Origin of the sequence: Bacillus sp. S71, assembly GCF_016625265.1 — a bacterium.
GTDB lineage: Bacteria > Bacillota > Bacilli > Bacillales > Bacillaceae_G > Bacillus_A > Bacillus_A cereus.
Genome location: NZ_JACVUW010000002.1, coordinates 402,944 through 518,286, shown reverse-complemented (window position 1 = coordinate 518,286; position 115,343 = coordinate 402,944). Strand labels below are relative to the sequence as shown.

Here is a 115,343-nt window from a genome sequence, read left to right as displayed (position 1 = left end):
TTTCAGGAACAAGAACGATAGCTTCTTTTCCTTTCTCGAGCACTGCTGCTATAGATTGTAAATATACTTCTGTCTTTCCACTTCCTGTAACACCATATAGTAAAAATGGATTATAAGTTTCATTTGTAATTGATGATAAAATCGGTGTAATAACTTGTTTTTGTTCCTCCGTAAGTGGAAATGGTTTCGTTTGTTCAAAATCATCATCGTCATACGGATTTCGGTATACTTCCACATACTTTTCTGAAATGAAGCCCTTTTTAACAAGTGCTTTTATTGGAGCATCTGTTATTTGTAACTCTTCTGTAATTATTTTCAACGGTACACTTTTATAATTTTCCACAAAATAATAAAGTACATCTTGTTGTTTTTTACTTTTCAGTTCAAATGCCGCTAATTCCAATTTATCTTCTGGCAACTCCGGCTGAACAACTCTTTGCTTCTTCTTTTGTACTTTATCTTTCACTTGATAAACGACTTCAACCGTACCATTTTTAATTTCTTGTTGAATAGTCCGGTATAAATGTGGCTGCTGCTCTATTACTTCAAAATCAATTGCTTCTTTATCCTGAAATAAATATAGTATTTCAGATGCTATTTCTTCCTGTTTACAAAGTTGTAGACGTTTTTTATACGTTGCTTTTATCGCAGTTGGAAGCATCACTTGAAAAGCTGAAATCATGTAGCATAACGTTTCACTTGTAAGCCAATATCCAAGCTTTAATAATTCATCATTTAAAACCGGTGTTACATCTAATATTTCATGGATTGTCTTTAACTTCTTACTTTCTACATCCACCGAATCTTTAATCCCAATAATAAAACCTTGTAATTTCCTTGGCCCAAACGGAACTACTACACGCATTCCTGTCTGTACAATATCTTCCCATTTTTCAGGGATAATGTAATCAAATGGTCGATCTGTCTGACGGGCAGGTACATCAACAATTACACTTGCAAATTTCATAAACGATCATCTTCTAACATCATTTCAATTTGCTTTAATATTTCACGAGCTACCTCTTTTTTCAGTAAAAGTGGTAACTCAATAACTTTTCCATCTTTTCTATACATTGTTACAATATTCGTATCCGTGCCAAATCCAGCTCCTTGCGCTTTTACATCATTCGCGACAATCATATCTGCATTTTTCTCACGTAGTTTTTTCGTTGCATATTCCTCTACATTTGTCGTTTCAGCAGCAAAACCGATAAGTAACTGTTGATCCTTTTTCTGACCTAACGTTTTTAAAATATCCACCGTTCTTTCGAGTTCAATGACAGCATCACCATTTTGCTTTTTCATTTTATTATCATGAACATATTTCGGACGATAATCTGCAACTGCTGCTGTTTTAATGACAACGTCTACGTTTTGATAATGTTGAAGAACTGCTTCTAACATATCTTGTGCAGATTCCACTTGCACTGTCGTTACATGTAACGGTGGATTTAATGCTGTCGGTCCTGAAACGAGTATAACATCAGCGCCTAAATTCGCCGCCACTTCTGCAATCGCATACCCCATTTTTCCAGAAGAAAAATTCGTCATAAAACGAACTGGATCAACTTTTTCACGTGTTGGGCCAGCAGTTATTAATATTCTTTTTCCCTGCAATGGTTTGTGTTCTGAGAAAGCTTCCTCTAACCGTGCAATAATCGCTTCAGGTTCTTCTAGTCGTCCCTTCGCTACATATCCACATGCTAAAAAGCCTTCCCCAGGCTCAATAAATGTATATCCTAGCGTTTTCAATGTCATCATATTTTTTTGAACAATTTTATTTTCATACATATGCACATTCATAGCAGGCGCAATCCATACCGGGGCTGTAGTAGCTAACAGAGTAGTTGTAATCATATCATCTGCAATACCACCAGCTAACTTTCCAATACAATTGGCAGTAGCAGGTGCGACAAGTACAACATCCGCCCAATCTGCTAAATCAATATGAGCAATAACAGCCGAGTCTTTCTCATCAAACGTATCCGTATATACATCATGGCGAGAAAGCGCTTGGAATGTAAGAGGCGTAACAAACTTCATTGCCGACTCACTCATCATTACTTTTACAATCGCGCCAGATTGTGTCAATTTACTCGTTAACGCAGCTGCTTTAAAAACCGCAATGCCTCCTGTTACACATAGAAGTATCTTTTTCCCTTTTAGCATATGACTCGTCCTCTTTCTTTTTCAAACTTATAATACTGAAATAGAATTCCCAGCTCGTCAGTACCAATATTTCATTCCTTTCGTAAAAAAATAACAACCTACTTGTAAATAGGTTGTTACCGTTACATAGAAAATTATAAAGTCTATGTTTTATTTTGTCGAAGGCAAAGGCTTATTCAGCTACTTTATCTTCACTTGGTACGTAGCTTAATGCTTCTGCATCGATTTCTTCTAATGCTTTACCTACACATTTATGAGAAACAGGTTGCTCTACAACACAGTTATTAGCAAGTTGCATTTCACGTGCGCGTTTTGCAGCCACTGTTACTAATGTGTACTTAGAATCGATTTTTTGTAGTAATGAGTCAATTGATGGATTTAACATAATTATAGACCCTCCGTCATTTCTTTATAATATTTTGCTACCCTTTCGCGGCGGCAATGTTCGCCAACCACAATCGCTTTAATTCTATCACAAGCTAATTCAACTTGATCGTTTTCTACTACATAGTCGTAAGCGTCCATCATCTCGATTTCTTCTTTCGCTACAGTTAAACGATTTTCAATAACATCTTCAGTCTCTGTACCACGTCCGACAATACGGCTCTTTAGTTCAGATAAACTTGGAGGTGCTAAGAAAATAAATACACCTTCTGGGAAAGCTTTCTTAACTTGAATTGCTCCTTGCACTTCAATTTCTAAGAATACATCTTTTCCTTCTTGTAATGTTTTTTCAACATAGTCAATTGGTGTTCCGTAATAATTACCTACGAACTCAGCCCACTCAAGTAATCTTTCATTACGAATCATTTCCTCAAATTCTTCTCTTTCTTTAAAGAAATAATCCACACCATCTACTTCACCTTCACGCGGCTTACGTGTCGTTACTGAAATAGAGTACTGAAAACGTGTATCCTCATGGCTAAACAGCTCTTTACGAACCGTTCCTTTTCCAACCCCAGAAGGCCCTGAAAGAACGATGAGCAATCCTCTTCTACTTCTCATAAATATGTAAAACCTACCCTTCCTCACTTAAATCTTCTTTATTATTCAAACGATGTGCAATCGTCTCTGGTTGAATTGGACTTAATACAACATGCCCATCATCCATAACAATAACCGCCCTTGTTTTTCTCCCATACGTAGCATCAAGCAAAGCATTATGTTCGCGTGCTTCTTGTACTGTTCGTTTAATAGGAGCTGACTCCGGACTTACAATAGCAATAATTCGATGAGCAGATACAATATTTCCGTATCCAATATTTAAAAACCGCATGGCCATAGTTTGCGCCTCCTAGTAAGTCTATCCGATTTCTCCACCACGTATAACTTTATATATTTTTTGAAAGCTACTCAATATTTTGTACTTGTTCACGAATTTTTTCAAGGTTATTTTTCATTTCTACAACATATTTTGAAATTGTTAAGTCATTTGCCTTAGAACCAATCGTATTAATTTCTCTATGCATCTCTTGCACGATGAAATCCATTTTCCTTCCAACAGGCTCTTCAATCTGCAATGTTTCACGAAATTGCTCTAAATGACTTTGCAAACGAACTAACTCTTCATGAATATCACAACGCTCTGCAAAGATTGCGACTTCTGTTAGCAATCTTTGTTCATCTAACTCTTGATTATGTAATTCTTTTAAGCGATTTTCTAATCGTTCACGATATTTTTGTGTAACAATTGGTGCATGTGGAATAATTGCATTTACACAATTGCTAATCTCTTGTAAACGATACGCTATATCTTTATGTAATCGTTCTCCTTCGTCATCTCTCATCGTTTTCAACATATGAGCAGCTTGACGAACAGCCTCATATAAACTGTTCTCAAAATGTTCATTTACATTTTCTATTTCTTCAATTGCTGTTACTTCTGGCATTGCCATTAATTGCTCGAGTGTAATAGAATCTTGTAATTGAAACTTTCCTTTTATATCTTCCATCATCGATTGGTACTGCTCAAGAAGTGACCAATTCACACTTAATTTTCTTTCAACAAGTCCTTCACCTGCTATACTAATAGACACTTCAATGCGTCCACGTCGAACTTGCTGTGCAATTATTTTACGAATTTTGTCCTCAAATACCATCATTTGCTTAGGAAGTCGAATACTCATCTCTAAAAAACGGTGGTTCACCGATTTCATTTCTACTGTAATTTGAAAAGTATCACTTTCTACTTTCGATCTTCCAAACCCTGTCATACTAGAAATCATTTTTATCACATCCAAGCCATAAAATAACTCAATGAAAAAGGTAATAGAGACAAGGCTCTACTACCTTCTGTAAATTATATCACATTTTCATAACATTGACTATTTCAAGTTTAATCCCTTCTTATATAACATTGGCTTTTTCTTTTTCGCCTTTTTCCCTGTTAATAAAGAACCTACTAGTAAGAAAGTCGGAATTGATGACAAACCTCCAATTAATAACCAATCTCTTGCTTGTATCGGCATTGTGCTAAAAATCGGTTGTAACGGTGGATAATATATCACCACTAGCATGAGTAGTAATGAAATGATAACCGCCCCTACTAAATACACGTTCCCAAATGGATTACGATGAAAGACAGAATGCTCACTACGACAATCAAATACATGAATAAGCTGAGCAAGTACCAACGTCGCGAACGCTACAGTTTGTGCATATTTCAGTTCATTTGGATGTTGGTTATACGCAATAATAAACGCTACTAACGTCACTGCCCCAATTAAAAAACCTCGACTTATTATTTTCCACGCAAGCCCTCTAGCGAATACCCCTTCTTTCGGGTGGCGCGGCGTTCTCTTCATCACATCTCCTTCAGCCTTATCCAAACCTAATGCCATCGCTGGTAAACCATCAGTAACTAAGTTCACCCATAAAATTTGAATAGGAACCATCGGCAGGGGTAATGCAAGTAACATCGCAAATAACATAACTAAAATTTCTCCAACATTTGATGCTAATAAATATCGGATGAACTTACGTATGTTCTCGTATATATTTCTTCCTTCTTTAATCGCTGACTTAATTGTAGCAAAATTATCGTCTAGTAAAACAAGTGAAGAGGCTTCTTTTGCAACATCTGTCCCTGTAATCCCCATCGCTATCCCAATATCAGCTGTTTTTATAGCTGGAGCATCGTTCACTCCATCACCTGTCATCGCTACTATATGCCCTTGATTTTGCAGTGCCTTAACAATTTTTAATTTATGTTCAGGTGATACACGAGCGAATACATACGTATCTTCTACAACATTTTCTAATTCCTCCACATCCATATTCGCGAGTTCTACTCCTTCAACAACGCGTCCATCTGGTGGCAAAACTCCTAATTGTTCAGCAATCGCCATTGCTGTCACTTTATGATCACCTGTAATCATTACTGTTCGAATACCAGCTTCTTTACACTCTTTTACCGCCTGCGCCACTTCTGGTCTTGGTGGGTCAATCATACCTTGTATCCCAACTAACATAAAATCTTTTTCAACGTCTCTTTCATGTTCAATAGAATCCGTTATTTTTAAAGGTTTAAACGCAACTGCAATTGTTCGAAGCGCTTGACTACCTAAACTATGAATAGCCGCCTGTACTTCTTTTCTATATAGCTCACTTAACGGCTGTTGCTTATCCCCCCATAAAATCGTTTGACTCATTTGTAAAAGAACATCCGGTGCTCCCTTCGTAACAATAAACTTTTTCCCCTCTCGATCTCGTACAATAACACTCATCATTTTTCGAGTTGAATCAAATGGAAATTCACGAATAACTTCAAATTTCCCTTTCAATGCCTCACGTGTTATCCCAGCTTTCATTGCTGCAGCTACAAGCGCTCCCTCTGTTGGATCTCCATCTAATACGTACGCCTTTTTCTTTTGAATAATATTTGCATTGTTACATAGTGAACCAAATGTAAGTAGCTGATAAAGTGCTTTTGTCTTAGCTGGATTCACTTCTTTTTCACCTTTCATAAAAGAGCCATTAGGTTCATATCCTTGCCCTGTCACTTTCCACAATTCTCCGCCTGACCACATATGTGTTACCATCATTTTGTTTTGCGTCATTGTTCCCGTTTTATCAGAACATATAACGGAAGCACAACCTAACGTTTCTACGGCTGGTAACTTTCGTACAATTGCTCTCTTTTTTATCATACGCTGTACACCAAGTGATAAAGCTACTGTAACAATTGCCGGCAACCCTTCTGGAATAGCCGCAACAGCCAGAGACACACCAGCTAAAAACATATGATATACTTCATTCCCTTGATACACACCAGCTAATACAACGAGTGCTGTCAAAATAAGAGCCACAATAATTAATATTTTTCCGAGCTGTTCTAACCTTCTTTGCAGTGGTGTTTCCATTTGCTCTGCATTTTGTAACATATTTGCAATTTGCCCCATCGCTGTATTCATACCAGTTGCTACAACGACTCCTGTACCAGATCCTCGCGTAATCATTGTCCCCATAAAAGCCATATTTTTTTGATCACCAATTGCAACATCTTGCCCTTGCAATGCTTCTACCTTCTTTTGTACAGGTACGGACTCCCCTGTCAAAGCAGACTCTTCAATATATAAACTTGATGCTTCAACAAGACGCACATCAGCCCCAATACGATCACCACTGGAAAACTTAATAATATCACCTAAAACAAGTGCTTTAGATGGTGCTTTTACCCACTTTCCATTCCGCATTACAGTAACTTGTGGAGCGGCTAGTTCCTTTAAAGCTTCCAATGATTTTTCAGCTTTTCTTTCTTGAAAAAATCCGAGAATACCATTGATAATAACAATGGCAACAATAGCAATAGAATCAATGTATTCACCTAAAAACGCAGAAACAATTGTTGCTCCAAACAAAACGAGTACCATGAAATCTTTAAACTGTGCTAAAAATACCATTAGTGCAGAAGGCCTTTTTGCTTCTTCTAATTCATTAGTACCAAATTTCTTTACGCGCCCTTCTGCTTCTTTCTCTGTAAGTCCAACCTTTACATTCGTATTCGTTCTTTCTTCCACTTCATGTGCCCGCATTCCATACCAGTTCATCCTGCCATCGACCTCCTGATTCCAGACATACTCTATTGAAAGCTTATTCAGCCTCGTCCAAAAAAATGCTATAATTAACTTTTAGTTAGAAAGGAGTGTTCATTTATGGCATTCGATGGATTATTTACAAGAGCAATTACACATGAAATTGCAAATTCTCTTTACACAGGAAGAATTTCCAAAATATATCAACCTTCAAAGTATGAGATTTTATTACATATTCGAGCAAACGGAAAGAACCAAAAACTAATTCTTTCGTCTCACCCTACATATGCGCGTCTGCACTTAACGAATCAAAACTACGATTCACCAGCAATACCGCCAATGTTTTGTATGCTTCTTCGTAAACATTTAGAAGGTGGGTTTATTGAAAAAATTGAACAAATTGACTTAGAACGTATTATTCAAATTACAGTTCGCAGTCGGAATGAAATTGGAGACGAATCATTAAAAACATTAGTAATCGAAATAATGGGCCGACATAGTAACATTATCTTAGTAGATACGAAAACAAATGTTATTTTAGATAGCTTAAAACACATATCTTTAGCGGTAAACCGCCATCGTACTGTATACGCTGGAGCTGAATATATTGCACCACCAGCACAACATAAAATTAACCCACTTCAGATTGAAACAAATGATGAATTTATTAGACCACTAGACTTTCTATCTGGAAACATGGATAAACAGCTTGTCGGCACCTTTACGGGAATATCCCCGTTATTCGCAAAAGAAGTAGTGAAAAAAGCTGGTATGGTAAATGAAAAAGCATTAGCGGATGCATTTTTCTCCATACAAAAACCATTATTAACTCATACATATTCACCAGCGATGACTACTTCAAATGGAAAAGAATTCTTTTATCTTTTCCCTCTTGCACACTTGCAAGGAGAAGATAAGACGTTCTCATCTGTTAGTGAATTGCTTGATCGTTTCTTTTTCGGAAAAGCAGAGCGCGATCGTGTAAAACAACAAGCTCATGATTTAGAACGCTTTATGCAAAATGAAAAAAATAAAAACGAGAAAAAACTCATTAAACTCGAAAAAACACTGCAAGATGCTGGAAAAGCAGATAAATATCAACTATTTGGAGAGCTACTTACAGCTAATATGTACGCTTTGAAAAAAGGCAATAAAGATATTGAGGTCGTTAATTATTACGATGAAAATGGCGGAACTGTAAAAATCACATTAGATCCTTTAAAAACACCATCTGAAAATGCACAACGCTATTTCCAAAAGTATCAAAAAGCAAAAAATTCAGTTGTTGTTGTAGAAGAACAAATCGAAAAAACCAATGAAGAAATTCTTTATTTTGATAGCTTACTTCAACAAATGGAAGCTGCTTCTTCAAAAGATATTGAAGAAATTCGTGAGGAATTAGCTGAAGAAGGTTATGTGCGCAATCGCAAAACGAAAAACGCAAAGAAAAAGCCTACTAAGCCAGTATTAGATAAATATTTAGCAAGTGATGGCACAGAGATTTTCGTTGGTAAAAACAATAAACAAAATGATTATTTAACAACGAAGTTTGCCCGCCGTGATGAAATTTGGTTACATACGAAAGACATACCTGGCTCTCACGTTGTCATTCGTTCTTTAGAGCCTGCTGAAGAAACTTTACTAGAAGCTGCCAAAATTGCCGCTTATTACAGTAAAGCGAAAGAGTCTAGCTCTGTACCTGTTGATTTCACTAAAATACGCCATGTGAAAAAACCGAGTGGTGCAAAACTTGGTTTTGTTACGTACGACAATCAGCAAACCATATATGTAACACCAGATGCTGATATTGTAATGAAATTAAAAGCGTAAATACAAAAATGCGTTGCTTATAAGCAACGCATTTTTTATATTCGTTCACACTAGTTCATATACCCATTTACTAATTCATAACATCTTGCTTTTGTCATCTTATATTTCTCTTCTGAAGCTTCTATACGCCTCATCGTTCCGTTATTTGTATCAGTACCAATTGCTTTAACTTTACTTTCTTTTTCTTTAACCCACGCAATTTGTTTCGTTTTTAACGACTGAAACGCATCAGGTGACATCGTACTTTTTAATGTACTGTAAATTTCATTTAGTTTATTATCCCACAGTTCATAATTTCCTTCTATTTCATTTACTATATCATTGGTTGACATAGCATTCGTATGTTTTTCTTGTTTATCTATAGCAGCTAATTCACTTAAAACATTTGCTCTATCTATCTTTGAAGAAGATTCTTTTTGCGATTGTTTCTCTTCTTTTGAGCCTGTATACGCACTCGAATCCTTTCTCTGTACTTGTTCTGTTTCTTGAATATTTCTTTCTTTCGTTACCTTTTCATACCTATTTTTATCTACATTGTATGAAATAAGAGATGTTTTCGCATTTACAGTAATTAATCCGTTACTATCTTTGAATATGTATTTCTTATCGCCACTATTTTCTTCACTTACAAATGACACATTCTTATCGTCTGGCATTTTTAAAATTCTATTTGCTTCTTCTTTTGTAAGTTTTAAATCTTCAGGAAAAACGAATGACCATTTATCCATTAACCATTCCCCTTCTTTATACACCAAATGAAATTCCCAATCTTGGGCCGCATGACCTATTTCATCTTCTAAACTTAATGTATGTACCGTTAAATTTTCTTTATCTTGTGAAGAAGAAAATCTTATTTCAGTTTGAAAATAATTTGGGAATGGTAACATATCAGTCTCTCTCGATCTATTAAAGTTAGCAAGCAATTCAGGAAGCTGATTCTCTACAAACTTTTCTGAAACCAATCCTTTAACTCCTTTTTTAGCTGTCTCTAAATCCCCAGGATTATTTCGGCTCCATCCATTTTCTTTTTCCATCTCACTAAACGCATTTGCTATTCCATCTACACTCTTTCTTACAATCTTTTTCGCTTCTTTTTCTGTCACTTCTGGCGCTTCATCAAGCTGTTCAATCGTTTCATTTACTTGAACTTTGTGTTCACTTGTTTCACACCCCGTTATAACAAGCATACTAGCGGCCAAACAAAATGACATTACTTTACTTAATTTCTTCATACACTCACATTCCTTAACCCAGGTTTTTTCGTTACATCTCTTTACCTATAAAAAACGTAACAATCCCTTATTATACCAATTAACTTAATTCATTTATACAAAAAATATAATATTTAAATTAAAAAGATTTTCGTTTGCGAGTTTATATTATTGTTCAGTCACATAAAAACTTACTGTAAAAATTTTATATATATTTATTTTACATTCGTCTAGTTTTTTTGACACACAGCTACCCTCTTCTCTTTTATTCTAAATAAATATACTGGCACAATTCTTGCTTTATTAATGTAAAAAGGAGGAATTAAAATGAATGTAAGAATAACTAACATCCAAAAACAACTACATAATTACGGAATCGACGGGTTACTTATTACAAAAAAAGAAAACCGTCAATACGCAACAAACTTTACAGGTAGCGCAGGCGTTGTCTTAATCGCTGCGCATAAAGCTATTTTCATTACTGATTTCCGTTACGTAGATCAAGCAAAAACGGAAATAAAAGCAGCAGAAATTATTATGCATAAAGGAAATTTAGAAGAAGAAGTTGCAAATCAAGTATCAAAATTAAACATTCAAAAACTTGGTATAGAAGACAATAATATGACTTTGCAACAATTTAAGAAACTACAAAAATATATACATACAGAAATGGTTCCAGTGTGTGAGATTATTGAAGATATTCGACTTATTAAAGACACATCTGAAATAGAAACAATGAAAATCGCAGCTACAATCGCTGACGAAGCATTTCACCATATTGTTACATTTCTAAAGCCTGGAATAAGCGAGACTGACGTTCGAGATGAGTTAGAATTTTTCATGCGAAAAAAAGGGGCTACATCTTCTTCATTCCAAATCATTGTAGCCTCAGGCGTTCGTTCTTCACTTCCCCATGGAGTTGCATCAAATAAAATAATCGAACGAGGCGATATCGTTACATTAGACTTCGGTGCACTTTACGACGGATATTGTTCCGATATAACACGTACCGTAGCAATCGGGGAACCATCGGAAGAATTCCAAAAAATATACAATGTTGTACGAGAAGCGTTAAAGCGTGGGACTGAAGCAATTAAGCCTGGAGAAACTGCGAAAAGTATCGATGATATAACGAGGAATTACATTACAGAACATGGATACGGTCAATACTTTGGCCACTCTACCGGGCACGGTCTTGGGTTAGAAATACATGAACCACTTCGCTTATCCCAAGAAAGCAAGGCAACTTTACAAGAAGGTATGGTTGTTACAGTTGAGCCGGGCATTTACATACCGAACTGGGGCGGTTGTAGAATCGAAGATGATATTGTCATCACCAAAGATGGTTATGACGTTATTACAAAATCAAATAGAGAACTAATTATAATCCCTTGTTAATATTATGAAGGTTTAAACAAAACTTTTTTTGCACATAGAATTCCTTCTCTGGAGTATTCATTTAAAGAGGGGGAATTTTAATTGAATTTTGTAATTGATAAATTGGAGGGTTTACATGTAGAATTTTCAAAGCTTGTTTCCATGATGAATTACGCTCGCTATACAACAATGCAAGCAGTGGAAAGTTTAACAATTGAAGAACTTGATTATTTATATGATAAGGAAGCAAATTCAATTGGCATGTTATTGTATCATATGGCTGCTATTGAATTTTACTACCAGATTCATACTTTTGAAGACCGTGAACCAACGGAGGCTGAATTAGAACGCTGGTTACCTGGCATTGAATTAGGCGATCTTGGGCGTGAGAAAATAAAAGGAAACGCTATAGAATTTTACATAAATACATTACAAGAAGTACGTTCCAAAACAATCGAGACTTTTCAATCGTTACCTGATGAATGGTTATTTAAAACGACAGACTTTTGGTATGACAAACCAGCAAATAACTATTTTAAGTGGTTTCACGTTTTTGAAGATGAAATCAATCATCGTGGACAAATTCGTTTAATTAAAAAGATGCAAAAAGCTCATGCAGTAAAATGAGGAAATGCCACCGAATAAGGTGGCATTTTCTTTTATTCATTAACGAATAGCTTTTCGTTTACTATTTTAGTGACTACCACTACCAACATTAAAATGCATATTAAATATAGCATTTTCGCAATAAACAACCACCCTTGAAACATTACAATTCCATCTATTATCTCATTTCCTTTCCATAACAAAAACGGAATTGTGCTGATTATAATGACAAATTCGATGCTGAAAACCATTTTCTTTTTTCGACTATATGCTTTCCATTCATTCCAGCGATACATAGAAGCAAAAATCAATACTCCTATACATAATATAACTGGTACCCATTCACTGTTAAGAAATTGTCCTGAAATAATTGATAATAGTAAACAAACTAGCACACCATAATATCCTATTTTTTCTCTCATTCGTACTCCCCCATTCTACTTCTCCTTTAATATGTAACTTGCTATACTTATAACAATTCTTAGAAAAATAACAACTATTATTACAAGATAAAGACCGTTTGCAGAAGACATCCATTCTTGAAAAATAGACATTTTCTCCATTTGTTTCTGACCCTCTATTAAAATAACCCCTGCGAACAATGAGCAAACAACGATGATACCTATCATAATTCCGATACTTTTTACTGTATTGTTTCATACCATCCCAGTTATATAAAAGTATAAATACAAACCCGAAAACAGGTATAATACTTATCCATTCATTGTTTGTAAATAGCTTTAAAATGATTAATAGACTACAAGATATGATAAATCCCAAAAATCCAATTTTTTTGTGCATAAGCCCTCCTTGAATTCCATTTTTAGGATTAATTGTACTGTAACATCCATTTTTTATCCTTACCATTGCAGTACATGAAATTTTACCTTTTTTTCTGTTTCTTATACTCACATACTTTCCCTACTTTCATACAATAAACTACACGATTGCCTAAGGATGTGAATGTTATGGGAGTTGAATTAACGCTATTACACGCTCTCTATGTTATTTGTTTACTCACTATTATTACCTTTTTTATTCTCCGGAAAGATACTACAATTATTTGTATCGTTTTTATCTTTTTATTAGCATTAACTGCTACAAGTTCTATCCCTCTTGCCGTTAGCGGCATTTTTCAAAGTTTTATTTACGCCATTACTGAGCTATTACCAACTATATTAATCATTTCTATTATTGTATCCATGAGCAATTTACTCGTTCATACCGGTATAAATGATACAATGATTTCACCATTTACAAAGATGATCCGTACCCCTACCCTCGCCTACTGGATTATTGGCCTTTTGATGATGACAATTTCTTTCTTCTTTTGGCCTTCTCCCGCTGTCGCATTAATGGGAGCTATTTTATTACCGGTTGCTGTACGTGTCGGTCTTCCTCCAATTGGAGTAGCAATTGCTATGAACTTATTCGGTCATGGCATTGCTTTATCCGGCGACTTCGTTATACAAGGCGCACCAAAATTAACCGCAGACGCTGCGGGTCTCCCTGTTTCCAGCGTCGTATCTGCAAGTGTTCCACTCGTTATCGTTATGGGCGTTGTGACAACTTCCGTCGCTTTTTTCTTCTTACGAAAAGAGTTTCATACAGGCTTAGCTATACAAGAATCTATTCTATCAACTGAGTCTTCTAAAACGCTCACTTCATTATCTCCTCGCACAAAGAAATGGCTCGCTATTTGTATCCCTATCGTATATATCATTGATATCCTTTGCATGATTCAATTTCAACTACAAGGAAGCGACGCAACTGCACTTATCGGCGGAACAACTGTTATTATGATTATCATCATTTCTCTCATCGCCTACAAAGGTAATGGACTGAATAAAACGACCGATTATTTCATAGAAGGGCTCCAATTTGGCTTTAAAATTTTCGGACCAGTTATTCCTATCGCTGCACTCTTTTATTTAGGAGATAGTGGCTTTGTGAAAATTATCGGGGACTATTTACCGAAAGGTTCACATGGAATCATTAACGACTTAGGCATCGCTTTATCTCAAACTGTTCCTTTAAATCAATATGTATCGGCAGGGACATTAACCATCGTTGGTGTCATTACCGGCTTAGATGGATCAGGTTTTTCAGGTATATCACTTGCTGGTTCCATTGCCAATCTTTTTGGAACAGCACTTGGCCATGGAACAGCTACATTAACAGCACTCGGGCAAATTGCAGCTATATGGACCGGGGGCGGGACGTTAATTCCTTGGGCACTTATTCCTGCTGCTGCGATTTGTAAAGTCGATCCATTTGAACTTGCACGCCGAAACTTTTTACCGGTTGTTATCGGTTTAATTGTCACCACAATCGTTGCAATGTTTATCCTATAACGTAAGCAAGTGTTCTCTTGCTTACGTTTTTTGCTTGTAAAATTCATCATGAATTATCAGTTTTCAAGAGGGATTCGTTATTACTTAGCGAAATTATATTAGGAGAGTAATTATTTCAAAACGTTTACGAGAAACAGATTACTGCAATTAGAAAAGGGGACATACCTATGAATGAATTGATTTTCGTCTTATTAATTTGTCCATTATTTATCTTTATCGTATCTGTTATTGGAACACGCAAAACGAAAACGTATTACGTAATGCCGATTGTAACGTTTGCTAGTTTTTTAATAATAGGTGTTATCGCCTTTACTCCAAAATTTTTCTTTTGGGTTGGCATGTACAGCATCTTCTCGTTTATCGTTTCTTATATGACGCTATTGTTTGTGAAAGGATATGAGGTTGCTGAAAACGCTAAATAGTTGTTAACAAGGAGACAGCAATATGATTTTCTTTGATATTGATGGAACTTTACTTGATTATGAGGCTGCTGAAAGAAATGGTATTATAGATTTTTTTCAAATATATAATACTATTTTTTCAGGCAATGAATTAGAGGCAACGAAAGTCTGGCATGAATTATCAGAAGAATATTTCAACAAATTTTTATCCAGGGAATTATCTTTTCAAGAACAACAAGTAATGCGAATGTATCATTTATTTAAAACATATGGAGTAAACCTATCACCCAAAGAATCTCAGCATAGATTCAATCAATATATAGAACTATATAAGAACAACTGGACCGCGTTTGAAGATGTACACTATACATTACAGAACTTGCAGCAAGGCGGTCACTCATTAGGTATCATTAGTAATGGTGACTATGAACAACAAGTCGAAAAATTAACTGCCCTAAACATTTTAAAACATTTCAAATATATATTTACTTCTAGTGAACTTGGTATATCGAAACCAGATCCTGAAATTTTTCACAGAACCGTATTACAATCGAACCTTGAAATGAAAGATTGCTATTATATTGGCGATCGATTAGAGACTGATGCGATTAGTAGTACAGCAGCTGGGATGCAAGGGATATGGTTAAATCGAGATAACTCACAACTCAAGTACGATATTCCTACTATCTGTTCTTTACATGAAGTTTTAACAATAATATAAAAAACGACCGCGTTCCCCCGCGGTCATTTTTTTCATGTTACGCTGTGATCCAAGCTTCGTTAGCTGGATTTTTACGCCACTCTTGTAATTTTTTCGTTTCAGCTTGTCCGATCATACCTTTTTCTGCTGCAACTTCAGTTAATGCACTGTAATCACTTAAAGAATATGATGCTACGTTAGCTGCTTCTAGCTTTTCTTTTCCTGCTTCTAGCTCGTATGTGAAGATTGATACGATTCCTAATACTTCACAGCCAGCTTCGCGAAGTGCTTCTACACATGTAATTGCACTTCCGCCAGTTGAAATTAAGTCTTCTACTACTACAACTTTTTGACCTTTTTCAGCTTTTCCTTCAATTTGATTCCCTTTACCGTGGCCTTTTGCTTTACTACGTACGTAGCACATTGGTAAATCCATACGATCGCTTACCCATGCAGCGTGCGCAATACCAGCAGTTGCTGTTCCTGCAATAACTTCTACAGTTGGGAAGTTCTCTTTAATTAACTCTTCTAATCCAGCTGCAATCGCTTGACGTACTTTTGGATAAGATAAAGTTAAACGGTTATCACAATAAATTGGTGATTTCATACCTGAAGACCATGTGAATGGATCATTCGGTTGTAAAAATACTGCTCCAATTTCTAATAAATGCGATGCGATTTCTTTTTTCATACTGTTACACCTTCCCACTGTTGTTTTACTGTTTTATACGCTTCAAGCGGATTTTCTGCTTTTGTAATACTACGTCCAACTACGATGTAGCTTGAGCCAAGTTCCCTCGCACGTTTCGGTGTTGCTACGCGCACCTGGTCATTTACATCATCGCTTGCAAGACGAATCCCCGGTGTTACTGTTACAAATTCATTCCCGCATACTTCACGTAATTTTGGAACTTCAAGCGTTGAGCAAACAACGCCATCAAGTCCACTTTCTTTCGTTAGTTTTGCATAATGAGCAACCGCTTCTTCTAACGTCTTCTCAATGCCAATCTCTTTTTTCATCATAGCTTCCGAAGTGCTTGTTAGTTGTGTAACTGCAATACAAATCGGTCTCTCTTTTCCTTCTTGCTTACCTTCCTCTAATCCCTCAATCGCAGCTTTCATCATGCTGCTTCCCCCAGCAGCATGAACATTTACCATATCAACATCTAGACTAGCTAGGCTACGCATAGCGCTTTTTACTGTATTCGGAATATCATGAAGTTTTAAATCTAGAAAAATCTTATGTCCTTTTTCTTTTAAGTACGTAATAATTGCAGGGCCTTCTTTGTAAAATAACTCCATACCAACTTTGACAAATAACTCTTCCCCTTCAAAGTGGCGCAAGAATTGTTCTACATCTTGTTTCCCTGGAAAATCTAGTGCAACGATTAACGACTGTGACATGTTTGCTTCCAGCTCCTTCCTTGACATTCCGAAATGTGATCAAATCCTAATTCATCTAGTAATGCTGGTAACTCTTCAATAATTGTCGGACATACGAACGGATCGATAAAGTTCGCTGTACCTACTGCAACTGCGCTTGCGCCAGCGTAGAAGAATTCAATTACATCTTCCGCTGTTTCAATACCACCCATTCCGATAATTGGAATGTTAACCGCTTGGCTTACTTCATGTACCATACGAATTGCTACTGGCTTAATCGCAGGACCTGATAATCCGCCTGTACGGTTTGCTAAAATTGGTTTAGCTGTTTTTAAATCTAAACGCATACCAAGCAATGTATTAATCATCGTTAAACCATCTGCACCTGCATTTTCAATCGCTTTTGCAATTTCCACTATGTTTGCCACGTTTGGTGACAACTTCACGTATACAGGTACTTCAGAAACCTCTTTTACTCGCTTCGTTAAATCAGCAGCAATTTCAGGATTTGTACCAAAGGCGATACCACCTGTTTTTACGTTCGGACAAGAAATATTTAATTCTAGTGCATGGACATTAGGCGCTTTAGAAATTTCCTTTGCAACCGCTACGTAATCCTCAGCTTGTGAGCCTGCAACGTTCGCAATGATTGGAAGGTCAAATTGTTCTAACCATGGTAATTCAGAATTCATTACTTTTTCTAACCCTGGGTTTTGAAGTCCGATCGCATTTAACATGCCGCCCGGTGTTTCAGCAACACGAGGCGTTGGATTTCCATAGCGTGGTTGTTCTGTCGTCGCTTTAATCATGATTGATCCTAGTACACTTAAATCGTAAAACTGTGCATATTCACGACCAAATCCAAAGCATCCAGATGCCGGTATAATTGGATTTTTTAATGATAATCCTGGTAATTCAACTTGCAATCTGTTCATAGTACAACCTCCCCGATTGGAAATACTGGTCCGTCGCTACACACCTTCTTGTAAGAATGTCCACTTGGATCTTCTTGTAAGTGGCATACACATGCGAAACAAGCTCCAATACCGCAGCCCATACGTTCTTCTAATGAAATATAGGCTTTTTTCTCTTTGTAACGTCCTTCTAATGCACGAAGCATCGCTAACGGACCACATGAATAAAGAATATCAAAGTCAATTCCGTAATTATCAATTACATCTGTGACAAATCCTTTTGTACCGTGTGTACCATCTACTGTCGCAACGTACGTATCACCAAGTTCTGCAAATTTTTCTTCATAGAAAACTACATCTTTCGTTTGAAAACCTAAGATGTGAATTACACGTACACCTTTTGCAACGAGGCGCTGTGATAGTTCATAAAGTGGTGGTACACCAATCCCCCCGCCTACTAGTAAAGCTGTTTGACCAGCTTCTGCTTCTTCTACAGGAAAACCGTGTCCTAGTGGTCCTAGTACGTCTACCATTTCACCTTGTTTTCTAGTTGCTAATGTTTTTGTCCCTTGTCCTTCCGCACGATATAGCATTGTAAATTCGTTCTTCTCTTGATCTACATTACAAATACTAATCGGGCGGCGCAGAAGGGGCGCAATGCCCTCTGCTACCTTAATGTGTACAAACTGTCCTGGTTCGTTCATTTGCTGTACTAAAGTTCCTTGAAGCACTAACTCGTAAATGTTTTTTGCGATTTCTTTTTGATTAACGACGATCATATTTTGCTTTTGCATCATGCATGTACCACCTCGTGACGCTTTGTTTGCGTAATTTCTTTCATTGAATGAGCTGAGAATGTCATAGATTCTAATACTCGTAAGATTGCTCTTGTTGTATCAAGTGATGTTAAGCAAGCCACACCATTTTCTACTGATTCACGGCGAATGCGGAAACCATCACGCGCTGGTTGTTTACCTTTTGTTAATGTGTTAATTACAAACTGTGCTTTTCCTTGACGGATAATATCTAGTAAGTTGTAGTCTTCAGAATCAATTTTGTTTACAACTTGCACTGGGATATTTTGCTCTTCTAATGATTGTGCTGTTCCAGCTGTTGCTAATAAGTTATAGCCGATTTCGTGGAAACGTTTTGCAATTTCCATCGCCTCTTCTTTATCTTTATCCGCTACAGTAATGATTACTGATCCGTGCGTTGGGATGTTAATTCCTGAAGCAACTAATCCTTTATATAATGCTTTTTCAAGCGTTAAGTCTTTACCCATTACTTCCCCTGTTGATTTCATTTCAGGTCCTAATGTTGTATCAACTGAACGTAGTTTCGCGAATGAGAATACCGGAGCTTTTACATATACTTCTTTCTCTTCTGGGTGATAGCCCGTTCCGTATCCTTGCTCTACTAGGTCTTGCCCTAAAATAACTTTCGTTGCAACATTCGCCATCGGTACGCCTGTAATTTTACTTAAGAACGGTACTGTACGGCTTGCACGTGGGTTTACTTCAATTACGTACACTTGATCTTTGAATACTACAAACTGGATATTTAGTAATCCAACAATGTTTAATCCTTTTCCAAGTGCAATTGTATGTTCAATGATTTGTTCTTTTAGTTTTTCAGATAAACTTTGTGGTGGATATACTCCAATTGAGTCACCAGAGTGAACTCCAGCGCGTTCAATATGTTCCATAATACCTGGAATGAATACATTCTCACCATCTGAAATTGCATCTACTTCAATTTCTTTACCAACCATGTAACGGTCGATTAATACTGGGTGATCTGCATGAACTTTAACTGCATTTTTCATGTAGTGCAGCAGTTCTTCTTGACGATATACGATTTCCATCGCACGTCCACCTAGTACGTAAGATGGTCTTACTAATACTGGATAACCAATTTCTTCTGCGATTGCTACCGCTTGTTCTACAGTCGTTGCTGTTTTACCAACTGGTTGCGGGATACCAAGTTTTGTTAAAGCAGCTTCAAATTTATCACGATCTTCTGCACGGTCTAAGTCTTCAAGTGATGTTCCTAAGATTTTCACACCGTGAGCCTCTAATTTCGCCGCTAAGTTAATTGCCGTTTGTCCACCGAACTGAACAATAACGCCTTCTGGTTTTTCTAAATCAATGATGTGCATTACATCTTCGATTGTTAATGGTTCAAAGTATAATTTGTCAGAAATACTGAAGTCTGTTGAAACTGTTTCTGGATTGTTATTAACAATGATTGCCTCATATCCAGCTTCTTTAATTGCCCATACAGAGTGAACTGTTGCATAGTCAAACTCAACCCCTTGACCGATACGGATTGGACCAGACCCTAGTACAACAACACTCTTACGATCTGTTATCACCGATTCATTCTCATCACCATATGTGCTGTAGTAGTATGGTGTTGCAGATTCAAACTCTGCCGCACAAGTATCTACCATTTTATAAACAGGAGTTATATTGCTTTCTTTACGCATATCGTAAATTTCACGCTCCGTTTTGTTCCAAGCAGCTGCAATGTAGTGATCACTGAAGCCCATTTCTTTCGCAGCTTGTAGTACTTCCATATTTCCTACATTCGCTTTTACTTCGCGTTCCATATTTACGATGTTTTCAATTTTTTGTAAGAAGAAGAAGTCCATTTCACACCATTCGTTGATTTCTTCTTTCGTTACACCTTGACGAATTGCTTCTGCTACAATAAACAGTCGCTCATCGTCTGCTTTAATAATGCGTTTTTTCATTGTTTCTTTATCAAGTTCTTTTAAGTGGTCTAATTCTAAGTGATAAATGCCAAGCTCTAAAGAACGAACCGCTTTTAATAATGATTGCTCTAAGTTACGTCCGATTGACATAACTTCACCAGTTGCCTTCATTTGTGTACCAAGTGTTCTGTTTGCTGATTCAAACTTATCAAATGGCCAGCGTGGAATTTTTGAAACAACATAGTCTAATGCTGGCTCGAAGCAAGCGTAAGTTTTTTGTGTTACTGGGTTTATGATTTCATCTAATGTTAAGCCGACTGCAATTTTCGCTGCTAATTTTGCAATTGGATATCCAGTCGCTTTAGATGCTAGTGCAGATGAACGACTTACACGTGGGTTTACTTCGATTACATAGTATTGGAAGCTATGTGGATCTAGTGCAAGCTGAACGTTACATCCACCTTCAATTCCTAATGCACGAATAATTCGTAATGAAGTGTTTCGTAACATTTGATATTCACGGTCGCTTAATGTTTGGCTTGGTGCTACTACGATAGAATCACCTGTGTGAACCCCAACTGGATCGATGTTTTCCATGTTACATACTACAATCGCGTTATCATTCGAATCACGCATTACTTCATATTCAATTTCCTTACAACCAGCAATGCTCTTTTCTAATAAACATTGTGTTACTGGACTATGTTTTAATCCACCGGATACGATTTCAATTAGTTCTTCTTCATTACTACAAATTCCGCCACCTGTTCCTCCCATTGTAAATGCTGGGCGAACAATAACTGGATAACCAATTTCTTTTACAAATTCATGTGCTTCTTCCAGCGTATGAATGATCGTACTAGATGGAATTGGTTCATTTAAATCCTGCATTAATGTACGGAATAAATCGCGATCCTCCGCTTGCTCGATGGCTGATAATTTCGTTCCTAAAATTTCAACTCCGCATTCTTCAAGTATGCCTGATTTCGCAAGTTCAACAGCCATATTTAACCCTGTTTGACCACCTAATGTTGGTAAGATTGCATCTGGACGTTCTTTACGAATAATACGGCTTACGAATTCTAATGTTAATGGTTCGATATATACTTTATCTGCTGTTGCAGTATCTGTCATAATTGTTGCTGGGTTAGAGTTAACAAGGATTACTTTGTAACCTTCTTCTCTTAGAGATTGACAAGCTTGTGTACCAGAGTAGTCAAACTCCGCTGCTTGCCCAATTACAATTGGTCCTGATCCGATTACTAAAATTGTGTTAATGTCTAGGCGTTTTGGCATAACTCTTCCCCTTCTTTCTTGAAGTTTTCAATCATTGCTAAGAAATCTTCGAATAAATCATTTGCATCTTCAGGTCCTGCTGAAGCTTCTGGATGGTATTGTACTGTAAATGCTGGGAACTTCTTATGACGAAGACCTTCTACTGTTCCATCATTTAAAGCAACATGTGTAATTTCAAGCTCTGTATTTTCAACTGATTCTTCTTCTACTGCGTAACCATGGTTTTGAGATGTAATTGCTACTTTTCCAGTTGCAAGATTTTTTACTGGATGGTTTAAACCACGGTGACCGAATTTCAACTTACTTGTATTTGCACCAGATGCTAGAGCGAACAATTGATGTCCTAGGCAAATTCCGAATAAAGGAACTTTACCGATAATGTCTTTTAACATTTCAATTGCTTCTGGTACATCTTTTGGATCCCCAGGTCCGTTACTTAACATAATTCCATCTGGGCTAAGGCGTAAAATTTCTTCTGCTGTTGTGTTGTAAGGAACTACAATTACATCACAGTCACGCTTATTTAATTCTCGTAAAATACCATGTTTCATTCCGAAGTCTACAAGTACAACTCGGTGTCCGCGTCCTGGACTTGGGTATGGATCTTTCGTTGATACGCGTTTCACGTGATCTGTAAATACTGTCGCTTTTAATTGGCTCACGATGTATTCTACATCTGCATCCATGTTACAAAGGCGTCCGCGTAATGTACCGTATTGACGAATTTTTCTCGTTAATTTTCTCGTATCAATTCCTGCTAATCCCGGGATGTTTCTTTCTTTTAAGTAATCATTTAACGAAATTTCATTACGGAAGTTTGATGGATGATCACAAATTTCGTTTACGATTAAACCATTTACAGATGGGTGAATCGATTCGAAATCGTCACGGTTAATGCCGTAGTTTCCGATTAATGGGTACGTGAATGTTACGATTTGACCGCAATATGATGGATCAGATAATGTTTCTTGATATCCAGTCATTCCTGTTGTAAATACAACCTCACCTGACTTTTCGATTTCTCCTCCGAAACCTTTTCCAATTAATACTGTTCCATCTTCTAAGATAAGTTGTCTTTTCATACTAATGCACTCTCCTTTTGCCATGCGATCTTACCACCAACGATTGTCATTACCGGCCATCCTTGGCATTTCCAACCTGCGAATGGTGTATTTTTTCCTTTTGATAAGAATGTTGTTGGATCAATCTCTTCTTCTTGTTCTAAATCAATGATTGTAATATCAGCTGTTCTACCTTCTTTCAGGCGACCTGCTTCTAAGCCGAATGTATCAGCTGGCTTTTCTGTTAAATATTGAATTAATTGTTCTAGCGTAATAACTCCTTTTTTCACAAGGTTTGTGTATAGAAGCGGGAATGCTGTTTCAAAACCAGTAATTCCGAATGGTGCTCTTTCAATTCCTTGTGCTTTCTCTTCCGCTGTATGCGGTGCATGGTCAGTTGCGATCATATCGATCGTTCCATCTAATAAACCTTCAATTAATGCTGCATGGTCTTCTTTTCCACGAAGCGGTGGGTTCATTTTAAAATTAGGATCAGCTGATGGGATATCATCTTCACATAACACTAGGTGATGTGGTGTTACTTCTGCTGTTACTTTAATTCCAGCGCGTTTCGCATCACGGATTACACGTACTGAACCTTTCGTACTTACGTGACATACGTGATAGTGACAATCTGCTGCTTCCGCAAGCAATATATCCCTTGCAATATGTACAGATTCACATACTGATGGGATACCGTTTAATCCGTGTTTCTCAGAAAACTTCCCTTCATGTACACAACCTTTATTAATAAGCGTATTCTCTTCACAGTGCGCAACTACTGCCATATCTAATTTTGCTGCACGTTTCATAGCCGCTAACATCATGCTCGCATCTTGTACGCCTACGCCGTCATCTGTGAAAGCAAATGCTCCAAGTTCTTTTAATGTTTCGAAATCTGTCATTTCAGAACCAGCTTGACGTACTGTAATTGCTCCGTATGGTAGTACGTTGACATGCGCTTTTTCTTTAATACGATTTTGCAAGTCTTCCATATGTTCTCTGCAATCTGGTACTGGACGTGTATTTGGCATTGCACAAATTGTAGTGAATCCACCTTTTGCCGCTGCTAGTGTACCTGTTTCAATTGTTTCTTTATGTTCACCACCTGGTTCACGAAGATGTACGTGTACATCTACTAATCCAGGTGCGATTAACTTTCCGTTCACATCGATTACTTCAGCATTATCTGCCGTAATATTTTCTGCTACCTTAGCGATTTTACCGTCTTGTACGAGAAGATCTGTTGCTACAATTTTTCCTTCTTCATTCATATAACGACCATTTTTAAACAAGTAATTCATGTTTCATTCCTCCTAATACATTTGGTAAGGCGCGTTTTAGTACAGCCATTCTTACGTAAACTCCATTTTCCATTTGTTTAAATATGCGTGAACGCTCACACTCAACAAGTTCACTTGCAATTTCAACATCACGGTTTACGGGAGCTGGATGCATAATAATGCTTCCTTCTTTCATACGCTGTTCTCTTTCTACTGTTAATCCGTGTTTCTCATGATATTCTTTCATAATGTCTGTTTCATAATGATCATGACGCTCATGTTGTACACGGAGTAACATCATTACATCCACTTCTGGAACAAGTTCATCTAATGGTTTGTATGTTCCAAATGTGTTGTCTTCACCTTTCCACTCTTCTGGACTTGCAAAGTAAATTGTTGCACCAAGCTTCGTTAATGCTTCTGCATTAGAACGTGCTACTCGGCTATGACGAACATCTCCTACTATTGCAATCTTCAAACCTTCAAATCTTCCAAACTCTTGTTTAATTGTAAGAAGGTCGAGTAGGCACTGTGTTGGGTGGTTTCCACATCCATCTCCAGCGTTTAAGATCGGGATATTCACCTGATCTTTTAGTTCATCGAAGTAGCGATCTTGCTCATGGCGGATGACCACTGCTTTTGTTCCGATTGATTCTAGTGTTCTTATCGTATCGTATAAAGTTTCTCCTTTTTGTACGCTAGATGCATCAGCTGAAAAGTTTAAAACATCTAGTCCTAATCTCTTCTCAGCAACTTCAAAGCTAAATCTCGTTCTCGTACTATTCTCAAAGAACAAGTTTGCAACAAAAGTTTGCTCTGTCGTTTTGCTCTCTTTTCCATTCGCAAAATCTTCTGCGTCTTTTAGGATTTCTGAAATTTCTACTTCCGATAATTCACTCATCGTTAACAAATGGCTCATCGTCATCCCTCATCTTTCTGATTTTTATGTTACCACTTTTGTATTTTTATAACAACCTTTGCATAAAAATACCCTAGTCATGTAAGACTAGGGTGCAAGGAAGAAGCCACCCTTTTCTGTCTCACAGGACTGAATTAAAAGGTTATTTTTATGAAGCAATCTGCTTAGATTGTTTTGTATGTTTTTCTTGTTTTGTTTCTGGTAGTAGTAGATTTAACAGTACACCTACAATTGCTGCAAGCGCCATTCCTTCGACTTGGAATGAATCCCCTACGTGAAGTACCGCACCACCAATACCGATTACTAGTATTACTGATGCAATCATTAAGTTTCGTTTGTCACTTAAATCTGTTTTATCATCTACCATCATGCGTAATCCGCTTGATGCGATTACACCGAATAGTAAGATTGATACCCCGCCCATAACTGGTGTTGGGATCGAATGAATCAGTGCAGAAATCTTACCGATAAATCCGAACATGATTGCGAATACTGCTGAACCGATGAATAAGTATACACTGTATGCTCTCGTAATTGCTAGCACACCGATGTTTTCACCATACGTTGTATTCGGTGGCCCACCGATTAGTGATGCAATTAATGTTGCTACTCCGTCACCGAAGATCGAACGGTGTAAACCTGGTTTTTCAATTAAATCTCTTTTAATAACATTTCCAAGTACAATTTGATGTCCGATATGTTCTGATATTGTTACTAGTGCAACTGGTACCATCAAGAGTACAATCTTCCATGAAAACTCTGGTGTGTATGTTACAAATGGTACTGTGAAATCTGGTACAACAAACCATTTTGCCTCAGCTACCGGCTTTAAGTCTACTAGCCCTTGGAAGTAAGCGAAGATATATCCGCCGATAATGCCAAGTAACACTGGTATGATACTGAAAAATCCTCTTCCGAATATCGAGCAAATGATTGTAATTGCTAATGTTACTAATGCTACTGAAAAATGTGTAAAGCTGTATTTGCCATCCGCACCGTTCATCGCCATGTTAACTGCTGTATGTGCTAAAGCTAGACCGATTACCATTACTACTGGACCAACTACGATTGGTGGTAGTAGTTTCATAATCCACTCTGATCCTGATTTCTTAATTCCGAGTGAGATTAAGATGTACACAAGCCCTGCTAACAAACCACCAAGCATTGCTGCTCCCGGCCCACCTGCCGTTTTCGCTGTTATAATCGGTGCGATAAAGGCGAATGATGATCCTAAATATGCTGGTACTTGACCTTTCGTTATAAGAAGAAACGCTAGCGTTCCTAATCCACTTGATATTAATGCTACTGATGGATTCAATCCTGTTAAAAACGGAACAAGCACTGTTGATCCAAACATCGCGAACAAATGTTGTATACTTAAAAATAACCATTTTCCCGGTTTCGGTACTTCATTAACGTCTAACACTGGCTTTTGTTCCATTGTTACATCCTCCTTCAGTTTAAATCTTTGCAATAAAAAAACTCTTTGTGCCTGTGCACAAAGAGTCCTATACTTTCGTATGCCAAATTTGACATATGAAAGCCAAGACCCTTTGGCAGCCTCACAGGACTACATTTAAAAGGGCTTTACTTATCGTATATGCTTACTCGATCTTGTTGATCTGTCTCTTGCAAATCAACTTCGATACGCTCTTCACTTGATGTTGGAATGTTCTTTCCTACATAATCAGCGCGAATTGGTAATTCACGATGACCTCTATCAACAAGAACCGCCAATTGAATTTGAGATGGTCTACCTAAATCCATAAGAGCATCCATTGCTGCTCGAACTGTTCTTCCTGTATATAATACGTCATCAACGAGGATAACTTTTTTCTTCGTAATATCTACAGGGATATCAGAACCTTTTACAAGTGGTTCTTTATTTTTGGATTGTAGTGTTAAATCATCACGATATAACGTAATGTCTAACTCTCCAACTTCCATTTCTTTTCCTTCAATTTGACCAATTCGTTCTGCCAAACGTTGTGCAATAAAAATTCCACGAGTTTTAATTCCGACAAGAACACAATTATCGACACCTTTATTTCGTTCCACGATTTCATGACTAATTCGTGTTAAAGCGCGGCGAATCATTTGGTCATCTAAAACGACAGCTTTCTCTTGCATGCTCTACACCTCCAAGCTTTTTTTCTTGCGTGAGAGTAATGGTATAAAAAAAGTCCTCTCAGCGTGTGCGAGAGGACTTTTGAAAAAAGGGTACAACATACCCTAAGTATTTCAAACCGTTACCTTCTCAACCTCACGGGGCTGTGTTAAAGGATCATTATTTAACTGTTGTCAGTATCTCAGTTTTCTTATGATTTGTCAATACTATTTTCGTAAAATATTTAATGCGTCTTCAAACACTTCTGGAATCGGTGCCTCAAACTGAATATATTCACCAGTACGAGGATGATCAAAGCCTAAAATACCCGCATGAAGTGCTTGTCCATTCATATCTAACGTTTTCTTCGGACCATACTTCGGATCTCCTGCAAGTGGATAGCCAATATATTTCATATGAACACGAATTTGGTGCGTACGTCCCGTTTCTAAGCGACATTCTACAAGTGTAAAGTCTTTAAAACGTTCTAACACTTGGAAGTGTGTAACAGCGTTCTTACCATTTTCATCAACTGTCATACTTTGACGCTCTTTCTTATCACGACCAATTGGTGCATCGATAGTTCCCTTATCATGCGGAATCACACCGTGTACAATCGCTTTGTATCGTCTCGTTACTGTTTTGGCTACAAGCTGATTTACAAGCGATTCATGTGCCATATCATTTTTAGCAACCATTAATAGTCCAGATGTATCTTTATCAATACGATGCACGATACCTGGACGCATTACACCGTTAATGCCTGATAAGTCTGTACAATGGTGCATAAGGCCGTTTACAAGTGTACCACTTGTATGCCCTGGTGCTGGATGTACAACCATGCCACGTGGCTTATTTACAACAAGCACATCTGCATCTTCATAATAAATTTCTAAATTTAAATCCTCTGGTTGAATATCTAGCGCTTCTGGCTCAGGAATCGTTACTGTAATTTCATCTTCTTCTTTTACTTTATAATTCACTTTTACTGCTTTCCCGTTCACTGTCACAACATCATCTTTAATCCATTGCTGTACTTGTGAACGTGACCATTCGTTATTTATCCCTGTAACGAATTTATCAATTCGCTCGTTTTTTTGCTCTGCTGCAACTGTTACTTGTACTACTTCACTCATTCAATTACTCCTTCGCTTTCTTGCCTTCTAATAATGTTTGAATAATAATTAATACAACACCAATACATAATGCTGAATCAGCTATATTGAATACTGGATAGTTGTACGAGAAAATATACACGTGAATGAAATCCACTACTTCTTGTCTAAATACACGATCAATAAAGTTACCAATTGCCCCACCCAAAATTAGACCTAACGAAATACCTAGAAGCTTGTCTGTTTTCGCATACTTTTTCATATAAAATACGATAAACACTACAAAAACAACTGTAATAATGTAGAAGAACCACATTTTATTTTCTAAAATACCCCAAGCAGCGCCTCTATTTCGATGTGATGTTATGTATAATACATTGTCGATAATCGGAATACTCGTACCCAATTCCATGTTCTTTACAATTAACCACTTCGATATTTGATCGATAGCAATGACAAATAACGCTATTACATAATATATCATTTTCATTTCCCCCACAAAGACAGTGTACCTCAAAATTTTAGCATAGCTGCTACCTTTTCACAATGAACCTTTATAGAAGAATAAAATAAATTAAAAAAAGGTAATATAATATCGTTGTGCCTATTCATACATTTACCTTTTCATAGAAGAATTCATGAATCGTACGAGCAGTCGGCATTGTCTTCATTTGCTTTGTCGAAATTAATCTCCCCGTCTCTTCACAAATACCGTACATGTCTATTTCCATTTTAAATAATGCGCGTTCTACATCCTTTAAATCCTCTTTTATATCATGTAACAGCAATTTTTTCTTTATCTCTTCCTTAATTTCATATCCAAGCTCTTGGCTGAACTCGACATCATATTTGTGCATTACTTCTTTAGCTAGTCTCTCTTGCAACTCTTTTCTCATCAATTGCAATTCTTCTTTTATTTCCATGTAAATTTCATTCACGTGTACATTCCTCCTAGCTGTAATGTACAGTTAGTGTGTCCGAAATTTATTTGCTTACCTCACACACATTTTTCCTTCACAGGAAAGAGTCTGAAAAGTTTTTTTGATATGCCATCAACAAAAAAACTGACTGCATGAATAGCAGTCAGTTTTTTATTATTTTACATAGTTTTCTTTAACAACTGTTGCACAACGCTCACATAATGTTTCATGTTCAGCATCTTTACCAATTGTTTCTGAAACTACCCAACAACGTTCACATGTTTCACCAGTTGCTTGAGCAACCACAACCGCTGTATGTTCATACTTCGGTGCATCTGCTGGCGCTTCATCCATCATACCACCAAGTTTATACTCAGAAACGATGAATAATTGCTTTAAGTCTTCGCTAATAGACTCTAACATAGCTTTCATTTCTGCAGTTGGATATAGCGTAATGCTTGCATTTAATGACTTACCGATTACTTTTTCATTACGAGCTACTTCTAGTGCTTTTAACACGTCATCACGTAATGTCATAAATGCATCCCATTTTGTTTTTAACGCTTCCGCGTCATCTAATTGTACAGCTTCTGGCATATCAGTTAATTGTACACTTTCTTCTGTTACGCCTGGAATGTATGGCCATACTTCATCAGCTGTATGCGGTAAGATTGGTGTTACAAGTTTCGTTAACGCAACAAGAACATCATATAATACAGTTTGAATTGCACGACGATCTTCGTGATTTGCACCTTCAATGTATAAAATGTCTTTTGCAAAGTCTAAGTAGAATGAACTTAAATCAATTGTACAGAAGTTATGAATTGCATGATACACAGCAGCGAAGTCGTATGTCTCATATGCTTCTTTAACTTTTGTAATTAAGTCATTTAATTTCACTAACATGTAACGATCTACTTCACGAAGTTCAGCTACAGCTACTGCATTTTCACTTGGCTTAAAGTCGTCTAAGTTTCCTAATAAGAAACGGAATGTGTTACGGATTTTACGATACACTTCTGCTACTTGTTTTAAAATATCATCTGAAATACGTACGTCAGATTGATAGTCAACAGAAGATACCCATAAGCGTAAAATGTCTCCGCCTAATTGATCCATAATTTTCTTCGGTACGACGATGTTTCCAATCGACTTACTCATTTTACGTCCTTCACCATCTAGTACGAAACCGTGACTTAATACGCCTTTATATGGAGCTTTACCTGTTACAGCAACTGCTGTTGATAATGAAGAGTTAAACCAACCACGATACTGGTCAGATCCTTCTAAATATAAATCAGCTGGACGCTGTAAATCTTCGCGCTCTTCTAATACCGCTTGGTGAGAAGAACCTGAATCGAACCATACATCCATGATGTCTGTTTCTTTACGGAATTCGCCATTTGGGCTACCCGGATGTGTAAATCCTTCTGGTAATAGATCTTTCGCTTCACGCTCGAACCATACGTTAGAACCGTGTTCACGGAATAAATCTGCTACATGGTTAATTGTTTCATCCGTAATAATTGGATCACCATTCTCAGCATAGAATACCGGAATTGGCACACCCCATGCACGCTGACGAGAAATACACCAGTCACCACGGTCACGAACCATATTATGAAGACGAGTTTCTCCCCATGCTGGTACCCATTTCGTTTCCGCTACAGCTTCTATTAATTCTTTACGGAATGCTTCAATAGATGCAAACCACTGTGCTGTCGCACGGAAAATAATTGGTTTTTTCGTTCTCCAATCATGTGGGTATGAATGTGTAATGAATGTTAGTTTCAGTAACGCGCCTACTTCTTCTAATTTTTCTGTAATTGGCTTGTTAGCTTTATCATAGAATAAGCCTTCAAATCCAGGTGCTTCATTTGTTAATACACCTTTATCATCGACTGGGCAAAGTACTTCTAATCCATACTTTTTACCAACAACGAAGTCATCTTCCCCGTGTCCTGGTGCTGTATGAACACAACCTGTACCTGCATCTGTTGTTACGTGATCTCCTAGCATAACTAATGAATCACGATCGTAGAATGGATGTTTTGCAACTGTGTACTCAAGTTCGCTACCTTTTACTGTTTTCACAACTTCAGCATTTTCCCACTCTAACGTTTTTGCAACTGTCTCAAACAGCTCAGAAGCAATGATATATTTCTCATCATTTACTTTTACAATACTATATTCAAGCTCTGGGTGAACAGAAATACCTAAGTTTGCAGGTAATGTCCAAGGTGTTGTTGTCCAAATGATGTACTTTTCATCACCTTCTAATACATTCTTTCCATCTTTTACAGGGAATGCTACGTAAATAGATGCTGATTTTTTATCTTGATATTCAATTTCAGCTTCTGCTAAAGCAGATTCACTCGTTGGAGACCAGTAAACTGGTTTTTGACCTTTATAGATATAACCTTTTTTCGCCATGTCACCAAACACTTTAATTTGTTGTGCTTCATAAGCTGGCTCTAAAGTAATATATGGATTATCCCAATCTGCACGTACACCTAAACGCTTAAATTGTTCACGTTGACGTTCTACTTGTTCATATGCATACTCTGCACATAACTTACGGAACTCAGCAACTGTCATTTCTTTACGTTTTACGCCTTTATTTGTTAAAGCTTGTTCAATTGGTAAACCGTGCGTATCCCATCCTGGAACATATGGCGCACTAAAACCAGTCATTGATTTATAACGAACAATAAAGTCTTTTAATACTTTATTTAATGCATGTCCCATATGAATGTCACCATTCGCATATGGAGGTCCATCATGCAATACAAATAAAGGACGACCTTTTGTATGTTCTTGTACTTTTTCGTAAATATTCATTTCAGCCCATTTTTCTTGCATTGCAGGCTCACGTTTTGGTAAGTTCCCACGCATTGGGAACTCTGTTTTCGGCATCAGTAATGTATTTTTGTACTCCATGCTCAATTCCTCCTTACATGTATAAAAGAAATACTTAAAAAACGGAATAAAAAAGAGACTTTCTCATCCCAAAAAGGGACGAGAAAGTCTCCCGCGGTACCACCCTAGTAGATCATATACATATGTATAGAATCCTCTTTATATTCTTAACGCGAATACACGCCTACGCTTACTCTATTTGTTCAGCGCGGAACTCCAGGGTGATATTCCCACTATCTCCTTATCCTGAGCTTACACCATCCTCAGTTCGCTATATAAGGTTTGAAAAGGTACTTATCCCTATCTTCGTTTTTCTTAATAAATATGTTGTTTAAAATTATATGTAATAATGAGAAAAACGTCAAGCTTACACTGTTTCTTCTTTTTTCAACAGTTCATCTACTTCGTCTTCTAACTCAATTAGTTTATCCCAATCATCGTTGTTTAACATTTCAAGCTGTGTTTCTAATAACATACGGAAACGAGTTCGGAATACTTTCGCTTGTTTCTTTAGCTCTTCAATATCAAAAGCAACTTTTCTTGATTTTACTAATGCTTCGTTAATAATACGATCAGCATTCTTTTCAGCTTCACGCACAATTAATTTCGCTTCTTTTTGCGCATTACGTTTTACTTCTTCCGCTGCTTCTTGCGCAACAACGATAGATTTGTTTAACGTATCTTCAATATTAGAGAAATGATCTAACTTCCCTTCTAACTGCGCAACTTTTTCTTCTAAAGCTTTTTTCTCACGAATGACCAATTCATAATCTTTGATAATTTGATCAAGAAACTCATTTACTTGATCTTCATCATAGCCACGGAATCCGCGACCAAATTCTTTGTTATGAATATCTAATGGTGTTAACGGCACAACGCCACCTCCAAGTAGTTATCTAAATTTCCTCTTTCAATTATATCTTTTCTTCGACAAAATAGGAGGATTTCCTTCTAAAAAACCAATCATTTTAGTATACCATACAAAATTCTCCATTTGTCGCGTTTTGTTCTACCTTCTACAGAAAATAATTTACTTCGGCCATATCCTCTAACAGAAAAAACGTCTCCTGGATAACATTCATAAGAAGTTTGCTCCACTGTTTTCCAATTGACTTTTACTAAACCATTTTTTATGAAAGGTTGTACTTTCTGTCTAGATAAATGTAACATTTCAGCTAACATAACATCTAAACGAGGTGAAGAAACCGTTCCAGATTTCTCCCCCCACGTTTCATGTATTTGTAGAATTTGTTCTCCTTGCACTGCTGATAAGGAGACTTTTACTTTTCCTATTGCTTGTAAGTTCATCTCAATGTACGATACGATTTCTTTCGCAACTACAATTTGGGCACGATTTTCTTGCAGCAAAATATCACCACATTTTTCTCTCGTTAAACCAAGAGACATAAATGTACCTAATATTTGCCTATGTTCTAGCGTATAAAACTTGGAAGGATAGTCAATTTCTAATACTTCTACTTGAAATTCTTCTTCATTTAATTCTAGATAGTCTGGATAAATGAGTGCTCTTTTACGCTCTGCATTAGGCGTTGCACCACCAAATTGCACAGCGACATCTCCTTGTCCAATTACCATAGAAACAATTTGTTGCTGTCTTGGATCAAGGAAATCTGTTAATTTCACTTGATGGTACTCCGCTGTTCGCTTCCACTCCAGCACTTTATCTACAAAGACCTCTTCATCAGGCCTAAAATGTTCGTAAATGCTCATGTATTTAACCTCTTACTATAAGAAATAGCTGAACAAACTGAACAAACCACTTTTAGCAAGTTTTAACGCAAAAATCGCAACGAGTGGAGAAATATCAATCATACCAAGCGGCGGAATAAATCTGCGGAATGGTTCTAAATACGGTTCACAAATTCGCGCCAAGAACTCTCCAAAAGATGATTCCTTTGCACCAGGAAACCATGATAGGAGAATGTAAATAATCAGTGCCCACGAGTAAATCTCGATAGCAGAACTTAACACCATTAAAACTGTTGTCATGGCGTATTACCACCTCTTTATATTTGTTTCTTCTTCTTCACCGAATAACTCTGAAATTGCACCAACAATATCAACATTTTCAGGTGTACACATAAATGTTTTCGGTCCTATTTTTTGAATGTCCCCGCCTATAGCGTATACAGTACCACTTAAAAAGTCAACGATACGTACCGCTTGATCAGTAGACATTCTCTGCAAATTAATTACAACAGCTCGTCTACCTTTTAAGTGGTCCGCAATCCCTTGTGCTTCCGAATATGTGCGTGGTTCTAATAAAACAACTTTTGAAGATTGTTTTGCTGTTTCAATACTCACAACATTTTGCTTCGGTTGCGCTTTTGGAAACGTAACATCTTGTTGTTCTGGTGGATCTTGCTGCTTTTTCATGTCTGTTTGCTCCTTTTCATAACCATATTGAGCTGCTTCTTTTTCTTCCGGTGTATCAAAAAAGAAGTATTTTACTTTTGACCAACTCATAATAAGATTCTCCTTCCTTTTACGCTTTTCCTACTAAAATCGTTCCCAAACGAATATATGTAGCCCCTTCTTCAATTGCAATCGTGTAATCGTTGGACATTCCCATTGATAATTCTTTACATGGCGCATGTAATAACTCTAGCTCCTGCACCTTTGTTTGCAACATACGTAATTCCTTAAAACAGCGTCTGATTTCTTCCTCTTCTTCTGTAAATGGAGCCATCGTCATTAGTCCAACCACTTCAATTTTATCGAATTCTTGCAAACTTTGAATAAAAGAAACAACCTCTTCTATTGCTAATCCTTGCTTCGATTCTTCAGATGAGGTTTTCACTTGAATAAAGCATTTCACTTTCTTATCAGCACGTTTCTGAATTTCTTTCGCCAGGGAAAGACGATCTAACGAATGTAAATAATCAATTTCATTAATGATTTCTTTTACCTTTCTCGTTTGTAATGAGCCAATAAAGTGCCAATTAACTTTTGAACCGAAATGCTCATATTTCTGTAAGAAACCTTCATTTCTATTTTCACCTAAATCGATAATTCCAGTTTCAATTACTTCGTTTGTTTTTTCAATCCCTACAGTTTTTGTCACTGCAACAAGTTTAATATCTTGCAACGAACGTCCAGCTCGAACGCAAGATTCTTTAATAGCTTCGTTTACAATTACTAAATTTTCTTGTACTGTCACTTGCTTCCTTCCTCCTTAAAACCTATGAAACTCAACATTCTTCCTGTCTTACCTTGATCACGACGATGAGAGAAAAATAGTTGCTCTTCACAGCTTGTACAAAGAGATGACATTACAATATGCTCTTCTTTTATGCCTGCTTGTACACATAATATACGATTAATTTCTTTTAAATTAATTGCGTACTGCCCGTCAGAAATTTTTTGATGAGGAACAGCACCGTTAATTACTTTCTGTGCTGCTGTTAATACACGATCATCCACAACATAACAACAAGATCCAATCGACGGTCCAATTGCAACATGAATTTCATCACTTGAAATACCTTCTGCATTCCACTTTTGAATCATTTCCTTTGCAATCTCTTGTACAGTGCCTTTCCATCCAGCATGCGCAAGTCCTATCATACCATGTGATGGTGCATAAAAATAGAGCGGAACACAATCCGCGTAACAAGACGTTAACAGAACATCTTCATTACTCGTATAAATGCCATCTGTTTTTGAAATGCCGTCCTCATATGAATAAACGCCACTTCCTTTTTCCTGTTGCCCTACTTTTTCAACATGATGATCATGAACTTGTTCAGAGCAAATCCAGTTTTCTAATGGTTTTTGTAACTTATTTGCTAAAATGCGTCTGTTTTCATGAACGTTCTCCACGATATCATTCACATGTAATCCTAAATTCATCGCATGAAAGGAGCCCGTACTTATCCCACCATCTTTTGTCGTAAATCCAGCAGTAATGTTTCCAAGTTCTTTCCACGCTTGTAAATACAGTATACCGTCCACATATTTAAATGGTTCTCTCATAATAAAGCGGCTCCTTTTAATTAAAATAACAGAAAAAAGCATGGTACTTCCTGTCTATTTTACCATACTTTTATTTTTTCATAATCCTAACAGAAAAAAAAGAGGAATTTGTAATATTCTTTATGAAATTGTCGGTGTTTGTATTGATTCTGTTACAGTATTAACAGGATCTACTCTTACAAGTATGACATCCTCCCCAATTTTCACAATTTCCTTCCAAGGAATTACAATCTCAACATCTTTTCCAAAAATACCTAGCATACGTGTCTGTTTGGAAATAATAACAGAACAAACTTGCCCTGTGTTCATATCAATTTCAATATCTCCAATATTCCCAATCCTTTTTCCATCTGAAATATTTATAACATCCTTCATCTGTAACTCTGAAATTCGTATCACCATTTTTACCCTCTCCCTTATATGACGAATTGGAAGCTGTTTCTCATATTTACAGGAAGCCACCTATACGAAACACCATGCTAGTTTCATTATATGAACACTAATCCCCTACTATGAGCACAAACCATATTACATATAAAAAGGTCTCACCATAATTGGTGAGACCTTATCCTTGAATCGTTTTATTCATTTGTTTAATGGCTGACTTCTCTAAACGTGATACTTGAGCTTGGGAAATCCCAATTTCTTCTGCAACTTCCATCTGTGTCTTTCCTTGGAAGAAACGTTTTCTAATAATCATTTTCTCTCGATCATTTAAACGCTTCATTCCTTCTTTCAATGCTAGTTCTTCAACCCACTGCTCGTCCTTTTGTTTTTCATCACTTAACTGATCCATAACAAAGATAGGATCTCCTCCATCATTATAAATCGGTTCAAATAATGAAACTGGATCTTGAATTGCATCTAAAGCAAATACTATCTCTTCATGAGTTACTTCTAGCACTTTTGCAATATCCATTGCTGTTGGTTCTTTTGAATTTTCTGCAATTAACTTCTCTCTTACTTGCAAAGCTTTATACGCAATATCTCGCAATGAGCGCGATACGCGAATCGGATTATTATCACGCAAATATCTGCGTATTTCCCCAATAATCATCGGCACAGCATACGTTGAAAATTTTACATTTTGGCCTAAATCAAAATTATCAATTGATTTCATAAGTCCGATGCAACCAACTTGGAATAAATCGTCAACATATTCTCCTCTGTTATTAAATCTTTGGATGACGCTCAGTACAAGACGTAAGTTTCCATTCACTAATTTTTCTCTTGCGCTTATCTCTCCACTTTGCATTTCACGAAATAATTTACGCATCTCTTCATTTTTTAATACTGGAAGTTTAGCTGTATCAACACCGCAAATTTCTACTTTGTTTCTCGTCAAAGTGTTCCCTCCTATCGGGAGTTGCTGTACAGTGTAAAGTATTTCCTTTGAAGGGGATTTTATGCATATGGTTTTTTCACGATTTTTCATTTAAATTATCTTTCCTAATACAACTAAATAGAATAAGACCAGCCTACATAACGGCTGGTCCTATTCTTCACACCATTTTATTAAATTCTTTTCGTAATCTTTTTATAATTCTTTTTTCTAAACGCGAAATGTATGACTGTGAAATCCCAAGCATATCCGCCACATCTTTTTGCGTCTTTTCCTCTCCTCCAGCAAGCCCAAACCGAAGTTCCATAATTTGTTTTTCACGATCATTTAATTGGTGTAATGCTTTCATTAAAAGGTGACGATCTACAGTAGCTTCTAAATCTTTTGTAATAATATCATCATCTGTACCTAACACGTCAGACAACAATAGTTCATTCCCATCCCAATCAATGTTTAGCGGTTCATCAAAAGAAACTTCCGAGCGATTTTTGTTATTCCGACGTAAATGCATTAAAATTTCATTTTCTATACAACGCGATGCATATGTTGCTAATTTTATTTTCTTTTCTGGATTAAATGTATTTACCGCTTTAATAAGGCCGATTGTTCCTATACTAATTAAATCTTCAATATTTATCCCTGTATTTTCAAACTTTCTTGCTATATATACAACGAGCCTTAAGTTGCGTTCAATAAGTAATGACCTTGCTGCCTGATCTCCTTTTGGCAATTTATTCAAAAGAACTTCCTCTTCTTCTTTCGTTAACGGTGGTGGCAACGCTTCACTTCCACCAATATAATAAATTTCATCGGTCTTAATTCCTAATTTCAGCAATACTTTATACCAAAGGTATACTAAATAAAATTTTAATTTCATCATATTATCCCGCCTCTCATTATTAAGCGATCACCATTTTTTGTGAAATCAACATTTTTGGATGCACAATACATTGATACTCCCCATTAGTAGACAGTTGTTGTGTATTTAATCCAATTAATACTTTGTTTACAACAATAGAACTACCTTCATGATCAACTTGCACACTGTCAGGCTTAATTGCCCACAAAAATTGACTTTCTACTCCTACTGCACGGAAAGGAATTAAACGTAATTTTGTCGCCCAACCAGAATCATTTTCTGGTATTTGAGGAATTTCTGTTTTGGAATAAATTTGTTCTGTTAACCAAGATGGTAAGCAATGTTCTAATGATGAAACATGCATAATCATAACGGGTGTTTTTGTTAATGGGTCGTAAAGTTGGTTCCCACTGTCAATAAGACCTGCCAGTTCTAGTTCTTCTTCCGCTAATTGAATTTTTACTTTCACAATTTGGTCATAGTGTATTTTCGTGACCTCTACGCTTTCAATACGCTTTTTAGAAAAATAATAAATTACCGGAAAACCAAAAATAACAAATAACCAACTAATTGGATCGCCGTAAGAAATTGACTGAGATTGAACCAATCCATTTACCATTTCATTCGTTTGCAAAAAGAAATGAGTTCCAATTAATCCTCCGCCAACCATAAAGGTTACAAAGTAAAAAGTAAAAACAGTTTGTGCATAATTTCTAAATGTTGTAAACCCAAATGCTGTATACACAATAAGTAACGAGTACAGTAGTTTCATAATTGGATGTGTCATCATAGAAGCAAAAGGAGTAAAGGCAAAAATAACAATAGTTGAACCTATAAATGCCCCTAACACAAGCCTCCATCTTTTGATCTTCTTTTTTAACACGGTAGCTGTTAATAAAAGCAAAAGAAAATCAATGCAGGCGTTTAACAACCAAACAACGTCGGCGTAAACAACCAAACAATTCACCTCTTTTTTCAAGTTGAGACTAGTATAATGCATATCCAATAGGAAAGTGTGTCAATTTGCGGAGGTGTTTTTTTGTTATTTTGTGATTTCTAGACATAATCTGTCGGTAAAAAATAAAAGTACAAATTCATAGAATGATATACTCTTATTTTCACCAACAAAATATATTGAAATATACGAAATAAAAAAAGACCTGCTTAGCAGGTCTTTTCCATTTAAAAAACAAAAAAGGAGCATGAAAGCTCCTTTTTTTATCGTCTACGACGGTTACGTAAAAATGCTGGAATATCGATATCATCTGAATCTGAATGACGCTCATGTACAACTGGCTCTTCACGCTTCATTTCACGTTTTACTTCACGTTGTTTTGAAGGTTGAGCTACTGGTTGTTGCTGTTGTTGCGTGTGGTTCGCATTCGGACGAATAATTGGTTTTGGTGGTTGAGTTGCAATGCTATCATCAAAACCAGTTGCAATTACAGTTACAACGATATCATCTTTTAATCCTTCGTTAATAACAGAACCGAAGATCATATTTACTTCTGGATCTGAAGCTGAAGCTACGATATCTGCCGCTTCTTGTACTTCATATAAGCTTAAGTTAGCGCCACCCGTAATGTTCATGATAACACCTTGAGCTCCATCAATAGATGTTTCTAGTAATGGACTAGAAATCGCTTTTTTCGCAGCTTCTGCAGCACGATTTTCCCCGTTACCAGAACCAATACCCATTAAAGCAGAACCTCTATTAGACATAATTGTCTTTACGTCTGCAAAGTCTAAGTTGATTAAACCTGGCGTTGCAATTAAATCCGAAATACCTTGAACACCTTGACGTAATACGTTATCAGCTTCACGGAATGCTTCTAACATTGGCGTATTTTTATCAACAATCTCTAATAAGCGATCGTTTGGAATTACAATAAGAGTATCTACATTTTCTTTAAATGCTGCAATACCAGATGCTGCTTGCGTCGCACGCTTACGTCCTTCAAAAGTAAATGGACGTGTTACAACACCAACTGTTAAAGCACCTAATTCTTTTGCAACTTGAGCAACAACTGGAGCTGCACCAGTTCCAGTTCCACCGCCCATACCGGCAGTTACGAAGACCATATCCGCACCACGAAGTGCTTCTTGGATCTGTTCTTTACTTTCTTCTGCAGCTTTTTTCCCTACTTCAGGGTTTGCGCCTGCACCAAGTCCACGCGTTAATTTTCCACCAATTTGCATTTTCGTTTCAGCTTTTGATAGATTTAATGCTTGTGCATCAGTGTTCACAGCGATAAAGTCTACACCTTGTACACCGTGTTCAATCATACGGTTTACAGCATTGTTTCCGCCACCGCCGACACCGATAACTTTTATATTCGCTAATTGATCTTGAGTAGTATCAAACTCTAACATGTCGAAATCCCCCTAGAACCTCATTTTTCGTGTCCAATTTTAATCCCATAAATAACGGAATACACGTTTTACTTTTGACATCATGCGGTCATCATTTTGATTATTATTGTTTTGATTACGAGTTTTTTGTTTTGCAGGTTGCTGTTGTACCGGCGTTGGTGCTGGTGCTGGTACTGGTTCAAAATGCTCTTGCTTTTCCTGCACATTTTTCCCACGTAATTTAGCTTTTTGATAAGAATGTTTAATTAATCCAACTCCACTTGTATATTGGGGCTCACGCACACCAATATAATCAGGAGTTGCTACACGAACATTTTCATGTAAAATATCATATGCAAGGTCAAGAACACCTGGCATAGAAGCAATTCCACCAGTTAGTACATAACCAGAAGCCACTTGCTTTACTCCTAACTTACGCACTTCATCTTGAACAAACATTAAAATTTCCTCTACACGAGCCTCTATTATATCCGATAATTCCAACTGAGAATATTGTTCTGTTTGATCACTTCCCATAATAGGAACCGTAAACATCTCTTCTTCAGATGCTGTATCATAAAAAGCATGTCCATATTTCAACTTAATTTGATCTGCATTTTCTGTTGAAGTTTTCAACCCAATCGCAATATCCTTCGTTATATGGTCTCCACCTAATGGTAATACGCTCGTCGCTTGTAACTCTCCATCTTTAAAAATAGATAAAGTTGTAGATCCTCCCCCCATATCAACAAGGGCTACTCCTCTATTTTTTTCATCTGAAGATATAGCAACTGTTGCAGCCGCTAAAGGTTGAAGACAAATATCAACAATTTCAAGACCTGCTTTTTCTACACAACGAAGTAGGTTATGTAGTAAAGTTCTCGAGCCTGTAATAAGTGTACCTTCCATTTCTAATCTTACACCGATCATCCCGCGTGGATCGTTAATCTCGTCAAGACCGTCTACGATGAACTGTCGAGGTACCACATCAATAAACTCACGTTCTGGAGCAATTGACACAACTTGTGCTGCATCTAGAACGCGTAAGACATCTTCATTCCCGATTTCACGATCTTCATTTGAAACAGCGACTACTCCGTGACAAGGAAGTAGCTGTACCTGGTTTGCATTGACACCTACTACAACTTGCTCAATGTGGATTCCCACCATGCGCTCAGCTTGTTCAATTGCTTTTTTAATTGATCGAACAGTCTCGTCTATATCAACTATCGATCCCTTCTTTAAACCATTTGATTTTACATTTCCAACACCAATAATGTTTAAGCTGTCATTAACCATTTCACCAATGATGACTTTAACATTGGATGTACCGATGTCAAGACTAACATATATTTCATTGCTGTTCATTCTTTGGCACCTCCTTCTTTATTTATACCATACAACTCAATATATGGAACAACAATCGCAACTTTACTATTTATAAGAAAAATATTCAACGTCTTTATACGTTTCCCTTTTTTAACCCTATATTTTTCTTATTTTTATTTAGCATTCAATTAAGAATATCGCAGTAAACTATGAATAACTGCTTATCTTGAAATAATTCTATTTCGAGTGTAAAGTTTACCGCCAAGTATAAGTCTACACTAAGATGTACTCATAGAAAAGTGAAACTTGTACCAATACTAGTATGAATCTAAGAATTTTTACATATTTTTCATCAAATGAACCATTCTTCTAAATTCGTATACATATAATAGAACATTCGTTTCGTTTTTTCTGCTATAATCAACGAAAACTACCATTCTATTCTTTTTTTTCTTCCGCACCTAATTCTTTCGTATATGCACCTACTTCTAAGTCAATTAATACCTTCTTACCTGGCTCAATTGTTTTTAAAATAAGCGGATAGGCTTCCATACGTTTTGCAAAATTTTGAATCGTAGTGCTCACTTCATAACCTTCATTCATATATAAAGTAAGATGATCTTCATTCGCATTCGTTGGTGAATAGCGAATCTCCGAAATAGATTTTAAAATAGCTGGTGTTAATTTTTCTAGTTCAGCGATTAACTCCTTCATTTTCTCTTCTTTAAAAGGTTCGAAAATCGGTGCTGCAACAGGAAGTTTTCCATTAGGTAGTACATCAAGCGTTTTTCCATTTTCTAATAACGGTTGTAATTTTCCCTCTTTATTTATATAGCCAATCGTTAAATATTCTTCGATATGAATATCAATCTTGTTTGGAAAACGTTTTTTTACATTTACTGCTTTAATTTCTTTTCGCTTCGTTAAGTTTTCTTCAGCTTTATGTGCTGTCACTCGGAAATAACTTGTATCATATGTCACGCCTGAATCCTTCATTACTTGCTCATCCGTCATATAGTGATTTCCAAACACACTAATCTTTTTTATATTACTAAGCGGAGACCGAAAATAAATTAAAAAGAGCACTAATAAAAATAAAATTGATATGTATAAAATCAATCGATGATTAACATTTTTTTTGTTTTTTTTCTTTTGATTTTTCAATTTTGGTACACGATCTTGTAGTTTAATCACTTTACTATTATTCATGTACGATCCCCCTATGTAACATAAAGAACGGCATGTTCCTCATGCCGTTCTTATCTTCTTATTATAACATAAATGATAATGAGCGGAACGAATAACCGTTATCTTCCAATGATTTCTACTTCTGTATGCATATCTACATCAAATTTATCCTTAATTGTATGTTTTATTAATTCAATTAAGGACAATACATCTTGCGCTGAAGCTCCCCCGGTATTAACAATAAAATTGCCATGCATTTCAGAAATTTGAGCTCCACCAATCCTATAACCACGAAGCCCTGCTTTTTCTACTAAATCTCCTGCAAAATGTGGGATTGGATTCCGAAATACACTTCCTGCACACGGGTGATTCCATGGTTGCGTTTCACGGCGGTAATCTTTATTATTTTGCATGCTACGTACAATTTCTTCACGTTTTCCCGCCTGTAATTGAAACTCCGCCTCTAAAACAATACCAGGACGTTTCGTTTGCAATACAGATGCCCGATAAGAAAACTCCAGTTCTTTATTCATTAACCAGTCAATTGTACCGTCTTCAAACAGAATGAGAGCCTTCGATAATACACTCGATATATCCGATTTATGTGCACCTGCATTCATATATACTGCACCACCGACACTTCCTGGAATACCGCTTGCAAACTCCAATCCAGCTAACCCTTGACGACTAAGTAAAGTTGACAATTTAATAAGAGGATATCCACTACCAACTCTTACCTTATGTTTTTCGACCTCTAAGTGATCTAATCCTTCTCCTAAACGAATAACAACACCTTCTATGCCTTGATCAGATACAAGAAGGTTTGAACCGCGCCCAATTACAGTCCACTTCGTTTTGTATTGCTTTACTAACTGTAATGTTTTTTCAATACCGGCTACATGCTTTGGCACAATTAAAATATCCGCTGGTCCACCTATTTTCATAGTTGTATAACGTGCTAACGACTCGTTAACTAAAACACGACCAACGTCTGCTTCTATAAGCTCATTTACTAATTGTTCCATAGACAATCTCCCCCATATTAAGTCTCCTTATGACAATAATATGCAGGGCGTTCACCTAACGTTATCCCTCTATTTACGGGCAGTACAGCTCCTAAATCAAAATTCGGCGGCAACAAAGAAGTTAGGCGAGAATCGGGATGCCAGTAAACATCCGATTAGTGAAAGGTAATAATCAACGAGAAAGAATCACTCCCCACCGATTAAAGCCTCACTTTATTTTTTTACAAGCTTATTCATTACTTCATACAGCTTATTTGCTGCATCTGGAATACCTAGTTGCTTAGCAGCTAGCTTCATATTTTGTAATGTTTGTGCATCCAATAAAATCTCATCAATATCACGAATAAGCGTTTCAGCTGTTAAATCTTTTTCAAGTAACATTTTTGCCGCTCCTTTATCAACAACTGAACGTGCATTCTTTTCCTGATGATTATTTGTTACGTACGGACTCGGTATTAACACACTTGGTTTTCCTAACGCTGTTAATTCTGCAAGTGTTGTTGCCCCAGCCCTTGAAACAACAAGGTCTACACCAGTTAGTACCTCTGGCATATTATGAATGAACGGCTTAATAATAACATTGTTCGGGTTCCCTTTTTGCTTCACGGCTTCCATCACTTTGTCATAATGTACTTCACCTGTTACATATAGTATTTCGTAGCTTTTGTTCCCAAACTGTTCAATTGCTTCAACGAAGGCATCGTTAATCGGTCTAGCTCCACGACTTCCACCAAATATAAGTACAGACTTTTTAGGAAGAGAAAGCCCAACTGAACGTTTCCCTTTCATTCCATTTTGATCCATTACCTCTGATGCTCGCGGATTACCTGTCATTACCACTTTTGACTCTGGAAAATGCTCTGTAGCTGCTTCAAAACAAACAGCAACTTTATCAACATAACGACTTAAAAATTTGTTCGTTACACCTGGTACACTATTTTGTTCATGTACAATAGTTGGAATACCTAATTTGGCTGCAGCGTATACAACTGGTCCACATACATATCCACCCGTTCCAATTACGATATCCGGATTAAAACGACGAATATATCGTTTACTATCCTGTACACCTTTTAGAAAACGCATTACTGTTTTCACATTATCTAATGATATTTTTCGTTTAAATCCACTTATAACAATAGACTGAAATGGTATACCTGCTTTTGGAACGATTGTACTCTCTAGTCCATTTTCCGTACCAATATATAAAAATCTTGCTTCTGGATTTAACTTTTTTATTTCTCTAATTAAAGCAAGAGCTGGATAAATATGACCACCAGTACCCCCACCACTAACTAATACACGCACTACTAACTCCTCCGCTTCTCTTTTCTTATTTCCATTATATTTATTTCTATATACATATTGCATTTTTACACACATACGAAAAACCCTGTCTTATAAACAGGGTTTAGTAGCGAGAATGGCGACTTATATTTAATAATACACCTACTGCCATTAACATTAATGTCAAACTTGATCCACCATAACTTAAAAACGGCAAGGTAATACCCGTAACAGGCATCAGTCCTGTTACAACACCAACATTAATCATTACTTGAATCGCAATCATCGCCACAATACCTACTGCTAAAAACGTACCATATAAATCTGGCGCTCCTAATGCGATACGAATCCCGCGCCATAATAATAGACTAAATAATAATAACACAAATGAACCACCAATAAAACCTAATTCCTCGGATAAGATCGCAAATATAAAGTCAGTTTGTGGTTCAGGTAAATAAAGAAATTTTTGTCTACTTTGTCCAAGTCCAAGCCCAAATAATCCACCAGGTCCAATTGCGAGTAATGATTGGATAATTTGAAATCCACTTCCAAGCGGATCTGACCACGGATCTAAATATGATGTAATGCGTTTCATTCGATACGGCGCTGATGCAATTAATCCTACAAATCCCGCTACACCAATCAAACCAAACATTGCAAAGTGAAAGACCCTCGCTCCCGAAATAAATATCATAATGATACATGTCCCAACCATTACCGTTCCTGTCCCAAGGTCTGGCTGTAACATAATCATCCCAAAAGCAAGAAACACAAAACTAAGAGCCGGTAATAAACCACGTTTAAAAGATGTGATCAATTTTTGCCGTTCTGCTAAAAACTTTGCCAAGAAAATAATCATCGCAAACTTCATAAATTCTGATGGTTGAATCGAAAATGCTCCGATCCCAATCCAACTTCGTGCTCCTCCTCGAACAAGACCTACTCCAGGAATAAGAACGAGAATAAGAAGAATGAAGCAAACTAGCAAAATTACTTTTGAATACGTACGCCACACCCAATAATCAATTTTCATAATAAAAAACATAGCTACTACACCAAGACCCGCAAACAGTAATTGTCTTTTTGCAAAAAAGAATGAGTCCCCCATTTTATAAGAGGCCCAAACTGCACTCGCACTATAAACCATAATCATTCCGATTGTCAACAATGAAAGTGTTACGATGATGAGCATAAAATCAGGCGTTTTCTTCATTACCCACAAACACCACCTCTTTAGGCAGAACCTTTTGCCCTATGTAACAAAACATCAGTAGGTGTTAGCCTACTGATGTTTTGATTTACTTTATATAAGTTTATGCACAGCTTGTATAAAAATGTCTCCTCTTTCTTCAAATGTTTTAAATTGATCCCAGCTTGCACACGCTGGAGAAAGAAGAACAACATCACCTTCTTTAGAATGAGCATAAGCTTTCACCACTGCTTCATCTAAAGTATCGACACTTTCAATTATATCTAATCCCGCTTTTTCTGCCGCTCTTACTAGTTTGGGAGCTGTTTGTCCAAATGTTACAATCGCTTTTACATTTTTGAAATACGGAATTAAATCATCGAATTCATTTCCGCGGTCAAGCCCACCTGCTAGTAACACAATCGGTTGTGTAAACGCAGATAGTGCTTTCTCAGTCGCTAACATATTCGTTGCTTTTGAGTCATTATAAAACTTACGGTTGTTAATCGTTGTTACATATTCTAAACGATGTTTTACACCCGTAAAACGTTTTAACACGACCGTAATTGCTTCATTAGAAGTACCTAATAATTTCGCAATACTCATCGCAGCTAAAATATTTTCTAGATTATGTTGACCAGGTAAAACGATATCGCTTACTTCAACAACTTTTTCACCTTTGAAATAAAGAGCGTTATCTTTTATACACGCGCCATCTTCAATTTCTTTCGTTGTCGAAAACAAGATTTTTTGACCTTTAGTATCCGCAGATAAAGCCATCACATCTGCATCATCCGCGTTTATTACACTATAATCGTTTTCTGTTTGGTTTTTAAAAACATTTGCTTTTGCTAAACCATATTCCTTCTTCGTCCCATGATAATCTAAGTGGGCTTCAAATAAGTTTAAGAACGCTGCAATTTTAGGCTGGAACGATTCTACTCCCATCAATTGGAACGATGAAAGTTCTGTAACTACAACTTCATCTTCTTTTGCATCCTGTGCTACTTCACAAGCTACAGTTCCTATATTCCCTGCAATAACAGGATGCTTTTGTCCTTCTTTTAACATTTCAAATGTCAGCATTGTTGTCGTCGTTTTACCATTAGATCCTGTAATTCCAACAAATGGCGCTTTTGAAATACGATATGCTAATTCAACTTCCGTAACAATTGGAATTTGCTTTTCTTTCGCAGCAACTAATATTGGATTAGAATACGGGATTCCTGGATTTTTAACGACAAGAGAAATATTTCTCTCTAATAATTCTAAAGGATGGCCACCGCATACAACGTCCATTCCTTTTGCTTGTAATTCTGCAGCAAGTACATTGTCTGCTAAAGGCTTTCCGTCATTTACAATGACATTCGCCCCTAACTTTTGTAACAATGTAGCTGCTGCATAACCACTTTTTGCAATGCCTAATACAAGAATATTCTTATTTTGAAATTCAGTTACAGTTTTCAATTACATCCACACCCCGATATAAATTCCTAACACAGCTAATAAAAATCCTGCAGACCAAAACGTCACAACAACACGCCACTCTGACCAACCACATAATTCATAATGATGGTGTAATGGACTCATTTTAAAGACACGTTTTCCTGTTGTTTTAAATGAAATGACCTGAATAATAACCGATAAAGTTTCCATGACGAATACTCCGCCAATAATTACAAGTAGCAATTCTTGTTTTAATAGAATCGCTACAGCTGCAATGGCTCCACCTAAAGCTAATGAACCTGTATCTCCCATAAACACTTTTGCTGGATTCGCATTGAATACTAAAAATCCAAGTACAGCTCCTACCACTGCCATACAGAATATCGCTACTCCAAATTGCTCTTGTGCCACAGCAATAATACTAAATGCTCCAAATGCAATAGCAGCTGTTCCTGATAATAAACCATCTAAACCGTCAGTTAAGTTAACTGCATTTGATCCACCAATAAGCATAAATAGTACAAGTACAAAATACGCCCAACCTAATTCAAACTTAACATCCGTTCCCGGAATCATGATGTATGTGTGGAACGCTTGCCCTTTTCCAATTAAAAAGAATGCAATAGCAATAACAAGCTGCCCTACTAATTTTTGTTTTGATGTTAAACCAAGATTTCTTTTCTTAACTACCTTTATGTAGTCATCTAAAAATCCGATTAATCCGTAACCAAACGTCACTAATAGTAATAACGAAACCTCTGCACCTAAATAATTAAACTTAATCGCCATAATAAGTGAAGTTACCATCATAGATACGTATATGACGATACCACCCATTGTCGGTGTCCCTGATTTTTTTTGATGTGACTTTGGTCCCTCATCACGAATACTCTGTCCGAACTTTAATTTTCTTAAAAATGGAATAAACAATGGCGAAAGGGCAACAGAAATTAAGAATGCTACCCCAGCCGTTACTAATAAACCTTGCTCAAGCACATGTAGTCCTCCTCTCACGTTGTTACTCTTCGTTGTTTAAACGCCCTGTAATTGCTTCTTTCGCAACTTCTCGATCATCAAAATGATGAACTTCTTTACCAATAATTTGATACGTTTCATGACCCTTACCAGCAATAATAATGATATCATCTGCTTTTACTTTAGTGATTGCATGGTGTATCGCTTCTTTTCTATCAATAATCACTTCATAATTATTTCCACTTGCACCATGTACCATATCATCTAAAATAGCCGCTGGATCTTCACTTCTTGGATTATCTGATGTGTAAATTGCATGAGTTGCATATTTTGTTGCAACACTTGCCATTATCGGTCTCTTCGTTCGGTCCCTATCGCCACCACAACCAACGATACAATACACATCACCTTTTGCAAATTGTTTTGCAGTTTTTAATACATTTTCTAAACTATCCGGCGTATGTGCGTAATCAACAATAACTGTATAATTTTGTCCTCCATCAACAACTTCAAAACGCCCTGGAACCCCAGCTAGTTCCTTTATAACAGCAATGATTGTTTCTAATTTCACACCCGAAACAAGTCCTGCTGCTGTTGCTGCAAGTACGTTATATACATTAAATTTACCTATTAATTTCATCGTAACATTTACACTTTCATACGGTGTGACAAGGGTAAATGTAGTTCCGCCACTCGTCATAACGATATTTTTTGCCATAATGTCACTTGTTGTATCAATACCATATGTTACAACAGTTGCTGCAGTACTTCTCATATACTCTTCTGTTACATTATCATCGCTATTCAGCACAGCGTACTTTTCACGATTATGATTATAACTATTGCCAAGCTGTGCAAATAGTAACCCTTTTGCATGTTTATATTCTTCCATCGTTTTATGATAGTCTAAATGATCTTGTGTTAAGTTCGTAAACACCGCTACATCGTAATCACATCCGTGTACACGACCAAGATCTAACGCATGTGACGAAACTTCCATTACCGTGCTGTCCACACCTTGTTCAACCATTTTTGAAAACGTCTGTTGAAGTGTTAGTGCATCTGGTGTTGTATTTTTCACCTCAAATGTTTCATCACCGATTTTCATATTAATCGTTCCAATTAGCCCTGTTTTATGACCATGTGCTCGCATAATCTCATCCATAATATGCGATGTTGTTGTCTTTCCATTTGTACCTGTAATTCCGATTAAATGTAACTTGTGTGTCGGTTGACCATAAAAATAATCAGCTAAAACCGCTAACGAACGAAAAGTATTTTTCACAAGTACAACTGGAACGTCAACATCAATTGGTCTTTCCGCAACAATAGCAGCCGCTCCTTGTGCCGCTGCTTGCTTAGCAAAATCATGGCTATCAACCGTATATCCTTTCATACATACAAATAAGCTTCCTTCTTTCACTTTACGTGAATCAGCTTCTATAGATGTGATTTCTGGATTTTCTTTTGGAACAACTGGAAAATCATGCAAACATGATAAAAGTGTATGCAACTTCATTTCACTAAACCCTCTCTACATTGTTTATTTATCTTTTTTTCAGTAAGCAACACATTACCTCCTATATAAGGAGGTAAGTGCTACTGGCCTATTTATGACTGAGACACTTATTGTCTCAAGTTAAGTAACTGTTCTATAAAGAACTCACTTCCACCAATTGTACCATAAAACGTACTATGTTACCTTTAATTCCCGAAGTAAATTCTAATTTTTGAGCCTTCTTTTACTTTAGCTCCCGCTTCTGGTGATTGCTTAATTACTTTCTCTCCATCTCCACTTATATCAAGCTGCAAATCGACGAGTTGTGTTTGTAAATCTTTCTTTTTCATTCCAATTAAATTCGGAACTTCCACAGTTGGTGTATCGCCCCATTTATATTCTTTTTCAACTTGTTCTTTTCTCGGTTTCACTCCCATAACAGGAAGCGCATCTCGAAGGATATTCCCGACAATTGGAGCTGCTACCACTCCACCAAACTGTGTAACCCCTTTTGGATTATCAACAGCAACATACACAACAATCTCTGGATCATCCGCTGGAGCAAATCCGATAAAAGATACAATATAATTATTCTCTAAATATTTACCATCTTTCACCTTTTGAGCAGTACCCGTTTTTCCACCTACACGATATCCATCAATATAAGCACCTTTACCAGAACCTTTCGCTACAACATTCTCTAATGCATAACGAACTTTTTCTGAAGTTTCCTTGGAAATAACTTTTCTTTTCTCAACAGGTGTCTTTTTACTAACAACTTGATTATTTTTCGGATCAATAAACTCCTTAGCTATATACGGCTGATACAATGTTCCACCATTTACAGCCGCCGCTACAGCTGCTACTTGTTGAATTGGTGTAACAGAAACCCCTTGGCCGAATGAAGTTGTCGCTTGCTCTACTGGACCAACTTTATCTAAATTAAATAAAATCCCACTGCCTTCACCTTGCAAGTCAATCCCAGTCTTCTGTCCAAAACCAAAATTACGAATGTATTTAAATAATCGGTCTTTACCAAGGCGATCACCAAGTTCAATAAATCCCGGGTTACATGAGTTTTGAACGACTTCTAAAAACGTTTGACTGCCATGACCTCCTGCTTTCCAGCATTTCAATCTAGCTCCACCGACTTCAGCTGCTCCATCATCATAAAACGTATCCTTCTCTAAGTCTACTAAATTTTCATTCAATGCTGCAGCTAATGTAATGATCTTAAATGTTGAACCAGGCTCATACGTACTCCACACAGGTAGATTTCTGTTATACACTTCTGGAGAGACACTTTGAAAATCCGCTGGATCAAAACTCGGCCGACTAGACATCCCTAAAATTTCACCATTTTTAGGGTTCATTGCAATTGCAATCATACCGTCTGGATTATAAGTTGACTCCGCAATATTCATTTCTCTTTCCATAATCCTTGTAATACGCGCATCGATTGTTAATCCTAAATTTAAACCGGCTTCTGGTTTTTTGAAATCATCACCAACATTAGGCATCCTTTGCCCTTTCGCATCTGCAAAAAAACGCACATGACCTTTGTCTCCATTTAGCTCTTTATCATAATATTTTTCTAGTCCCATAAGACCTTGGTTATCACTACCTGCAAAACCTAATACATGTGATAAAAAGTTTCCAAATGGATAGTACCGGATAGAATCCTCTGCGATATACACGCCCTTCAAACTTAATCCTCGTACTTCTTTCGCTTTGTCATGTGATATTTTCCTTCCGCCTTTATCTAACCTTACAATCGATTCTTTTTTTGTAATCCTTTTATAAATCTCATCTTTTTCCACACCTAATACTGCAGCTAACTTCTCTGCAGTCTCTGCTGGTTTTTCAATTTGCCTCGGTACAACAAAGACAGTTGGAGCACTTTTATTCGTGGCAAGTTCCACACCATTTCGGTCTAAAATTTTCCCACGTTCGGGTTCAAAAGTAATATTACGACTCCATGAATCTTTCGCACGATCCGTTAACATATTCCCAAGAAAAAATTGCACATATCCAAGACGAATATCGATAATAGTGAAAATAAGTATACCTGATATAAGTATAAAAATAAGTCGTTTTCTAACTGTTACATTTGATACACGCATATCGGAACAAGCCTCCCTTACGCCTAGCTTGTTCCAATATATGCTTGTACTTATTTAATTAGAACTTTTTCTCTTTTACCATTACGGCTTTTCTGCTTCTTGTTGTGGTTCGAGTGGCGGTACGAGTGTGACACCTAATTCTGTACCAGGTTGTAATAATGTTCCTTCCGCCACACTTTGTTCTGTTACGTATCCTGTACCAGAAGGTTTCAAGTTAAGCTGTAATGTCTTCGCTAAATTCATAACATCACGCAGTGCCCATCCTTGTATATTTGGCATTGTAGGCTTATCTCCTACCAAGAAGACTCGGTCGCCTTTTAATGTTTGTTCAGTCGCTTTTGGTACTTGTTGCTGTACTTTCCCTTCACCTAGTACGATTGGACGAAGTTTTGCTTTATCAATCGCTTTCCCCGCTTCAGCCATCGTTTTACCAGTTACATCTGGAACAGTAGTTTGTTGTTCTTTCAGATGTTTTTTCGGATCTTTCACTTCATTTGGCTTAATCTTTAAATACTCTAAACTATTTTTTGTTACATATTTAAAAATATCAGCTAAAGGTTGTGCGCCGTTCTCATCATCTTTTAATTTCGGCTGTTTAACAGCTACATACACAACAAGTTGTGGATCGTCCATTGGTGCCATACCTAAGAATGAGAATATATAATTCTGTCTTCCTGTCATATAGCCGCCTTTTCCATCCGGAATTTGCGCTGTACCTGTTTTACCACCAACTGAATATCCATCAATTTTATAAGCTGTCCCTGTACCTTTCGGAGATGTAACAACACGTTCTAATAACTGTCTTACTTGCGCTGCTGTTTCCTTTGTAACAGGTTTTCCTACTTCTTCTGGCTTATGTTCTAATTTTACTTTGTCTGTTATTGGATCTACAATTTTATCAATTGCATAAGGTTTCATCATTTTCCCATCATTTGCAATGGCCGTTGCAGCTTGTACAAGCTGAATTGGTGTTACAGTGGAACCTTGTCCAAAAGCTGTTGTCACTTGTTGTATTTGCTGATCAAATAAAATTGTATTCGATCCTTCACCTGATAAATCAATGTTCGTTTTTTCATCTAATCCAAAACTATGAATATATTTTCGGAAACGTTCTGGACCAAGTTTTTGATCTCCTAAAATTGCAAACGCTACGTTTGAAGAACGCTCTACCCCTTCATCAAACGTGATAGAGCCCCAACCAGCACCACCGTTATGATCTTTTATTTTCCTATTTCCGACTTGATATGTCCCGGACTGATAATAATCTTGCCCTTTGTACACACCTTCATTAATAGCTGCCGCTAACGTGAAAATTTTCATTGTTGATCCAGGTTCAAATGCATTGGCAATTGCGTCATTATAAAAGTATTTATTATTCTCTATGTTCGGATCATAACTAGGTTTACTAGACATTGCTAATATTTTCCCCGTTTTTGGATCCGCCACAATTCCAATTAAACTTTCCGGCTCATAATGTTGACTCGCCGATTTCATCGCGTCTTCTAAATAACTTTGAATACGTTGATCCATTGTCAAATATACATTATCTCCATTTTTAGGTGCCTTCACATTCACTTTCCCACCGTCAAGAGATACCCCCCTACGATCACCTGTATAAGCTACCTCTCCATTTGAAGCTCCTAAATATTTATCCAAACTTTTTTCTAATCCAAATTGACCTACTGCAATTCCATCTTCATTCGGTTTCGCATGCCCTATAACATAAGATGCGAAATCACCATTTGGATAAACTCTCGCATTTTCGGTAATAAAAGAAACCCCTGGCAATTTCAATGCTTCTATTTGTTCTTTCTTTTCTTTCGTCAAGCCCTTACCTATCTTCCCAAATTCCACTTGACTTTTATCTTTATTTAACGTGGCTAAAATATCCTCTTCGCCTTTTCCAAGTACTCCTGCAATTTTCTTTGCAGTATCTTCTTTATTCTCAACTGAGTTAGCACCTTTTAGTGCAGCTACCATTTTGTAAGAGTTTGCGTCTTGCGCTAACACATGACCGTTTTGATCATAAATGGTTCCTCGGTTCGCTTCAAGAACTCCTTTTTTACTATGCTTTTGTTTAGCAAGTGCATCTAAATCCTGATTATGAACTGTTCCTGTTGATTGTATGTAAAAAAATCGGGCTAATAACAGCAAAAAGAGCAGGAGGAAAAATATCATAAAATAACCTGCTCCCTTATTGGTATGAAATTTAGTCATATTCTTCTTCATCGTTCCTTCACACCTATTGCCTTATTTGAGGCCTTTCACATTATTCGCATTAATTTCTAGCCCATGTTTTTTTGCAACTTCAGCGATTCGTTCATAGCGACTTAACTTCTCTACTTCAGCTTGTAATTCTTGATTTTCTTTTTGCTGCTGTACAATTTTTTCTTCTATCGTCGCTGCTTCTACATTAACTTGATAAAGGCCTGCTTTATTTCCAATAAACGCGACACAGGCATACAATAAAAAGCCAATAAACGCTACATACAACAGTTTTTCGATTCTTGTAATTTTCGCTTTAACCTTTGGCTTAGCCATCTGCTGTGGGGGCGTTTGAATTTGCACCTCTTCTTGCGCTTGTTGTTTGTACTTTACAGCTAAATTAGTCATACCTCTCTCTCCCTTTTATCGTTTTTCAGCGATTCTCAACTTCGCAGAACGCGCACGATTATTTTCTTCTAGCTCTATATCAGAAGGTAAAATCGGTTTTCTTGTAATAAGCTTTAATTTCGGCTTAAATTCATCAGGAATAATCGGTAATCCTGGTGGCAATTGTGGCGTTGTACTATTTCGCTTAAACGTTGTTTTACAAATACGATCTTCCAATGAATGGAATGTTATAACACTAACCCTTCCACCTGGCTTAACCATCTCAATAGCAGATTCCAATGCTTCTTCAAATACTTTTAATTCATCATTTACAGCTATACGAATTGCCTGAAACACCCGCTTAGCAGGATGCCCACCAGTTCTACGAGCAGGAGCCGGAATACCTTCTTTAATTAGCTCTACTAATTCTCCTGTCGTTTCAATAGCTTTATTCTCACGATAAGCTTCAATTTTTCTTGCAATTTGTTTTGAAAATTTCTCTTCACCGTATTGGAAGAAAATCCTTACAAGTTGTTCATATGACCAGCTATTTACAACATCATATGCTGTTAATGGGGCATCTTGATCCATCCGCATATCTAACGGTGCATCATGATGATAACTAAAGCCTCGCTCTGGTGTATCTAATTGTGGGGATGAAACACCTAAATCAAATAAAATACCGTCTACTTCTGTTATACCTATTTCTTGCAGTTTTTCAGCTAAATAACGGAAGTTACTCTTTACTGTTATAAACTGTTCACCGTATGAAGAGAACTTTTCTTTCGCGTTTTGAATCGCTATCTCATCTTGATCAAACGCTATTAATTTTCCACCTTCAGTTAATTGGGATAATAAATAAGAACTATGTCCTCCTCCCCCCAGTGTACAATCTACATATGTACCATCTGGCTTTATATCTAAGCCGTCTACTGTTTCCTTTAAAAGCACTGTTACGTGTTTAAACATTGTTGCACCTACTCTTTTTCCAATTAATTATGTTGAATGTATCCCTTCCTCTAAGCACATATTTCACGCTTAGAGAATGAAATAATACGAAAGAACGACTCATTTAACTTACCAACAAAGGCAACATACTATACAAATCGCTATTTTCTTTTATTATATACTAAATTTTATCATCTTTTGCGGGAATTTAAATAAAAAACTGTCGAAAAAGCGAATAATACGTTTACATTTTGTGCTATTTTGTCATATATTTAAGTATCCAACACAATTACCATATCCAACACTTTTTGATTGATAATTCAGAAAAAAATCACTTCACAGTAAATTCAACGGAATAAAAATAAAATCCTGCTCCAAAGAGCAAGATTTTATAGTTTTATAACATGATGTTTTCCGTCCCAAGAAAAAGGGTTTTCCATTACACGATCAACGAAATCCAAACCAAACTGATTTAAATAATAACATACATTCCACACACGTTCTTGCGGCGCACCTAATGGACGAAGTGCGAATTGTATACGGCGGAATTTATTTAGCTGAACCTCATACTTTTTCTCAACATTTCTTTTCAACATTCTTTCCAGCAGTTCAATTTGTTCATTAATTTTCAATTCGTTTTTCCCTGCAAACGCACCTAATCCTGGCTCTATTTTCTTTACAAATTGCTGTAAAGATATATGAATATCGGCAATTTCTTTTTTCGCCTTTTCAAAATGATCATCAATCGGTTCCTCTACTCGATTAGACAACCAGTTTTCACGCAGTTTATCGACATCATTTAAAAACGGATCACTTTCTCTCAATTGCAGATCGAATAAATCTGTCGCTATATCTCTCTCCACATAAGTAATTGTAAGACGAGGAACGACAGGTGGCATTTGAAAACCGACAGTATGGAATACTTGTTGTAATTCACTCCAATAAGCTAATTCCCCTGGACCTCCAATAAATGCGAGCGTAGGAAATACATACTCTTGCATAAGAGGACGCGTTACAACATTATTACTAAAACGTGCCGGATTTCTCTCCATTTCTTCAATCAACTCTTCATATGAAAAGGAATGCGCCCCATCCTTTCCAACAAACTTACCTTGATGCTCTTCAAGCAATACTCGTTCATTATCTATTTCCATGAATATATGCACTGCATGAGACTTCGTTTCAATAATCGGTTTGTATCCTAGTTCTTTAATTACTTCCTGCTGATTACGAAGCCCCTCTTGCACCTCTTTATACTTACTTATAATTCGCTTAAAAAATGGAATTTCTAACTTTCTTAATTCAGGATGATGTGAATCAACAAGGATTAAACCAGAATTAGCAAAGATTTTCGTAATAAGATGAGCAAAGAAATCTACATACGTATTCGATTTTTTCAAAGCATCATCAACAAATTTTAATACATCCTTTGTAAAATTTGTTTCTGGGTATGTTTTAAAAATCTCTTCAATCCAACTTCTACAATCTTCAACAGAAAGTTCAGACTCAGAAGCACTCGCCTTTTTCGGATTACGATCATAAAAAATAGTTTTTTTCATCTTTTTATTTTTCGCTACAAAAGTATGGCTAATCTCATCCATATCATGATCTTCACCCGCAATCCAGAAGACAGGGACAACTTTAACTCCTAAACTTTCTTCCTTTTCCTTTGCAAGCTGTAAAATTGAAATAACTTTATGAATTGTATAAAGCGGTCCAGTTAATAACCCCGCTTGTTGTCCAGCTATAACAACATATGTATTTTCATCTCCAAGCGCTTTTACATTTTGAAGTGTAGATTCTCCCGCTTGTAATTTTGTATTATATTCTAATAAATGCGCTACTAAATCTTGGCGGAAAAACTCCCTTTCACGCAAATCATGTAAACGTTGTTTAAAAGCATCTTCTGTTAACATATAATCAAAACATGACTGTATCTCTTTTTTACCGTTCATATAGTCCGCTACAACACCTTGTTGCGGAACAGAGATTTCTTTTATCTCCATATAATTCTTCCTTTCGTATCCAGTTCTCTCACCAATCCACATTGTAGTCAATGTTTCACTTAAAAGCAAAGAATAACACTTATACTCTTGTTTCTAACCCCTTTATTGCATCGAACAAAAATTGAAGTGTCGGAACTGGTCGTTGCTGTTTCTTAGCCTCTTCTAATACATACCCAACAATCGCATTAATTTCCGTCTGTCTATTCGCTCTTACATCCGCTAACATAGAGGATGTATTACGAGACGTTCCTTCACACACATTTCGTACCATTTGCCATACCATTTCTTTTTCTCCTCTAATAAGAAATGCGACCTCCTGAAACACTTGCTCCATCATTTGATAAAAAAAACGATTCGTGATTAATTCACCATTCTTTACTCCCAATAACGCTGTCAACGGATTGATACATACATTTACTACTAATTTTTTGCGCATAATCTCTTCCCAATCTGTTTCTATTTGAACTGGAAAATAAGCAACAGGAAAAGAATGAAATATTTTTTTAAAATGTATAGATTGGCCACAAACCACTCCAAATCTCGTTACACCTACTCCAGTATGATGAACGATGTGCCCTCCCTCTTTTTTCGCACCATGTTCTACAATACCAACAGCTATATTTTCACTCCCTATTTGCAGCATCTTTGGGAGATGCGACATTCCGTTTTGCAAAAAGATTAATGATGATGCACCTTCCACAAACGGTAGTATGTCATCTATATGATATTGCTTCACAGCAATAAATATATAATCTAAATTTTGCGCTACCATACTTTCTATCGGTAAAACAGGCGGATATACTGTTTCCCATCTTCCATCTCTAATACAAGTTACACCTGTTTCATTTAATTCTTCAGCCTGCTTAGCTGTTCTTGTAAACAACGTAACATCTTGGTTACTTTTTTGTAAATAAAATGTATACAATAGACCAATAGCACCTGGTCCGACAATTCCAATTTTCATTTTCACACAAGGGATTCACATTAAGTGCCCTTGCCTCCCCCCTTTTTCATATCTTTTTAAAGTACATGAGCACGCCCTATAATTTCGTTGTCCTCTGCCAAACAGATACACTCTCATTTTTCACTATGTATATACTGCCTATTAATACACTTATACTCTTAGTTTAGCAAATCCTCAAAAAAATAATAAAAGAAATATACTATCTTCTTCATAAAAATAAAAAAATGAGTTATACTATTATTATAAATATTTTTACTTTTCTGCATTCAACGAGATAAGAAAAGGATGTGATGTAATGGGATTCCCAAAAGTTGAGCGCTTGCTCATCAATTATAAAACGTTAGATGAATTCAAAAAATTTAAAGGGTGCGGAGCCCAGGAACTATCTATGCTGGAAGAATTGCAAGCAAACATTATTGAAAACGACAGTGAATCTCCATTTTACGGTATTTATTATGGCGGATCACTAATCGCACGTATGAGTCTATATATGAAAAGAAACGGCGGAGAACCATTCGAAATTACAGGTCCTTACCTAGAACTTTATAAACTTGAAGTATTACCAACTTTTCAAAAACAAGGATTCGGACAAATGCTTGTAAATCATGCGAAACAACTGCAATTTCCTATTAAAACGATAGCGCGTATTCATTCAGCTGGTTTTTGGGATAAATTAAATTTCAGCCCCGTATCAGTAACTGATGGAGATTTTTATATTTGGCATCCAGAAACAAATTTGAATGCGGTTACAAATGAAGAATCGGCTTAAGAAATAAAAAAACAGCTGTATAACAGCTGTTTTTTTATTTCTTAAGCTTCTCTAACTTCTCAGTCGAGCGAGCATTGTTTCTTTCCGCTACCATTACACTTCTTTTTTGATCGATATAATCAAGCAATGTTCTATACTCTTCCTCATATACTGATAATCGCTCCAGAAGACGCTCTCTTTCTGTTTGTAATGATTCAACTTGTTGTTGCAACACCGTTAAAGAGTTTTCATCTTTATAATTTTGCAAGAAATCAATAACATCATTCAACGTAATTGACGTAGGTTCTAACACTTTTGTCTCTTTCACTTCATAATTTTCTACTTTACGAAGTTGCTTCGCTTCCTCAATACGTTCTTTATATTGCTTTCTTACGTAAGAATTCCATCTAAATCCACATGCTGCTGGTGTACGAGATAAATTTTTCCCCACTTCCTTAAAGGCAGAAAGTTGTGTTCCACCTTCTCGAATATGCCGGAGTACTACTTCTGCCAGAAGCAAATCTTCATCATCAGTCCAAGCATCTTGTCTTGTTGTCGCCATTTCTCTAGTCCTCCCTATGCATTTTTTATTAAGCATATGCAGTTACTAGAAAAGATAGAATACAACAACTAAAGATTAAGACAAAAAAAATAAACGCAGAAGATATCTTCTACGTTTATTTTCCTGCAATTACTTGCTGATTACTTCTTTACCTTTGTAAGTACCGCATGCTTTACATACACGGTGAGCTAATTTCGCTTCACCACAGCTTGGGCACTCTACCATACCAGGTACTGATAATTTGAAATGCGTACGACGCTTTCTTTTTACTGTTTTAGAAGTTCTTCTAAAAGGTACAGCCATTCTTCCCACCTCCTTAAAAGAAATAGTTATTTTCATATGAAGGCCTGAACCAGTCTTCCGATTATTTGTCAAAAAACTTTGCAAGTCCTGCCAATCTTGGATCAACAGTCTTTTCTTTGTCTTCTTCCGAAATCACTTGCCAGTCTTGACCTTGCGTCGGTGCTCCACCAGAAACATCATCACTGAAAATTTGCATTGGAATCTCCAAAAGTATATTTTCCTTGATTACGGGCAGTAAGTCAAGTACTTCTCCTTCTAAACAATGAATTTCAGCTTCAGTTTCAAATTCTTCTTGTGAAGTTTGGAACACCTCAGTTGTTTTAATGTCAAATGGTAATGTCACATCTACTAAAGAACGAGAACATGGTAAAACCATGCTTCCAGTTATATGTAGATGAAACGTAAACTTACCGGAGCCAAAATCAACTCTTCCCGTTACATGAACAGGATTAATTTCACGAATATCTTTCTCGACCTCTTTTAGCTCACTTACATCTACCATCTCATCCAATGTCAATCCTTTATTTCTCAATTTATTCAATTGATGGATGGACCATTTCATATCATATCACCTCAAGGCAACAAACAAAATTATAGCTAGCCATTTTATATTTGTCAATGTTTTTTCTTTACACTATAATGAAGTCATCATAGTAAATAATATATAGAGTATCACGTTTTTCAAAAAGATGCTACATCGAAAGGAGAGATTACCATAAAAGCTGGTGGTATTGTTGTTGAATATAACCCTTTTCATAACGGTCATCTTTATCATGTGCAAGAGACAAAAAAGTTAACACAATCCGATATAATAATTGCCGTTATGAGTGGTCCTTTTTTACAGCGTGGTGAGCCCGCACTCATTTCCAAATGGTATCGCACTAAAATGGCCTTAGCAAACGGCGTAGACCTTGTTGTAGAGCTTCCATACGTCTTTGCAACACAAAAGGCTGAAACCTTCGCAAATGGTGCTATTTCCATTTTAAATGCCCTACGTGTTTCTGAAATTTGTTTCGGTAGTGAGGATGGACAAATCGAAAATTTTTATAATACCATCTCCGTACAAAAAAACGAAGAAGAGACTTTTAACTGCCTTGTAAAACAATTCATGGACGCTGGAAATAGTTATGCAAAAGCAACATCGGATGCTTTCTCACACATTTTAACATCCGAAAAAAACATAGATATGTCACAACCAAATAATATTTTAGGCTTCCAATATATGAAAGCAATTCTGTCACAAAATAGCTCTATACAAGCTCAAACTATAAAAAGATTCGCCTCTCATTATCATGATGAAACATTTAATGACCAACATATTGCAAGCGCGACAAGCATTCGGAAACAACTCTTTAGCGAAGAAGGATCATTTACAACAATTGAACCTTTTCTCCCACAGGCAACCACTTCGCTTTTAGCAAATTACAAACAAAACTACGGGATATTACATAATTGGGAACAATACTTTTCATTTTTTAAATATAAACTCATGACAATGTCTTCAGGAGACTTACGACATATATATGAAATAGAAGAAGGTTTAGAGCATCGTATTTTATCAAAAATACAAAACAGTTCCTCCTTCTATTCATTCATGGAAGCATTAAAAACAAAACGTTATACATGGACTAGACTACAAAGAGCTTGTACACACATTTTAACAAACACAACAAAAGAGGAAATACGTAGCGCAAATATAGAACAACATGCACCATATATCCGCCTGCTAGGCATGTCACAAAAAGGACAAACTTATCTTTCAAAAAACAAGAAAAAAATCGAACTTCCAATCCTTACTCATACAAAAACATTTGACCATGCTGCTTTAGATATAGAGAAAAAAGCAAACTCTGTATATTTCTCCATCATGCACGAACCGTTACGCACGCAACTATTAAAACAGGATATAACACACCATCCTATTCGCTATGATGAAACAACTACAAAATTCCTATAAAAAACCTCTCTATTTCAGAGAGGTTTTTTCCTTATCCATCTTTTCTAAATATGTTAACGCATCATCTAGCGTATCCACTGGTACAATTTTCATTTTTGTTTTAATGTCCTTTGCAGTCTCAAGTGCATCTTTATAGTTCGATTTCTCCGCTCCTTTTTCATTTGGCGCAAAGAACACCTCAGCCCCAGCATCGCTAGCAGCCACCACTTTTTGATTTATACCACCAATCGGACCAACTTCTCCTTTTTCATTAATTGTACCTGTTCCAGCTATTTCATGTCCTTTTGTTAAGTCTTCTTCCACAAGTTGATTATATATTTCTAATGTGAACATTAAACCTGCGGATGGTCCACCAATTTCATGAGAATTAATTTTCACTTTCGGATCGACCACTAATTCTCTTTCCGTAACGATAGAAACACCTATACCGACACGTCCATTCCCATTAGGAATCGTCTTTACATTTAAATTTTCTTTCAATTGTTTTCCATTTCTCATGTACTCAATACTTACAGCATCGCTTTCTTTTTTCCCAGTCATATATTCAATAAATTGCTCCGTCTTTTCAAATGTTTTTCCATCAACAGCTATAATAACATCACCAAGCTTAAGCTTTCCTTCTGACGGCATTCCTTTTGCCACACCAGCAACTAATACACCTTTATTTTCAAAAGAAACGGAGCGATTTGCACGTTTATATGCATTATAAATCGCTGCATTTTGTGAATCTTTCATCGCATAATTTTGGCGAAATTGATATTCTTCATCACTCTCACCTTTTTGCAATATTTCTTCCGCTTTTGAAATATGTGTATATTTATTAAACTGTGCCGCTATTAAATTCACCACATTTGCTGGTCCCATTGAAACCGTAACAAGCATAAAATCACCAGATTCTTTCGTTCCACCCTCAACTTGAACGTAAGGCTCTAATTTGGCAGCCATTCCTGGTTTTGTTACATAATACGGTAAACGCACGTAAACAAGTAACATCGCCAATATAACCCCTATTAAGATTGCATATATAAACCGAAAACGCTTAAACATTATGTTTCTCCTTCCACTGCTCAATTAATAAATAAATATTTGAAACATGTTTTTCCGCTTCTACTTCTCCAACTCGAATAATGTCTTCAATGTTTGTAAAAGCACGTGAACTAAATTGCTCTACAGCTGGTCGCATCATTAAATCCGATGCAATTTGCCGATTCATTACAAGCTCATGCTGCATAATTTCTATGCTTTGCATGATTACGTCATAAATGGACGTAACATCGCCATTCACCTTAATTGGAGACACATCCACAGCGATAACAATATCGGCCCCTAATTCTTTCACAACCGATACTGGGATGCGATCAATAACCCCACCATCCACTAATAATCGTCCATCTATTTTTTCTGGTACAAACACTCCAGGAACAGATATGCTAGCCCTCACCGCATCTGCAACTGGTCCACTTGTAAAAACCACTTTTTCCCCCTTTAATATGTCAGTAGCCACAACAGCCGTCGGGATATCTAACTCTTCTAAATTTTTATTATATGTAAACATTTTAATCATATCTTTGACACGTTTTCCAGCAATAAATCCCATTTTCGGTACCGTGAAATCTAAATAATACTTCCGCTTGAAAACAGATGCCAATTTATACAATCTTTCAACGTTACTACTTGCCGCATAAAACGTACCTATTAGCGCCCCCATACTACTTCCTGCAATCATATGAATAGGAATACCAGCTTCCCTTAAAACCTTTATTACACCAATATGAGCAAACCCTTTCGCTCCTCCAGACCCAAGTGCTAAACCAATCTTTGGTTCTTTCATTTTTCTCACCCTTTAATTTTTTTCATTCCTTTTTCATACTTATGGTCTAAATTCACTACGTATCCACGTATACTGAAATGAACGTTTTTTGGGACAAAGGGGGATTTACTTACATGTATGAAAAATGGAAAACCGCTTTCCTAACCATATCAACGCTTTTTTTAACCTTTTCTCTTGTACTCCACCCCCAAGCCGCTTTACAAGCTTCTATTCGCGGGTTAAATATATGGTGGGAAGTTGTATTCCCTTCACTACTACCGTTTTTCATCATTGCGGAACTTCTAATTAGTATCGGTGTTGTAAAATTTATTGGCGTTATATTAGAACCACTCATGCGCCCACTTTTTCGCGTTCCAGGGATAGGTGGATTCGTTTGGGCAATGGGAATGGCTTCAGGTTTCCCTGCAGGCGCCAAACTAAGCGCTAGACTACGAAAAAGCAACCTTTTAACTCAGATTGAAGCGGAGCGCCTCGTTTCTTTCACAAATTCTTCTAATCCACTTTTTATTTTCGGTGCTGTGTCTATCGGTTTTTTTAATAATCCAAAATTAGGGATTATATTAGCGGCTGCCCATTATTTAAGTAACTTTGCTGTCGGATTAATTATGCGTTTTTACGGCCATAATACCGCTTACAAAAATAATACACACACTACAAAAAAACGCCGCTTTCAAAACCCTTTTTTAATTCTTCACGAGACACGCTTACAAGAAAAAAGACCAATCGGTAAATTACTTGGGGATGCTATCGTTTCTTCTATTCAAACATTACTTATGATTGGCGGATTTATTATTTTATTCTCTGTGTTAAATAAAATGATTACTGTATTCCACATTACTGCAGCTCTTTCTTTTATTATGCAACATATTTTATCATTCTTCCAACTAAGTACAGATTTTAGTATACCTATATTATCAGGTGTTTTCGAAATGACACTCGGAAGCCAAATGATTAGTCAAATAAATGAAACACCCCTCTTACAACAAGCTATGGTAACAAGCTTCATTTTAGCATTTAGCGGTCTTTCTATTCAGGCACAAGTTGCTAGCATATTAGCTGAAACAGACATCCGATTTAAACCCTATTTTTTCGCACGAATTATTCAAAGTATTCTTGCCCCTATTTTTACATTTATATTTTGGACACCATTTTATGAGAAAGTAAGTTCTTTCTCACCTATGCAAAAAGATATTCCTGTATTTTTATCCAAGCATCCTTCTATACTACATGAAATTTGGACATCTTTTATACATTACGGACCAATTTTTACATTATTTTGTCTATATTTATATGTTATTTTATTATTTTTTCGCACGTATAAAGAAAAACCCCGTTCACTTTAACGGGGTTTGAAACTTTTCTTTTAAAGCACGCTCTACAATAGGAGGCACAAGATCTACTACACTTCCTCCATACCTCGCAACTTCTTTCACAATACTCGAGCTTAAAAATGAATATTGGTTGTTTGTCATAATAAAAAATGTTTCAATATTTTCATCTAATTTTCGATTCATAGAAGTAATTTGCATCTCATATTCAAAATCAGAAACTGCTCGTAAACCACGTAATATTGCATTTGCATTACGCATTTTTGCATACTCTACTAACAGCCCACTATGCGAATCTACTTTTACATTCGGGATATCCTTTGTCGCTTCTCGAATTAGTTCTAATCGCTCTTCAACTGAAAAGAATGGTTTTTTAGATGAATTGTTTAAAACGACTACGTACACCTCATCAAATACTTTTGCTCCCCTTTTAATAATATCCAGATGCCCAAGGGTAATTGGATCAAAACTTCCTGAAGAAATAGCTATACTTGTCATTCTGTCCCCTCACCTTCATACTTATAAATCGATATTGCAGTAATCCCATAATTCTCAGCTCGTACTTTTACAAGCTTTCCTATTGAATCAGGTAAAACCACATCATTACCATGCTCTGCCATAATTAATCCATCACTATGTAGCAATCCATGTTGATCCATTACACTAATTAAAGATACAATTTTTTGCTCTTTATATGGTGGGTCTATTAATATAAGATCGAATGACATTTCACGTTTTATAAGCGCCTTTACTGCACGTTCCGCATCATTTCGATATACTTCAGCTTGTTCCTGTATTCTACAACTTTCTAAATTTTGATGAATTACTTTTATCGCTTTACTATCCCTATCAACAAAAATCGCTTTATCGATCCCTCTGCTCAAAGCCTCAATTCCAAGGCCACCACTACCACCAAATAAATCAAGGGCGATACCACCATCAAAATAAGGACCTATCATATTAAAAATAGATTCTTTTACTTTATCTGTCGTTGGACGTGTTGTATTACCAGGAACCGCTTTAAGTGGGTGTCCTTTACATTTTCCTGAAACTACTCTCATCTGTTGTCACTACCTTTATTTCAATCTATCGAGCGATTATAGAAAGCCATTCCCACTTCGGTAACCGTTAACAAATTACATTCACCAAAATATTAGAAAACTCAGCATCAAATAACCACTCATTATTTTTATGTATTCATCTCATCATTCACTAATATGAATCCAATATGTATATTAGTTCCACTTTATCTTTTTTATCCTATCACAAAATAAAAAAAAGAAAAATAAAAAGCCTGACATAAAATTTAATTTCATTATGTATATCTTCATTTAGATTGGACATAAATAATTATAACAACATCACCTTCGATGTTGTTGCCAACCGCGGAGAAGACTTACGTTTCCCCATAAGTTCTTCCTCCGGTTTCTCCTCTCCCTTTGCCTTCTTACTAGTACATGCTAGTATAAGAAGGGCCCTGCTATGCAGGGTTTTTTTTCTTTGTGTGCTTTTCATTTAAAAAGTGAAATGGTACAGTAAAAGAAAGAGGAGGAAAAAATATGATTCAACGCTTTATAGAACTCGGAGAAGGCTACTCTGATTTATATGAATTACTTGAAATTGCCAAAACAAATCAAGAACGTATAGCACATATGTTACAATTTGAAACGATAAAAAACGATAAAAAAGTGTGTTCGCTTGTTGTAATATTAAAACCAACTACTACTGGTGATTTCCAACCATTATACATATGTCGTGAAGGCATTCCTGTATTTGAAAATAAAAAAAGTAAACGTGTCATTTTATTTGAAGAAACGGCAGAGCAACTCGGAAAAAAAGTGGCTACTTTTACTGTAAAGCCATCTACAACTTTCCCAGAAAAAGAACTATTTTTTAATCATTTAATTGGTATTTTACGAATGAACAATTTCATTCCTCCGATGAAATAACACTTTATTTCAATTAAAAAATCCCCCGCTAAATTTAGCAGGGGATTTTTTCTATTAGCTATAATCGTATTCTTTTGCTCGATCAGGACGGGAATTTTCAAATTCCGTTTTTAAATACGGGCGATACGACTGTTCTATCTTTTTCACAAAAGGAAGTTTGTTCAATTTATGCATCATATGCTCAATTTGTTCCATGTCACAATATACTACAGCATATTTTAAACGTTTTGATATGTAATGTATGTTACCATATTTCCTTAAAATCTTGGCATGTTTCAATGAATGTAAATAAACAATCATACTTTGTCGTTGCCCGAACATAATCTTCTCCATCTTCTCCTTTTAAAAACATATATTTTATATTCTATGAAAACCAATCAGAAATTTATAACATTACAGGACAAACTCTGTATACGTTTCCTTCCAACTTCTAAAAAACGGGGTACATCACCCCGTTTTTTTACAACCACAACCTCCGCCAGTACCACAACCTCCACCACAGCCACCAGCATCAAAGAATGGATTCCCTGTTGGCACTTTAATGGAAGAAGACACTTCCGAACCGATTGCTACACTAACTTCATCTAATAACTTCTGCAAAGCAGTTTCTGCTCTTTTAAAAGCTGCAACCTTATCATGTAAGTCCACAGAACGCTTTAATTCTCTCATTTTCATCGATACGGTAGTGTAGTCAGGATGGTATTTTCCAAAACGCTGTACTTCCTCATACCGTTCTTTCATCGCTGTAAATTGCTGAATTAACGTCTGAAGTTCCATATCTTCATGTAATTCTCTATAATACTTACGATAATCTTCTGCTATATCTGAACAGATAATCGCTTTTGCAAGCTGCTCTGCCTTATCTAATATTAATACGCTTTCTAGCGTCGCTACAATCATGAGAGACACCTCCGAGTATCCATCATACCACATTTAGATTAGAACTACTAATTGAAGTGACTTACTCAAAAGAAAGATATAATGAAACTATTTTCACACTATATCCGTGCACACTTATACAGTAATATGTTCCGCTATATTATATTTAAGAACATCCCATTTCCCACTATTTTGTTTCACATAACTAATACACGCATTTTTTAATGGTGTCTTAAATGTAATTTCATCTGGTTCAATGGCATGTAAAATTGCTTTTATCGCGTGTGAGTGAGCAACAATAATAATACGTTTGCCAAAATGAGTTGTTGCAACATCTTCTAAAGCAGCAAAGCAACGAGCTACAATCTCTTCATCTTGCTCCATACCTTCTACTTTACCCTCAGCAATCAACTCTCTAACAGTCGCAACTGGCTTCCCTGAAGCTTCTCCAAAATTCCGTTCAACAAATCGATCATCTAATAAAATCGATTGTAATCCAGCCGCCTTTGCGATTTCATTAGCCGTTTCTTGCGCTCTAATTAACGGGCTACTTATAATGATATCCCACGTTTCTTCTTGTAAAGCAGCTGCACTTTGACTCGCTTGCTTCTTACCAACTTCATTAAGCGGAATATCTTCTCGCCCCTGAATAATTTCTTGAAAATTCCAATCAGTTTGTCCATGTCGTACTAAACAAATTTCCGTCATGCTGCAACTCCTTTTTAAATAATCAATCTCTATTGTAACAAAAGTTCTGCATGACGGACATATTTTTCACTTGTAATTAGGTTGCATTTTGTTGCTTCATATACTGAAACATATCAATCATGATCGAAGCAACAGCCAATTGATTTTGAAATTTTTCCACTTTATCTGGTATTGTTTTTTTGAAATGTTGCATCGCCGCTAACTCAAAAGCCTCTTTTTCTTCAGGATTTCGTGTTAATTTTCTATACCAGTACGGTTGCTCTCTAATATAGCGAGATAAATCCTCATCAGCCTTTATAAACTCCATAATTTCTGCTCTCATCATCTTTCCCCCTAATCCTTTTGAAAGAAAAACGGGTTATTTTCTGAAGTACTTTGTTCTTGCTGCGTACGGTTACCTTGAAATTGCTGAATAACTTGTTGCACGCTCCCAATAGCACTCGTCACATTAGCTAAATGGTTCTGCATTTGTTCCACGTCCAACTTTTTAAAAAAAGAAAGCATTTGCCCCATCACATCAGCAGTTTTTTCCTCTTCAGTTCGATTATCTTTTTCTTTTTTATTTTCTTTTACCGAAGAAAACGCAGGCGCTCCATCCGGTCTATAAGTTGCCCATATTGGATCTTCTTCACCAAGTAAGTACCATTCTTCATAAAATTGTTGCCAAGTTTTGTGACCACTTCTAACCTCATGAACCATTTTAGGGTGATGGTTTACAAATTCTTTAAACTGTTGAACCGATGGATGTAGCGGCCCTTTTGTTGTTGGCATAATCCTCACCTCTCCATGTATATCTACTATATAGTAAGAAAAAAAAGGCGCATGGTTCGCCTATTTTTAGACGATTCATGCACCTTTTTTTCTGCTATTTGCATACGGTCAGATTCCCACCTACAATTCAGTGAATACGAAGTAACTAATTAGGTGATGTAACACCCCACCGCTTACAGTTTCGCTTTATTTTCGAATAAAGTTTTGTGTATAAAATTTATCGTATACACCAACACCTAATCCTGTAAATTGTTCATTTAATAAATTCTTTCTATGCCCCTCACTATTTAACCAACCTTGCACTGCCGCAATTCCATCACTATGTTGCGCCGCTATGTTCTCACCAGCAAGTTGAAATCCTACTTTCCCGCGCTGCAAACGATCTCCTAGCGTACCTAATGTAGGTGAATCATGAGAAAAATAATTATTGTCTTTCATATCTTTACTGTGACCAACAGCAACATCTGCCGTTTCCTGATCCCATGTTAATAATGGTAATTTATGACGACTTCGAATGATATTTGTTAAATCAAAAATTTGTTGCATATTCCCATTTTCTACTTGTTTTATCTTTTCTGGAGTCAATGGTTGTTCTGCTATTAATTCACCTGAATAAACGAGCTGATACGGTCTTTGGCGTAATAAAGTTTCATCATCCATATAACGAACACCCACAAGCTCATGTGTAAATTGATCAAAATACAATTGCGCCCATCCATCTTCTACAGGTATTAACGGTTGTTCCATGACTTCGGTATCAGATAGTTCAAATTGATAACTATTTTTCCCTCTTTTTAATGAAATTTCATGCGAAAGCGGACTTTTTTTATATACTTCTTCATATTTTTCATTTATATAATAAGGTGGAACCTTAACTTGTTCACCAGCAGCGTACGCCGTTATAACTTTACGTTCAGAAACTCCGAATTGAACATACTGAGTTAAATCCTGATTGTATACCCACCATTCATATCCGTATGCAGATGGCTCTATTCGAGAGGGTTCTCCCCACTTCGCTAATAAATTTTCAGAGTCTTCACCAATCATATTTAAAACAGTGTCTGAGGAGTCTTCCTTAATTTGCTTTTTCTTTTTCACAATTTTATTTTCTTGCTTTGATTGAGATGGGGTTAATATATATTGTGAAACGAGTAATTTCCCGTATAAATCAACAGCTAAAATTAAAATTGTAATCATTACGATACGCAATAATTTCTTCAAACGATATACCTCCTGAACAAAACATAAAATTGAGATATACACAAATCCTTTTCTTTCTTTTTGTGTGTACCGTACTCTTTTCACTATATCATATTTTTGTGAAAAAAGTCTGGATTATCCCTTTTCTCTCAATATGAATTGCACTTTCTTATTATTCATACTATTATAAAAATAATGGTGTAACATTAAAAAAGGAGGTATTATATGCAATTTACAAATACGAAATTTAATGGAGCCGTCGTTGAATTAACTCTTTTAACTGAAATCATGGAAAACAACCACTTCGTACTTGCTGGACAGTGGGATTATGAACGGGTTACATACGATTATAAATTTGAAATATTAAATGATGTTTATTATTTGCGAGTGCAAGGCGTTGCTGTTGAAGGTGACATTGGCAGTAGACACGCTGAAGTAAAACTACTCCCTCCCTTATTAGGAAAACATTATTATCCTCACGGCGTTGAATATGGCGATGATGAGACTTTCCCAACGAATGTACTTCAAAAAAGTGAACAACTCCTACAAAATGTCGAAAAAGAGTTAAAAGAACTTCAAATTATTGATTAACAAAAACAAGCGCATCAATATGATGCGCTTGTTTTTTCCCTCCCCTAAGAATGAATCGTTTTTTTTACTGGATATCCATAAATAGATCCATCTTTTACTTTAATCTCATCTTCCCAAGGAACCTTATATTTACCTTCAGCTAAATCTTTTACAAACGTATATGGGTTTTCTTTCACCCCACCAGGAGTTGCTACATATCCTCTTGAACCTAGATTATATATATTATTTTCTAATCCCCATCCTAATCTAGCCTGATCTGCTAGTTCTGGATATACTTCAGCAGTAACAATCTCCCAAGGATTTCGATGCCCCTGTACTAAAGTAGTCCCATCAAAATTACATACTTGTCCTTCACCAAAGTAATAAAATACACCATCATAACCCGCTAAGTTTACCGACAATGTATACATTAAATTCTGCCATGCATTTGAACGATTGGTTAGCATCCATTGTTCACTAACTTGTGTGCTATACCCAGAAATACGAATCAAGACATTTGCACCTTTATAGGCCGCTTCACGAGCTACTTCAGGGAACATGCCATCATGACAAATACAAACAGCTAATTTACTTCCTCCAGGTCCATCACAAACAGGTAAGCCTAAATCTCCAGCTTTCCAAGGCTCGACTGGCACCCAAGGATTTAGCTTACGATACTTCAAAATCATTTCACCTTGTGGATCAATAATAACTGCTGTATTATATGGCTCTCCACCATCAGGGTTTTTTTCCATTATTGAAAAAACACCATATACTTTAGATTCCTTACATGCCTCAGCAAATAAGTCTGTTTCTGGCCCAGGCACTGTACATAAAAATTCTTCTGTAGTCCATTTTTTTGTATTGAGCCCTTGTGTACTATATTCAGGAAATACTATCAATTCTAATCCAGGGTAACCTGATTTGGTCGAATGAATTGTTTTTATGATTTGTTGAATTTGTTTATCAATGTCTGCACGTGACTCTACTACCGGTACTGGATATTGAATTAGCGCTGTCAAAAAACCACTAATCGGCTTTACCATACTTCCACTACTACCCATTTAAATTCCCCCTTAAAATAGTTCGTATTTATTAAAGATAACAATATATATTTGTAACTCTCTAAAAAACTTGCACTACATATGGAATTATTGCGTATGAAAGCTAGTAGTAAATTTTATATCCACTTTTAGTACACGCCTACACTAACTTAACATAAATAATTAGAAAATTCAATCTTTTATAAAAAGCTAAAACTAAAAAAGAAAAAGCGTATGGAATCCCATACGCTTTTTTTACTTAGTTTGTAAATACGGCGGCAATTGCTGTAACTGCTCCTTATCCTTTTCACGTTCTCTACGTGCCCATCTAAAGAATACATAGCCTATAATTGTACCGTACACTATTTCCTGGACAATTTTCATTATGATACCACCAGTTTGCTGGTCTTGTACTACTGGCATCCAGTGCAAAAATTCCGGTCCCGTTATATTTAAATCTGATAAAGTGCCCGCTGGTACACATAGTTCCATCGCTTTCATCCAAGCAGCCGGATCCGTATACGTTGCAAATAACGGGGCTGTCGCAAAAATTATTAACGCACAAGCTGGCGTTAATAATATACCATTAGCAAACATGTAACCAAGTTTCTTTATATCACTTAACGTTTGATATTCTGGTAATGGATTTAACATCGGCCACCACATCATGATTGCTGTAAAAAACAATATAGCGAGACAAATAGGATGAGCAATTTGACTTTGTTTTACCGTATCAAAAACAACTGGTAAATGATAAAAAGAAAACAGGCCGTTAAATACAAACAACGCAATAAGTGGTTTAGCAAATACCTTTAATATAATTTGAACGAACTTAAAAGAAGTAATGTAACGATATAACCAAGTTGGTATACCAAGCAACAGTAACGGTGGAACTGCAATATACATGACTGCCATTTCAAACATATGAGCACTAAATATAATATGACCAATTAAATCAATAGGCCCTCCCTTTACAAAATACAAAAGAACAATACCAGTCGTAAAATAAAAAATTTGCTTCTTACTTACCTTCGTCGCATTTTCAAATCGCATTCTATAAGGTCCAATAATTAAGAAGTACCCAATAAGAATCGAAAGCATAAATAATAAAAAAATTGGACTCCATAAAGCCTGAAAACCAAATATCCACAAGTTACTCATTTTCACACCTACCTTCGTAAGGTTATCCCATAATATGAAGAGGGAGCTGTGACAACACAAGCTCCCTTATATTTCACTTTTCAAATCCACACAATTGTCATAAAAGCTAAAATTGTAATTAACCCTATTAGCAGGCCAGAGTAAAGAAAGAAACTTGCTGCTTCATGTCCTTTATGGCTCATATGCATAAAATAATACAATTGAAAAATTACTTGTACCACTGCTAATAGTAAAATAAATGGCACAGAGAAAGTCGGACTAAAAGTTTTTGGATACGCCACTGCTACAAATGCAACTAATGTTAAAAAAATCATTAATGCAAACGTAATAACTTGATGCTTCATTTCCTCCGCACTTTTTCTCTTCCGATAAACAAGATCAACTTTAGGATTATTTGTTTGCTTTATCGCCATTGTTTATCCCACCATTCCCATTAAATATACTACAGTGAAAATAAACACCCAAACTACGTCAATAAAGTGCCAATAAATTGATGCAACATAAAACTTCGGTGCATTGTATAAATTTAGACCTCTCTTCGCATTTCTAAAGATTAATGTTAAAATCCAACACAACCCAAACAATACGTGGAGTCCATGTGTACCAACAAGAGCATAAAATGCAGAGCCAAACGCACTACTTCTCATAGTATGCTTAAATTCATGTGTATAATGATAAAACTCATATATCTCAAACCCTAAAAATCCTAAACCTAGCAATACAGTTACTAGTAACCAAAGTTGCATTTTCTTAAAGTTAAAGTTTTTCATGTGATACATCGCATATACACTTGTTAAGCTACTCGTTAATAAAAGCATCGTCATAATGAAAACGAGTGGCATTTGGAACATTTCTTGAGATGTTGGTCCACCATTTGTAGAATTCTTTAATGCTAAATATGTTCCGAATAAAGAAGCGAACAACACTGTTTCGCCTCCAAGAAATAACCAAAAACCGACAAACTTATTTTTCCCTTCAAGGGTTGCTTTTTCAGGCTCTGCTGGAAATGTTTCATTCGTTAATTTTTCATCTACATGCATTATGCCTTGCCCCCCTTATCATCTAAATCTTCCTTATGAATATGGTATCCATGATCATCGATTACTGAACGTAGGAACATTGCGCCAAATGTAATGATTAAACCAATAATTGCTACTAATAACCAGAACTTATCTTTTCCGCCCTGCATATACATTGCACCAAATGCCGCTATAAACAATCCGAAAGAAATGACAAATGGTGAAAACGAAGGATTTGGCATATGAATATCACCAATTGGTTCCGCTGCTGTCATCTCTTTATTACCTTCACGTTTTTCAATCCAAAACGGATCTAATCCGCGAACAAATGGTAGTTGTTTAAAGTTATATTCTGGTGTCGGTGCTGGCATCGTCCATTCTAATGTACGTGCATCCCACGGATCACGACCAGCTTTTTCTTTTGATACTGTCGTTTTAATTACATTGAATAGAAGAACAATCGTCCCAAGAGCCATAAACACCGCTCCGATAGAACTAATCATATTCCCCATTTCCAACCCTTGCCCTTCAAGATATGTGTAGTAACGGCGCGGCATACCAATCAAGCCAAGGAAATGCTGAATAAAGAACGTTAAATGGAAACCGATAAAGAATAGCCAAAACGTTATCTTTCCTAATGTTTCATTTAATACTTTATTAAACATCAGTGGCCAATAATAATGAGCTCCTGCAAGTAAACCAAATACAACACCGCCAACGATTACATAATGAAAATGTGCTACTACGAAATAATTATCATGAAATTGATAATCAGCTGGTGCAGATGCTAGCATAACCCCTGTAACTCCACCCATGACGAATGATGGAATGAAAGCTACTGCCCACATCATCGGTGTCGTAAAACGAATATTTCCGCCCCACATTGTAAAGAGCCAGTTGAATATTTTGATACCAGTCGGAACCGCAATCGCCATTGTTGCAACTGAGAAAATAGCATTAGCAACTGGACCAAGTCCAACAGTAAACATATGATGCGCCCATACCATAAATCCTAAAAATCCAATTAATACAGTCGCAAACACCATCGATGAATAACCAAACAATCGTTTTTTCGAAAATGTCGCGAAGATTTCTGAGAATATTCCGAAAGCTGGGAGTATAAGAATGTATACTTCTGGATGACCGAAAATCCAGAATAAATGCTCCCATATAATTGTATTCCCACCCAATGCTGGATTAAAGAAACTTGTTCCAAATAAACGATCTAACATTAAAAGTCCTAATCCTACAGTTAACGGTGGAAAAGCGAATAATATAAGCGAAGATGTTACAAATGTCGTCCATGTAAACATCGGCATACGCATATACGTCATTCCTGGCGCACGCATATTAATAATGGTGACAAGGAAGTTAATCCCTCCAATTAATGTACCAATACCTGAGATTTGCAAACCGAGTACATAGAAATCAACACCATGACCTTTAGAAGCTAAAGCTAAAGATGCATAAGATGTCCATCCTGCATCAGGTGCTCCACCTAAAAACCAACTTAAATTTAAAAATACTCCACCAAAGAAAAATAACCAAAATCCGAGTGAATTCAAAAACGGGAACGCTACATCACGTGCACCAATTTGAAGTGGTACAGCGGCGTTCATAAATGCAAACACGAGTGGCATAGCTGCGAGGAAAATCATTGTTGTACCGTGCATCGTCAATACTTGATTATAAGCATCCCCAACAAGAAAAGCGTTGTTAGGAATCGCTAATTGAAGGCGAATAAATAGAGCTTCTATTCCGCCTATTACAAAAAACAATCCACCTGCAATTAAATAGAGAATGGCAATCTTTTTATGGTCTACTGTCGTTAAATAATCCCATATGACAGCACCCATCCCCTGTTTTTTTGCTACAGAACTCACGTTTTCAACCTCCCCTTCGCGAATAATCCCTCTTTACTTTTCAACTTTTAACGTTTGTAAGTATGCATTTAATGCATCAATTTGATCATCCGTTAAGTTGCCATATTTGCCAGTCATTTTGTTTCCTGGCTTCATATTTTCAGGATCTTTCAGCCATTTTTTTAAGTTTTCTTCATTGTTTTCGGCAATACCGGCAACCATATCGCGATCCGCAAAGTTTGCTAAGTTTGGTGCGATACGAGCGGAAGGTGGTCTACTATCATTAGATCCAACTGCGTGACAACCAATACAGCTTTTATTAAATATTTCTTGGCCCTCTTGCGCCTTTGTTGAAGCTACTTCTTTCTTCCCATCAATCTTCTTCATATCAGCAAGCCAATTTTTGTACTCGCTTTCATCTAAAGCTTTCACTTTAAATTGCATTAAAGAATGTGATGGGCCGCAAAATTCTGTACAAAAACCATTATAAGTGCCCGATTTATCTGCCTTTAACCACATTTTGTTCACATTGTCTGTATTTGTATCCATTTTCCCAGCTAAAGATGGAACCCAAAATGAGTGTTTAATATCGGCACCCTTCAAATTTAAATACACTTTCTTACCTGTGGGGATGACTAAATCTTGCGAAGTTACTATCTTTTCTGATTTATAAGAAAATTCCCACCAATAAAGATTCGCTGTTACATCAACAACGATAGTATCTTTATCAATATTCTTTTTCTCCATCGCACTTACATCAGCAAGTTTGAATGTATATGTAACCGTTGGAACAGCTAAGATTAGTAAAAGAATAATCGGAATAACTGTCCATATAATTTCTAGCTTGTGATTTCCTTCAACTTGCTCTGGAATATAATCTTCCTGACCTTTCTTTTGTCGGAAACGCACAATTACATACAAGAAAATAATAGTAACTACTAGTACTACTCCTACCATGATTGCACTTGCCAGTAGAAGTAAATCATATTGCATTTTTGCTACTTCTCCTTGCGGAATTAAAGTAGATTGAAAGGCTTTACCGCATCCCCCTAACAGTAAAGCCAGCAGTGAAACGAACGAAAGCAGTCGCCACTGTTTCTTCATACAAACAACCCCCACTTTCCTTGTGAATTAGATTGTACTTTATAGTTAAGTAAAGTAAATCTCAACGTAAAGAAATCCAATTATGTCGTTGTCTTAGAAGAATGTAACTACAATCATTGATACAAATAAGATTGTTAAATAATTTAGGGAATAAACAAACATTTGCACGGACCATTTTATGTCATCTTTCTTACGGAATCCATAAAATCCTAAAGCGATCCATCCGATGTTAAGCAGTGTTGCAATTACCATAAATGTTATCCCTAGTCCACTCATATAAAATGGTAGTGGTAATAAACATACTGTCCAAATCATAATTTGGCGTTTCGTAATTTCAAATCCATGAACTACAGGAAGCATTGGAATTCCTGCATTTCGATATTCATCAACACGTTTCATCGCTAATGCAAGGAAATGTGGGATTTGCCAAATAAACATAATTAAAAATAACATCCAAGCAATTGGATGACCTAAAGATGGATCGATTGCTGCCCATCCAATTAAAGGTGGAACTGCACCAGATATACTACCTACAACAGTATTTAGCGTATACTTTCTCTTTGTCCATAAACTATATAGAACAACATATGTGAAAGCACCAATAAATCCCATTAAGACTGCCATTGGTGTTGTTAATAATAAAAATACAAAACCAAGAAGTAATATGACTAGTCCAAATGTAAGTGCAAATCCTGGTTTATACTTTCCAGTAACCGTTGGACGGGTCTTTGTTCTTTCCATTAATGGATCGATGTCTCGATCAATGTAGTTGTTTAAACAACATACCCCTGCCATAACTAATCCAGAACCAACGATTGTAAAGAATAACTTATCCAGATTGTCCATTACACTTAATCCATTAAAGTGTAATGCCAACCAAAATCCTGTAAATACAGTAAGTGTATTTGAGTTTACAATCCCCATTTTAACGAGTGCTTTTAAATCTTGTATCCGAGTTGTTTCCGGTACACTTGTAACAGCGGACTCATCATGCAGCTCACTTGTTGCATGGTTCATCACTCTAACCCCCTCTTAAAACTTTCATCTTTCTTTTTGCGCCTATTTCAAATGAAATAATTCGCTTCTATATAGCAATATTATTACAGTAGAAACATTGTTAACCCATTCTACTACTAATCTACGCCCATACTCCAATATATTAAATCATATTTCCCGAACATTTTGTGAAGAAAACATGAACTTTTTGTGTCGAATATAAAAAACTTCATTCTGACTTGTCCTTATCATAACATGATGTTACCTTCTATAATAAACTATTTTATCCTATTTAACACGTATTCTCCCCATTTCTTTTCAAAATAGCCTATTTTTCACCTAAATTTTTCCTTAGGAACCCTGTTTTTACACCTATTTTATCCCCCTTTCCTTTCCCCTCCATTTCTTTGCTATTTTATTATTTTTTATATATCATAGGAACTAGCGCGTTTTATTCTATACATAATGGGATGAAAATATTTCGCAATAACTTCATAGCAGAAAGATGGTGAAAGAGATTGCAACGCTTTATTAAATGGTTAGCAGTCATTACAAGCCTTGATTTATTAATAGTTTTATTAGGAGGCGCTTTAGTTACAAAAACAGGTTCTGGTCAAGGTTGTGGTAAATCATGGCCACTTTGTAACGGTGAATTTGTTCCATCTAATTTATCAATGGAAACTATTATTGAACTTAGCCACCGATTAACATCAGGATCAGCTGGAATTCTTGTCACTCTCCTTTGTATTTTGTCCTGGAAATATTATAAACATGTGCGTGAAACAAAAACGTTAGCAATTTTATCCTTCGTATTTTTAGTTGCACAAGCATTAATGGGAGCAGCAGCAGTTGTTTGGGGACAAATGCCAGCTGTACTTGCTATCCATTTCGGTATTTCCTTAATTTCATTTGCTTCTGTCATTTTATTAACGTGTCTTATCTTTGAAATTGACCAAAAATTTGATGCACGTTCTCTTATTATGGACAAAAAAATGAAATTTCATATTTATGGTGTAACAATTTACAGTTATATCGTCGTCTACACAGGTGCTTTAGTACGTCACGAACGAGCTAGCTTAGCCTGTCCAGACTTTCCTTTATGTAGCAAAAACAGACCTATGCCAACTCAACTACATGAATGGGTTCAAATGGGCCATAGAGTTGCAGCAATGTTAATTTTCGCTTGGATACTTTACGCGATGATTCTCGCTATTCGTCATTACAAACAGCAACCTGTAGTATATTGGGGATGGATCATTTCATTTATCCTCGTTACACTTCAAGCTGTAGTAGGAATTTTAGTTGTATTTACAAACGCTAGTTTAGCAATGGCATTGTTACATTCTCTATTCATTTCTTGCTTGTTTGCCGTACTATGCTATTTAGTTATGTTAGGAACAAGAAGTAAAGTGAATGCAAAAGAAGCCGGATCAACTTCTAAACAAACAAAATAATTTAAAACTAAAATCCCTTGCCAATTCGGCAAGGGATTTTTTGCAATAAAGAAAAGAGCTGTATTTACACAGCTCTTTTTTTATTTTAGTGATCTAATTCAATAAGTAAATCACCCGTTTGAATTGCATCACCATCGTTAACATATACTTTTTTCACTTTACCATTGAACGGCGCTTGAACTGTCGTTTCCATTTTCATCGCTTCTGTAATTGCCATAGAATCGCCTTTTTTCACTTCATCGCCTTCTTTTACAACTACTTTAATTACCGTTCCTGGCATTGTTGCACTAATGTGATTTGGATTTTCACGGTTTCCTTTCACACGTTGTGCAACTGTTGCTTTCACACTCTCGTCTTTCACGACAATTTCACGTGGTTGACCATTAAATTCCAAGTAAAGGACACGATTTCCATCCGGCTGTGGTTCTCCAATTGATACAAGTTTAACCATCAATGTCTTACCTTGTTCAATTTCCACATCAATTTCTTCACCTAGCCTCATACCATAGAAGAATGTCGGTGTATCAAGTACAGATACATTTCCATAAAGCTCAGCAACTTTTTCATAGTCCATAAATACTTTTGGATATAATGCATATGCAACTACATCAAAAATTGTTACTTCGCGTCCAAGTTTATGGAATAATTCTTCTTTTAACGCATCGAAATCTACTGGCTCTAGTAGTTCACCTGGTCTTACTGTTAACGGCTCTTTCCCTTTTAAAATAATCTTTTGCAATTCTTTCGGGAAACCACCGTACGGTTGACCTAAATCACCAGAGAACATTTCAACAACAGATCCAGGGAAGTCCAAAGCATGTCCACGCTCTAAAACATCTTGTTCTGTCAGGTGGTTTTGAACCATAAATAACGCCATATCGCCAACAACTTTTGATGACGGTGTTACTTTTACAATATCTCCAAACATGTCATTCACACGACGGTACATTACTTTCACTTCATCAAAGCGATCTCCTAAACCAACCGCCTTCGCTTGTTGCTGAAGATTACTATACTGTCCACCTGGCATTTCATGCATATATACCTCTGTGTGAGGTGCATTCATACCACTTTCAAACGGTGCATAGTATTTGCGTACATCTTCCCAATAATGAGATAGCTTTTCTAAAGAATCGATATTAACATCTGGTTGTCTTTCATTTCCACCTAGTGCATAGAATAATGTGTTCGCACTCGGTTGTGACGTTTGACCAGCCATAGAACTCACTGCTACATCGACAATATCAACCCCTGCTTCAATTGCCTTCGTATACGTTAATATACCATTTCCACTCGTATCGTGCGTATGCAGGTGAATCGGAATCGATACCGTCTCTTTTAATGCTGAAACTAAATCATATGCTGCGTTTGGTTTTAGTAAGCCAGCCATATCTTTAATACCTAAAATGTGAGCTCCCGATGCTTCCAACTCTTTTGCTAAGTTTTTATAATAATTCAAATCATATTTACTACGTAATGGATCATGAATATCTCCTGTGTAGCACATTGTTGCTTCTGCAATTTTACCAGTATCTCGTACAGCATCAATTGCAACTCTCATACCTTCTACCCAGTTTAAACTATCAAAAATACGGAACACATCAATGCCTGCTTGAGCAGAACACTCCACAAATTTTTGAATTAAATTATCTGGATAGTTTTTGTAGCCAACTGCGTTTGACGAACGTAGTAACATTTGGAATAAAACGTTCGGCATTTTTTCACGAAGATCTAGTAATCGTTCCCATGGATCTTCTTTTAAGAAACGATACGCGACATCAAACGTTGCACCGCCCCACATTTCAGCTGAGAATAGGTTTGGTAACATTCTTGCTGTTGGCTCTGCAATTTGATGTAAATCTTTTGTACGAATACGAGTTGCAAGTAATGACTGATGTGCATCACGGAATGTTGTATCCGTTAAAAGTACACGGTTTTGATCCTGTACCCATTTTACTAATCCATCTGCTCCACGCTCGTCCAAAATTTGTTTCGTTCCATTTTGGATTGGCTCTGAATGTTTTAAACATGGAATACGAGCATCTGGGAATATTGGCTTTTCTTTTTTCCCTACTCCTGGGAAGCCATTTACTGTTACTGAACCAATATAATTTAACATTTTCGTTCCGCGGTCTTTACGTTTCGGGAACAAGAATAGTTCAGGTGACACATCAATAAACGAAGTATCATATTCTCCTGATAAGAAGTTTTTATGTTTTACTACATTCTCTAGGAATGGAATATTTGTTTTAATACCACGAATACGGAATTCTTTTAAGTTACGTTCCATTTTTGCAGCAGCTTGCTCAAAAGTAAGTGCCCAAGTTGTAACTTTTACAAGTAAAGAATCGTAGTATGGTGTAATAACTGCACCTTGGAAGCTATTTCCTGTATCAAGACGCACACCAAAACCACCGCCTGATCGATACGCCATAATTTTTCCTGTATCCGGCATAAAATTATTTAGTGGGTCTTCAGTTGTTACACGAGATTGGATTGCAAATCCGTGTACAACCACTTCCTCTTGCTTCGGAACACCTACTATTTTACTATGTAATGCATGTCCATCAGCTATTAAAATTTGTGATTGAACGATATCGACTCCTGTGATCATCTCTGTAATCGTATGTTCTACTTGAACACGTGGATTTACTTCAATAAAGTAAAACTCATCATCTTTTACAAGGAATTCAACTGTCCCTGCATTTAAATAGTTTACATTTTTCGTTAACTTCACAGCAGCATCACAAATACGCTGACGCAGATCATCTGAAAGTGATACACTCGGTGCTATTTCTACAACTTTTTGATGACGACGTTGTACAGAACAGTCACGCTCGTATAAATGAACAACATTGCCTTCTTCATCTGCTAAAATTTGTACTTCTATATGTTTAGGTTTTTCAACGAATTTTTCGACGTAAACTTCATCATTACCAAAGGCTGCTTTCGCTTCTGATTTTGCTCGATTATATGATTCTCCTAATTCCTCACTAGTACGCACAATACGCATACCACGACCGCCACCACCAAGGGACGCTTTAATAATAATCGGGTAATCATACTTTTCAGCAAATTTTTCGACTTCTTCTAATGAATCTACTGGACCATCACTACCAGGTATAACTGGAATTTGTGCTAGCTGCGCTTGTGTTCTTGCTTTCACTTTATCTCCAAACATATCTAAATGCTTACTTTTCGGACCGATAAAGATAATTCCTTCTTCTTCGCAACGTTTCGCGAATTGAATATTTTCTGACAAGAAACCATATCCAGGGTGGATTGCATCTACATGATTACTTTTTGCAATCTCAATAATGCCTTCAATATCTAGATAAGCATCAATTGGTTTTTTTCCTTCCCCAACTAAATAGGACTCATCGGCTTTATAGCGATGATAAGAACCACTATCCTCTTTCGAATAGATTGCAACTGTTTTTAATCCAAGTTCCGAACAAGCTCGAAACACACGAATTGCAATCTCTCCACGGTTAGCTACCAATACTTTTTGAATACGTTGCAGCTTTGTCATGATTTTCCCCCTCTACTTTCCTACCACTCTAGAGATAAAATATATACACACCTTAAAAAGCGTGAAGTTCTTCACTTTCCACATTATATTATACTTAGAAAGCTTCACTTTATTTTTATCCATCATACCTTATTTTTTAACAAATGATAAGTTTTCTGTGCAATTTGTTTCACAAAAATAGTATAGCATACCTCTTCCTTTTCTAACAACTTAATTGTATATCACATTTAAACAAATGTGATATATCTTTTAACTGAAAGAGAAATTAATACATCATATTTAAAACTACTTGAAAATAAAAAACACATCATGCTCTAAAGCACGATGTGTTTTTTATTTTACAACTACAAGATGTGGTCCATTTTGTTCTCTTTCTTTTATTACCTCATTCTGCTGTTTCTCTTCTCGTTTTACATGACTAGCAATATTAAGTAGTATTCCCATCGCAAGTAGATTAGCTAATAAAGAACTACCACCATAGCTGACAAACGGTAATGGTACTCCTGTAAGTGGTATTACTCCAGACATACCACCAACATTAATAAACGTTTGAACTCCAAACAAGCTTGCAATTCCGATAGCTATTAAACTTCCAAATGGATCTGTACATTTTTGTGCAACTCTAAATGACCGAATAATAATAAGTAATAAACAGATTAAAATGATAGCTACACCTATAAAACCAAGTTCTTCAGATATAATTGCCATTATAAAATCCGTTTGCGGTTCTGGTAAATAACCATATTTTTGTACACTATTCCCTAATCCTCTACCATTAAGCCCTCCAGAAGCGATTCCAATAAATGAATTCACTAATTGAAACCCATCCTTTTGAGGATCATTAAACGGATCAAGGAAAACAGAAAAACGCGCCTTTTGATATGGATTTAATGCATAATTACCAAGAAGATATAGTGCCGGAATCCATACTATAGAAGTTAAAGCAATTCGTTTAATCCATAAGTTAACCTGTACTCCCGAACAAAGAAACATAATTCCTACTGTTCCTGCAATTAACAAATCAGTACCTAAATCATTTTGCTTTAATATTAAAAACATGATTATACCAACACCAATAAGTACTGGACCTGACCCTTTGGAAACAGGTGTATTCGTTTCTTGTCTTTTGGCAAAGAAATGAGCTAAGACAAGAATAACTGTTATCTTAACAAATTCTGCAGGCTGTATTCCAAATATCCAGCCATTTGCACCGTTTACTTTCTTAGTGAAAAAGGCAGCTGCAGCTAATAAGGCAACACTAGCACCGTAACTCCCCAACAAAAAAATTCGTTTTCTCCAAACTTTATATGGGATAGTAGCAATAATTATTAATACTATTGTCCCAACAACTAAAGTAATTAATTGTCTTTTAAAAAAGAAATTTGCTGGTTTATCAAATCTCGAAATCGCAACAATGGAACTAGAACTATATACCATTATTACTCCCAGCACACATAAGATAACAAGAGGAAGTAACAATGAATAATCCATTGATTTCCATACTTTTTTCATTTCATTTCCTCTTTCTGTTTCAATTTAATTATTGTTGTATTCCATATGTACATTGATTCTTCCTGCTTTATTATACAAATAAAAAGCCCAAACTAATTTAGTTTGAGCCCCCTTATTTGAACCCGTTATTGTTGTTTGTTTGTAAACGCTTCATGAAGTGCAGATAACTCACGTTCGAGCTCACCTAACATTGCTTTCCCTTGTTCTTCTGCAATAAGACCAAGGCGAACTGCAAAATCGACCTCGCGGGATAGTCCAAACATTTGTGTGTCTAACACTTCTTCATATAATGGACATTGCGGCATTGTAAGATGGTCCATTTGCACCTTAATAAGTCTTAAAATCTTCTCTGCATCCGCTTGTAGAAGGGCTAGTGCCTTTTCCTGATGATTTGCTACTGTCTCAGACGCCAAATTGATTCCCTCCGTTTCCGTCCTACTCTCCTCTATCCTATCTATTAATATTAGCGATAGTTTTAATAAATTGCAATAGAAACATTTTTTGTGACAACAGTGTCTAATGCTATTATACTGAAAAGTGGGAGTATAACACAAATGGGGGAACAACAATGAGCGAAATTTTATTTATTAACGGAAAAGTACGTTTTCCAATCACTATTGATCCAACTGTTTGGATCTTTGATGATCGAAAAGTAGATTTGACAACTTACTTTGATGAAACTAGAGAAAACACGTCTGAACTAGAAACTTATTTAAAAAACACTTCAGAACATTGGGATCGTGAAATTCGTGATGGTGCTGCCTTCCCGCCGATACAACAAAGTGTAAAGAAATATAAAAAAGAACAGCTAATTACTGGAACATTTGGTATACCATTTCATCCATTCCTTGCTAACGCTGAAATTTTAGAGGACGCTACGCAAGTTGAAATTGAAACTGTAGATCATACAATGACACTTCCATTAGAAACTGTCAAAAATGCTATACTAGGTTTTTCAAAAGAAGGAAAGCCATTAAAAGAAGACGGACCTGTTCATCTCTATTTCAATGATGGATCTAATCGACAAAATCCAATCCGGAACATCCGTAAATTTACAATTATTTAAAAAAAAGGAGTGAGCTTAAGCTCACTCCTTTTTACAATAAATCTGCTGCTAGTTGAGCTAAATTAGATCGCTCCCCTTTAACAAACTTCACATGACCACTAATGCGCTGTTCTTTAAACTTCTCTACAACATACGTTAAGCCATTATTATATTCATCTAAATATGGGTGATCAATTTGCTGAGGATCTCCCATCAATACAATCTTACTCTTTTCCCCTACCCTAGTTAGTATCGTTTTCACTTCATGCTTTGTTAAATTTTGTGCTTCGTCAATGATAATGAACTGATCTGGAATACTTCTCCCGCGTATATAAGTAAGGGCTTCTACTTCAATCGAACCCATTCCAGCTAAAATAGCATCTAACTCTCCTGGCTTTTTCGTATTAAATAAATACTCTAGGTTATCAAAAATTGGTTGCATCCATGGTCTTAACTTTTCTTCTTTTTCTCCTGGTAAATAACCGATATCTTTTCCGACTGGGACAATTGGTCTTGCAACGAGTAATTTTTTATATAACCCTAAGTCTTCTGTTTGCATAAGTCCCGAAGCTAACGCAAGTAACGTTTTTCCTGTGCCGGCTTTCCCCGTTAATGTTACAAGCGGAATATCTTCACGAAGCAACAATTCTAATCCCATAATTTGCTGCACGTTTCGTGGTCGTATCCCCCACACTTGTTCATTGTGAAAAATAAGTTTCTTTACCTTCTTACCTAAGTGATCCACAATGCCAAGCGCAGAACTAGAGCCCCCTAATGCATCTTTCATTACTACAAATTGATTTGGGTAAAAAGGGTGATTCGCAATTTCAGATAGAGGCAATTCACCTTTCTCATAAAAATAATCCAATTGTTCTTTTGATATATATCCTTCTAAAAAGCCAGAATATATATTTTCTACTTCAATTACGCGATCACTTAAATAATCTTCAGCCTTCAAACCAATTGCATCAGCTTTTACCCTTACGAGTACATCTTTACTTACTAAAATAACAGACTTCCCGTCCTCTTTTTCCTGTTCTTCTAAAGATAGATTTTTTGCTACAGCTAAAATTCGATTATCATTTGTTTTTTCTACAAAAATATCTTGTAGTTGCACAAATGAACGATGGTTTAATTCAATACGAAATGTTCCGCCATTTTCTAGCGGGATACTTTCATGCAGCTTTCCTATTTCACGAAATTTATCTATTAACTTAGATACATAACGAGCATTTCGTCCTACTTCATCCATATAACGTTTTTTCGAATCAACCTCTTCTAATACAACTGCTGGAATCACTACTTCATTGGTTTCAAATGAAAAAATAGATAAAGGATCCTGCAAAAGTACATTCGTATCTAACACATAAATTTTATCCAACCTGTTACCCCCTGACTCCACTTTTAAATTTGTAGAACAAGGGTTTCATCCATAAAATATGGACGAACCATTGTTATAATTATATGTACCGTGTAAACGAGGTAGAATCGAAAATCATAGTCATTAAACCTTTTATTTATTCTTTATTCATTTCTATTCAATATATTACTTTTTATTATAATTATTAACGTTAAATCACAATAACCGATTACAAAAGTGAATAAACGAATTTCTTATTTAGCACATTTATAATTCTCTTATTCCTACTAGTACTTCGTTATCCAGCTTTTTGGCCGCCCGAAGATCGTATGTTTTTTCATATGTTGGTTCAATTGCAAGTTTCGCTCCATAAAACATAACATCACGTACTTCTTGCACATTAACTTCTATTACAGTTAATTTCAAAGAAATACCTTCCATTCTATCTGTCAAAATTTCACCTGCACCACTTATAGAAAATACGGATTCATTCGCCATTATAGTCAATACTACACCTGTATTATGCCTTATATTTTCCACAATACGTGAACGTTGATCTACTGCAAATCGAATACTAGTTTTGCTCACTGCATACACCCAAGAAATAGCACTTACGTTAGGAACTTGTTTTTCGAAATCTGTCGTTGCTATCATCACAATACACTCTTTACGCAACGTTTGTACTAAACCCTCTGTTAAAGTAGGCTCTACTACATTCGCCATATTTTCACCTCCAAACATACTTGGTATATCCTTATCATAACTTATTTTTCGAATTGCGAAAATATTATTTTTTCCCACTATTATTCAAAAACATTATACTTCCATGATATACTTATACTGATAGAATTCGTATTGAGGTGACGAAATGAGAGTCAAATGTATGATTTGTGATAAAAAAGATATGTTAGATGATGAAAATCCTACGGCAAAAAAACTGCGTAATCGCCCTATTCATACATATATGTGCATGGAATGTTCGGAACGAATTGCAGAGCGTACAATGGAACGTCATGCAAGTGGTAATTTTCGATTATATCGTGATAAAAAAGTCGAAGACGATTGGTAAAATGTAAATAAGTCCTTACTCATATAGATAAGGACTTATTTATATTTTTCTGGCTCGCGGTTCATCTGATCCAAGAAACAATCAATGGCTTCTAGCGGAAACCTTGCAGATTTCCTTTCCCCATTCATTTCATATGTAATTAAATACATTTCCTCGTTCTTTTTAACTTCCACATCTTTTAATTTATGTTCTTCATATATCATATTTTGAAATAACAAATACGTTTCTTTTGCAGCACTATCATCCGGACGTGCTTCCGCAACTGTTTTAATTGTTAACCAATTATATAGTGCATCTTGTACTGAACGCATAAAACTTCGCCCCCTCACCCTGCTTTTTGTTGTTTCGCTTGACGCAAACGCAATCTATAAATTCCAAGTACAATTGCCGCTACAACAAGCCCTTCTCCAACAGGTAAAAATACAGCAAAAAAGGTTAATACTGTACATCCAATTGCTAATGATATGTATATTACTATATTTTTTAGTACAGACAACTTTCTAGCAAATCCTAAATTATAGACGAGAGCACTTAATATAATAATCGTCCCATAAAGTAACCACATTCCTAACTCTGGATTTTCATCAACTTTACATAATTTCGCAAAAAAAGACATTCTTTCTAACACTATTTATCCCCCCTTCTCATAAAAAACAAAATTTCTTTATGTACTTAATACAAGAGTAACCTGCGAAAAAAATACTGTCCACTAAAAAGAGTAAATATTCTAAAAAATAAACATAAAAAATAAAACAGCTACCTTAAAGGTAGCTGTTTTATTTTTTATGCTTCTACAGATTTCTTTTTCTTAGCAGCTCTTTCACGTTCGCTCTTATCAAGAATCTTTTTACGTAAACGAATTGATTCTGGAGTTACTTCACAGAACTCGTCATCGTTTAAGTACTCTAATGACTCTTCTAGAGTCATTAAGCGTGGTTTTTTCATTGTTGAAGTTTGATCTTTCGTTGCAGAACGAATGTTAGTTTGTTGTTTCATTTTCACAACGTTAACTGTTAAGTCGTTCTCACGAGTATGTTCTCCTACGATCATACCAGCATATACTTCTGTACCTGGTTCAACGAAGATTACACCACGGTCTTCAACTTGCATAATGCCGTATTGTGATGCTTTTCCTGTTTCAAGTGAAACTAGAACACCTTGGCGACGTCCACCCACTTGTCCAGCATGTACTGGTTGGTAGCAATCGAATGTATGGTTTAAAATACCGTAACCACGAGTTAATGTTAGGAATTCTGTTGTGTAACCAATTAAACCACGTGCCGGAACCATGAAAGTAAGGCGAACTTGACCGTTTCCGTTATTCACCATATCTAACATTTCACCTTTACGTGCACCCATTGATTCCATAATAGAACCAGTGTATTCTTCAGGAACATCGATTTGTACGCGCTCTACAGGTTCACATCTTACGCCATCGATATCTTTAATAATTACTTCAGGCTTAGATACTTGTAGTTCATAACCTTCACGACGCATGTTTTCAATTAAGATAGATAAATGCAATTCCCCGCGTCCAGATACGATCCATGCATCAGGAGAATCTGTATTATCTACACGTAAACTTACATCTGTTTCTAATTGTGAACGAAGACGCTCTTCAATTTTACGAGATGTAATAAATTTACCTTCACGACCTGCAAATGGGCTGTTATTTACAAGGAATGTCATTTGTAGCGTTGGCTCATCAATACGTAATAATGGTAAAGCCTCTTCATGCTCAACCGGACATACCGTTTCACCTACGTTGATGTCTTCCATACCTGAAACAGCTACTAAATCTCCAGCTTTTGCTTCTTCAATTTCTTGACGTTTTAATCCAATGTAACCGAATAATTTCGTTACGCGGAATTGTTTTACACTTCCGTCAACTTTCATTAAAGCAACTTGTTGTCCAACCTTCATTGTACCGCGGAATACGCGTCCAACTCCAATACGTCCAACGTAGTCGTTGTAATCAAGAAGTGCTACTTGGAATTGAAGTGGCTCTTCGCTGTTATCAACTGGTGCTGGAATATGTTCGATAATTGTATCGAATAATGATTTCATATTCTCTTCTTGATTTGCCGGATTTGAATCCAAGCTTGCTGTTCCGTTCATTGCTGATGCAAATACAACTGGGAACTCTAATTGATCTTCGTTTGCACCAAGTTCGATGAATAAGTCAACTACTTCATCAACTACTTCATCAGGGCGAGCGAAGTCACGGTCAATTTTGTTTACTACAACGATTGGAGTTAAGTTTTGCTCAAGAGCTTTCTTTAAAACAAATCGTGTTTGTGGCATACAACCTTCATATGCATCAACAACAAGTAGAACACCATCAACCATTTTCATGATACGTTCTACTTCTCCACCGAAGTCAGCGTGACCTGGTGTATCTAAAATGTTAATTCTTTTATCTTCATAGTGAATCGCTGTATTCTTCGCTAAAATTGTAATACCGCGTTCTCTTTCTAGATCATTTGAATCCATTGCGCGTTCTTCAATATGTTCATTCGCACGGAATGTCCCCGCTTGACGTAATAACTGGTCAACAAGTGTTGTTTTACCATGGTCAACGTGGGCAATAATTGCTATATTACGTAAATCTTGTCGTTTTTTCAACATGTCCAACTCCTAATGTCTTTTTAATCCTTCTCTATTATAAGAGCGAAGGGGATACAATAGCAATTAAAATAAAAGCAAGAATGAAAATATAGTTGTATTCTCACTTTTGTGAAAGTAAAATGAGATTGGAGGGTGAAGAAATGGAACACATTCAATATCGCTTTTTATTAACCGCAATTATCGGTGTTATTTTCTTAATCGGTATCGGCATTATGATTGCTGAAAATAGTCCAATCGGTATTATTATTTGCATTATCGGTACATTTGTTGCAGTTGGATACGGTTTTGTAACAAAAAGAAAAATGCGCAAATCACAATAACGCTAAAAAGTAAGAAGCTTATACATAGCCTCTTACTTTTTTTGTGGCTCTGATATAAAAGATAACACTTCTTCATACACTCCTGGTTTTGCAACTAGCACACTGCTCTTCTCTATGATAGAAAGTTTCGCTCCAGAAAATGTCGTTACCTTCCCTCCAACTTCTTCTACAATTATCTGTCCTCCGCCAAAATCCCATGGTGATAATCTCGGCGTTACATATGCATCTATTCTTCCTGTTGCAACGTACACCATCTCTAACGCTGCACAGCCATACGATCTCGTGCCCCTTGCTTTCTTAACAAGTGCCATCATACTTTCCATATTAAGCAATGGATTATCTGTAAGCCATATCGCATTTAAAGCTACAATACCTTGCTCTACAGTTCCTTTTTCCAATGGAGGAATTGATATATCATTACAAAAAGCTCCAGATCCCTTGACTGCATGATATAGTTCATCATGTACTGGATCATAAATAAGTCCAATCTTTCCGATACCGTTCTCATAAATCCCAATTGAAATTGCAAAATTTCTTTTTTGATGAACAAAGTTCATCGTGCCGTCAATTGGATCAATTAACCAAACAACCCCGTCAGAAGACGTTATCTCGTCTCCATAACCTTCTTCTCCTAAAATATTATGATTCGGGAATGTTTCTTTAATTTTCCCAATTAAAAACTGTTCTATCTCTCGGTCCATATTTGTAACTAAGTCAGCTGCATTGGATTTTGTTTCTATAATAAGTGCTTTTTTCATGGATGCCATTAAATGCTCTCCTGCATCCCGAATCCACCGTTTGGCGTGTGCATCGATGTCTTTCCATACTTCTTGCATGTTTAAACACTCCGATCTTTACTGTTCACAGAAAAAACGAACCCTTTATAAGGTTCGCACCAACTAATTTTTTATACATATACTATTATTACGCTTCTAAACGAATCATTTCAAGTCTTAACACTTCTAACTTTTGTACACACTCTTCTTTTTTCTGTTTATCATCTTCCATCATCGCATCATATAAAGTTGCTAATTCATAATCTAGCTCCAAACGTAGCACCGGTATTCTCTTTTCGGCATCTGTTCTCTTTAACGCATTAATCACCTGTCTCATATTATTTGCCTCCTCCCAATATTCGTCTGCCCTCGGACTAGAATTAATTCAATTTTCTGATTTTTTGTTTTATACTATACTATGTTGGATAAATCATCTATGCAACAAAATTATATTTTTTTATTTAAATTTTTTTGTGCTGTTTTTTTTATGAATAGTACAAGCTATGCTAAAATAAAAGCAAAATAGGAGTTGGAGGAACAATCATGACAATACAAACATTCAAGTCAACTGATTTTGATGTCTTTACAGTTGATGGTCTCGAAGAACGAATGAGTGCAATTAAAACGAACATTCATCCTAAGCTAGAAGCTTTAGGGGAACAATTTGCAGAATACTTATCCCAACACACTGATGAGAACTTTTTTTATCATGTTGCAAAACACGCACGTCGCAAAGTCAATCCACCAAACGATACTTGGGTTGCTTTTTCAACAAATAAACGAGGATATAAAATGCTACCGCATTTCCAAATCGGCTTATGGGGTACTCATGCCTTCATATACTTTGGTTTAATCTATGAGTGTCCACAAAAAGTTGAGACGGCTCATGCCTTCTTAGAACATTTAAATGATTTAAAAACAAATATTCCAAATGACTTCGTTTGGTCCATTGACCATACTAAACCAAGTGTGAAATTACATAAAACACTTGAAACCGAAGACTTACAAAAGATGATTGAACGACTAGCTACTGTAAAAAAAGCAGAATTATTAGTTGGTATTCATATATCACCAGAGGAGTTTTCAGCAATGACCAACGAACAATTCCTTGCTAAGATTGAATCTACGATGCAATCACTCCTTCCTTTATATGCACTTTGTAATCGATAGTAGAAAACGGACAATTTATATTGTCCGTTTTTAGTTGTTATCACATTATATCACTTCAGTTTTTATTTTTCAAAATATTTTTTACATTTTTACGAGCTTTTGTTCTTCGACTTCCTTTGCTCTTTGAATAGCACGATATATAGAGTATCCACTTACTTCTTGAAACTCTTTATCAATTTTCTTTTCTTCTGCTTTCGATGGAACAATCTCTTTAAAACGACGATATAAACCCATTAATTCTTCTCTTATAATTCCTTTTTCATAAGCTTTCTCAATTGCTTCATAAAACTTCACAATTATAACCATTTCCTCATTTGACCAATCATAATCTAACGGATATTGATATTCCATTTCGCACCTCATTTATCATTTCTTCTTGTTTCATTATGCTATCTTAAAGAGAATGTTTTATTCTTCATTATAGCCACTCTGCATTATACACTATTTATTCATTTTAATGGAATTGTCTTCCTCCATTCATTAGTTGAGACTAACTATTAAACATACTCACCTTAAAAATATTTTTTTCTATACATCTATAATTATTGGTGATATAATGCTTTTGTTTTATAGAAAATAAAGTGAAGCTACCATCTCAAAACCGATTTTTTGAATGGCAGAAAAACAAGCCTCATTCTAAAAAAAGGACTTACCTTTTTTAGAGCAGGATTATATAAAACAAATTAAATATTATGAAGAAGAAGGGGTGTATAGATTGTCCCAATACGAAACACCATTGTTTACCGCTTTAGTTGAGCACAGTAAGCGAAATCCAATTCAATTCCATATTCCTGGTCATAAAAAAGGACAAGGCATGGATCCTACATTTCGCGAATTTATTGGGCATAATGCATTAGCAATTGATTTAATTAATATTGCGCCACTCGATGATTTACATCATCCAAAAGGTATGATTAAAGAAGCACAGGATTTAGCAGCCGCTGCATTCGGTGCAGATCATACTTTCTTTTCTATTCAAGGTACAAGTGGCGCTATTATGACAATGGTGATGAGCGTTTGCGGTCCTGGTGACAAAATCCTAGTACCACGAAACGTGCATAAATCAGTAATGTCAGCTATTATTTTCTCAGGTGCAAAACCGATTTTCATGCATCCTGAAATCGATCCGAAACTCGGTATTTCTCATGGAATCACAATTCAATCTGTCAAAAAAGCACTTGAAGAGCACTCAGATGCAAAGGGCTTACTTGTTATTAATCCAACGTACTTTGGATTTGCTGCAGACTTAGAACAGATTGTACAATTAGCACATTCTTATGACATCCCTGTACTAGTCGACGAGGCTCATGGTGTTCATATTCATTTTCACAATGAATTGCCGATGTCAGCGATGCAAGCTGGTGCAGACATGGCAGCAACAAGTGTTCACAAATTAGGAGGCTCTTTAACTCAAAGTTCTATTCTTAATGTGAAAGAAGGCTTGGTGAATGTAAAACATGTCCAATCTATTATTAGCATGCTTACAACTACATCAACTTCTTACATCTTGTTAGCATCACTTGATGTTGCGAGAAAACGTCTTGCTACAGAAGGAACAGCACTCATAGAACAAACAATACAATTAGCTGAACATGTTCGTGATGCTATAAATTCTATTGAGCATCTTTACTGTCCTGGAAAAGAAATGTTAGGTACAGATGCTACCTTTAACTATGATCCTACAAAGATAATTGTATCTGTAAAAGATTTAGGTATTACCGGCCACCAAGCTGAAGTATGGCTTAGAGAGCAATATAACATTGAAGTAGAACTCTCAGATCTATACAACATACTATGTCTTATCACTTTAGGAGACACAGAAAGTGATACAAATACACTTATTGCAGCATTACAAGATTTAGCAGCAACATTTAGAAATAGGGCAGATAAAGGTGTTCAAGTACAAGTAGAGATTCCAGAAATTCCAGTGCTAGCACTTTCTCCTCGAGATGCTTTTTATTCGGAAACAGAAGTCATTCCATTTGAAAATGCAGCGGGTCGTATTATAGCTGATTTTGTTATGGTTTATCCGCCAGGGATTCCAATCTTTACTCCGGGGGAAATTATTACACAAGAAAACTTAGAGTATATTCGTAAAAACTTAGAAGCAGGTTTACCTGTACAAGGTCCTGAAGATATGACATTACAAACATTACGTGTTATTAAAGAGTACAAGCCTATCAGTTGATAGGCTTTTTTTTCACCTTTTTTCCTTTTCTTCATACGATACTAAAGAATGTAACGTATAGGTGGGGATACTATTATGATTGTAATAGGCCGTTCTATTGTACATCCTTATATTACAAATGAATATGAGCCATTTGCAGCAGAGAAACAACAAATTTTATCAATAATGGCAGGAAATCAAGAAGTTTATTCCTTCCGAACAGCTGATGAACTCAGCTTTGATCTCAATTTACGAGTTAATATTATTATCTCTGCACTAGAACTTTTTCAAAGTGGATTTCAGTTTCGCACATTTCAACAATCCTTTTGCAACCCCCAGTATTGGAAAAGAACATCCCTTGGAGGATTCGAGCTTCTTCCAAACATACCACCTTCTATTGCCATACAAGATATTTTCAAAAACGGAAAACTATATGGAACTGAATGCGCAACCGCTATGATCATTATTTTTTATAAAGCTTTATTATCATTGTATGAGGAAGAAACTTTCAATCGTCTATTTGCAAACCTTTTACTTTATACATGGGACTACGATCAAGATCTAAGACTCATAACAAAAAACGGTGGCGATCTTGTTCCAGGTGACCTCGTTTACTTTAAAAATCCACAAGTGAATCCAGCTACGATTGAGTGGCAAGGAGAAAACACAATCTATTTAGGAAATTTCTTTTTTTACGGACATGGCGTAGGTGTAAAAACAAAAGAAGAAATTATTTATTCATTAAATGAACGACGAGTCCCTTACGCTTTTATTTCAGCTTTCTTGACCGATACTATTACCCGTATAGATAGCCGTATAATGAGCCAATACGCTTCTTCTAGTACACCACAGACATCCATAAGCTTTATTCCAATTAGAGATGATGCAATCGTTGCAACAGTTGGCCATACAACTACAATTTATTAAAAAAGCGCCTACACATGTAGGCGCTTTTTCTTATTATTAAGCTTTTGTATGTTCTTTATGGTCACATTCGCAATGAGATCCACATTTCCCGTATAGTACTGTTGATTTTTCATCTTCAAAATGTCCAATTGTTCCTTCACATACTTGGCATACGATTGTTCCCATTTTCATTTCCCCCTGAGTTTTAATAGTAATCTATTTATCTATCATTAAGCTTTCGCATTATCTTTTCTAGCACAGTCACAATTTGTTCCACATTTTCCGTAAAGTACTGTCGTTTTCTCATCTTCAAAATGTCCGATTGTTCCTTCACATACTTGGCATACGATTGTTCCCATTTTTCATTTCCCCCTAAGTTTATGGTCCTAAAAACTTTTAGCTGTCCATTTCCTATCAATTATTGGGCTTTTGTATGCTCTGTGTGATCACATCCGCAAGATCCACATTTCCCGTAAAGTACCGTTACTTTCTCATCTTCGAAGTGTGCAATTGTACCTTCACAATCTTGACATACGATTGTTCCCATTTTTCATTTCCCCCTAAGTTTATAATCCCAAAAACTTTTTTGTAACCGCTTAACTTTCTGTCTTTATTTTAATATGTTATACTTTTTACGTCAATAGGTTTTTAGTATAACACATTAAATATTTTAAATTTTAATTAGTATGCGATATTCAAATAAAAAACAGCCATATTTATAAGTACGACTGTTTCACATTAATTATTCTTCATATTCCGCATGTAAAGAAGTTGACGGAACTAGAAATTTGAAAAACTGAGCTAACTCCTTCGCTTCCTCTTCTGATCCTAATTTAAAAATCTCCTGTATATATTGAACATTCTCTACATCATCTCTTCCGAGTAAAGTAGACCTTCCTGTTTGCATACAAACAATGAGCGGTTTTCCAAAAAACATATTTGTATAAATAACACCAAAATCATAACGTGTATCATGTGTCATAAACCCTAAAAATCGTACCTTCACACTTTCATGCTCATCATACAATTTTTCAAACATTGGTTTCCACCTTTCTACATCACGTTTCATTAATAGTATATTAAACAAAACATGTAATACTCCTTTTAATTGTCAAAAAATTCAGTAGGATGTAGAATGATAGTATTCTACTAAGTTAGGGGGAACTTATATGCAACACGCCTTTATTACGCTTGTACCAAAATCCAAACAACAATTTGTTTCAATAGATGATATAAAACAACTTTTTCATTATTATAAAACAGTTACTTCTAAAACTGGTGCCCAAATTAATTACACGTATACAAATACCGCTTTTCCTTATGAAATTTTAGATACATCTACAACAACATTAAAACTTCAATCCAATCACGACCGGTATGACTCAATTTATATTGGTGTTGGTATAGAAAATGAACAATTTTTCATCCAAGTTTCTTTACCACCTAATGCAACATATGGTGACAAAGGGAAAGCAAATGAATTTTGCCGTTTTTTAGCGAAGAAATTAGAAGGAGAGTTACAATTATTTAATGGAAGAACAATGTATTTTTATAAACGTTAATTTAAAAAATAAATAATACGATTAAAAATAGTATACAATTCGAACATGTAAGAAATAACGCTTGCTTTCTTACGTGTAATACAAAATACGCTATTACATAGGCTAAATACAGGAATACGAAAAAAAGAATAACTTTATAATGAAACTTATCACCATTCGATAATGTTAATACAGTGGAAAAGCCACTCCATAGTAGTAAATGATAAAATATAACATGTAATATTTTCATGGAACCTTCTCCTTTGACATGCTCTATTTTATTAATATATGGGGTTAAGTTTGAATCAATTACATATTATAGGATGATATATATTACCTTTGAAGTAAGTTACGCCTAAATCATTTGTTAAAGTATTATATATTCATTCGACAAGTACGTTTAAAGACCTTGCAAGTCATTTGATGAAAATAAAAATAGCCCCTCTCTTACAATAAGAGAGGGGCTATTTACATTACTTAAATTATTTTACAATGTGAATTGGCATTCCAAGAGCAACTTCAGCTGCTTCCATTGTGATTTCACCTAATGTTGGGTGAGCATGGATTGTTTGAGCGATATCTTCAGCTGTCATTCCAGCTTCGATAGCTAAACCAATCTCAGAGATAATATCAGAAGCACCTGCACCTGCAACTTGAGCACCTACAAGAAGACCATCTTCTTTACGTGTTACAAGTTGTAGGAAACCGTCAGTGCTGTTTAATGATAATGCACGACCGTTAGCAGCGAATGGGAACTTAGATACAGTTACAGTCATTCCAGCTTCTTCAGCTTGTTTTTTAGTGTAACCAACAGATGCTAATTCTGGATCAGTGAAGCATACTGCAGGAATTCCGATGTAATCGATAGCTGATGCATGGCCACTAATTGCTTCTACAGCTACTTTACCTTCGTAAGAAGCTTTGTGAGCTAATGGTGGTCCAGGAACGATATCACCGATTGCATAGATGTTTGGTACATTTGTACGACATTGCTCATCGATTTCGATGATGCCGCGGTCAGTCATTTTAACTCCAACTTGCTCAAGACCGATTTCTTGAGTGTTTGGACGACGACCTACAGTTACTAATACGTAATCTGCTTCTACAGTTTGGATTTCACCTTTAACTTCAAAGCTAACTTTTACGCCAGTTTCTGTTTCTTCAACGCCTTTAGCCATAGCTTTTGTATGGATATTTACGTTACCTTTTTTCTGTAGAGCACGTTTAACAACAGAGCTCATAGCTTTTTCGAAACCAGCTAAGATTTCGTCGCCAGCTTCTACTACAGTAACTTCTGTACCGAAGTTAGCATATGCAGTACCTAATTCCATACCGATGTAACCGCCGCCGATTACAACAAGTTTTTTAGGAATTTCAGGTAAGCTTAAAGCACCTGTAGAGTTGATAACACGTTTAGAGTATTTGAATCCTGGAATTTCGATTGGTGTAGAACCAGTTGCAAGAACAGCATTTTTAAACGTATAAGTTTGAGCTGCATCTTCAGTCATAACGCGTAATGTATTAGCATCTACGAAGTAAGCTTCACCGCGAATGATTTCAACTTTGTTACCTTTAAGAAGGCCTTCAACACCGCCAGTTAATTTCTTAACTACGCCGTTTTTCCATTCTTGAACTTTTGTAAAGTCAACTTTTACGTTCTCTGCAGTGATACCCATGTCATCAGAATGCATTGCATTCTCATAACGATGACCTGCATTGATTAACGCTTTTGAAGGAATACATCCAACGTTTAAGCATACGCCACCAAGGTTAGCTTTTTCAATGATTGCTACCTTTTGACCTAATTGTGCTGCACGAATTGCCGCAACGTATCCACCAGGACCTGCACCAACAACGACTGTATCTAATTCAATTGGGAAATCTCCTACTACCATTGTTATTACGCCTCCATTACTAATAATTGTGGGTCATTCAATAGACGTTTAATTTGGTTTAACGCTTTTTGAGCAGTTGCGCCGTCAATTAAACGATGGTCAAAGCTTAGAGATAATGCTAATACTGGAGCTGCAACGATCTCACCATTTTTCACAACTGGTTTTTCAGCGATACGGCCGATACCAAGGATTGCTACTTCTGGGTGATTGATAACTGGAGTGAACCATTGTCCACCTGCAGAACCAATGTTTGTAATTGTGCAAGAAGCACCTTTCATTTCAGTTGGAGCTAGACGACCTTCACGTGCTTTACCAGCAAGATCATTGATCTCGTTAGAAATAGTGAAGATAGACTTACGATCTGTATCTTTAACAACTGGTACTAATAGACCTTTGTCTGTATCAGCTGCGATACCGATGTTGAAGTAATGTTTATGAACTACTTCTTGAGATGCATCGTCTAAAGAAGTGTTTAACATTGGGTATTCACGTAATGCAGATGTTAAAGCTTTAACAACGTATGGAAGGTAAGTTAATTTAATACCTTTGTCAGCTGCTACTGCTTTGAACTTCTTACGGTGAGCAACAAGCTCAGTTACATCAACTTCATCCATTAATGTTACGTGAGGAGCTGTATGCTTAGAGTTAACCATTGCTTTCGCAATCGCTTTACGGATACCACTCATTTTCTCACGAGTTTCTGGATATTCACCAGCTGGAATTGGTTGTGCTTTTGGTGCTTCTTCTTTCGCTGCTGCTGGAGTAGCTTCTACTGCTGCTGGAGCCTCAGTTGCTGCTACAGTTTGTCCACCATTTGCAAATGCATCGATATCAGCTTTTACGATACGGCCGTTCTTACCAGTACCAGCTACTTTATGAATGTCTACACCTTTTTCACGAGCGTATTTACGAACAGATGGCATAGCGATTACGCGCTCATTTACTACTTCTGCAGTTGCTGCTGGAGTAGCTTCCGCTGCTGGAGCTTCTACTGCTGCTTCTTCAGCTTTTGGAGCTTCATCATGATCGTCACCTTTAAATTTAAGGTTTTCGTATCCAGGAGCATCAAATTTAATTAATGTATCTCCTACGATTGCAACTGTTCCTTCTTCTACAAGTACTTCAAGTACTTTACCTTTAACAGGAGAAGGGATTTCTACTACTGCTTTATCATTTTGCACTTCAAGAAGTACATCGTCTTCATTTACTTCATCGCCTGGTTTAATAAACCATTTTACGATTTCACCTTCGTGGATACCTTCACCGATATCTGGTAGTTTAAATTCAAATGCCACGGAATTCAGCCCCCTGATTCATTTCATTATTATGGAATATGTACAAAAGAAACCAGCATGTGCTGATTTCTTTTGCACATGAAAAACTAAAAATTAGAAGTTCATTACTTTGTTTACAGCTTCAACAATATCCTTGTGGTTTGGTAACCATACGCTCTCTGCTTGAGAGAATGGGAATACTGTATCAGCAGCTGCAACACGTACAACTGGAGCTTCTAAGTTTAAGATTGCACGGTCGTTAATTTCCGCTACAACGTTAGCTGCAATACCAGCTTGTTTTTGAGCTTCTTGAACTACAACTACGCGACCTGTTTTTTCAACAGAAGCGATGATTGTTTCGATATCTAATGGTTGAACTGTACGTAAGTCAACAACCTCTAAAGAGATACCTTCTTTTTCAAGTTCTTCAGCAGCTTTTAATGCAGCGTGAACCATAGCACCGTAAGCGATAACAGATACATCTGTACCTTCACGTTTGATATCAGCTTTACCTAAATCAATTGTGTATTCGCCTTCTGGTACATCTTGACGGAATGAACGGTACAATTTCATATGCTCTAAGTAGATAACTGGATCGTTGTCACGAATCGCAGAGATTAAAAGACCTTTAGCATCGTATGGAGTAGATGGAATAACAACTTTTAGACCAGGTTGTTGAGCGACTAATCCTTCTAAGCTATCAGCATGTAGTTCAGGAGTATGAACACCACCACCGAATGGAGAACGAACTGTTACTGGAGCAGTCCAACGTCCACCAGAACGGTAACGCATACGAGCCAATTGACCAGAAATTGAATCCATTACTTCAAAAACGAAACCGAAGAATTGGATTTCTGGAACTGGACGGAATCCTTCAAGTGCAAGACCAACTGCAAGTCCACCAATACCAGACTCTGCAAGTGGAGTATCCATTACACGATCTTCACCAAATTCAGCTTGTAAACCTTCAGTAGCACGGAATACACCACCGTTTACACCAACGTCTTCACCAAATACAAGTACGTTAGGATCATTTTTCATTTCAACGCGTAAAGCATCAGTGATTGCTTGAATCATTGTCATTTGAGCCATGGCTTACTTCGACTCCTTTTCTTTGTAAATTTCATATTGTTCAGCTAAGTTGTAAGGCATTTTTTCGTACATGATTTCCATTAAATCAGTTACTTTTTGTTTTGGAGCTTGGTCAGCCTTAGCAATTGCTTGTTTGATATCTTCTTTTGCTTCTTCGATTACTGTCTCTTCAACTTCTTGAGACCATAGGCCTTTAGCTTCTAAGAACTTACGGAAGCGTACGATTGGGTCTTTTTGTTCCCATTCGTTTTCGATATCTTTTGTACGGTAACGAGTTGGGTCATCACCAGCCATTGTATGTGGACCGTAACGGAATGTTAAAGTCTCGATTAAAGTAGGGCCTTCGCCATTTACTGCGCGCTCACGAGCGAAAGCAGTTGCTGCGTATACAGCTAATGGATCCATACCGTCTACTTGAATTCCGTAAATACCTGCTGCTACTGCTTTTTGTGCTACAGTTTTAGCTGCAGATTGCTTTTCTACTGGAGTAGAAATTGCATAACGGTTGTTTTGAACAACGAAGATTGCTGGAGCTTTGAATGCACCTGCAAAGTTCATACCTTCGTAGAAGTCACCTTGTGAAGCACCACCGTCACCAGTGTAAGTAATTGCAACAGATTTTTTACCACGTAGTTTCATACCTAACGCAACACCAGCAGTTTGGATGATTTGCGCACCGATAATGATTTGTGGAGCTAATGCATTTACATTCTCAGGCATTTGGTTACCCATGAAGTGTCCACGAGAGAATAAGAATGCTTGGTATAATGGTAATCCGTGCCATACTAATTGTGGTACATCACGGTACCCTGGTAAGATGAAGTCTTCTGCTTCAAGTGCGAAATGACTCGCTAATTGAGAAGCTTCTTGTCCAGCTGTAGGTGCGTAGAAACCTAAACGTCCTTGACGGTTTAAAGAAATAGAACGTTGATCTAATACGCGTGTATACACCATACGACGCATTAATTCTTTTAATTGATCATCAGATAATTCAGGCATAGCTGCTTCATTCACAACTTCACCGTTTTCATTTAAAATTTGTAATGTTTCAAATTGAGCTGCGATAGCTTTCATTTGCTCATCAACATTAAATAGGGTCTTTTTTGTTTTAGTACCCATTCCGTTCACCTCTTCCTCTCTTGAACCATATTCTGAAACGCTTTCACTGGCTATTTTCCAGTTTAAAAAGCGCAACGATGTAAACCAACATGTTTGTCTGTCGGTTGAGAATAATTTTGTGTACCTAACAATCTGTACTAATGTTTTTTCAGAAACATATTAATACAATCTTGATCACGTTTTTTAGTTTACAACTATTCTAATTACGATGTCAATTACTTTGAATACGTTTTTTTATAAATAATATGCAGGTTTCTACTACACAAACGTGTTTTTATTTTTTACATCTGTATTAGTAAGCATTGACCTACTGTTATATTATTCCCTTTTTCACTTATTTTTTCTCTTAGAATAATATGTAAACGATTTAATTCTCTTTAGTTTTTCTCTCTTCGTAACAAAAATATACAAACTACTCTTCCTTTTTTAGGTAAATACCTATACATTTCCACCCTCTCTTCCATACATTATAGTAACCGCAGTATTAGCGGGAAATGATAAAGGAGGTCATCTCATGTACGGATACTCATATTGCTATCCAACTTGTTCATATCCTTCCTACGGTTATGGCGGTTCTTGTGGCGGGTCTGGACGCGGCTTCGCCTTAATCGTTGTGTTGTTTATTCTTTTAATTATCGTTGGTGCTGCTTGCATTCGCTAATGTAAAACGAAACAACTATGGAAAGAAAAAGACGGCTTTGCCGTCTTTTTCTGTTTATCACATACATAACTACTCTATAATAGTACGATTTCCAAAATGCCTACCCTTTCTTGCCGATGACTTTTTCCATCTCCTTTGGTAGACTAAAGAGGAAAGGAGAGATTACATATGCTTACAATGAAAGATGTTATTCGCGAAGGAGATCCTATTTTGCGCAACGTTGCAGAAGAGGTGTCATTACCGGCAAGCGAAGAAGATACAACTACCTTAAAAGAAATGATTGAATTCGTAATAAATAGCCAAGATCCTGAAATGGCTGAAAAATATAGTTTACGCCCTGGAATCGGATTAGCGGCTCCGCAAATCGGTGTTTCAAAAAAAATGATTGCAGTTCATGTAACCGATGCGGATGGTACATTATATAGCCATGCATTATTCAATCCAAAAATCATTAGCCATTCTGTTGAACGTACATATTTACAGGGTGGTGAAGGCTGTCTATCTGTAGACCGCGAAGTACCTGGTTATGTTCCTCGTTATACAAGAATTACAGTAAAAGCAACTTCTATTAACGGCGAAGAAGTAAAATTGCGTTTAAAAGGTTTACCAGCAATCGTATTCCAACACGAGATTGACCATTTAAATGGCGTTATGTTCTATGACCATATCAATAAAGAAAATCCTTTTGCCGCTCCTGATGATTCCAAACCTCTAGAGCGATAATAATAAAGAGGCGGAAGTTAATCTTCCGCCTCTTTATTATGAAATGGGTTCCATATTCACTTATAGCAATCCAGCCCACTTTAGTCCATGATATATACCGTCTTCACTAACATCCTTTGTCACATGATTTGCAAGTTTTTTCAAGTCTTCATGGCCATTTCCCATCACAATACCTGTGCCAACGGCTTCAATCATTTCTAAATCATTTAAACCATCTCCAAATGCATACACTTGATCACGATTAAAACCTAACTTTTCAATGTATTTCTCAATTCCTTTTGCCTTAGAACCACCATTCGGAATGATATCCATTGAATATGCATGCCAACGAATAAAATGAAAATCTGGATAATGATTAATAAACTTTTCCTCTTCATTTACTTCACAAAAAAGTAGTGTTTGATAAATATTACGTTCCTCATAAAAATTAGGCTCATATGGTGGATGCTCAAAGTTTAAGCTTCCAAAGCCTTCTTTCACATAATCATGATATTCCACTGATGCTCTCATATCTTGATGGTCAAGATATACAAGTGGATATCCTTCTTGTTTTGCAAACTGAGTAAACTTATGTAAAGCATCTGGATGTAACGGATTATTAAATATTACATCATCTTCAAAGACAACGTATTGTCCATTAAAACTAACATAATTATGTATATCAAGTTCCTTACGAATATCTTCGAACATAAATGGCGCGCGCCCTGTCGCAATTGCTACATGTACACCTTTTTCTTGTAACTGTTTTACTGCATCTCGTGTAGATTGTGGAATTTTTTTATCATGATCTAATAATGTTCCATCAATATCAAAAAAGACAATTTTATCATTCATTTGTCAAAATCCTTTCTGGCACTCTATATTCCTATTTTGAATATCACTTTTCAAATTCTAAAAAAAAGTATAACATATTAAACATCTGTGAAGAAAGCGTTCCCTTTCTGACCTTATTTGTAAACTTTGCATATATATATTAGTAAAACATGTGGATACTTGTTCGGATGAATTTTCTTTTCCATTCTTCCTCATACTATACCTATAACTAACGGCTACTAATCGTTACTATAGAATAACTTTCACTGTATGGGAAAGGACAAGACTCACCATTCACTTTTGTCCTATCTCTTATATCAGAGATAGAATTTTCACTAGTAATATGCATGTTTAAAATAAGGAAAGGAAGGAGTAATCATGCTGAAGAAGCTGAAGAAAAAGCTCAAGCGTTATTTAAACGGTCTAGTCCGTAAAAAGACAATCGCTTAAATTGTGCCCATTTCGGGCTTTTTCTTCATTCTCATTCGAAAAAACATGAAAATCGTGACTGTTTGCTTTATAATAAGTAACAGATAATGCAAAACATAGACAAGGAGAGGTTTTCCAAATGATTTTTAAAGTATTTTATCAAGAAAAATTAACTGAGGTTCCAGTACGTGAAAATACAAAAGTTTTATATTTAGAGGCTACGTCTGAAAAGGATGTTCGTACAAAATTAAATAAGTTCGCATATAATATCGAGTTTGTTCAGTCTGTTACTGGCGCTCATCTTGAATATGAAAAAGAAAACGCTGATTTAACATTAGCGGAAATCGTATAGCGATATGAAATTTCTAAAAAACGACCAAGTTGCTGTATTTGCTCTCGGTGGGCTTGGTGAAATCGGTAAAAATACATACGCTGTTCAATTTCAAGATGAAATTATTATAATTGATGCTGGAATTAAATTTCCAGAGGACGAACTTCTCGGAATCGATTATGTAATACCAGACTACACTTATTTTGTGCGAAACGAAGATAAAATTAAAGGGTTATTCATTACACATGGTCACGAAGATCATATCGGCGGAATCCCTTACCTATTACGTCAAGTGAACATCCCGATTTACGGCGGAAAATTAGCAATTGCACTCATCAAAAACAAATTAGAAGAACACGGCTTACTTCGTAAAGCAAAACTTTACGAAATTCAAGAAGATGACGTTATTAAATTCAAAAAAACGTCTGTATCCTTCTTCCGTACAACTCACAGTATTCCAGATTCGTACGGCGTTGTTGTGAAAACACCTCAAGGTCAAGTTGTTCATACAGGTGATTTCAAATTTGATTTCACACCAGTTGGTGAACCAGCTGATTTAACAAAAATGGCTGAAATCGGTAAAGATGGCGTGCTATGTCTATTATCTGATAGTACGAACAGTGAAGTTCCAAACTTTACTATGTCTGAGCGTCGCGTTGGTGATAGCATTCAAGACATTTTCCGTAAAGTAGACGGACGGATTATATTCGCAACCTTTGCATCAAATATTCACCGCTTACAACAAGTTATTGAAGCTGCTGTTGAAAACAACCGTAAAGTAGCTGTGTTTGGTCGAAGTATGGAAGCAGCGATTGAAATCGGACAAAACCTTGGTTATATTCGTTGCCCGAAAGATACATTCATAGATGCATCTCAACTAAACCGTTTACCAGCTAATAAAGTTGTTATTTTATGTACAGGTAGTCAAGGTGAACCGATGGCAGCACTTTCACGTATTGCAAACGGTACACACCGCCAAATTCAAATTATTCCTGGAGATACAGTTGTTTTCTCTTCTTCACCAATTCCAGGAAATACAATTAGCGTAAGTCGTACAATTAACATGTTGTACCGCGCTGGCGCTGATGTAATTCACGGGAAACTTTCAAATATCCATACAAGTGGACACGGTGGACAAGAAGAACAAAAGTTAATGTTACGTCTAATTAAACCGAAGTACTTCATGCCAATTCATGGTGAATATCGTATGCAGCGTATGCACATGAACATAGCAAATGATTGTGGTATCCCTGAAGAAAATTGCTTCATTATGGATAATGGCGATGTTCTTGCTTTACGTTCGGATGAAGCTAGCGTAGCTGGAAAAATCCCATCTGGTTCGGTCTACATTGATGGAAACGGTATTGGAGATATTGGCAATATCGTATTACGAGATCGTCGTATCCTTTCTGAAGAAGGACTTGTAATTGTAGTTGTAAGCATTGATATGAAAGAATTTAAAGTTGCAGCAGGACCTGATATCATCTCACGCGGTTTCGTTTACATGCGTGAAAGCAGCGATTTAATCAATGATGCACAAACATTAATTACAACTCATTTAGAAAAAGTAATGGAGCGTAAAACAACACAATGGTCTGAAATTAAAAATGAAATTACAGACACATTAGCTCCATTCCTATATGAGAAAACGAAACGCCGTCCAATGATTTTACCAATCATTATGGAAATATAAGAAAAAGGACAATGCTATGAAGGCATTGTCCTTTTCTTTTCTCTTATCTTAAAAAGTGTTTAAATCGATCCACTTCATCGTCATGACCAATGACAATTAATATATCTCCTGCTTGAATATTCTCCGTAGCCCGAGGGGATACGATAACTTCTTTACCTCGTTTAATTGCTACAATATTCAATCCAAACTTCGCACGAATATCTAATTCAATTAAAGAGTGCCCATCAATTTTTTTATTCGCAATAATCTCTACAATACTATGCTCATCTGAAAGCTCAAGGTAGTCTAACACATTGCTTGATGCAATATTATTAGCAATCCTTTTTCCCATATCACGTTCTGGATGCACAATATGATCTGCACCTATTTTACTTAACACTTTTTCATGATAATCATTTTGAGCTTTTACAGTAATATTTTTTACACCCAATTCTTTCAAAATCAAAGTAGTTAGAATACTTGAATTTAAATTATCTCCAATAGCAACGACTACGTGATCAAAATTTCGAATACCAAGGCTTTTTAATACCATCTCATCTGTTGAATCTGCAATTACAGCATGCGAAGCTATATTTGCAAATTCATTAATTTTATCCTCATCTGAGTCGATTGCCATTACTTCCATACCTAATTGAGCTAGTTCTCGGCAAATACTTCCACCAAAGCGACCAAGTCCAATGACAGCAAATTCTTTTTCTTTCTCACCCACAGGAATTCCTCCAATAACTTCAAGTACTATTTATTTTCAGTGTAACACACTTTATATGCGTCACAAAAACTGTAATTAGCTTTTATTTTTGTTTTTGTATATAAAAATATTGTTGCAAGTAAAAAGCGATACCAACAAGTAACATAGCAAATACAAATATATTTCCAAACGAACTAAATGTTTCAAAAACGAATAATAATGTTTCTTGACCAAAAAAGGCAAATAGAAGCTGTATGAATGCAAATAACAACGCCCATATGTAATGATGTTGATGGAATAAATAATGCGTTGCACCTAAAAAAGCAATAAACGAAAAGATAAAGATCCACCAATTTTCTAAAAATAGTTGCCAACTAGAAAATTGATATCCATTTACTAATATCGCAATAAGCGCGATAACTGCCATCGTCGGCACACTCCAAAATAATGCCCGTCCTCTAAAGAAACGAGTGCCTTTAACATCACCTTTTTCATGTGCAATATATGTTAGTACTACTGTGCTTATATACAAAACAGAAAGAATTGTTAAAACGATAATAAGCCAAAAATGTAATTGATAATATTCATGTTCTATATTTGTCACGATTGCAGCTAACATGCATGGAATTAACATTCCCGTCCAACCATCTACTTTTCTTTCATTCCAAAAGACCGTATTACCAATCCTTATTCCTAACAACATAAAAATAATGATACCCAATACAAATAACGTAGTTTTATTCCCTACTAAACTCGTTGAGAAAGCAATTAATCCAATAAATAAAAAGAGCACAAACCCATTCATAATTTCTAGTACAGGTGATAAATATCTCTTCACCCATTTGTATGTTTCGTCATATTCATTATTATCTACTAAACGATAGGCATAAAAACTTATCCCAAAATAAACCGCCGCAATAATAACATACGCATATAAGACGAAACATAAAATCGCACTGCTAATTTGCACGTAATTCCCCACCCTTTTTTCTATGTTTCACATTGATTTTACACACTTTTCATACTAAAAGTAAACATATATAAGTTAGTCAAATAATTAATAATGAGCAGTGGCTAAAAACCCCCTGCTCATTATTAAAACAGTCCAATTAACTTTATTCTTTCATTTGTATGTAAATGTCTAAAATCACTCTATACGAGCGTTACTTACACCTCATAACAAAAAGTTTTTTGGAACCTTCAATAAAGCGGAAGTTTTATTTTCTATTCCCTTTCCACTTTACATATTGGCTTAAAAATGTAATTGCCTTTTCAATCACTTCTTCGTCTGGTTTTAATTTTGCATGATGTAAACCATATTCTGAATTTACTCCAAGCCAAAACATAAATCCAGGGATTTCTCGAAGCATATAACCAAAATCTTCACCTGTCATTGCCTCAGTACATGTAATAACATTCATATCTGTTTGTTTATGTACAAATTGCATAAACTCTCTTGTTAACTCTTCATGGTTATATACTTGATGATACATTGCTCCGTAATCTATAATCGCCTCACACTGGAAAGAAGCTTCGATACCTGCAACAATTGCCTCAATTCTGCTTTTCACACGCTTCATTGATTCCACTGATAATGTTCGAATCGTTCCTTCTAAACGAGATTTTTCTGCAATAATATTTTGAACCGTACCACCTGTAATTTTCCCGATTGTAATTACTGCACTATCAAGAGGATTTACATTGCGACTAATAACGGATTGAAGCTGTGTAACAAGATGACTCGCTGCAACAATCATATCATTTGCAGTATGCGGATAGGCAGCATGGCCACCTTTCCCTTTTAAATCAATATATAATTCTGAAGTATTAGCAAATAACAGTCCTTCTTTCGTTGCAATTGTCCCTACAGCGTATTCTGGTGCAATATGAAGACCAAGAATTATATTTGGTTTCCATTCTTTTAACTCTTCACTTTCTAACATAGGAAGTGCACCGCCTGGTCCTTCTTCTGCTGGCTGGAATAGAAATACAAGGTCATCATCTATTCTTTCGCTCACAGCTTTCGTTAGAAGGCCTAAACCGATTGTTGTATGTACATCGTGGCCACATGCATGCATCATTCCTTCATGAATAGAAGCAAACTCATATCCAGTTTCCTCTGTAATTGGCAGACCATCTATATCTGCACGATAACCTATTATTTTTTCTGGATTTTTTCCATTTACTTTAACGATTACACCCGTTTTCCATGTCTTCACTTCCACAAATTCATGAGAAAGTGTTCCTATATAATCTAAAATATACTGTTGTGTTTTCCATTCCTTAAATCCGATTTCCGGAATTCTATGTAGATCTCTACGAATTTGGACAAATTTGCTTACTGTCATTTTTGCACCTCTATCTATAAAAAGCGTAAGAGCCCATTTACGCTCTTACGCTTTTTTTACTTTTTATTTCTCTGGGTTTAATTGACGAAGCTCTTGTTTAATTTCTGTTTTTGCTTTTGTCTTCTCATCAATTTCTTTAATTACACGTGCTGGAGTACCTGCAACAACTGTGTATGGAGGCACATCTTCTGTTACAACAGCTCCTGCTGCTACAACTGCACCTTTACCTACTGTAACACCCTCTAAAACAACTACGTTTGCACCGATTACTACATCATCTTCAACGATAACTGGTTTTGCAGAAGGTGGCTCAATAACACCTGCAAGTACAGCACCTGCACCTACGTGACAGTTTTTACCGACTGTTGCACGTCCACCAAGTACTGCGTTCATGTCGATCATAGAACCTTCGCCAATTACAGCACCAATGTTAATTGTTGCATTCATCATAATTACAGCGTTGTCACCAATTTCAACATGGTCACGAATAATAGCACCTGGCTCGATGCGAGCTTTAATACCTTTTAAATCAAGCATTGGAATTGCAGAATTACGACGATCGTTTTCTACAACGTAGTCAACGATGTGCTTATTATTTTCATCAAGAATTGTCTTAATTTCAGACCATTCTCCGAATAATACACCTGATTTTTTATTCACAAATGCTTGTACTGTTTCAGGGAATGTTACTTCTTTTAAATCCCCTTTTATGTATACCTTTACAGGAGTTTTCTTTTCACTTTTTTGAATAAACGAAATAATTTCGTTAGCGTCCATCATTTTCATTCTTGTTGCCTCCTAAATCCATTTATAATGTTACTCTACCAAACGAAAGAGCGAGTAGCAAGATAATAATCTTATTTTTCCCTTTGAATTTCTTCTATAATTTCTAAAAATGCTTGTACTTGCTTCAACTGCCTTGCCGAGTCACTTGTTAACAACCATGTTTCTCTCGTCAGTTGAACAGGTGTTTTATACATATTTTCCTGTACTTCCTTTAAAACAGTAGAAGGTAAAAGGGCGTAACCTATACCATTTAAAACAAGTTGTTTGCATGTTTCAATTTGGTCAACTACAATCGTTCGCTTAGGCGGATTAGAAAATAAACCATACCACCAATTTTGTATTTGTCCATAATAAGTTGAGTCACTTTTAAATTGAATGAACGGTCTATTTGTTTCTTTTAGCATCGAAATATCTTTTATTTCTTTATCAACTAAATACAGTTCATCTTCAAATAATTGTTGCTTTTGACCTTTATATTCTTGTGTTCCCCTCAGTATAGCAACATGAACGTCTCCTTCATAAAACTGCTTTTGCACTTCACTACTCCATCCAGTAAACAGCGATATCTTTACAGAAGGATATTTATGCACAAACTTTTTCAAAACAGGAGGGAGCCAATATTGACCAATAACTGATGCAACAGCTATTTTTAAAGTTCCATGAGTTTCCGTTCTAAAAACAGCTAGCTCACTTTTTATATCCTCTTCCTTTTGCAACATTTCTTTGGCATAATTTGCAACTTTTTCCCCTTCAGGTGTAATTGTCAATCCTTTTTGTGAGCGAATAAAAAACTTCATTCCCCATTGTTTCTCCATAGATTGTAATCGTTGACTCAGCGCAGGTTGTGAAACAAATAAACGTTCCGCCGCTTTTCTCATATTTGATTCCTGAGCTAACACAACCATCATTTGAAAATCATCAATTTGCAACTTTCTCCCTCTTTCCTTAGCTTCCATACACCTTATTCCATTAAGCTTTCATTCAGAAAATACAATTTTTCAGCGCAAACTTCCCTTATGTTTTATGTCTTTTTTAATATAATACATACACAAGTGATATGCACGAAAAAAAAGTGACTTCTTCGTTTCTATGAAGTCACTTTTCTCACGTTATCGATTATGTTGCCTTACTTTCTTATTCAACAATTTTAAAATAGCCCGACGTGTTAAAATCCCCTCAAAATAGCCTTCTTCATTAACAGCGCAAATAAAAGGATGATCAATTGTCATTTCTAAAGCTTTTGCAAATGAATCTTCTAATTTAAGAAAAGGTATATCTTCCTTCATCACCTGCTCTACTTTCATATCATCAAGTCTTTCAAACTCAATACGCTCTAATCCTAACATACCATCTAATATCATGGCCGTACTAATCAAACCATGTAATTTATACATTGGATCTAAGACAGGTATCGCCGAATATCCAGATTTCACAAGAACGAGTAAAGCATGTTCTAAACCATTTCCAATTTGGACATGAGCTACTTTTTCCGATGAAATCATTAAATCCTTCACAAGAATTTGTTGAAATTCGTCTTTCGGAATACTAATCATATTACATCCCCCATTTTCCCTTTTTCCTGCTTATGTTCATAACTCTATTCACATTTTATGACAGCGTTTTCATATTATTATTTTGTCCTAAATTTATTTCAATAAAAATACAATCACACAGCTATTTTAGCATACAGCACAAAAAAAAGACTACCATTCCGGTAGCGCTTAATACCCTTTATTTTTTAATCTGTAAAATAACCTTGTGATTTTTTTATATTGCATCACATCTGTCTGTTTCAAACCATTCTCAATGTCCGTAAGTTCCACAGCTAAAATTTCACTTGCATAATTTTGCTGAAATAAAATATCTAGTAGTAAACTTTCTTCTTCCTTCGTTAAAACAACTTCCCTTTGCATATACCCCTCTCCTTACACTCGCATCGTTACTCACTCTTATTATATAAAAAATTTAACCTATTTAATAGATGTAATATTCAGTTTTTACCAAAAGATATGTAGCAATTATAAACATACAAAAAATCATTTCGTATATCGATTTGCATAACTAAACGCCGCATAAGCATCCGGCTTAATTTTTGCAGTTAATCCCATCGCTCGAATTTTTTCTGTCATATCTAAAATAAATTCTCTTGTTAAACCATCATTCCCAATGTCTAAATGAATTTCCATTATGAATCCAGCCCCATCTTGAGCATAAGGATGCAATAACTCCCATATTGTTTGTATATGAGTAGGCGTAAATAGACATGCGATTTCTTGACTAAACTGCGTTTCTAAATATATTTTCTCACGTAAGGTCGCTGGCTTATCTTTTACTGATCTATGGTGTAAACAACCCCAGGCACCTTTTCCAACACGATGAATATGGATTGCTGTAATAAACCTCGTATCCTTTTGATGCGCTTGCGAGTCTGTCCCAATGGATAATCGATACAAATTTCGCGGATCCTTTTCAATGAAACTACAAATACGGTTAAAGACCATATCAAAATTTAAATGTCTCTCTGAAACATTGTAAAATTTATGTGCACCGTCCACAGAGTCACGTCCTTTCAATTAGACAGACT

General features: G+C 36.2%; 120 protein-coding genes, 1 pseudogene and 1 other annotated feature (1 of these 122 cut by a window edge). Of the genes and pseudogenes, 23 read left to right on the top strand and 98 right to left on the bottom strand.

Annotated features, from left to right (window positions below; all coding sequences use genetic code 11):
- The 7 genes from priA to IBT51_RS06195 form a co-directional block, all read right to left on the bottom strand.
- On the bottom strand, positions 1–967 hold the 5' end (the start) of the coding sequence (priA, locus tag IBT51_RS06225) for a primosomal protein N' (RefSeq protein WP_200458034.1). 1,439 nt of this gene lie to the left of the window's left edge; the window shows 967 of its 2,406 coding nt (coding positions 1–967); it begins with the start codon at positions 965–967; the stop codon falls past the left edge of the window.
- On the bottom strand, positions 964–2,169 hold the full coding sequence (gene coaBC / locus IBT51_RS06220; RefSeq protein WP_200458035.1) for a bifunctional phosphopantothenoylcysteine decarboxylase/phosphopantothenate--cysteine ligase CoaBC: 1,206 nt from the start codon (positions 2,167–2,169) through the stop codon (positions 964–966). Before coaBC ends, priA begins: the two co-directional genes overlap by 4 nt.
- Before the next feature lie 172 nt (positions 2,170–2,341).
- A complete protein-coding gene (rpoZ, locus tag IBT51_RS06215) occupies positions 2,342–2,554 on the bottom strand; it encodes a DNA-directed RNA polymerase subunit omega (RefSeq protein ID WP_000933961.1) in 213 nt (70 codons plus the stop codon).
- 2 nt (positions 2,555–2,556) lie between these two features.
- Positions 2,557–3,174 (bottom strand): guanylate kinase, encoded by a 618-nt coding sequence (gmk, locus tag IBT51_RS06210; protein ID WP_001257742.1) that lies wholly within the window; start codon positions 3,172–3,174, stop codon positions 2,557–2,559.
- Positions 3,175–3,187: 13 nt separating this feature from the next.
- Positions 3,188–3,451, bottom strand: coding sequence for an extracellular matrix/biofilm regulator RemA (gene remA / locus IBT51_RS06205; RefSeq protein ID WP_001251456.1), 264 nt, complete (start codon positions 3,449–3,451; stop codon positions 3,188–3,190).
- 67 nt (positions 3,452–3,518) lie between these two features.
- Positions 3,519–4,394 carry a YicC/YloC family endoribonuclease gene (locus IBT51_RS06200; RefSeq protein ID WP_000625865.1) on the bottom strand — a complete coding sequence of 292 codons (876 nt, stop codon included), beginning with the start codon at positions 4,392–4,394 and terminating at the stop codon, positions 3,519–3,521.
- Between the two features lie 99 nt (positions 4,395–4,493).
- The gene (locus IBT51_RS06195) at positions 4,494–7,217 is read right to left on the bottom strand and encodes a calcium-translocating P-type ATPase, SERCA-type (protein ID WP_001104774.1); all 2,724 of its coding nucleotides are present in this window, start codon (positions 7,215–7,217) and stop codon (positions 4,494–4,496) included.
- Between the two features lie 105 nt (positions 7,218–7,322).
- On the opposite strand from IBT51_RS06195, the gene IBT51_RS06190 reads away from it, so the two are divergent.
- The gene (locus IBT51_RS06190) at positions 7,323–9,032 is read left to right on the top strand and encodes an Rqc2 family fibronectin-binding protein (RefSeq protein ID WP_200458036.1); all 1,710 of its coding nucleotides are present in this window, start codon (positions 7,323–7,325) and stop codon (positions 9,030–9,032) included.
- Positions 9,033–9,082: 50 nt separating this feature from the next.
- Here IBT51_RS06190 and IBT51_RS06185 read toward each other — a convergent pair whose 3' ends face one another.
- Entirely contained in the window at positions 9,083–10,264 is a 1,182-nt protein-coding gene (locus IBT51_RS06185; protein WP_000736520.1) for a lysozyme inhibitor LprI family protein, read from the bottom strand.
- Positions 10,265–10,570: 306 nt separating this feature from the next.
- Here IBT51_RS06185 and IBT51_RS06180 point away from each other — a divergent pair, with 306 nt between their 5' ends.
- Both IBT51_RS06180 and IBT51_RS06175 read left to right on the top strand, forming a co-directional pair.
- The gene (locus tag IBT51_RS06180; RefSeq protein WP_001102865.1) at positions 10,571–11,641 is read left to right on the top strand and encodes a M24 family metallopeptidase; all 1,071 of its coding nucleotides are present in this window, start codon (positions 10,571–10,573) and stop codon (positions 11,639–11,641) included.
- An 81-nt stretch (positions 11,642–11,722) separates the two neighbouring features.
- Positions 11,723–12,247, top strand: coding sequence for a DinB family protein (locus IBT51_RS06175; RefSeq protein ID WP_001012056.1), 525 nt, complete (start codon positions 11,723–11,725; stop codon positions 12,245–12,247).
- 32 nt (positions 12,248–12,279) lie between these two features.
- On the opposite strand, the gene IBT51_RS06170 is transcribed toward IBT51_RS06175, so the two are convergent.
- Together IBT51_RS06170 and IBT51_RS06165 are read right to left on the bottom strand one after the other, a co-directional pair.
- On the bottom strand, positions 12,280–12,648 hold the full coding sequence (locus tag IBT51_RS06170; protein ID WP_053563753.1) for a YoqO family protein: 369 nt from the start codon (positions 12,646–12,648) through the stop codon (positions 12,280–12,282).
- Positions 12,649–12,663: 15 nt separating this feature from the next.
- Positions 12,664–13,027, bottom strand: a pseudogene (locus IBT51_RS06165) (YoqO family protein).
- Between the two features lie 167 nt (positions 13,028–13,194).
- Here IBT51_RS06165 and IBT51_RS06160 point away from each other — a divergent pair.
- The 3 genes from IBT51_RS06160 (at position 13,195) to IBT51_RS06150 (ending at position 15,702) form a co-directional block, all read left to right on the top strand.
- Positions 13,195–14,580 carry a membrane protein gene (locus IBT51_RS06160; protein ID WP_000537906.1) on the top strand — a complete coding sequence of 462 codons (1,386 nt, stop codon included), beginning with the start codon at positions 13,195–13,197 and terminating at the stop codon, positions 14,578–14,580.
- A 167-nt stretch (positions 14,581–14,747) separates the two neighbouring features.
- Complete coding sequence (locus tag IBT51_RS06155; protein ID WP_001003915.1) at positions 14,748–15,002, top strand: YbeF family protein; 255 nt, start codon at positions 14,748–14,750, stop codon at positions 15,000–15,002.
- Between the two features lie 22 nt (positions 15,003–15,024).
- On the top strand, positions 15,025–15,702 hold the full coding sequence (locus tag IBT51_RS06150; RefSeq protein WP_053563752.1) for an HAD family hydrolase: 678 nt from the start codon (positions 15,025–15,027) through the stop codon (positions 15,700–15,702).
- Between the two features lie 37 nt (positions 15,703–15,739).
- On the opposite strand, the gene pyrE is transcribed toward IBT51_RS06150, so the two are convergent.
- The 39 genes from pyrE to panE form a co-directional block, all read right to left on the bottom strand.
- The gene (gene pyrE, locus IBT51_RS06145; protein ID WP_053563751.1) at positions 15,740–16,372 is read right to left on the bottom strand and encodes an orotate phosphoribosyltransferase; all 633 of its coding nucleotides are present in this window, start codon (positions 16,370–16,372) and stop codon (positions 15,740–15,742) included.
- On the bottom strand, positions 16,369–17,085 hold the full coding sequence (gene pyrF / locus IBT51_RS06140; RefSeq protein ID WP_000083496.1) for an orotidine-5'-phosphate decarboxylase: 717 nt from the start codon (positions 17,083–17,085) through the stop codon (positions 16,369–16,371). The genes pyrE and pyrF overlap by 4 nt, the downstream gene beginning before the upstream one ends.
- On the bottom strand, positions 17,070–17,999 hold the full coding sequence (gene pyrD, locus IBT51_RS06135) for a dihydroorotate oxidase B catalytic subunit (RefSeq protein ID WP_001081057.1): 930 nt from the start codon (positions 17,997–17,999) through the stop codon (positions 17,070–17,072). Before pyrD ends, pyrF begins: the two co-directional genes overlap by 16 nt.
- Positions 17,996–18,775, bottom strand: a complete 780-nt coding sequence (gene pyrK, locus IBT51_RS06130) for a dihydroorotate oxidase B electron transfer subunit (protein ID WP_000983359.1) — start codon at positions 18,773–18,775, stop codon at positions 17,996–17,998. Before pyrK ends, pyrD begins: the two co-directional genes overlap by 4 nt.
- A complete protein-coding gene (carB, locus tag IBT51_RS06125) occupies positions 18,772–21,990 on the bottom strand; it encodes a carbamoyl-phosphate synthase large subunit (RefSeq protein WP_001126128.1) in 3,219 nt (1,072 codons plus the stop codon). Before carB ends, pyrK begins: the two co-directional genes overlap by 4 nt.
- Positions 21,975–23,072, bottom strand: coding sequence for a carbamoyl phosphate synthase small subunit (locus tag IBT51_RS06120; RefSeq protein WP_000828670.1), 1,098 nt, complete (start codon positions 23,070–23,072; stop codon positions 21,975–21,977). Before IBT51_RS06120 ends, carB begins: the two co-directional genes overlap by 16 nt.
- Positions 23,069–24,355: a dihydroorotase gene (gene pyrC / locus IBT51_RS06115; protein WP_001108371.1), complete on the bottom strand. Its 1,287-nt coding sequence runs from the start codon at positions 24,353–24,355 to the stop codon at positions 23,069–23,071. Before pyrC ends, IBT51_RS06120 begins: the two co-directional genes overlap by 4 nt.
- The gene (gene pyrB / locus IBT51_RS06110) at positions 24,339–25,253 is read right to left on the bottom strand and encodes an aspartate carbamoyltransferase (protein WP_071729785.1); all 915 of its coding nucleotides are present in this window, start codon (positions 25,251–25,253) and stop codon (positions 24,339–24,341) included. The genes pyrC and pyrB overlap by 17 nt, the downstream gene beginning before the upstream one ends.
- A 148-nt stretch (positions 25,254–25,401) precedes the next feature.
- Complete coding sequence (gene uraA, locus IBT51_RS06105; protein ID WP_053563749.1) at positions 25,402–26,694, bottom strand: uracil permease; 1,293 nt, start codon at positions 26,692–26,694, stop codon at positions 25,402–25,404.
- Between the two features lie 146 nt (positions 26,695–26,840).
- On the bottom strand, positions 26,841–27,383 hold the full coding sequence (pyrR, locus tag IBT51_RS06100) for a bifunctional pyrimidine operon transcriptional regulator/uracil phosphoribosyltransferase (RefSeq protein ID WP_001156491.1): 543 nt from the start codon (positions 27,381–27,383) through the stop codon (positions 26,841–26,843).
- A 204-nt stretch (positions 27,384–27,587) separates the two neighbouring features.
- Entirely contained in the window at positions 27,588–28,496 is a 909-nt protein-coding gene (locus tag IBT51_RS06095) for an RluA family pseudouridine synthase (protein ID WP_000005832.1), read from the bottom strand.
- A gap of 4 nt (positions 28,497–28,500) precedes the next feature.
- Entirely contained in the window at positions 28,501–28,959 is a 459-nt protein-coding gene (gene lspA, locus IBT51_RS06090; RefSeq protein ID WP_000642180.1) for a lipoprotein signal peptidase LspA, read from the bottom strand.
- A gap of 124 nt (positions 28,960–29,083) precedes the next feature.
- Positions 29,084–29,413, bottom strand: coding sequence for a TraR/DksA C4-type zinc finger protein (locus IBT51_RS06085; protein ID WP_001002956.1), 330 nt, complete (start codon positions 29,411–29,413; stop codon positions 29,084–29,086).
- Positions 29,414–29,569: 156 nt separating this feature from the next.
- On the bottom strand, positions 29,570–32,335 hold the full coding sequence (gene ileS2 / locus IBT51_RS06080) for an isoleucine--tRNA ligase (protein ID WP_000455951.1): 2,766 nt from the start codon (positions 32,333–32,335) through the stop codon (positions 29,570–29,572).
- Between the two features lie 71 nt (positions 32,336–32,406).
- Positions 32,407–32,630, bottom strand: a binding site (T-box leader).
- A gap of 51 nt (positions 32,631–32,681) precedes the next feature.
- Positions 32,682–33,188, bottom strand: coding sequence for a septum site-determining protein DivIVA (divIVA, locus tag IBT51_RS06075; RefSeq protein WP_001131611.1), 507 nt, complete (start codon positions 33,186–33,188; stop codon positions 32,682–32,684).
- 89 nt (positions 33,189–33,277) lie between these two features.
- Complete coding sequence (locus tag IBT51_RS06070) at positions 33,278–34,045, bottom strand: YlmH family RNA-binding protein (protein WP_200458037.1); 768 nt, start codon at positions 34,043–34,045, stop codon at positions 33,278–33,280.
- A gap of 15 nt (positions 34,046–34,060) precedes the next feature.
- Complete coding sequence (locus IBT51_RS06065; RefSeq protein WP_000214324.1) at positions 34,061–34,324, bottom strand: YggT family protein; 264 nt, start codon at positions 34,322–34,324, stop codon at positions 34,061–34,063.
- A 6-nt stretch (positions 34,325–34,330) separates the two neighbouring features.
- Complete coding sequence (locus IBT51_RS06060; RefSeq protein ID WP_000119129.1) at positions 34,331–34,801, bottom strand: cell division protein SepF; 471 nt, start codon at positions 34,799–34,801, stop codon at positions 34,331–34,333.
- Positions 34,802–34,820: 19 nt separating this feature from the next.
- Positions 34,821–35,495: a YggS family pyridoxal phosphate-dependent enzyme gene (locus tag IBT51_RS06055; protein WP_000218011.1), complete on the bottom strand. Its 675-nt coding sequence runs from the start codon at positions 35,493–35,495 to the stop codon at positions 34,821–34,823.
- Positions 35,492–36,310, bottom strand: a complete 819-nt coding sequence (pgeF, locus tag IBT51_RS06050) for a peptidoglycan editing factor PgeF (protein ID WP_001209012.1) — start codon at positions 36,308–36,310, stop codon at positions 35,492–35,494. Before pgeF ends, IBT51_RS06055 begins: the two co-directional genes overlap by 4 nt.
- A 120-nt stretch (positions 36,311–36,430) precedes the next feature.
- Positions 36,431–36,712: a YlmC/YmxH family sporulation protein gene (locus IBT51_RS06045; RefSeq protein WP_000236749.1), complete on the bottom strand. Its 282-nt coding sequence runs from the start codon at positions 36,710–36,712 to the stop codon at positions 36,431–36,433.
- 163 nt (positions 36,713–36,875) lie between these two features.
- Complete coding sequence (gene sigG, locus IBT51_RS06040) at positions 36,876–37,655, bottom strand: RNA polymerase sporulation sigma factor SigG (protein WP_000197755.1); 780 nt, start codon at positions 37,653–37,655, stop codon at positions 36,876–36,878.
- Positions 37,656–37,812: 157 nt separating this feature from the next.
- Complete coding sequence (gene sigE / locus IBT51_RS06035) at positions 37,813–38,532, bottom strand: RNA polymerase sporulation sigma factor SigE (protein ID WP_000976948.1); 720 nt, start codon at positions 38,530–38,532, stop codon at positions 37,813–37,815.
- A gap of 19 nt (positions 38,533–38,551) precedes the next feature.
- Positions 38,552–39,469 (bottom strand): sigma-E processing peptidase SpoIIGA, encoded by a 918-nt coding sequence (gene spoIIGA / locus IBT51_RS06030; protein ID WP_000261975.1) that lies wholly within the window; start codon positions 39,467–39,469, stop codon positions 38,552–38,554.
- A 260-nt stretch (positions 39,470–39,729) separates the two neighbouring features.
- The gene (gene ftsZ, locus IBT51_RS06025) at positions 39,730–40,884 is read right to left on the bottom strand and encodes a cell division protein FtsZ (RefSeq protein WP_000888984.1); all 1,155 of its coding nucleotides are present in this window, start codon (positions 40,882–40,884) and stop codon (positions 39,730–39,732) included.
- A gap of 39 nt (positions 40,885–40,923) precedes the next feature.
- Entirely contained in the window at positions 40,924–42,231 is a 1,308-nt protein-coding gene (gene ftsA, locus IBT51_RS06020; protein WP_001087557.1) for a cell division protein FtsA, read from the bottom strand.
- Between the two features lie 399 nt (positions 42,232–42,630).
- Positions 42,631–43,401: a cell division protein DivIB gene (gene divIB, locus IBT51_RS06015; RefSeq protein WP_001065789.1), complete on the bottom strand. Its 771-nt coding sequence runs from the start codon at positions 43,399–43,401 to the stop codon at positions 42,631–42,633.
- 98 nt (positions 43,402–43,499) lie between these two features.
- A complete protein-coding gene (gene murB / locus IBT51_RS06010; protein WP_000437027.1) occupies positions 43,500–44,405 on the bottom strand; it encodes a UDP-N-acetylmuramate dehydrogenase in 906 nt (301 codons plus the stop codon).
- Between the two features lie 213 nt (positions 44,406–44,618).
- The gene (murG, locus tag IBT51_RS06005) at positions 44,619–45,713 is read right to left on the bottom strand and encodes an undecaprenyldiphospho-muramoylpentapeptide beta-N-acetylglucosaminyltransferase (protein ID WP_024927913.1); all 1,095 of its coding nucleotides are present in this window, start codon (positions 45,711–45,713) and stop codon (positions 44,619–44,621) included.
- 103 nt (positions 45,714–45,816) lie between these two features.
- Entirely contained in the window at positions 45,817–46,908 is a 1,092-nt protein-coding gene (spoVE, locus tag IBT51_RS06000; protein ID WP_000753524.1) for a stage V sporulation protein E, read from the bottom strand.
- 90 nt (positions 46,909–46,998) lie between these two features.
- Positions 46,999–48,351 carry a UDP-N-acetylmuramoyl-L-alanine--D-glutamate ligase gene (murD, locus tag IBT51_RS05995; protein ID WP_200458038.1) on the bottom strand — a complete coding sequence of 451 codons (1,353 nt, stop codon included), beginning with the start codon at positions 48,349–48,351 and terminating at the stop codon, positions 46,999–47,001.
- A complete protein-coding gene (gene mraY / locus IBT51_RS05990) occupies positions 48,352–49,326 on the bottom strand; it encodes a phospho-N-acetylmuramoyl-pentapeptide-transferase (RefSeq protein WP_000893060.1) in 975 nt (324 codons plus the stop codon). It lies immediately after the preceding gene.
- A gap of 22 nt (positions 49,327–49,348) precedes the next feature.
- Positions 49,349–50,824 (bottom strand): UDP-N-acetylmuramoyl-L-alanyl-D-glutamate--2,6-diaminopimelate ligase, encoded by a 1,476-nt coding sequence (gene murE, locus IBT51_RS05985; RefSeq protein ID WP_000766289.1) that lies wholly within the window; start codon positions 50,822–50,824, stop codon positions 49,349–49,351.
- A 185-nt stretch (positions 50,825–51,009) separates the two neighbouring features.
- On the bottom strand, positions 51,010–52,926 hold the full coding sequence (locus IBT51_RS05980; RefSeq protein ID WP_001266235.1) for a stage V sporulation protein D: 1,917 nt from the start codon (positions 52,924–52,926) through the stop codon (positions 51,010–51,012).
- An 81-nt stretch (positions 52,927–53,007) separates the two neighbouring features.
- Positions 53,008–55,155: a penicillin-binding protein gene (locus tag IBT51_RS05975; RefSeq protein WP_088022103.1), complete on the bottom strand. Its 2,148-nt coding sequence runs from the start codon at positions 55,153–55,155 to the stop codon at positions 53,008–53,010.
- Positions 55,156–55,176: 21 nt separating this feature from the next.
- Positions 55,177–55,539 (bottom strand): cell division protein FtsL, encoded by a 363-nt coding sequence (gene ftsL, locus IBT51_RS05970; RefSeq protein ID WP_000182804.1) that lies wholly within the window; start codon positions 55,537–55,539, stop codon positions 55,177–55,179.
- Between the two features lie 15 nt (positions 55,540–55,554).
- A complete protein-coding gene (rsmH, locus tag IBT51_RS05965) occupies positions 55,555–56,487 on the bottom strand; it encodes a 16S rRNA (cytosine(1402)-N(4))-methyltransferase RsmH (RefSeq protein WP_000472508.1) in 933 nt (310 codons plus the stop codon).
- Between the two features lie 368 nt (positions 56,488–56,855).
- Entirely contained in the window at positions 56,856–58,472 is a 1,617-nt protein-coding gene (bshC, locus tag IBT51_RS05960; RefSeq protein WP_200458039.1) for a bacillithiol biosynthesis cysteine-adding enzyme BshC, read from the bottom strand.
- A gap of 79 nt (positions 58,473–58,551) precedes the next feature.
- Positions 58,552–59,436 (bottom strand): 2-dehydropantoate 2-reductase, encoded by an 885-nt coding sequence (gene panE, locus IBT51_RS05955; protein WP_014482115.1) that lies wholly within the window; start codon positions 59,434–59,436, stop codon positions 58,552–58,554.
- A gap of 295 nt (positions 59,437–59,731) precedes the next feature.
- Between panE and IBT51_RS05950 the strand changes: the two genes are divergently transcribed.
- Entirely contained in the window at positions 59,732–60,205 is a 474-nt protein-coding gene (locus IBT51_RS05950; RefSeq protein ID WP_000506690.1) for an N-acetyltransferase, read from the top strand.
- Positions 60,206–60,239: 34 nt separating this feature from the next.
- On the opposite strand, the gene IBT51_RS05945 is transcribed toward IBT51_RS05950, so the two are convergent.
- The 3 genes from IBT51_RS05945 to IBT51_RS05935 all read right to left on the bottom strand — a co-directional run bounded on the left by IBT51_RS05945 (position 60,240) and on the right by IBT51_RS05935 (position 61,611).
- Positions 60,240–60,746, bottom strand: coding sequence for an RsfA family transcriptional regulator (locus IBT51_RS05945; RefSeq protein ID WP_000246469.1), 507 nt, complete (start codon positions 60,744–60,746; stop codon positions 60,240–60,242).
- A 129-nt stretch (positions 60,747–60,875) separates the two neighbouring features.
- A complete protein-coding gene (gene rpmF, locus IBT51_RS05940) occupies positions 60,876–61,049 on the bottom strand; it encodes a 50S ribosomal protein L32 (protein ID WP_001984764.1) in 174 nt (57 codons plus the stop codon).
- Between the two features lie 61 nt (positions 61,050–61,110).
- Positions 61,111–61,611, bottom strand: a complete 501-nt coding sequence (locus IBT51_RS05935; RefSeq protein WP_000872146.1) for a YceD family protein — start codon at positions 61,609–61,611, stop codon at positions 61,111–61,113.
- Positions 61,612–61,824: 213 nt separating this feature from the next.
- Between IBT51_RS05935 and IBT51_RS05930 the strand changes: the two genes are divergently transcribed.
- Entirely contained in the window at positions 61,825–63,006 is a 1,182-nt protein-coding gene (locus tag IBT51_RS05930; RefSeq protein ID WP_069356137.1) for a nucleotidyltransferase, read from the top strand.
- A gap of 9 nt (positions 63,007–63,015) precedes the next feature.
- On the opposite strand, the gene IBT51_RS05925 is transcribed toward IBT51_RS05930, so the two are convergent.
- Together IBT51_RS05925 and IBT51_RS05920 are read right to left on the bottom strand one after the other, a co-directional pair.
- Positions 63,016–64,053, bottom strand: coding sequence for a SepM family pheromone-processing serine protease (locus IBT51_RS05925; RefSeq protein ID WP_098391151.1), 1,038 nt, complete (start codon positions 64,051–64,053; stop codon positions 63,016–63,018).
- Positions 64,046–64,837 carry a patatin-like phospholipase family protein gene (locus IBT51_RS05920; RefSeq protein ID WP_000662590.1) on the bottom strand — a complete coding sequence of 264 codons (792 nt, stop codon included), beginning with the start codon at positions 64,835–64,837 and terminating at the stop codon, positions 64,046–64,048. The genes IBT51_RS05925 and IBT51_RS05920 overlap by 8 nt, the downstream gene beginning before the upstream one ends.
- A gap of 113 nt (positions 64,838–64,950) precedes the next feature.
- On the opposite strand from IBT51_RS05920, the gene ylbJ reads away from it, so the two are divergent.
- Positions 64,951–66,180, top strand: coding sequence for a sporulation integral membrane protein YlbJ (ylbJ, locus tag IBT51_RS05915; protein ID WP_000273089.1), 1,230 nt, complete (start codon positions 64,951–64,953; stop codon positions 66,178–66,180).
- On the opposite strand, the gene coaD is transcribed toward ylbJ, so the two are convergent.
- On the bottom strand, positions 66,172–66,663 hold the full coding sequence (coaD, locus tag IBT51_RS05910; RefSeq protein WP_000200601.1) for a pantetheine-phosphate adenylyltransferase: 492 nt from the start codon (positions 66,661–66,663) through the stop codon (positions 66,172–66,174). The two genes, ylbJ and coaD, sit on opposite strands and share 9 nt — an antisense overlap.
- Positions 66,660–67,226 carry a 16S rRNA (guanine(966)-N(2))-methyltransferase RsmD gene (gene rsmD / locus IBT51_RS05905; protein WP_001266976.1) on the bottom strand — a complete coding sequence of 189 codons (567 nt, stop codon included), beginning with the start codon at positions 67,224–67,226 and terminating at the stop codon, positions 66,660–66,662. The genes coaD and rsmD overlap by 4 nt, the downstream gene beginning before the upstream one ends.
- A gap of 498 nt (positions 67,227–67,724) precedes the next feature.
- On the opposite strand from rsmD, the gene IBT51_RS05900 reads away from it, so the two are divergent.
- Positions 67,725–68,114, top strand: coding sequence for a DUF7147 family protein (locus tag IBT51_RS05900; RefSeq protein WP_000616017.1), 390 nt, complete (start codon positions 67,725–67,727; stop codon positions 68,112–68,114).
- Between the two features lie 54 nt (positions 68,115–68,168).
- Here the strand turns inward: IBT51_RS05900 and IBT51_RS05895 are convergent, their stop codons facing one another.
- From IBT51_RS05895 to IBT51_RS05870, 6 genes are all read right to left on the bottom strand, one after another.
- Complete coding sequence (locus tag IBT51_RS05895) at positions 68,169–68,435, bottom strand: YlbG family protein (RefSeq protein WP_002082261.1); 267 nt, start codon at positions 68,433–68,435, stop codon at positions 68,169–68,171.
- A gap of 126 nt (positions 68,436–68,561) precedes the next feature.
- Complete coding sequence (locus IBT51_RS05890; RefSeq protein ID WP_000634366.1) at positions 68,562–69,014, bottom strand: YlbF/YmcA family competence regulator; 453 nt, start codon at positions 69,012–69,014, stop codon at positions 68,562–68,564.
- Between the two features lie 114 nt (positions 69,015–69,128).
- A complete protein-coding gene (locus IBT51_RS05885; RefSeq protein ID WP_053563739.1) occupies positions 69,129–69,701 on the bottom strand; it encodes a histidine phosphatase family protein in 573 nt (190 codons plus the stop codon).
- A 76-nt stretch (positions 69,702–69,777) separates the two neighbouring features.
- Positions 69,778–70,023 carry a YlbE-like family protein gene (locus IBT51_RS05880; RefSeq protein WP_001200990.1) on the bottom strand — a complete coding sequence of 82 codons (246 nt, stop codon included), beginning with the start codon at positions 70,021–70,023 and terminating at the stop codon, positions 69,778–69,780.
- An 11-nt stretch (positions 70,024–70,034) separates the two neighbouring features.
- Entirely contained in the window at positions 70,035–70,472 is a 438-nt protein-coding gene (locus tag IBT51_RS05875; protein WP_001143346.1) for a YlbD family protein, read from the bottom strand.
- Positions 70,473–70,658: 186 nt separating this feature from the next.
- Positions 70,659–71,693 (bottom strand): CAP domain-containing protein, encoded by a 1,035-nt coding sequence (locus IBT51_RS05870; protein ID WP_000735387.1) that lies wholly within the window; start codon positions 71,691–71,693, stop codon positions 70,659–70,661.
- A 204-nt stretch (positions 71,694–71,897) separates the two neighbouring features.
- Here IBT51_RS05870 and IBT51_RS05865 point away from each other — a divergent pair, with 204 nt between their 5' ends.
- The gene (locus tag IBT51_RS05865) at positions 71,898–72,263 is read left to right on the top strand and encodes a YugN family protein (protein WP_001160949.1); all 366 of its coding nucleotides are present in this window, start codon (positions 71,898–71,900) and stop codon (positions 72,261–72,263) included.
- A gap of 44 nt (positions 72,264–72,307) precedes the next feature.
- Here IBT51_RS05865 and IBT51_RS05860 read toward each other — a convergent pair whose 3' ends face one another.
- From IBT51_RS05860 to ctaB, 7 genes are all read right to left on the bottom strand, one after another.
- Positions 72,308–73,306 (bottom strand): formamidase, encoded by a 999-nt coding sequence (locus IBT51_RS05860; RefSeq protein WP_000535802.1) that lies wholly within the window; start codon positions 73,304–73,306, stop codon positions 72,308–72,310.
- Positions 73,307–73,540: 234 nt separating this feature from the next.
- On the bottom strand, positions 73,541–74,446 hold the full coding sequence (gene ctaG / locus IBT51_RS05855) for a cytochrome c oxidase assembly factor CtaG (protein ID WP_000069031.1): 906 nt from the start codon (positions 74,444–74,446) through the stop codon (positions 73,541–73,543).
- A gap of 80 nt (positions 74,447–74,526) precedes the next feature.
- The gene (gene ctaF / locus IBT51_RS05850) at positions 74,527–74,859 is read right to left on the bottom strand and encodes a cytochrome c oxidase subunit IVB (RefSeq protein ID WP_000985703.1); all 333 of its coding nucleotides are present in this window, start codon (positions 74,857–74,859) and stop codon (positions 74,527–74,529) included.
- Positions 74,860–74,862: 3 nt separating this feature from the next.
- Positions 74,863–75,486 carry a cytochrome c oxidase subunit III gene (gene ctaE / locus IBT51_RS05845; RefSeq protein WP_000557861.1) on the bottom strand — a complete coding sequence of 208 codons (624 nt, stop codon included), beginning with the start codon at positions 75,484–75,486 and terminating at the stop codon, positions 74,863–74,865.
- Positions 75,486–77,321 carry a cytochrome c oxidase subunit I gene (gene ctaD / locus IBT51_RS05840; RefSeq protein WP_170924972.1) on the bottom strand — a complete coding sequence of 612 codons (1,836 nt, stop codon included), beginning with the start codon at positions 77,319–77,321 and terminating at the stop codon, positions 75,486–75,488. Before ctaD ends, ctaE begins: the two co-directional genes overlap by 1 nt.
- A 60-nt stretch (positions 77,322–77,381) precedes the next feature.
- A complete protein-coding gene (gene coxB, locus IBT51_RS05835) occupies positions 77,382–78,431 on the bottom strand; it encodes a cytochrome c oxidase subunit II (protein ID WP_000745273.1) in 1,050 nt (349 codons plus the stop codon).
- A gap of 93 nt (positions 78,432–78,524) precedes the next feature.
- Positions 78,525–79,448, bottom strand: coding sequence for a protoheme IX farnesyltransferase (ctaB, locus tag IBT51_RS05830; protein ID WP_001015053.1), 924 nt, complete (start codon positions 79,446–79,448; stop codon positions 78,525–78,527).
- A gap of 497 nt (positions 79,449–79,945) precedes the next feature.
- Here ctaB and ctaA point away from each other — a divergent pair, with 497 nt between their 5' ends.
- A complete protein-coding gene (gene ctaA / locus IBT51_RS05825; protein WP_001188740.1) occupies positions 79,946–80,881 on the top strand; it encodes a heme A synthase in 936 nt (311 codons plus the stop codon).
- A gap of 85 nt (positions 80,882–80,966) precedes the next feature.
- On the opposite strand, the gene pyc is transcribed toward ctaA, so the two are convergent.
- The 3 genes from pyc to IBT51_RS05810 form a co-directional block, all read right to left on the bottom strand.
- The gene (pyc, locus tag IBT51_RS05820; RefSeq protein WP_000164055.1) at positions 80,967–84,413 is read right to left on the bottom strand and encodes a pyruvate carboxylase; all 3,447 of its coding nucleotides are present in this window, start codon (positions 84,411–84,413) and stop codon (positions 80,967–80,969) included.
- Positions 84,414–84,746: 333 nt separating this feature from the next.
- On the bottom strand, positions 84,747–85,925 hold the full coding sequence (locus IBT51_RS05815) for an FtsW/RodA/SpoVE family cell cycle protein (RefSeq protein ID WP_071729772.1): 1,179 nt from the start codon (positions 85,923–85,925) through the stop codon (positions 84,747–84,749).
- A 125-nt stretch (positions 85,926–86,050) separates the two neighbouring features.
- The gene (locus IBT51_RS05810; protein WP_000135694.1) at positions 86,051–86,338 is read right to left on the bottom strand and encodes an Fpa/YlaN family protein; all 288 of its coding nucleotides are present in this window, start codon (positions 86,336–86,338) and stop codon (positions 86,051–86,053) included.
- 155 nt (positions 86,339–86,493) lie between these two features.
- On the opposite strand from IBT51_RS05810, the gene IBT51_RS05805 reads away from it, so the two are divergent.
- Positions 86,494–86,991 (top strand): molybdopterin-binding protein, encoded by a 498-nt coding sequence (locus IBT51_RS05805; RefSeq protein ID WP_001289810.1) that lies wholly within the window; start codon positions 86,494–86,496, stop codon positions 86,989–86,991.
- Between the two features lie 31 nt (positions 86,992–87,022).
- On the opposite strand, the gene IBT51_RS05800 is transcribed toward IBT51_RS05805, so the two are convergent.
- Complete coding sequence (locus IBT51_RS05800; protein ID WP_000358083.1) at positions 87,023–88,351, bottom strand: PhoH family protein; 1,329 nt, start codon at positions 88,349–88,351, stop codon at positions 87,023–87,025.
- Positions 88,352–88,597: 246 nt separating this feature from the next.
- Positions 88,598–89,053: a pyridoxamine 5'-phosphate oxidase family protein gene (locus IBT51_RS05795; protein ID WP_000024600.1), complete on the bottom strand. Its 456-nt coding sequence runs from the start codon at positions 89,051–89,053 to the stop codon at positions 88,598–88,600.
- A gap of 145 nt (positions 89,054–89,198) precedes the next feature.
- On the opposite strand from IBT51_RS05795, the gene IBT51_RS05790 reads away from it, so the two are divergent.
- Positions 89,199–89,399 (top strand): YlaI family protein, encoded by a 201-nt coding sequence (locus IBT51_RS05790; protein ID WP_002093346.1) that lies wholly within the window; start codon positions 89,199–89,201, stop codon positions 89,397–89,399.
- Positions 89,400–89,434: 35 nt separating this feature from the next.
- Here the strand turns inward: IBT51_RS05790 and IBT51_RS05785 are convergent, their stop codons facing one another.
- The 3 genes from IBT51_RS05785 to typA form a co-directional block, all read right to left on the bottom strand.
- The gene (locus tag IBT51_RS05785) at positions 89,435–89,710 is read right to left on the bottom strand and encodes a hypothetical protein (protein WP_001258136.1); all 276 of its coding nucleotides are present in this window, start codon (positions 89,708–89,710) and stop codon (positions 89,435–89,437) included.
- Between the two features lie 14 nt (positions 89,711–89,724).
- On the bottom strand, positions 89,725–90,027 hold the full coding sequence (locus IBT51_RS05780) for a YlaH-like family protein (RefSeq protein ID WP_000893662.1): 303 nt from the start codon (positions 90,025–90,027) through the stop codon (positions 89,725–89,727).
- Positions 90,028–90,182: 155 nt separating this feature from the next.
- Positions 90,183–92,027: a translational GTPase TypA gene (gene typA / locus IBT51_RS05775; protein ID WP_000914752.1), complete on the bottom strand. Its 1,845-nt coding sequence runs from the start codon at positions 92,025–92,027 to the stop codon at positions 90,183–90,185.
- Between the two features lie 140 nt (positions 92,028–92,167).
- Between typA and IBT51_RS05770 the strand changes: the two genes are divergently transcribed.
- A complete protein-coding gene (locus IBT51_RS05770; RefSeq protein ID WP_000400123.1) occupies positions 92,168–92,347 on the top strand; it encodes a DUF5325 family protein in 180 nt (59 codons plus the stop codon).
- Positions 92,348–92,379: 32 nt separating this feature from the next.
- On the opposite strand, the gene IBT51_RS05765 is transcribed toward IBT51_RS05770, so the two are convergent.
- Both IBT51_RS05765 and IBT51_RS05760 read right to left on the bottom strand, forming a co-directional pair.
- A complete protein-coding gene (locus IBT51_RS05765) occupies positions 92,380–93,183 on the bottom strand; it encodes an inositol monophosphatase family protein (protein ID WP_069356138.1) in 804 nt (267 codons plus the stop codon).
- Between the two features lie 88 nt (positions 93,184–93,271).
- The gene (locus IBT51_RS05760; protein WP_001250164.1) at positions 93,272–93,460 is read right to left on the bottom strand and encodes a hypothetical protein; all 189 of its coding nucleotides are present in this window, start codon (positions 93,458–93,460) and stop codon (positions 93,272–93,274) included.
- A 206-nt stretch (positions 93,461–93,666) separates the two neighbouring features.
- Between IBT51_RS05760 and IBT51_RS05755 the strand changes: the two genes are divergently transcribed.
- On the top strand, positions 93,667–94,293 hold the full coding sequence (locus IBT51_RS05755) for a YktB family protein (protein WP_000155318.1): 627 nt from the start codon (positions 93,667–93,669) through the stop codon (positions 94,291–94,293).
- 81 nt (positions 94,294–94,374) lie between these two features.
- On the opposite strand, the gene IBT51_RS05750 is transcribed toward IBT51_RS05755, so the two are convergent.
- Positions 94,375–94,644, bottom strand: coding sequence for a UPF0223 family protein (locus IBT51_RS05750; protein ID WP_000456546.1), 270 nt, complete (start codon positions 94,642–94,644; stop codon positions 94,375–94,377).
- A 364-nt stretch (positions 94,645–95,008) separates the two neighbouring features.
- Here IBT51_RS05750 and speA point away from each other — a divergent pair, with 364 nt between their 5' ends.
- Together speA and IBT51_RS05740 are read left to right on the top strand one after the other, a co-directional pair.
- Positions 95,009–96,481, top strand: coding sequence for an arginine decarboxylase (speA, locus tag IBT51_RS05745; protein WP_200458040.1), 1,473 nt, complete (start codon positions 95,009–95,011; stop codon positions 96,479–96,481).
- Positions 96,482–96,556: 75 nt separating this feature from the next.
- A complete protein-coding gene (locus IBT51_RS05740) occupies positions 96,557–97,387 on the top strand; it encodes a protein-glutamine gamma-glutamyltransferase (RefSeq protein ID WP_000635337.1) in 831 nt (276 codons plus the stop codon).
- 36 nt (positions 97,388–97,423) lie between these two features.
- Here IBT51_RS05740 and IBT51_RS05735 read toward each other — a convergent pair whose 3' ends face one another.
- From IBT51_RS05735 to IBT51_RS05720, 4 genes are all read right to left on the bottom strand, one after another.
- Positions 97,424–97,552, bottom strand: a complete 129-nt coding sequence (locus tag IBT51_RS05735) for a GapA-binding peptide SR1P (RefSeq protein ID WP_000536796.1) — start codon at positions 97,550–97,552, stop codon at positions 97,424–97,426.
- A gap of 44 nt (positions 97,553–97,596) precedes the next feature.
- The gene (locus IBT51_RS05730) at positions 97,597–97,725 is read right to left on the bottom strand and encodes a GapA-binding peptide SR1P (RefSeq protein WP_000536803.1); all 129 of its coding nucleotides are present in this window, start codon (positions 97,723–97,725) and stop codon (positions 97,597–97,599) included.
- 59 nt (positions 97,726–97,784) lie between these two features.
- Positions 97,785–97,913 carry a GapA-binding peptide SR1P gene (locus tag IBT51_RS05725; RefSeq protein ID WP_000536778.1) on the bottom strand — a complete coding sequence of 43 codons (129 nt, stop codon included), beginning with the start codon at positions 97,911–97,913 and terminating at the stop codon, positions 97,785–97,787.
- 195 nt (positions 97,914–98,108) lie between these two features.
- Positions 98,109–98,405 (bottom strand): DUF3055 domain-containing protein, encoded by a 297-nt coding sequence (locus IBT51_RS05720; RefSeq protein ID WP_000462038.1) that lies wholly within the window; start codon positions 98,403–98,405, stop codon positions 98,109–98,111.
- A 130-nt stretch (positions 98,406–98,535) separates the two neighbouring features.
- On the opposite strand from IBT51_RS05720, the gene IBT51_RS05715 reads away from it, so the two are divergent.
- Positions 98,536–98,928: a DUF1885 family protein gene (locus tag IBT51_RS05715; RefSeq protein WP_200458041.1), complete on the top strand. Its 393-nt coding sequence runs from the start codon at positions 98,536–98,538 to the stop codon at positions 98,926–98,928.
- Position 98,929: 1 nt separating this feature from the next.
- Here IBT51_RS05715 and IBT51_RS05710 read toward each other — a convergent pair whose 3' ends face one another.
- From IBT51_RS05710 to pdhA, 5 genes are all read right to left on the bottom strand, one after another.
- On the bottom strand, positions 98,930–99,157 hold the full coding sequence (locus IBT51_RS05710; protein WP_000697470.1) for a hypothetical protein: 228 nt from the start codon (positions 99,155–99,157) through the stop codon (positions 98,930–98,932).
- Positions 99,158–99,389: 232 nt separating this feature from the next.
- A complete protein-coding gene (gene lpdA / locus IBT51_RS05705; RefSeq protein ID WP_000260104.1) occupies positions 99,390–100,802 on the bottom strand; it encodes a dihydrolipoyl dehydrogenase in 1,413 nt (470 codons plus the stop codon).
- Between the two features lie 5 nt (positions 100,803–100,807).
- Entirely contained in the window at positions 100,808–102,097 is a 1,290-nt protein-coding gene (pdhC, locus tag IBT51_RS05700) for a pyruvate dehydrogenase complex dihydrolipoyllysine-residue acetyltransferase (RefSeq protein ID WP_000863420.1), read from the bottom strand.
- 93 nt (positions 102,098–102,190) lie between these two features.
- A complete protein-coding gene (gene pdhB, locus IBT51_RS05695) occupies positions 102,191–103,168 on the bottom strand; it encodes a pyruvate dehydrogenase complex E1 component subunit beta (RefSeq protein WP_000068163.1) in 978 nt (325 codons plus the stop codon).
- 3 nt (positions 103,169–103,171) lie between these two features.
- Complete coding sequence (pdhA, locus tag IBT51_RS05690; RefSeq protein WP_000536895.1) at positions 103,172–104,287, bottom strand: pyruvate dehydrogenase E1 component subunit alpha; 1,116 nt, start codon at positions 104,285–104,287, stop codon at positions 103,172–103,174.
- A gap of 514 nt (positions 104,288–104,801) precedes the next feature.
- Here pdhA and IBT51_RS05685 point away from each other — a divergent pair.
- Positions 104,802–104,948 carry a YjcZ family sporulation protein gene (locus IBT51_RS05685; protein WP_000274562.1) on the top strand — a complete coding sequence of 49 codons (147 nt, stop codon included), beginning with the start codon at positions 104,802–104,804 and terminating at the stop codon, positions 104,946–104,948.
- 168 nt (positions 104,949–105,116) lie between these two features.
- Positions 105,117–105,671: a peptide deformylase gene (gene def, locus IBT51_RS05680; protein WP_000957048.1), complete on the top strand. Its 555-nt coding sequence runs from the start codon at positions 105,117–105,119 to the stop codon at positions 105,669–105,671.
- Positions 105,672–105,731: 60 nt separating this feature from the next.
- On the opposite strand, the gene IBT51_RS05675 is transcribed toward def, so the two are convergent.
- On the bottom strand, positions 105,732–106,505 hold the full coding sequence (locus IBT51_RS05675; RefSeq protein WP_053563732.1) for a Cof-type HAD-IIB family hydrolase: 774 nt from the start codon (positions 106,503–106,505) through the stop codon (positions 105,732–105,734).
- A gap of 547 nt (positions 106,506–107,052) precedes the next feature.
- On the opposite strand from IBT51_RS05675, the gene IBT51_RS05670 reads away from it, so the two are divergent.
- Both IBT51_RS05670 and rnjA read left to right on the top strand, forming a co-directional pair.
- Positions 107,053–107,265 carry a DNA-dependent RNA polymerase subunit epsilon gene (locus tag IBT51_RS05670; protein WP_000576435.1) on the top strand — a complete coding sequence of 71 codons (213 nt, stop codon included), beginning with the start codon at positions 107,053–107,055 and terminating at the stop codon, positions 107,263–107,265.
- A gap of 4 nt (positions 107,266–107,269) precedes the next feature.
- Complete coding sequence (rnjA, locus tag IBT51_RS05665; protein WP_000670375.1) at positions 107,270–108,937, top strand: ribonuclease J1; 1,668 nt, start codon at positions 107,270–107,272, stop codon at positions 108,935–108,937.
- 43 nt (positions 108,938–108,980) lie between these two features.
- Here rnjA and IBT51_RS05660 read toward each other — a convergent pair whose 3' ends face one another.
- The 8 genes from IBT51_RS05660 to IBT51_RS05625 form a co-directional block, all read right to left on the bottom strand.
- Positions 108,981–109,646, bottom strand: a complete 666-nt coding sequence (locus IBT51_RS05660) for a potassium channel family protein (RefSeq protein ID WP_000504032.1) — start codon at positions 109,644–109,646, stop codon at positions 108,981–108,983.
- Positions 109,647–109,728: 82 nt separating this feature from the next.
- Positions 109,729–110,595: a hypothetical protein gene (locus IBT51_RS05655; RefSeq protein ID WP_001167322.1), complete on the bottom strand. Its 867-nt coding sequence runs from the start codon at positions 110,593–110,595 to the stop codon at positions 109,729–109,731.
- A 247-nt stretch (positions 110,596–110,842) separates the two neighbouring features.
- Positions 110,843–111,973, bottom strand: coding sequence for an N-acetyldiaminopimelate deacetylase (locus IBT51_RS05650; RefSeq protein ID WP_000218671.1), 1,131 nt, complete (start codon positions 111,971–111,973; stop codon positions 110,843–110,845).
- 63 nt (positions 111,974–112,036) lie between these two features.
- Positions 112,037–112,759, bottom strand: a complete 723-nt coding sequence (dapD, locus tag IBT51_RS05645; RefSeq protein WP_000783241.1) for a 2,3,4,5-tetrahydropyridine-2,6-dicarboxylate N-acetyltransferase — start codon at positions 112,757–112,759, stop codon at positions 112,037–112,039.
- A 71-nt stretch (positions 112,760–112,830) separates the two neighbouring features.
- Complete coding sequence (locus IBT51_RS05640) at positions 112,831–113,715, bottom strand: LysR family transcriptional regulator (RefSeq protein WP_002094125.1); 885 nt, start codon at positions 113,713–113,715, stop codon at positions 112,831–112,833.
- A gap of 153 nt (positions 113,716–113,868) precedes the next feature.
- Complete coding sequence (cbpB, locus tag IBT51_RS05635; RefSeq protein ID WP_000623573.1) at positions 113,869–114,312, bottom strand: cyclic-di-AMP-binding protein CbpB; 444 nt, start codon at positions 114,310–114,312, stop codon at positions 113,869–113,871.
- Between the two features lie 168 nt (positions 114,313–114,480).
- Positions 114,481–114,672 carry an antirepressor AbbA gene (gene abbA / locus IBT51_RS05630; RefSeq protein ID WP_001188692.1) on the bottom strand — a complete coding sequence of 64 codons (192 nt, stop codon included), beginning with the start codon at positions 114,670–114,672 and terminating at the stop codon, positions 114,481–114,483.
- A 123-nt stretch (positions 114,673–114,795) separates the two neighbouring features.
- Complete coding sequence (locus IBT51_RS05625; protein ID WP_000348490.1) at positions 114,796–115,314, bottom strand: ribonuclease H-like YkuK family protein; 519 nt, start codon at positions 115,312–115,314, stop codon at positions 114,796–114,798.
- Between the last annotated feature and the right edge of the window lie 29 nt (positions 115,315–115,343).

Coding starts and splice junctions, on each gene's coding strand:
- coaBC (WP_200458035.1), bottom strand. CDS start 2,169: ATGCTAAAAGGGAAAAAGATACTTCTATGTGTAACAGGAGGCATTGCG.
- rpoZ (WP_000933961.1), bottom strand. CDS start 2,554: ATGTTAAATCCATCAATTGACTCATTACTACAAAAAATCGATTCTAAG.
- gmk (WP_001257742.1), bottom strand. CDS start 3,174: ATGAGAAGTAGAAGAGGATTGCTCATCGTTCTTTCAGGGCCTTCTGGG.
- remA (WP_001251456.1), bottom strand. CDS start 3,451: ATGGCCATGCGGTTTTTAAATATTGGATACGGAAATATTGTATCTGCT.
- IBT51_RS06200 (WP_000625865.1), bottom strand. CDS start 4,394: ATGATTTCTAGTATGACAGGGTTTGGAAGATCGAAAGTAGAAAGTGAT.
- IBT51_RS06195 (WP_001104774.1), bottom strand. CDS start 7,217: ATGAACTGGTATGGAATGCGGGCACATGAAGTGGAAGAAAGAACGAAT.
- IBT51_RS06190 (WP_200458036.1), top strand. CDS start 7,323: ATGGCATTCGATGGATTATTTACAAGAGCAATTACACATGAAATTGCA.
- IBT51_RS06185 (WP_000736520.1), bottom strand. CDS start 10,264: ATGAAGAAATTAAGTAAAGTAATGTCATTTTGTTTGGCCGCTAGTATG.
- IBT51_RS06180 (WP_001102865.1), top strand. CDS start 10,571: ATGAATGTAAGAATAACTAACATCCAAAAACAACTACATAATTACGGA.
- IBT51_RS06170 (WP_053563753.1), bottom strand. CDS start 12,648: ATGAGAGAAAAAATAGGATATTATGGTGTGCTAGTTTGTTTACTATTA.
- IBT51_RS06160 (WP_000537906.1), top strand. CDS start 13,195: ATGGGAGTTGAATTAACGCTATTACACGCTCTCTATGTTATTTGTTTA.
- IBT51_RS06155 (WP_001003915.1), top strand. CDS start 14,748: ATGAATGAATTGATTTTCGTCTTATTAATTTGTCCATTATTTATCTTT.
- IBT51_RS06150 (WP_053563752.1), top strand. CDS start 15,025: ATGATTTTCTTTGATATTGATGGAACTTTACTTGATTATGAGGCTGCT.
- pyrE (WP_053563751.1), bottom strand. CDS start 16,372: ATGAAAAAAGAAATCGCATCGCATTTATTAGAAATTGGAGCAGTATTT.
- pyrF (WP_000083496.1), bottom strand. CDS start 17,085: ATGTCACAGTCGTTAATCGTTGCACTAGATTTTCCAGGGAAACAAGAT.
- pyrD (WP_001081057.1), bottom strand. CDS start 17,999: ATGAACAGATTGCAAGTTGAATTACCAGGATTATCATTAAAAAATCCA.
- pyrK (WP_000983359.1), bottom strand. CDS start 18,775: ATGATGCAAAAGCAAAATATGATCGTCGTTAATCAAAAAGAAATCGCA.
- carB (WP_001126128.1), bottom strand. CDS start 21,990: ATGCCAAAACGCCTAGACATTAACACAATTTTAGTAATCGGATCAGGA.
- IBT51_RS06120 (WP_000828670.1), bottom strand. CDS start 23,072: ATGAAAAGACAACTTATCTTAGAAGATGGAACAGTATTAATTGGAAAA.
- pyrC (WP_001108371.1), bottom strand. CDS start 24,355: ATGAATTACTTGTTTAAAAATGGTCGTTATATGAATGAAGAAGGAAAA.
- pyrB (WP_071729785.1), bottom strand. CDS start 25,253: ATGAGCCATTTGTTAACGATGAGTGAATTATCGGAAGTAGAAATTTCA.
- uraA (WP_053563749.1), bottom strand. CDS start 26,694: ATGGAACAAAAGCCAGTGTTAGACGTTAATGAAGTACCGAAACCGGGA.
- pyrR (WP_001156491.1), bottom strand. CDS start 27,383: ATGCAAGAGAAAGCTGTCGTTTTAGATGACCAAATGATTCGCCGCGCT.
- IBT51_RS06095 (WP_000005832.1), bottom strand. CDS start 28,496: ATGAGTGAAGTAGTACAAGTAACAGTTGCAGCAGAGCAAAAAAACGAG.
- lspA (WP_000642180.1), bottom strand. CDS start 28,959: ATGATATATTATGTAATAGCGTTATTTGTCATTGCTATCGATCAAATA.
- ileS2 (WP_000455951.1), bottom strand. CDS start 32,335: ATGGAGTACAAAAATACATTACTGATGCCGAAAACAGAGTTCCCAATG.
- IBT51_RS06070 (WP_200458037.1), bottom strand. CDS start 34,045: ATGAGCATTTACGAACATTTTAGGCCTGATGAAGAGGTCTTTGTAGAT.
- IBT51_RS06065 (WP_000214324.1), bottom strand. CDS start 34,324: ATGACAACAGTTTTAATGGTGTTAAGTTCTGCTATCGAGATTTACTCG.
- IBT51_RS06060 (WP_000119129.1), bottom strand. CDS start 34,801: ATGAGTTGGTCAAAAGTAAAATACTTCTTTTTTGATACACCGGAAGAA.
- pgeF (WP_001209012.1), bottom strand. CDS start 36,310: ATGAGAGAACCATTTAAATATGTGGACGGTATACTGTATTTACAAGCG.
- IBT51_RS06045 (WP_000236749.1), bottom strand. CDS start 36,712: ATGGTGATACGAATTTCAGAGTTACAGATGAAGGATGTTATAAATATT.
- sigE (WP_000976948.1), bottom strand. CDS start 38,532: ATGATGAAATTAAAATTTTATTTAGTATACCTTTGGTATAAAGTATTG.
- ftsZ (WP_000888984.1), bottom strand. CDS start 40,884: ATGTTAGAGTTTGATACTACTCAAGATCAATTAGCGAATATAAAAGTT.
- ftsA (WP_001087557.1), bottom strand. CDS start 42,231: ATGAACAGCAATGAAATATATGTTAGTCTTGACATCGGTACATCCAAT.
- divIB (WP_001065789.1), bottom strand. CDS start 43,401: ATGAATAATAGTAAAGTGATTAAACTACAAGATCGTGTACCAAAATTG.
- murB (WP_000437027.1), bottom strand. CDS start 44,405: ATGGAACAATTAGTAAATGAGCTTATAGAAGCAGACGTTGGTCGTGTT.
- spoVE (WP_000753524.1), bottom strand. CDS start 46,908: ATGAAGAAAACGCCTGATTTTATGCTCATCATCGTAACACTTTCATTG.
- murE (WP_000766289.1), bottom strand. CDS start 50,824: ATGAAGTTGCATACACTTTTATCATGTTTGCATGATTTTCCAGTTGTT.
- IBT51_RS05980 (WP_001266235.1), bottom strand. CDS start 52,926: ATGCGTGTATCAAATGTAACAGTTAGAAAACGACTTATTTTTATACTT.
- IBT51_RS05975 (WP_088022103.1), bottom strand. CDS start 55,155: ATGAAGAAGAATATGACTAAATTTCATACCAATAAGGGAGCAGGTTAT.
- ftsL (WP_000182804.1), bottom strand. CDS start 55,539: ATGACTAATTTAGCTGTAAAGTACAAACAACAAGCGCAAGAAGAGGTG.
- rsmH (WP_000472508.1), bottom strand. CDS start 56,487: ATGTTTAAACACGTAACAGTGCTTTTAAAGGAAACAGTAGACGGCTTA.
- bshC (WP_200458039.1), bottom strand. CDS start 58,472: ATGGAGATAAAAGAAATCTCTGTTCCGCAACAAGGTGTTGTAGCGGAC.
- panE (WP_014482115.1), bottom strand. CDS start 59,436: ATGAAAATTGGAATTGTCGGACCAGGTGCTATTGGTCTATTGTATACA.
- IBT51_RS05950 (WP_000506690.1), top strand. CDS start 59,732: ATGGGATTCCCAAAAGTTGAGCGCTTGCTCATCAATTATAAAACGTTA.
- IBT51_RS05945 (WP_000246469.1), bottom strand. CDS start 60,746: ATGGCGACAACAAGACAAGATGCTTGGACTGATGATGAAGATTTGCTT.
- rpmF (WP_001984764.1), bottom strand. CDS start 61,049: ATGGCTGTACCTTTTAGAAGAACTTCTAAAACAGTAAAAAGAAAGCGT.
- IBT51_RS05935 (WP_000872146.1), bottom strand. CDS start 61,611: ATGAAATGGTCCATCCATCAATTGAATAAATTGAGAAATAAAGGATTG.
- IBT51_RS05925 (WP_098391151.1), bottom strand. CDS start 64,053: ATGTTTAAGCGTTTTCGGTTTATATATGCAATCTTAATAGGGGTTATA.
- IBT51_RS05920 (WP_000662590.1), bottom strand. CDS start 64,837: ATGAAAGAACCAAAGATTGGTTTAGCACTTGGGTCTGGAGGAGCGAAA.
- ylbJ (WP_000273089.1), top strand. CDS start 64,951: ATGTATGAAAAATGGAAAACCGCTTTCCTAACCATATCAACGCTTTTT.
- coaD (WP_000200601.1), bottom strand. CDS start 66,663: ATGACAAGTATAGCTATTTCTTCAGGAAGTTTTGATCCAATTACCCTT.
- rsmD (WP_001266976.1), bottom strand. CDS start 67,226: ATGAGAGTAGTTTCAGGAAAATGTAAAGGACACCCACTTAAAGCGGTT.
- IBT51_RS05900 (WP_000616017.1), top strand. CDS start 67,725: ATGATTCAACGCTTTATAGAACTCGGAGAAGGCTACTCTGATTTATAT.
- IBT51_RS05895 (WP_002082261.1), bottom strand. CDS start 68,435: ATGTTCGGGCAACGACAAAGTATGATTGTTTATTTACATTCATTGAAA.
- IBT51_RS05890 (WP_000634366.1), bottom strand. CDS start 69,014: ATGATTGTAGCGACGCTAGAAAGCGTATTAATATTAGATAAGGCAGAG.
- IBT51_RS05885 (WP_053563739.1), bottom strand. CDS start 69,701: ATGACGGAAATTTGTTTAGTACGACATGGACAAACTGATTGGAATTTT.
- IBT51_RS05880 (WP_001200990.1), bottom strand. CDS start 70,023: ATGAGAGCAGAAATTATGGAGTTTATAAAGGCTGATGAGGATTTATCT.
- IBT51_RS05875 (WP_001143346.1), bottom strand. CDS start 70,472: ATGCCAACAACAAAAGGGCCGCTACATCCATCGGTTCAACAGTTTAAA.
- IBT51_RS05865 (WP_001160949.1), top strand. CDS start 71,898: ATGCAATTTACAAATACGAAATTTAATGGAGCCGTCGTTGAATTAACT.
- IBT51_RS05860 (WP_000535802.1), bottom strand. CDS start 73,306: ATGGGTAGTAGTGGAAGTATGGTAAAGCCGATTAGTGGTTTTTTGACA.
- ctaG (WP_000069031.1), bottom strand. CDS start 74,446: ATGAGTAACTTGTGGATATTTGGTTTTCAGGCTTTATGGAGTCCAATT.
- ctaF (WP_000985703.1), bottom strand. CDS start 74,859: ATGGCGATAAAGCAAACAAATAATCCTAAAGTTGATCTTGTTTATCGG.
- ctaE (WP_000557861.1), bottom strand. CDS start 75,486: ATGCATGTAGATGAAAAATTAACGAATGAAACATTTCCAGCAGAGCCT.
- ctaD (WP_170924972.1), bottom strand. CDS start 77,321: ATGGGTGCTGTCATATGGGATTATTTAACGACAGTAGACCATAAAAAG.
- coxB (WP_000745273.1), bottom strand. CDS start 78,431: ATGAAGAAACAGTGGCGACTGCTTTCGTTCGTTTCACTGCTGGCTTTA.
- ctaB (WP_001015053.1), bottom strand. CDS start 79,448: ATGAACCATGCAACAAGTGAGCTGCATGATGAGTCCGCTGTTACAAGT.
- pyc (WP_000164055.1), bottom strand. CDS start 84,413: ATGACAAAGCTGCAACGTATTCAAAAAGTATTGGTAGCTAACCGTGGA.
- IBT51_RS05815 (WP_071729772.1), bottom strand. CDS start 85,925: ATGAAAAAAGTATGGAAATCAATGGATTATTCATTGTTACTTCCTCTT.
- IBT51_RS05805 (WP_001289810.1), top strand. CDS start 86,494: ATGAGCGAAATTTTATTTATTAACGGAAAAGTACGTTTTCCAATCACT.
- IBT51_RS05795 (WP_000024600.1), bottom strand. CDS start 89,053: ATGGCGAATGTAGTAGAGCCTACTTTAACAGAGGGTTTAGTACAAACG.
- IBT51_RS05790 (WP_002093346.1), top strand. CDS start 89,199: ATGAGAGTCAAATGTATGATTTGTGATAAAAAAGATATGTTAGATGAT.
- IBT51_RS05785 (WP_001258136.1), bottom strand. CDS start 89,710: ATGCGTTCAGTACAAGATGCACTATATAATTGGTTAACAATTAAAACA.
- typA (WP_000914752.1), bottom strand. CDS start 92,027: ATGTTGAAAAAACGACAAGATTTACGTAATATAGCAATTATTGCCCAC.
- IBT51_RS05770 (WP_000400123.1), top strand. CDS start 92,168: ATGGAACACATTCAATATCGCTTTTTATTAACCGCAATTATCGGTGTT.
- IBT51_RS05765 (WP_069356138.1), bottom strand. CDS start 93,183: ATGCAAGAAGTATGGAAAGACATCGATGCACACGCCAAACGGTGGATT.
- IBT51_RS05760 (WP_001250164.1), bottom strand. CDS start 93,460: ATGAGACAGGTGATTAATGCGTTAAAGAGAACAGATGCCGAAAAGAGA.
- IBT51_RS05755 (WP_000155318.1), top strand. CDS start 93,667: ATGACAATACAAACATTCAAGTCAACTGATTTTGATGTCTTTACAGTT.
- IBT51_RS05750 (WP_000456546.1), bottom strand. CDS start 94,644: ATGGAATATCAATATCCGTTAGATTATGATTGGTCAAATGAGGAAATG.
- IBT51_RS05740 (WP_000635337.1), top strand. CDS start 96,557: ATGATTGTAATAGGCCGTTCTATTGTACATCCTTATATTACAAATGAA.
- IBT51_RS05735 (WP_000536796.1), bottom strand. CDS start 97,552: ATGGGAACAATCGTATGCCAAGTATGTGAAGGAACAATTGGACATTTT.
- IBT51_RS05730 (WP_000536803.1), bottom strand. CDS start 97,725: ATGGGAACAATCGTATGCCAAGTATGTGAAGGAACAATCGGACATTTT.
- IBT51_RS05725 (WP_000536778.1), bottom strand. CDS start 97,913: ATGGGAACAATCGTATGTCAAGATTGTGAAGGTACAATTGCACACTTC.
- IBT51_RS05720 (WP_000462038.1), bottom strand. CDS start 98,405: ATGTTTGAAAAATTGTATGATGAGCATGAAAGTGTGAAGGTACGATTT.
- IBT51_RS05715 (WP_200458041.1), top strand. CDS start 98,536: ATGCAACACGCCTTTATTACGCTTGTACCAAAATCCAAACAACAATTT.
- IBT51_RS05710 (WP_000697470.1), bottom strand. CDS start 99,157: ATGAAAATATTACATGTTATATTTTATCATTTACTACTATGGAGTGGC.
- lpdA (WP_000260104.1), bottom strand. CDS start 100,802: ATGGTAGTAGGAGATTTCCCAATTGAATTAGATACAGTCGTTGTTGGT.
- pdhB (WP_000068163.1), bottom strand. CDS start 103,168: ATGGCTCAAATGACAATGATTCAAGCAATCACTGATGCTTTACGCGTT.
- pdhA (WP_000536895.1), bottom strand. CDS start 104,287: ATGGGTACTAAAACAAAAAAGACCCTATTTAATGTTGATGAGCAAATG.
- IBT51_RS05685 (WP_000274562.1), top strand. CDS start 104,802: ATGTACGGATACTCATATTGCTATCCAACTTGTTCATATCCTTCCTAC.
- def (WP_000957048.1), top strand. CDS start 105,117: ATGCTTACAATGAAAGATGTTATTCGCGAAGGAGATCCTATTTTGCGC.
- IBT51_RS05675 (WP_053563732.1), bottom strand. CDS start 106,505: ATGAATGATAAAATTGTCTTTTTTGATATTGATGGAACATTATTAGAT.
- IBT51_RS05670 (WP_000576435.1), top strand. CDS start 107,053: ATGATTTTTAAAGTATTTTATCAAGAAAAATTAACTGAGGTTCCAGTA.
- rnjA (WP_000670375.1), top strand. CDS start 107,270: ATGAAATTTCTAAAAAACGACCAAGTTGCTGTATTTGCTCTCGGTGGG.
- IBT51_RS05650 (WP_000218671.1), bottom strand. CDS start 111,973: ATGACAGTAAGCAAATTTGTCCAAATTCGTAGAGATCTACATAGAATT.
- dapD (WP_000783241.1), bottom strand. CDS start 112,759: ATGAAAATGATGGACGCTAACGAAATTATTTCGTTTATTCAAAAAAGT.
- IBT51_RS05640 (WP_002094125.1), bottom strand. CDS start 113,715: ATGGAAGCTAAGGAAAGAGGGAGAAAGTTGCAAATTGATGATTTTCAA.
- cbpB (WP_000623573.1), bottom strand. CDS start 114,312: ATGATTAGTATTCCGAAAGACGAATTTCAACAAATTCTTGTGAAGGAT.
- abbA (WP_001188692.1), bottom strand. CDS start 114,672: ATGCAAAGGGAAGTTGTTTTAACGAAGGAAGAAGAAAGTTTACTACTA.